The sequence below is a fragment of the Variovorax sp. 679 genome (assembly GCF_003952185.1).
Taxonomy (GTDB): Bacteria; Pseudomonadota; Gammaproteobacteria; order Burkholderiales; family Burkholderiaceae_C; genus Variovorax.
Map to the genome: position 1 here is coordinate 55710 of NZ_RXFS01000008.1, position 110332 is coordinate 166041.

Sequence of the window (110332 nt, forward strand, 5' to 3'; positions counted from 1 at the left end):
CATGTTCGGCAAGTCGCTCGGGCGGCTGCATGCCAAGACGGCCGCCATCGACAAGCGGCGCATCTTCATTGGCTCGATGAACCTGGATCCGCGCTCGGCCAGCCAGAACACCGAGATGGGGGTCGTGGTCGACAGCCCGCAGCTGGCGCGCGAGATGCTTCGCATCATCAGCATCAGCAAGCTGCAGAACTCCTACCGGCTGCGGCTGGCGAAGGACACCGGCACGCTGGAATGGCTCACCAACGACGGCGAGAAGGAGGTGATCCTGACCACGGAGCCGGAGTCGGGTTTCTTCAAGCGCTTCTACAACATGCTCATCGCGCCGATCGTTCCCGAGATGCTGTTGTAGCCTCGGGGGATGGCGCAGACCTTCACCTCGTTGTCCGCCCTGCAGGTCATGCTGTGGGGCTTGCTTTTTTTCGGCGGAATCTATCTTGGCTTCGGCGCGATCACCTGGCTGCTGACGAAGCGCGTGCTGCCCGCGCTGGGCGTCGGGCGCGCTCTCGATCCGCGGCCGCTGCAGCCGGAGCAGCTGCGGCGCGAGCTCACGCAGTCGGGCGTGTCGGTGCTGATCTTCGGGCTGGGGATGGTGTTTCCCTGGGGGCTGCTGCAGCTGGGCTGGGCGCGGCTCGATCCCGATGCGGGATGGCGGCAGATCGTGGTGGAAATCCTCGTGCTCGCGGTCTGGAACGACGTGCATTTCTGGATCAACCACCGGCTGCTGCACACGCGCTGGCTGAGGCGCTTTCACGGTCCGCACCACCGCTCGTTCGTGACCACGCCGTGGTCGACCTACAGCTTCCATCCCATCGAGGCGCTGATGCTCGGCAACGTGATCCTGCTGCCGATGATCGTGCACGACTTCAGCTTCTGGTCGCTGGCGGCGGTGCCGGTGTTCAGCCTGTTCTTCAACTGCGTCGGGCACTCGAACTACGACTTCTTCACGGGCGTGTCGTACAGCCACTGGTTCGCGGCGAGCCGCCGGCACCACCTGCACCATGCCGTGCACAACGGCAACTACGGCTTCCAGTTCACCTTCATGGATCGGCTGTTCGGCACGCGCATCGCGGCCGATGCGGCCGAGCCGGTGCTTCGGGCCTTCCGCGAAAAGCATGGCGCGAGCACGGCCTGACGCGATCCGCCGCCGGCCGCAGCTGCGTCACCGGCGCGACTGGCAGAGCCTTGCCTACCTTGCCGCGCTGCCTGCGCTGGCGGCGTGGCAGTGGTTCCACGGCTTCGACGTGCTGCTGTACGGGCTGGTGCTGTTCCTGACGCTCGGCGTCGGCGTGATCCACCACAACCACGTGCACCTGCGCATGTGGCGCAGCCGGCGCTTGAACAGGTTCACCGATTTCTGGATCACGCTGCTGCAGGGCCATCCCACTTTCGTGTTCTGGCCGGCGCACGTCGCCAACCACCACCGCCACAGGCACGGACCGAAGGACGTGGCGCGCACCTACCGCTTCGGCGGTGACACCAACCACCTGACGGGCTACCTGCTGCATCCGTTCCAGGCCGTGTGGGTGCTGATGCCGGTTTTCTTCGCGTGGCTCGGGCGACTGCGGCGGCATCGACGCGGCGCGTGGCGCTATTGCATGGCGCAGTACGCGGTGTGGCTGGCGAGCTGGGCGGTGCTGCTGGTGATCGACTGGCGCAAGGCCCTGCTGTTCGTGATCGTGCCGCAGCTGCACGGCCTGCACTGGCTGCTTGCCACCAACTACCTGCAGCACGCCCACGCGGACGGCCGGAAGCCCGTACCGAAGGAGGCGCCGGGCGATACCACGGGTAGCCGGTTGAACTACGCACGCAATTTCGAGGGGCTGGTGAACCCCTTGCTGTTCAACATCGGCCTGCACACCGCACACCACGAGAACCCGCATGCCCACTGGTCCGAGCTCACCCGCCTGCATCGCACGCGCTACCGCGCGCAGGTGGACCCCGTGCTCAACGAGGGCGGGCTGGTGCCGTACATGGTGCGCGTCTTCGTGCTGGGGGCCGTGTGGCCGCGTTTTCGCAGCCGCCCGCTGATGCCCCGCGATTCATCAACTCACTGAACCATGCCTGTCTCATTCCAACGCGTGTACCTAGAAAGCGCCGGCTACTTCATGCCGGGCGAACCCATTCCCAACGACCGCATGGACGCGTACATCGCGCCGCTCAACCGCATGTCGGAGCGCATCAAGCGGCGCATCCTGGCGGAGAACGGCATCCTCACGCGGCACTACGCCATCGACGCGGAAGGCATGACGCAGCACACCAATGCGCAGCTGGCGGCCGGTGCGATCCGCGACTGCCTGCAGCGGGGCGGGGCGGAGCTGTCGCGGGTGTCGCTGCTGGCCAGCGGCTCGTCGGGCGGCGACACGCTGATGCCGGGCTTCGCCAACATGATCCAGGGCGAGCTGGCGGCGCAGCCGATGGAAACGCATTCGGTGCACGGCATCTGCGCGGCGGGCGTGTCGGCGATCCAGACGGCCGCGCAGGGCATCGAGCTGGGGGCGCATCGCTCGGCGATGGCGGTTGCCAGCGAAATGCCGTCGCGGCTCTTCAAGCGTTCGCGCTTCGCGGCACGCGGCTATGAAACCGACTTCGACTCGCACTTCCTGCGCTGGATGCTGTCGGATGGCGCGGGAGCCTTGCTGTTGTCCGATGGCACGCCCGCATTGGCCGGCGCGCCGGGCTTGCGTCTGAAGTTGAAGTGGGTGCACCAGCGCGCGTTTTCGGGTGACTACCCGGTCTGCATGCAGCTCGGCCTGACCGAAGACCGCGCGCGCGGCCATCTCGATTTCGGCTCCTGGGCCGAGGCCGAGGCGGCGGGCGCCTTGTCGCTGCGGCAGGACATCCGCCTGCTGCCGCACCTGTTCGACATTGGCATCCATGAATACGCGGGGCTGGTGCGCGACGGCTGGGTCGATCCGAAGCGGGTCGACCACTTCCTGTGCCATTACTCGTCGGAGAAATTCATCCCGGTGGTCGAGGACCTGATGGCCAAGGCCGACCTGTCGATTCCGCGCGAGCGCTGGTGGAGCAACCTCGCATGGCGCGGCAACACCGGGGCAGCGTCGATCCTCGTGATGCTGGCCGAGTTCCTGCACACCAAGGCGCTGAAGCCGGGCGAGCAGATCTTCTGCTACGTGCCGGAGTCGGGGCGCTTCATGGCGGCGTACATGCTGCTCGAGGTGGAGGCGGTCGATGCTGCGCCCGCGGTGGTGGCTCCTCGTGCGGCGGCGGTGCTCGACGACGACCTGGTGATCGCGCCGCCGCACGATCCCAACGCCGCGCCCGAAGGCCTGGGCGCCTTGCTCACCGAGCTGGCAGCCATCTGGCACGACTACCGCTCGCGCGTCTGGCGCACGCCGCTCATCCGCCAGATCCGCGAACGCCGATTCGCCGTGCCCGACTACCTGAACTGGATGGAGCAATGGGTGCCGCAGGTGCGCGAGGGCAGCCTGTGGATGCGCGAAGGCGCAGCCTCGCTGAGCGAGCCGTACCAGATGCTGGCTTCGCTGATCGGCGTGCACGCGGGCGAGGAGCAGAACGACTTCAACATTCTTTTCAGCGACTACCGAAAGGCCGGCGGCACGGTCGAGAACATCGAGGAGCTGCGCCGCAACCCCGGCGGCGAGGCGCTCAACGCCTACCTGCACGGCCTGGCCGCCACGCGCGACCCGATCGGCCTGCTGGGCGCGATCTACATCATCGAAGGCACGGGCCAGCGCATCGTGCCGGCGCTGCTGCCGCTGCTCAAGGCCAGCCTGAAGCTGCCGCCGGATGCCTTCCGCTTCCTCGAATACCACGGCCACAACGACGAAAACCATCTGAGCCGCTGGCTTACCGCCGTGGAGATGGTGATGGCCGTGGAAGGGCAGGCGCGCGCCGCCGGCCAGATCGTCGAGACGGCGCGCCACACGGCCGCGCTATACCTGATGCAGTTCCAACACATCACGCAGCGAATGCCCCATGGATCGAACGCCTGAATTCCTGAAGCAAGCCCACGACGAGCGCGACCCCAGCCCCTGGCTGGCGCTCTACCTCGACCAGAGCACGCCGCTGCCCGACGACGTCAAGGCTGCGTGGCTGGCCGACTCGAGCTCGGGCTCGCGGCAGTACCTGCTGCCGTTCCTGAGGCCGATCGCACGGCTGACGATCATCCTGATCCAGATCGTGAAGGTGTTCGTGCCGCGCAACTGGTCGCACTCGATGCTGCTGCACCGGCTGCTGGCCTGGGGGCTGAAGCGATTCGTGTCACCGGAGGCCAACTGGCTGATCCTGCGGCACTTTCACCTGGGTTCGCAGGTGCTGGCCTTCATCGGGCGGAATTCGCCGGTGCCCGTGGCCACCAACCCCCTGGAGCCGGCCGACATCGACGCGCTGAAGGACGAGATGTTCCTGAAGCACGACCTGAACCTCTTCAACTTCGTGATCAGGCTGAACACCGCGCTGCGCGATAAGGGGCTGGCGCTGTGCAAGGCCGGGAAGGTCGATTTCTCGATGATCCGGGACCCGGGGCTGCGTCTGGAAGACATGCCCCGGGGCAAGCTCAATTTTCTCGACCTGCAGAGCGCCATCGAGCTTTTCACGCCGCTGTACCAGCTGATGCTCACGGACAACGATTTCTGGCGCGCGGCCAATTCCCTGCAGCTGGACGAAACCATCGGCATCTACGCGGCGACGATCCTGAATGCGCCCGAACACCTGATCCTGGTCAACAACAAGCACCCGCTGGTACCGCTGTCGACCCTGCGGGCGGGGCACCGGCTGGTGATCCACGGGCTGTCGACCGAAATGCTTCACAGCCTGCTCCAGCGGATGCAGGTGGCGCAGCAAAAGGCGGGGCAACCGGAGGCATCCCTCTACGAGCAGCCACTTGCATAGGCGTATGCTGCCCCCAGATGCTGGCCATGAACACGACCGATAATCCGTCTCCCAGGACCGATCTGGCAGTGACCCACGTGTTGGCGCAACTGCTGGAAAAGCTTGAGCACAGCGCCGTACCCGTTGGGGCGGAGCAGTACCGTTCCGTGGTCGAACACCTCGTACATGAGTTCGAGGACGTCGGGCAGGGCGCCGAACTCGGCCGCCTGCTCGATGCGTATCCGGCCGCGGCCGAGGTGTACGAGAACCTCAATTACAAGCACGCCGGGCTTTGCCGCTCGGCATTGGACGCTTCCCTGGCGGCCGAAGTCAGCGCCCGGGAAGCCATTGCACGCGCGATGCGCCGTGCCGAACCGAACAGCAAGGACAAAACGCATGGCGAAGGGTGAAGTGAAGACGGCGGTGGTGGCGGACGGCCTGCGTTACAAGTCGAAGACGCCGGGTTCGCCGTTCCGCGCTTCGGCGTCGTTCAGCGGCGCGACCATGTCGTGCTTCATGTGCGGCAAGCACCGCGTGCGCTCGCAGCTGCGCACCCGCCAGGTGCTGGGCAAGTCGCAGACCGTGTGCGCGCCTTCGTGCAAGGCGCTGGACGAAGCCCTCGAATAAGGGTTTTCGCGGCCCTCGATGGGGTACCCTGCTACCACATCGAGGAGGCATTTTGGCGACATTTCCTCGTGCATAAATCACGGAATGGGCTTCCACGTCGGAGGCAATCGCTATACAGTTGGACACAAATGATGCATGTAATTGCATGTAATCAAAAGTCCTACTAGTAGCTGATTTCCAATGAATTGCTGCCACGCCGTTCACACTCCATGCAGGGCATGGAATCCAACCTTCCCGAGGGTCGTAAAGGGGTTCCGTCATGGCTAAATCGCGTCACGTGGTCATGCAGGTGGTCAAGCGATCCTCCGGCAGCGCCACGCACCATGTCGAATTCCTGATGGACGACAACTTCGCCGAACGCCTGCGCCAGCTGCGTTCGCTGGTGCCGCCGCTGGGCAGCCTCAACAAGCAGCGCGACCTGGTCATCGACAAGGTGCGTGTCCGCCTGCCCAACGCCATCTGGCGCTCGGGCAACGAGATCGAGATGGATGGCGGCGTTGACGGCTCCTGCATCGTCATCGCCGCGGAAGGCTCGTTCAATTGCGGCGGCAAGGACCGCAAGACGCGCGAGAAGCTCGTGACGTACAACTTCTCGATCGCCCGCCTGATCGAGCTGCATGCCGAGCGCCCGGAAGGCGAAACCCTCTACATCCGCGACGGCGTGTTCGCCAACGACGAGCCTGCCGAATCGCCGGCCGGCCGCTGGGTTGCGTCGATGCACGAGCTGGAAGTGGTGATGCGGGTGCCGGATGCTCCGTCCGACTTCGACACCCTGCACGACCTGACGATGCGCCCCGAGCATCAGCAGGCCGGCGGCGGTGCGCCGAACCGCGCCAATTTCTACTGAGCTGAGCCGGGGCTTTTCCTTTTTCAGCTGGCGGTGGCTGCCTCGGGCGCCACGCCCACCGGCGTGTATTGCGCGCGGTTGTCCGCCAGCCAGCGCTCCGACAGGCTGCTGTCCTGCTGCATCGGATGGAAGTCCGCACGCAGATAGCTGCGCCAGCCGGCCAGGTTGCCGCGCAGCAGGCCGTTGCGGCTCAGCAGGATGCGCGCGGCGCTCTTCCAGGTCGACCATTTCCACAACTGCTTCTCGTGGCGCAGGTTGTCGATGGTCTGGCGCATCAGGTCGCCCAGGAACATCACCGTGACGCGGCGGAACCAGCGCGTGCGCCATTCGTCTGAGCCGCCTGCGGCCCGGTAGATGTCGAAGGCCACGCTCTTGTGCTCCAGTTCCTCGGCGCTGTGCCACAGCCACATGGTGCGCAGCCGCGGCTCGGCGCCATCAAGGATCTCGGGGTGGGCCAGCAGCCATTCGGCAAACATCGCCGTGAAGTGCTCGGTGGCCGCCGTCACCGCCAGCGCGTGGCGCGGATCGGCATCGACCATCAGTCCCATGCGCTTGCCGGCGCGGGCCGTCCATCCGTCGACCAGGCCCTGGCTCTCGAGGTGGTTGTTGAAGAGCGAATGAATGCGCCGGTGCGTGGCTTCCTGCCCGATGAAGCCGCGCACGTCGGCCTTGTGCTGCTCCTGCACTTCCGGCGGCAGCGTGGCCACGGCGTCGCGCACCGCATCGATGAAGAACTGCTCACCGAAGGGAAAGCTCATCGACAGGGCGTTGAAGAAAGCAGTCGAGAATGCGTCGCCGCCACACCAGTTGCGGGCGAAGGGCGGTTGCAGGTCGATCAGCAGGCGGCGGACAACGAGATCGGTCATGAAAACAAGCCTTGGAAAAGCACGGTTCGTGGGGGGCGAAATGACTGGTACATATCAGTACCGCGAGCCGCCATGTTGCAATTGTGAGTTGGTACTGTCAAGTACCTGGGCGTAGGAAAATGTGTCGGCCATGAGCGAAACCATCGAAAAAGCAGCTCCCTCCAAGTCTGCCGAGGGCCCCGGGAGCGAGCACTATGCACGCCTGCTGCAGGGCATGGCGCATGCCGTGGCGGCCAAAGGCTACGCGGAAACGACCATTGCCGACATCGTGCGCGAAGCGGCCGTGTCGCGCCGCACTTTCTACGAGCACTTCAGCACCAAGACCGAATGCCTGATCGCGCTCTATGAAACCGCCAGCCGCCTCGGCCTGCAGGCGGTGAGCGAGGCCTTCGATCCGGCACAGCCGTGGCATGCGCAGGTGGAGCAGGCGATGACTGCGTATTTCGATTACCTCGCGCAAGACCCGGTGCTGTTGCGCACGCTGTTCGTCGAGATCCTCGGGCTCGGCATGCCGGGCCTCGTGGTGCGGCGCCGGGTGAACGACGAGATCGCCAATTTCATCCAGGTCGCCATCAACACCAGCAGCAACGGCAGCACGGATGGGCCGGCGGTGCATCTCACGAGCGAGATGGCGATGACGGTGGTGGGCGGCATCAACGAACTGGTGCTGCAGGCCATCGAGCAGGACCGCGCTGGCGATCTGCGCGAGCTGGTAGCGCCCGCCACGCGGCTGGTGCGCGCCGTGGCGGCGGAGAGCCGGCGCTAGGCGCGCTTCGGCGTCGTGGCCACGAGCCGCAACGTCAGCAGCCCTGCGAGAGTCAGCGACAGCAACACGCCGAGATGGGGCAGCACGTCATGCAGCGGCGCTCCCATCTGATTGAGGCGCAGCGAGGCCTGGATGCCTGCTGTGCTCGGGAAGAGCCAGCGCAGCGCCTGCAACGGCTCCGGCAAGGCCTCCACAGGCCACGAGAAGCCCGAGAGAAAGGCCATGGGCAGGGCAGTGAACAGCAGCACCTGCAGGGCCCGCTCGCGGTCGCGGAACCAGCAGCCCAGCAAGAGGCCCAGCGTGCAGATCGCCGGCACGCAGAACGCCAGCAGCACCAGCGCCCCCCACGGATTGCCGCCGCGCGGATAGTCCTGCAGGAAGAACACCCAGCCGAAGTAGAAGACGCCGCTCAGGAAGCCGAAGCCCGAGAGCGCCCCAAGCCGGCCCAGCCACGCCCCCATCGAAGCCCGCAGCCGCCCCGCTTCGGCCCAAGTGCCGGCCAGCATCGCCACGCCCATCAGCAGCGTCTGCTGCAGGATCAGCAGGGCCACGGCTGGCACCACGTAGCTGCCATAGCCCTCGGTCGGATTGAACAGTGCGACGAGCTGCGTGTTCAGCGGGCTACGGCTGCGCGCGGCCTGTATCGCGCTTTGACCGCCGGCCTGCAGCTTGCGGATCTCGACGCCCGCCGACACCGTGCCCACGGCCTCCGAGAAGCCGTACAGCACCGCCTTGTTCAGCAGCGCATAGGCGCCGTTGCCTTCGATGGTGACAACGGCCGAAGTGCCACGCAGCACGTTGCGCTTCAGGTCGGCCGGCAGCAGCGCATAGCCTTCGATCTCGCCGCGCCACAGCGCCCGCTGCGCTTCGCCCACGTCGCCCGTGACCATGCGCACGTCGATCCGTGGATTGGCCAATGCGAAGCGCGTGATCTGCCGGGACAGCGCCGTGTGGTCCTGGTCGACCACCGCCACCGGCACGCGCGTCACGGCCTGCGTGCCATAGGGCCACGGATAGAAGAAGCCATAGATGATCGGCGCGAGCAGCATGATCAACAGCACGCCCTTGTCGCGCAGCACGGCGAGCGCGGTTTCGCGCCATGCGCTGCCGAAGCGGAGCGGTTCGCTGCCGGTCATCGCCCACCCCAGCTGTCGGGTGCCCCGGCGGCGCGCACCAGCGCTGCGGCGGTGGCTGCGAGCAGCGTGCCCGTGCCCAGCACCATCCAGAGCGGCGTGGCCGCCGAATAAGCCACCGGCGCGCCCATCTGCAGCTGCTCCATCTGCACGCGGATGTAGTGCGTGTAGGGCAGCAGGTTGGCCCAGACCTGCGCCAGCACGGGCATTGCGACCAGCGGAAAACCCACGCCGCCGAACGCGAAGGCTGGCGCCGTGATGAAGCCCGTGGCCGACAGGGCAGTGCGCAGCGAACGCGTCAGCGCCGCCACGAAGCCCCCCAGCGCGATCGATAGCGCCAGGAAAACCCACAGCGCGAACAGCGTCCACCCGAGTGAGCCGACCGGATGCCACCCACGGCCCGCGGTGATCCACAGCATCGCCGCAAGAGCCACCGTCGAGAGGCTCGCGAACGGCAGCACCAGCTTGCCCGCCAGCGCGGCCAGCGCTTCATGCCATTGCGGCGTGGCGCCGAGCCATCCGCCGATGCTGCGGTCGCGCAGCTCGCGGCCCACGGCCCATGCGCCGGCCGTCATCGCAAGGATGTGCAGCAGCGCCGGAATCAGCGCCGCACCCAGGAACTGCTCGTAGTCGGTCGAGGTGTTGAACAGTGCCACCATGCTGGCCTTGATCGGCTCCATGCTCACGCGCGCCGCCTTCATCGACTCGCCGCGCTTGTTGCGCACCGCGAGCTCGACCCCGCCGGAAACGGTGGCCACGGCGGTGCGCACATCGCGCTGGATCAGGCTCGAATGCGTGCCGAGCTGCGCGTTGTGCAGCAGCACGACCTGGCCGACGCGGCCCTGCTTCACGTCGCGGCTCAGCTCGCGCGGCAGCTGTACCGCCGCATCGACCGCGCCGCTGGTCAGCGCGCGCGCCATCTCGCCTTCGTCGCTGTAGCGCTGCGCCACGCGCAGGCCGGGCGTGGCGTCCAGGAAGCGCACCAGCTGCCGCGAGAGGGAGGAATGGTCCTGGTCGAGCACGCCGATCGGCAGCCGCTCTGGCAGGCCCGCCGAGAAGATCCACCAGATCAGGAACACCGCGAGCAGCGGCACCCACGAGATCATGGCCAGGTCCCACGGGCGCGTGCGCAGCAGCGCGAACTCGCGCCGTGCGCTGGCGGTGGAGAAGCCGCGCAGGCTCATTGCGAACGGGCTCAGTCCACCAGCACGCTCATGCCGGGCCGCGCGCCCTCGATGGGCTTGAGCGGGCGGGCGCGGACCTCGAAGGTGCGCACGTCGAAGCCGGTGCCGCCGCGCGTGGCGCGCCATGTTGCGAAGTCGGGCAGCACGGCGCTGTAGTAGACCTTGAAGCGGGCCGTGCGCTTGCCCTCGGGCAGCGCGGGCAGGTGCGCATCGAATTCGTTGCCGAGCGCGAAGCGGGCGAGCCGGTCCTCGCGCACGTTCAGCACCACCCACTGGTCGCTCAGGTCGACCACCGTGACCACCGCCACGCCCTGCGGCGACAGCTCGCCGACCTTGGCCAGCACCTTGGCCACTTCGCCGCCCACCGGGCTGCGCAGCTCGGTCTCGGCCTTGGCGGCTTCGGCCTCGGCCACCACGCCCGCGACCTGGCGCGCCTGCGCGCTGGCGGCGGCCTTGTCCTCGGGGCGGGCACCGGTGCGGGCCATGTCGTACTGCGCCTTCGCCGCGATGGCCGCGTCGCGCGAGGCTTTCCAATTGGCTTCGGCCTCGTCGCGCTTCTGGTCGGCCACAAGGCCTTCGCGCGCCAGTCCGTCGACGCGACGGAACGAGGTCTGCGCGAGCTGCGCCGCGGTCTCGGCACGTTGCCATTGCATGCGCGCCATCTCGACTTCCTGCGGACGCGCGCCGTTCTGCGCCTTCTCGGAAACTGCCTGAGCGGCCTGCTCGGCGGCGGTGGCCTGCGCCAGCTTGGCGCGCACCTCGGGGCTGTCCATGCGCACCAGCACCGCGCCGGCCTGGATGCGGTCGCCTTCCTTCACCGGCACCTCGGCAATGCGCGCCGTCACCTTGCCGGCAACGTCGGTCTCGCGTGCCTCCATCTGGCCCTGGAACACCTCGGGCGCCGGCTGCGACGCGCGCCAGAAGCCCCAGACAAGCACCGCCAGCACGAGCAGGGCGGCAAATATCGCGATCAGTTTTCGGGTCTTGGCACTCATCATCAATTCACCTTCACGTCGGCACGCGCGATGTAGTCGGAAAACCTGTCGGAAAGCCCCGCACTCTCGAGCAGCTGCGCGAGCGCCTGCACGTAGTCGTTGGCGGCTTGCGCGCGTTCGGTCAGCACCTTGGCCTGGTTGGTCTCGGCATCGATCAGGTCGAGCGTGGTGCTCGTGCCTTCGCGCAGGCCGGAGGTCCTCAGCTTTACCACCTCCTGGGCCAGTTCGACAGAGGCTTTCATCTCGAGGTACTGGCGGCGCGCGTTCTCCAGCGCGCGCCAGTTGCGCTCGACCAGCAGCGAGATGTCGCTGCGCGCCTGAGCATCGGTGCGTTCGGCCTGCTCGACCTGCTTGAGCGAGGCGGCCGACAGCGCATTGCGGTCGACCGAGTCGTACAGCGTCCAGCGCACGCCCACGCCGGCCACCCAGTCGGCATTGCCGCTCTTGAGCTCGCGCGTGCCGAAGGCGATCACCTGCGGGCGGCGCAGCGCCTCTTCGCCTTCGTGCAGCTGCTCGGCCTGCGACTTCTTGGCCGCGACCTTGCCCAGGCCCGGGTGCCGCGTGAGCGCCGAGTCGATGAAGTAGCCCAGCGGTTCGATCGGCGTGCTGATGAGGAAGAGCGGCGTCTGCGGCGCCACGCTGCCGTCGGCGCGCACCGTGCGGGCCAATGCCACGGAGGCGAGCGCCGCGTCGTTCTCGGCCTTGCGCGCGTTGCGGCGCGCCTCTTCATACGCTGCGCTGGCTTGCAGCCGTTCCACGCGCGAGATCACGCCGGCAGCGAGCATCTTTTGCGCCGCCGAATCGTGCTGCGCGATCGTGCGCTCTGCCTGCAGGCGCAGTGTTGCCGCGCGCCGGGCGAGCTGGGCGCCGAAGTAACGCTGCACGAGCAGGGTGTCGACCTCGTGGCCGGCCTGTTCGGCGTCGGCCTGCGCTTCGCGCGTCTGGGCCGACACGAAGCCGCGCACCGCGTCGGTCGCGCCGCCGACGTAGAGCGGCCACACGGCCGAGATCGAGGCGTTGGCGCCGGTGTCGTGGCGGTTCAGCGTGTAGCTGTTGGGCAACTGCGGAATCGGCACGCGCGAGATCACGCTCTGGATGGACGACGGCAGCGCCGAGCCGAGCTGCCCGAGCTTCTGGTTGAGCGGGTCGAGGTCGAGATTCAGGTTCGCGTTGTAGGCATAGGCCAGACCCGAGACGCTGACCGACGGACCGCCCAGGCCCTTGAGGCCCTGGCTCTGCAGTTCCTTCGATTCGACGGCTGCGCGGGCTGCGGCCAGCTTGTCGGAACGGTCGATCATGCGGGCACGGGCCGCGTCGAAACTCAGCGAAAGTGCGTTGTCGCCGGCGGTCTGGGCCTGCACGGCGGCCGCGCTGCCCAGGGCGAGCAGGGCTGGGAGGAGGCGCAACAGGAAAGGGCTGGTGGCGCGGTCTCGTGTCATCGTTTCAGGCGGTCTTGCGCAGCAGGGCATCGAGCTCCTGCTGCAGGATCACGGGGAACGCGGCCTGCACCGCGCCGGTGGCGAGTCCTCGCGCCTGCTCGAGCAGCTGGGCCGTGCGCTGGGCGTCGATGGTGTCGCCGCTCAGCAGGCTGTCGGCCAGCGTGCGCAGCCAGTGGCGCGCCACCGTGCGCAGCGTGCGGGCCATGGTCTCCTGCATGCCGATCACTTCTTCCAGCGGCAGGCCGAGCGCCGCGAGCTGCTCGGCGATCTGCCCGAGCGCGGGGCTGAGCATCTGCACCTGGCCGTCCGGCAGCTCGCGCATGAGGCCGGCCTTGGTGGCCCGCGCGAGCAGGGCGGGCGTCATCTGGCCTTTCCACTTGGCGGCGAGGGCGCTGGCGGGCACCACCACCGGCTCTTCTTCGGCGAAGAGGCTGCCTGAGACGGAGCGCGCCACGGCCACCAGGTCGCGCCACGCCGAGGCCGGCGCGCGCCCGAAGATGCGGCGGATGGCGTCGATGCCGAAGCCCTGGTCGCGCAGTTCGCGGATCAGCGCCAGGCGCTGCGCGTGCTCGTCGCCGTACAGGCCGAGGCGCCCGCGCAGCCTGGGCGGCGGCAGCAGCCCGGCGGTGGTGTAGGCGCGGATGTTGCGCACCGTCACGCCGGTGTGCGCGGCGAGTCCCTCGATGGAGAGTTCCTGGACGGCTTCGGTGACGGTAGCGGTGTTCATGTGACGGGCCGAATGTTACATCACCAATGTCACATGGAAGAAGCCGCTGGTTCAGACCTGGATCGTCGGCTTGTAGTCCGCCGGCAGCACTTCGTTCCACTTGCCGAAGAGCGCCATCAGCCCGACGGCCACCGTGCCCGACAGCAAAACCACACCGCAGGCATGCGCCCAGCCGTTGTCGAAGGCGCCGAACATCACGGCGCGGAAGGCCTGCACCACCCAGCTGAAAGGCAGCCAGCCGTGCACGTCGCGGAAGAAGCCGGCCGAGAGCTCCACCGGCAGCACGCCGCCGCCGGCCGACAGCTGCAGCGTCAGCAGCAGCACGGTGAGGATGCGGCCGAAGTCGCCGAACACGTGCAGGATCGCGAACAGCACCACCAGGAACACCAGCGAGGCCAGCGCCATCGTGAGCGCCAGCGCCGGCACGTCCGGCGCCTGCACCCGCAGCACGCCCACCAGCGTGGCCAGCACCAGCGCCACCTGCAGCAGCACGATCAGCGCCGGCATGGTGATCTTGCCCAGCGTCTTCGCGAGCTTCGGATAGTGGCTGTGGTCCGACAGCACGATGCGGATGTTGAACAGGTAGCCCGCCATCACGGCGCCGATCCACAGCGCCACCGACACCATGTTGGGCACGAAGGCGCTGCCGTTGTTGGCCACCGGCGCCACCACCTCGACCTTGGGCTCCACCGAGTCGGCCAGCCCCGAGGCGCTGCCCTGGATGCGGGTGATCGAGGCGGGCAGGGCGGCCTCGATGGTGCGCACGCCGGTCGACAGGCGCTCCGCACCCTGGGCTAGCTGCGCGCCGCCTTGCACGAATTCGTCGAGTTTCCTGTCGGGCGGCAGCTTGCCGGACATGGTGTGGATGCCCGCCGACAGCGCGCCCATGCCGTCGGTGAGCTTGCCGACGCCGCCGTCTAGCGCGGTGGCGCCGGCCGCGAGCTTGTGGTTGCCGTCCTGCGCCTTGGTCATGGCGGCCTGTGCCTGGTCGATGCCGCCGCGCAGCTTGTCCGCACCGGCGGCGAGTTCGGCCGCTCCCTTGGAGATCCGGTCGCCCACGAAGGGGATGTCGGCGGTGTCCTTCTGCATCCTGCGAGCGCCATCACCGAGCTGGCCGGCGCCGCCTTCGAGCTGGGCGAGCCCGTCGCCGATCTGCGCGAGCCCGCTGCCGAGTTCGCGCTGGCCCGAGGCGAGCTGCTGCGAGCCGGCCTTCAGCGCTCGCAGGTCCGCGTCGGCCGGCAGCTTCGATTCGATGGTGCGGATCCCGCCGTTGACCTGCTTGAACCCGCTGCCCACCTGCTGTGCCGCTGCGCTGTACTGGGCGGCGCCGCTGGCCAGCGTCTGGCTGCCGTCGCGCAGCTCCAGCAGGGCCTGCTTGAGCTTGTCGAGCCGTGCCTGCGAGCCGGAGGCCGCGCTCAGCACCAGCCCCCAGCGCTGCTCGTTGAGCATCTCGTTGACCTGGTGTCCCAGCTCGCCCGCGAAACGCCGCGCCAGGCCGGCCGAACTGTAGTTGTTGCCCTCGGAGGTGTAGACCACCAGCTGCCCCGCGCCGCGCTGCGTGCCGGGCACCGCGTTGGCGCTGAAGTCGGCGGGAATCAGCAGCGCGAAAGCCAGCGTGCCGCGCCGCACCTCGGCGCGCGCGGCCTCGGTGTCGGTCATCGCGCGGAAACCGAAGGCGCGCTTCTCGAGAAGGGAGCGCGTGAGCTCTTCGCCGACGTTGACCGTGCGCGACATGTACGTCACGCCCTGGTCCAGGTTCACGATGGCGGCGGGCAGGTCGGCCGTGTGGCCGGCCGGGTCCCACACGCTCGTGAGGTAGATCAGCGCATAGATCGCCGGCACCACGCCGACCGCCACCACGGCCAGCAGGATGCGCGGAAAGCGCCGCACGATGGCCAGCTCGGCCCGGGCGATGGCCCAGGTGCCGGCGAACAGGGCGTGGAGGTATCGCATGGGGCTAGGAGGTCTGCAGAAGCGCCATGGCGTTGAAACGGCAGAGGACGCGTCGATCAGCCCGGCTTTCGCTGCGCGGGGTCGTAGAAGAACTGCTCTTCGGCGATGCGGTCGCCTTCCCAGCGTTGCCAGGCGATCTCCTCCATGCGCATCTTGCCGCCGCCCTTGAACGTGAACTCGAAGATCCAGTGGATGGCCACGTGGTCGCCGTTCACCAGCACCGGCCGCACGCAGGTGGAGACCACCGATTCGGTGCGCTCCAGCACTGCGCTCTCCTGTGCCACCAGCGTGCTGCGGCCGCGCCGCGGCTCGGCCTGGTTCTCGCGCATGGTGGCATCTTCGGTGTAGTAGTCCTCGATGGCCTTGGCATGCGCGCCGCCTTCGACGGCGGCGATGAATGATTCGAGTCGTTCGGGTGTGGGCATCTTTCAGTGATCCATGGCGCAACGCGCCTCCTGCGGCAAATGAGGTTCGAGCAGATCGTGCGCGAGACACCGCGGAGCCGGCTCTGCCGGTCCGCAGGTGTCGCCCCCGGCGAGGGGGGTGGCGAAGCGACACGAAGTGCGCGAAGCCTGGGGGAGTGTCATGTCATGACTTTACTTTGACTTCGACGCGGCGCGCCTCGGCGGGCGGTCCGTCGGCCTGCGACTGCTCCGGCTTGGCCAGCTCGATCTTGTCGGCGGGCGCGCCGGCAGCCTTGAGCGCATCGCTCACGGCCATCGCACGCTGCTTGGCGAGTTCGGCGTTCTTCGCCGGGTCGCCGCTGGCGTCGTGGTAGCCGCTCACGAGCACGGTGCTGCCGCTCTGCACGGCCTTGATGACGTCGGCCAGCGCCTCCTTGGCGTTGGGCGCCACGTCGGAGCTGGCACTCGCGAAGTAGAACTTCACGACGCCGTTCTCGACCTTCACCGCGGTGGCCTCGGCGGCCGATACCGCGCCCGAGGCGACCACCGCCGCAGGCGTCGACGGCGCCATGGCCGCAGGTGCCGTGGCGGCCGGCGGCGTCTCGACCTTCGCCGGTGCCGCAGCCGCCGCATCGCCAGCGTGGAACTTCACCACCAGCGGCACGATGAGCAGCGCCACGATGTTGATGATCTTGATCAGCGGGTTCACGGCGGGGCCGGCCGTGTCCTTGTACGGGTCGCCCACGGTGTCGCCGGTGACGGCGGCCTTGTGCGTCTCGCTGCCCTTGCCGCCGAAGTGGCCGTCCTCGATGTACTTCTTGGCGTTGTCCCAGGCGCCGCCGCCGGTACACATGCTGATGGCGACGAACAGGCCCGTGACGATGGTGCCCATCAGCAGCCCGCCCAGCGCCTTCGGCCCGAGCACCAGGCCGACGATGATCGGCACCAGCACCGGCAGCAGCGAGGGAATCATCATTTCCTTGATGGCCGCGCCGGTCAGCATGCCCACGGCCTTGCCGTACTCGGGCTTGCCGGTGCCTTCCATGATGCCGGGGATGTCCCGGAACTGGCGGCGCACTTCCTCCACCACCGCGCCGGCCGCACGGCCCACGGCTTCCATGGCCATTGCGCCGAACAGGTAGGGGATCAAGCCGCCGATGAAGAGGCCGACGATCACCATCGGGTCGCTCAGGTTGAAGCTGATCGCCTGGCCGAAGCTCTCCAGCTTGTGCGTGTAGTCGGCGAAGAGCACCAGCGAGGCCAGGCCGGCCGAGCCGATGGCGTAGCCCTTGGTGACGGCCTTGGTGGTGTTGCCGACCGCGTCGAGCGGGTCGGTCACGGCGCGCACGCTGTCGGGCAACTCGCTCATCTCGGCGATGCCGCCGGCGTTGTCGGTGATGGGGCCGTAGGCGTCGAGCGCAACCACGATGCCGGCCATGCTCAGCATCGACGTGGCGGCCACCGCGATTCCGTAGAGGCCCGCCAGCGAATACGAAGCCAGGATCGCGATGCAGACGAAGATCACCGGCCAGGCGGTGGAGCGCATCGACACGCCGAGGCCCGCGATGATGTTGGTGCCGTGGCCGGTGGTCGAGGCCTGCGCGATGTGCTGCACGGGCTTGTACTGTGTGCCGGTGTAGTACTCGGTGATCCACACCAGTGCGGCCGTCAGCGCGAGGCCGACGAAGCAGGCGCCGAACAGCTTGAGCTGGCTGCCGCTCGCCGCGACCGCGTTGTCCGGAATCAGCCAGCTGGTGACGAACCAGAAGGCGATCAGCGACAGGATGCCCGCCACCGCCAGGCCCTTGTAGAGCGCCGGCATCACGTTGACCATGCCCGGCGAGGCCTTGACGAAGAAGCAGCCGATGATCGACGCGATGATCGACACACCGCCCAGCGCCAGCGGATACAGCACGGCGTTGGTCGGCGCCGCGGTGACCATCAGCGCGCCCAGCACCATGGTGGCGATGAGCGTCACGGCGTAGGTCTCGAACAGGTCGGCCGCCATGCCGGCGCAGTCGCCAACGTTGTCGCCCACGTTGTCGGCGATCACGGCGGGGTTGCGCGGGTCGTCCTCGGGGATGCCGGCTTCCACCTTGCCCACCAGGTCGGCGCCGACGTCGGCGCCCTTGGTGAAGATGCCGCCGCCCAGCCGCGCAAAGATGGAGATCAGCGACGAGCCGAAGGCAAAGCCGATCAGCGGGTTGAGGATGGCCGCCAGGCCGTGGCCCGCCGTCGGCGTGCCGCTGCTTGCCAGTACCCAGTAGAAGACCGACACGCCCAACAGGCCCAAGCCCACCACCAACATGCCGGTGATGGCGCCGCCGCGGAACGCGACGTCGAGCGCCGGGCCGATGCCTTGTGTTGCCGCCTGCGCGGTGCGCACATTGGCGCGCACCGACACATTCATGCCGATGAAGCCGCAGGCGCCCGAGAGCACCGCGCCCACGATGAAGCCGACAGCGGTGGTCAGATCGAGAAAGATGGCGATGAGGATGGCGAGCACCACGCCGACGATGGCAATGGTGCTGTACTGCTTGGCGAGGTAGGCGGAGGCGCCGGCCTGGATGGCCGCCGCGATCTCCTGCATGCGGGCGTTGCCGGCATCCTTCGCGAGAATCCAACTTCGGGCCCAGAAACCGTAGGCCACGGCCACGAGACCGCAGACGATGGCCAGTATCAGGGGGGTGTTGCCGATCATGCTTTGCTTCTCCATTCGTTCGTTGTGACTTGTGGAGACGGACAGCATGGGCCCTGCGTGCAACGCGTACGGGACCATGTTTTCCGCCGCGTTGCTTCCTCGAAGCTCACTGCACCGGGGGTGCGGAGCCGATTGGCCAACGGTTGCAATTTACAGGCAAAAACAGATGCGTGTGCGACCGGCCGGTGACACGGAAAGTAAACTCCGGGTTTGTCCCCATCCGTCTCATACTTTTCAACTACTCGAAAAACGTCATGTCCTTCGACAAAGTTTCCCCCGGCAAGAACGTGCCCGAATCCTTCAACGTCGTGATCGAAATCCCGATGAATGCCGACCCGATCAAGTACGAAGTGGACAAGGAATCCGGCGCGATCTTCGTCGACCGCTTCATGACGACGGCCATGTACTACCCGGCCAACTACGGCTACGTGCCGCAGACCCTGTCGGGCGACGGCGACCCGGTCGACGTGCTGGTGATCGCGCCCTATCCGCTGCTGCCGGGCGTGGTGGTGCCGTGCCGTCCCCTGGGCATCCTGATGATGGAAGACGAAGCAGGCGTCGACGGCAAGGTGCTGGCCGTGCCCACCGACAAGGTGCTGCCCATCTACAGCCACTGGAAGTCGGTCGACGACGTGAACCCGATGCGTCTGAAGGCCATCAGCCACTTCTTCGAGCACTACAAGGACCTGGAAGAGGGCAAGTGGGTCAAGGTGCTGGGCTGGGAAGGCATCGACGCCGCCAGGAAGGAAATCCTGGACGGCATCGCCAACTACAAGAAGTAACTTATTCGTTCTCGAAGGGCGAGCGGCGCGGGTCGCGCGCGAAGCTGCCGGCCAGCGATGGTGCGCAGCCCGGCGTGTCCGAGACCGTGATGCGGTCGGTGTCGAACTGGAGGGTGCGGGTGCAACGCCCGCCCTCCTGCACCACGAGGCGCCGCTGCCCGTCGAGCACGTTCTTGCCCTGCAGCAGCATGTTGCCGCGCGGATCGGGGCAGACGTAGAGCTGGATGTCCAGCGTGCCGCCCACCTCGGGCGTCACATCGAGGAAGCGGTCGTCCTTCGGGCACCGGCCCTCCACATAGCGGCCCATCCATTGCAGCAGCGGGTGGCTCAGGTAGGTGATGCGCCGCTCGTAGTCCCGTTTCAGGCATTCGGTGTCGCCCCGGCATTCGCGGTTGCGCACGACGAGCCAGTCGCGCTGGTCGCGCTTCAGGAAGGTGGCCCACTGGCCAGTGCCGGGCATCTCGACCTGCCGCTTGTAGAGCGCGGCCATGGCTTCGTCCTGCCGCGAGAGGCCGGGGTCGGCGCAGATCGCCTTCTCGGTGGCATTGCCGGCCTTTGAGCAATCGAAGCTGGCGGCAATGGCCAGCGGGCCGGCGGCAATGAAGCAGAGTGCCGTGACGGATCGGCGTATGAATGTCTGCATGCGGGGTTCTCCTCGAAGCCGATGCTAGGAGAGTGCCGGTACGCCGTCGATGTGCCAAACGGTCAAGGGCGCTATGCCCTTGGGCAGAGGTGACTCAGCTGCGGACGGCGTCGCTGGCCAGCCGCATCCACTCGCGATTGACCGAACGTGCATGCGAGTTCCAGTGGCGCGCGGCCTGCTGGAGTTCGTCCCACTGGCGCTGGGCGCCGGCGGCGTCGCCTTGCTGCGCGAGCCACGCGATGTAGTGGGCGCGGGCCTCGACGGTGTTGTAGCGGCTCAGTGCGTCCTCGAAGGCTGCGCGTGCTTCCGGCTGCCGGCCGTCGGAGGCGAGTGCGCGTGCGGTGAGCACGGCGACTTCGTCCTTGCGGTAGTCGTCGCGCGTGCTGCGCAGGGCTTGCAGCGCCTGCAATGCCTCGCGGCCGGCAGTCGCTCCGCCCGCTGCCAGCAAGGCGCTGGCGAGGCCGAACTGCAGTTCCGGATCGGAGGCCAGCGGGCCCTTCAGCGCATCGCGGTAGTGGCCGACGGCATCGGCGGCCTGGCCCTTGTCGAGCGCGGCCTTGGCGAGGCGCAGCTTGTTCTGCGCGGTGGGCGCGAGATCGTAGGCCTCGGTAGCCGCACGGTACTCGCGCTCGGGGTCGATGAAGCCGATGGCTGCGTTCGCCACCTTGCCGGCGGTGCGCTGCATGCGCGAGGCGGGCAGGTACTCGACCACGAAGTACACGATGCTGCCGAGCAGCGGAAAGCTGAAGAGGATGAGCAGCCAGTACATCTGCTTGCCGTGGCGCATCGCATGCACGGCGAAGAACAGCGCAATGAGGACGTGCAGCCCCAGTCCGACGAATGGCATCGAGTTCTCTCTCTCTCTGAGTTGTTGTGGATGTCGGGCGCTTTTATAGCAGCGCCGAATTGCAGCTCAACCTGACTTGAAGGGGCTGCGCTCGCCGAGATGATCCATGTAGTTCTCGATGCCTGCGCCCTCGCGTTCGAGAAAGCGCTCGACCGCGTCGGCGAACGACGGATGTGCCAGCCAGTGGGCGCTGGTGGTCTTCACCGGCATCAGCGCGCGCGCCATCTTGTGCTCGCCCTGCGCACCGCCCTCGAAGCGCTGGGCGCCGTGCTCGATGCACCAGGCCAGCGGCTGGTAGTAGCAGGCCTCGAAGTGCAGGCAGTCGACACGCTCCAGTGCTCCCCAGTAGCGGCCATAGGCGACGAGTGGCCTGTCAGGCTGCGTCGAGAGCGCGATCAGGCTGCTTGCCATGGGCTTGCCGTTGCGCTCGGCGACGAACAGCAGCCAGGCCTCGGGCATCGTGTCGGCCATGCGCCGGAAGAAGTCGCGCGTGAGGTAGGGCGGGTTGCCGTGCTCGCGGTAGGTGCGCTCGTAGCAGCGGTAGAAGAAGTCCCAATCGGCCTTCGATATGTCGGCACCGCGCGACCAGCGGAAGCTCACGCCGGCATCGGCCACCTTGCGGCGCTCCTGGCGGATCTTCTTGCGCTTGTCGTGGGAGAGGCTGGCGAGGAAGGCGTCGAAGTCTGCGTACTGTGCGTTGGTCCAGTGGAACTGGACTGTGTTGCGCAGCATCAGGCCCGCTTCGGTGCAGGCGGCAATGTCCGCATCGGCACCGAACAGCAGGTGCAGCGACGACAGCTCCAGCTGCTTGCACAGGGCAATGAGCCCTTGCACCAGCAATGTGCGGCTTTCGGCATCGCGCGCAAGTAGCCGTGCCCCGGGCACGGGCGTGAAAGGCACCGCCACCGTGGCCTTCGGGTAATAGGCCAGCCCGTGCTGCTCGTAGGCGTTGGCCCAGGCCCAGTCGAAGACGTACTCGCCGTAGGAATGGTCCTTGACGTAGAGCGGGCATGCGGCCTGCAACTCGTCGCCTTGCCAGAGCGTGACGAACTGCGGCATCCATCCGCTCTCCGGCGTGGCGCTGCGGCTGGCGTTCAGCGCGGCGAGGTACTCGTGGCGCATGAACGGCGAGGGCTCGGCCTCGGCGGCGAGCAGCGCGTTCCACGCTTCCGGGCTCACGTCCGACGGAGACGGCAGAACCCGAATGACATAATCGTTCAAGCCTTTTTCTTCCTTCTGTATGACGCTCAAGCTCGCCATCGCGCAACTCAATTTTGTGGTGGGCGACCTCGCCGGCAACGCGAAAAAGATCGTCGATGCCGCGCGCAATGCCCATGCACAGGGCGCGCGCCTCTTGCTGACGCCTGAACTCTCGATTGCCGGCTATGCGGCGGAGGACCTGTTTCTCCGACCTGCCTTCACCGAAGCCTGTGATGATGCCGTGAAAGGCATCGCTGCCGCTCTGGCCGACCTCAAAGACATGGTCGTGGTGGTGGGGCATCCGACCGGCGGCAGCCTGCGCAGCCGATCGGTGGCCGTGCAGATGCGGCACAACGCGGCCAGCGTCATCAAGGAAGGCCGCATCCTCGAAACGTATGCCAAGCGCGAACTGCCCAACTACCAGGTGTTCGACGAGCGCCGTTACTTCACGCCGGGGCAGGGCACCTGCGTGTTCGAGGTGGGCGGCATCTCGGTCGGCCTGCTGATCTGCGAGGACGCCTGGTTCGACCAGCCGGCCGAACTGGCGCGCGAAAGCGGCGCCGAGGTGCTGGCAGTGATCAATGCGTCGCCCTACCACGTGGGCAAGGAAGGCGAGCGCGTTGCGCGCATGGCCGACCGGGCGCGTGCGGTGGGGCTGCCGCTGGTCTATGCGCATCTGGTGGGCGGGCAGGACGAAGTGGTGTTCGACGGCGCGTCGTTCGCGCTGCAGGCCGATGGCTCCGCTGCCGTGCAGGCAGAGAGCTTCAGGGAGAAGCTGGTTTTCGCGCAGCTGGAGCGCACGCCGCAGGGCGGCGTGGGCTTCGTGACCGAGCCGGGTGCCATCGTGCCGCCGCGCGACGCGGAGGCGCAGCTCTGGGACGCCCTTGTGCTGGGCGTGCGCGACTACATCGGCAAGAACGGTTTTCCGGGCGCCATCCTGGGGCTTTCGGGCGGTATCGATTCCGCATTGGTGCTTGCCATCGCGGTCGATGCACTGGGCAAGGACAAGGTTCGCGCAGTGATGATGCCTTCGCCTTACACAGCCGACATCAGCTGGATCGATGCACGCGACATGGCCGGCCGTTTGGGCGTGCGCTACGACGAGATTTCCATCAAGCACACCTTCGAGTCCTTCAAGAGCGCGCTGGCCGAGGAGTTCAAGGGCCGGCCCGAGGACACGGCGGAGGAAAACATCCAGGCCCGCATCCGTGGCACGCTGCTGATGGGGCTGTCGAACAAGTTCGGCTCCATCGTGCTCACCACCGGCAACAAGAGCGAAATGGCCACGGGTTACTGCACGCTCTACGGCGACATGGCGGGCGGCTTCGCGGTCATCAAGGACCTGCTCAAGACCACTGTTTTCGCGTTGGCGCGCTGGCGCAATGCCCACGATCCGTACGGCACGGGCTCCGAGCCGATCCCCGAGCGGATCATCACGCGGCCACCTAGCGCCGAACTGCGGCCGGACCAGACCGACCAGGACAGCCTCCCGCCCTACGACATCCTCGACGGCATCCTGGCACGCTACATGCAGGACGACGAGGGCATCGACGAGATCATTTCAGCCGGCTACGAACGCGCTGTGGTCGAGCGGGTCGCGCGGCTGATCAAGATCAATGAATACAAGCGGCGCCAGGCGCCGGTAGGAATCCGGGTCACCCATCGAAGCTTCGGCAAGGATTGGCGTTACCCTATCACCAGCAAATTCAACGAAACCGCCGGAGCACGAAAACCATGAAGCAGATCACCGCCATCGTCAAACCCTTCAAGCTCGAGGACGTGCGCGAGGCCTTGGCCGAAGTGGGTGTCACCGGCCTGACCGTGACCGAAGTCAAGGGCTTCGGCCGCCAGAAGGGGCATACCGAGCTCTATCGCGGGGCCGAGTACGTGGTCGACTTCCTGCCCAAGATGAAGGTCGAAGTGGTCGTCAACGAGGCCGATGTGGAGCGTTGCATCGAGGCCATCGTCAGTTCCGCGCGCACCGGAAAGATCGGTGACGGGAAGATCTTCGTTACCGGGGTGGAGCGCATCGTGCGCATCCGCACTGGGGAAGAGAACGAGAACGCCGTCTGAGTACAAGAAAGAAAGCCCCGCTGCCGGGGCTTTCGGTGCGGTCGATCAGAGGTTTTCCGACAGCCTGTCTTCGCGCGGATGCAGCGGTACTTCGGCGCGCAGCGCCGTGAGCAGCTCGGGCACATCGGTGCCGGTGCGGATCAGGCTCATCTGCCAGTCACCCATGAAACCTTCGCGCACGCTGTGCGCAAGGAAGCCGAGCAGGCCGTCGTAGTAGCCGGCGGTGTTCAGGATGCCGGTGGGCTTGTCGTGATAGCCGAGCTGGCGCCAGGTCCAGATCTCGAACAATTCCTCGAAGGTGCCGATGCCCCCCGCCAATGCGACAAAGGCGTCGGCGCGCTCGCCCATCATGGCCTTGCGCTCGTGCATCGTGTCGACCACGTGCAGCTCATCGCACAGGGGGTTGGCCAGTTCCTTGTCGACCAGCGCCTTGGGGATGATGCCGACGACGCGTCCGCCGGCCTGACGGGTGGCCTCGGCCACCGTGCCCATCAGGCCGGTGCGGCCGCCGCCGTAGACCAACTGGCCGCGATGCTGGCCGATCCATTGGCCGACCGCTTGCGCGGCTTGAGAAAACTCGGGGCGCTCGCCGGGGCGCGAGCCGCAATACACACAGATCGAAAATTCAGGAGTCATCCCGCCATCATGCCGCAGCCGATGGGCCTGCTCATGACATGAAGCGTTGCCACAGCGCCGCCGCCCATATACCGCCGCACAGCGTGAGCGATAGCAGCACCGCGGCGCTGCCCATGTCCTTGGCGCGCTTGGAGAGGTCGTGCCACTCGGGGCCGATGCGGTCGATGGCGGCTTCCACCGCAGTGTTGAGCAGCTCGACGATCATCACGAGGATGGCGCTGCCCGCGAGCAGCGCGACTTCGACCCAGCTGCGCCCGAGCCAGAAGGAGGCGGGGATCATCACGATCGACAGGATTGCTTCCTGCCTGAAAGCGGGCTCGCTCCAGCCGGCACGCAGGCCGTGCAGCGAAATCAGCGTGGCATGCCAGACGCGCTCGAAGCCCTTGCGGGCCTTCTGCGGGTTGACGGCGGGATCGGGAAGATTCGGCAAGGCACTCATCGGCGACTCATCGGTTTGGAGGTGATGAGCCGCGTACCGGCCCAGGCGTCGTGCCAGAACTGGCGGTCGGGGTGAAAGCGCGCCAGCAGGGCCCAGATGGCGACCCAGCCGAAGATCAGCACGGTCGATTCGCCGCCCGACAGCTTGAATGGCGCAATGGCGGCCAATGGCGGCAGGAACCAGATCCAGCTCAGCAGGTAGCGCGCCAATGCGCGGCGCTGGCTGATGGGTTGGTTGTGCACGTCGACGATACGGATGTTCCAGGTTTTCATGGCGAGGGTCTGGCCCTTGGTCCAGAACCAGACGAAGTACACGCCGAATACCACGAAAAGGAAAGCCTGGAGCAGATGGCGTCGCGAATCCATGGCGTCGCGCATCTGGCCCAGCGTGCTGAAGAGCCAGCCCGAGACGAACACCACCGCGAACAGCAGCATGCCCTCATAGAGCCAGCATGCCATCCGGCGCCACAGGCCCGGAACTATCGAAACAGGAGCACTGGTTGCAGAGGGAGCCGGCGAGGCAGGCTGATCGGAGCCCGAAGCCTCGGGGGAGCTGGATGCCATCGAAGCCTAGCGGTCAGGGAGTGGTTGAGGGCGATTCGGCTGCCGACGACGGCGCGGGCACCTGGGCTTCAGCGGGAACCGGGGGAGCCGCGACGCTGGACGGGGCAGGGGCGGCCGGGACGACGGAAACAGCTGGTGTTGCAGTGGCGGCGGCAGGGGCGCGTTCCGGCGGCGATGCCACCATGATCGTCGCTGGAGGCGTGGCGGTGGGGGCGGGTGGCGGGGTCAGCAGAATCCTTGGCGTGTGTTGTCCGCCGGGGGTGACGGCGGGTACCGGCACGAGCTTCTGCGACGAAACCGGTCGCACGGGAATGGCGGCGCCGCGCGGCTTGGGCGGAGCGCGCTCGGCAAGCTTGCGCTTTTCTTCCTCGCTCAGGGCTTGGTACTGCTCCCACTTGACCTTGCGCTCGTCGGGCGGAATGCGCTTCACCTCGGCGAAGTTCAGGCGGGCCTGTGCGCGCTGCTGGTTGCTCAGGGCTGCCCATTCGATCATGCGGCTGTGCAAAGTGGACTGGTCTTCCGCCGACATGCTTTCGAAGTTGCGCGACAGCGCCAGCCATTTCCGCTTTTGCCCGACATTCAGTGTGTTCCAGTGAGCATTCAGCGGCTTCAGCGCCTGCTGTTGCTCGGCCGTGAGCTCGCTCCAGAGCGGCTTGGTCGTCGAGACGGCCTTGGGGCTGGAAGCAGGCGCGGAGCTGGTCGAGGCAGGGCTCCCCGCGGCTTTCGACGCGGCCTCGGTGTGAGGCTGGGCGCAAGCAAGCGTCAGACTGAAGGCCGCGACAGCAAATGCACCCGCCCAAATGACTGCGCCCGCCGGAAGCGGGCGCAACGGGCGGGGGCTGTTCGCGCTGATAGTGGAACGGCGTCGCATTCGATCGATGAAGGTTCAGTCGGAGGCGTTGTCGGCCTTGAGGAATTGGGCAAAACCAGGATCGGTATAAGCGGCGGGCGGCAGATCGCCCGTGAGCAGCGCGGAGTCCACTTCTGCCAGCTCGCTGGCACGGTCGTCGTCCTGCATCACGCTGATGGTGATCAGCCCGGCGACCAGCGCGATCAGGGGTACGACGGAACCGATGCGAGTCCACCAACTGCCACCCATCACGAGCGCATGACCCGACTGCACCACCACGGGCGCGGCCCGCAATTGCGGTGGCTGCTTGCGTGCGGCCACTGCCTGCGCGCGTGCCACGCGCAGTCGCTCGCCGATGTCGTGCGGCAGTTCCCGGTTGCCGGCCGAAAGGCGGGCGGCCAGACGCTGACCGAACTGATCCTCGGCGACGGTGGTGATTGAGGTTGGAACCTTAGTGTTCATAGCGATATTCCCTTGGCCTTGAGCGCCTTGCTCAGAGCGTGAACGGCTCGCGAGCAATGGGTTTTAACGCTGCCCTCGGAGCAGCCCATCGCGGCGGCCGTCTCTGCGACGTCCATTTCCTCCCAGTAACGCATCAGGAAAGCCTCGCGTTGACGACCCGGCAATGCTGCGATCTGCTCCTCGATTTCCTGGAAGATCTGGGCGCGGCGGGTCGTGTCTTCGGCGCTCTCCGACTCTCTGGAGTCGGTTGGCGAGACGAAGTTCTCCAGCAGGTCGAAATCTCCGTCGTCGTCGACAGATTCGAAGTCGCTGAGGTTCGAGAACAGTGCACGACGGGTTTTCTGGCGGCGGAACCAGTCGAGCGTGCAGTTCGACAGGATGCGCTGGAACAGCATCGGCAACTCGGCCGCCGGCTTGTCGCCGTAGTGCTGGGCCAGCTTCATCATGCTGTCCTGCACGATATCGAGGGCCGCTTCTTCATCCCGCACGTGGTAGACCGAGCGCTTGAAAGCGCGCCGTTCGACGCTTTTCAGGAAGTCGGAGAGTTCTTGTTCAGTAGCCAAGCGAGAGGGGGCGCGCAGGGCGCGCCGCGTGGGGAATGGGTCTAGCGATCGCGTATGTTCAACGCCGCGGATTATGCCTTTGTGGCTTTACAAAGCAGCTGAAGCGAATCTGAACGCCCGGAAATGTCATAATCCGCCCTGCAAGTCAAAAGGCAAACGGGTCACGGTCCGGCGGAACATCAGTCCGCCCATGGCTTTGGCCTCAAGTCCTGGCGCGACCTCACAAGGGTTGGCAAGGGGCACCCAAGGTATTTCGTTCCCGAAATAAACAAAGGTTGATCATGGAAATCTCCAAGGCGGAAATCATCTCCGCAGCCGCCGCGTCCGCAGGCGCTGGCAATTCAACGCAAGAACTCATGGGCGCCGAAGTGCTGGTCAAGGCACTGCAGGCCGAAGGCGTCCAGTACGTCTGGGGCTACCCGGGCGGAGCGGTTCTCTATATCTACGACGCGTTCTACAAGCAGGACACCATCCAGCATGTGCTGGTGCGCCATGAGCAGGCGGCCGTCCACGCGGCCGACGGTTATGCGCGCGCTACCGGCGAAGTCGGCGTGGCGCTGGTCACTTCCGGTCCCGGCCTGACCAATGCGGTCACCGGCATCGCGACGGCGTACATGGACTCGATCCCGATGGTGATCATCTCGGGTCAGGTGCCGACGGCGGCCATCGGCCTCGATGCCTTCCAGGAATGCGACACGGTCGGCATCACCCGACCCATCGTCAAGCACAACTTCCTCGTCAAGGATCCGAAGGATCTGGCCATGACGATGAAGAAGGCCTTCCACATCGCACGCAGCGGCCGTCCGGGCCCCGTGGTGGTGGACGTGCCCAAGGACGTCTCCTTCAAGAAGATTCCGTACGCAGGCTATCCCGACAAGGTCGAGATGCGATCGTACAACCCGGTGCGTAAGGGTCATGGTGGCCAGATCCGCAAGGCGCTGCAGTTGCTGCTGGCCGCCAAGCGCCCCTATATCTACACCGGTGGTGGCGTGCTGCTGGGCAACGCCTGCAACGAACTGCGCACGCTGGTCGACATGCTCGGCTACCCGGTCACCAACACGCTGATGGGCCTGGGCGCCTATCCGGCGAGCGACCGCAAGTTTCTGGGCATGCTGGGCATGCACGGCACGATCGAAGCCAACAACGCGATGCAGAACTGCGACGTGCTGCTGGCCGTGGGCGCCCGCTTCGACGACCGCGTGATCGGCAATCCCAAGCACTTCGCGCAGAACGAACGCAAGATCATCCACGTCGACATCGACCCGTCGAGCATTTCCAAGCGCGTGAAGGTCGACATCCCGATCGTCGGCGACGTGAAGGACGTGCTCACCGAACTGATCTCGATGATCCGCGAGAGCACCGCCAAGCCCGACGCCGGTGCGTTGGCCGACTGGTGGAAGACCATCGAGGCCTGGCGCTCGCGCGACTGCCTGAAGTACGACCGTGGCAACAAGGATGTGATCAAGCCGCAGTACGTGGTCGAGACCCTCTGGAACATGACCAAGGACACCGACACGTACATCACGTCGGACGTGGGTCAGCACCAGATGTGGGCTGCACAGTACTACCGCTTCGACGAGCCGCGCCGCTGGATCAACTCGGGCGGCCTGGGCACCATGGGCGTGGGCATTCCCTACGCCATGGGCATCAAGCTCGCGAAGCCCGATTCGGAAGTGTTCACCATCACCGGCGAAGGCTCGGTGCAGATGTGCATCCAGGAACTCTCCACCTGCCTGCAGTACAACACGCCGATCAAGATCTGCTCGCTCAACAACCGCTACCTGGGCATGGTGCGCCAGTGGCAGGAGATCGAATACTCCGGCCGCTACAGCCACAGCTACATGGATGCGCTGCCCAACTTCGTGAAGCTCGCCGAGGCCTATGGCCACGTCGGCATGCTGATCGAGCGTCCACAAGACGTGGAGCCGGCGCTGCGCGAGGCACGCAAGCTCAAGGACCGCACGGTGTTCATGGACTTCCGCACCGACCCGACGGAAAACGTGTTCCCGATGGTGAAGGCCGGCATGGGCATCACCGAAATGCTGCTGGGTTCCGAAGACCTCTGACCGGTCGACGGAACGTACATTCGCTCAACTCTTTACTGACGAATCTATTGCCCGCCAAGCCCGCGCATTACCGTGCACGGGGGAGGGCGGCGAAAAGAGGAGTCACGCAAACATGAAACACATCATTGCAGTGCTGCTGGAAAACGAGCCGGGTGCTCTTTCCCGCGTGGTGGGCCTGTTCTCGGCCCGCGGCTACAACATCGAATCGCTCACGGTGGCACCCACGGAGGACGCGAGTCTTTCGCGCATGACCATCGTCACCGCAGGTTCGGACGACGTGATCGAGCAGATCACGAAGCACCTGAACCGCCTGATCGAAGTGGTGAAGGTCGTCGACCTCACCGAAGGCGCCTACACCGAGCGCGAGCTCATGATGGTGAAGGTGCGCGCGGTCGGCAAGGAGCGCGAGGAGATGATGCGCATGGCGGAAATCTTCCGCGGCCGGATCATCGACGTGACCGACAAGAGCTACACCATCGAACTTACCGGCGACCACGGCAAGAACGACGCTTTCCTGGAAGCGATCGAGCGTAGCGCTATCCTCGAGACTGTCCGCACCGGTGCCAGCGGCATCGGGCGCGGCGAGCGCATCCTGCGCGTGTAGGAGGGTGAAGGCGCCCTCAGTTCATACGTTCATCCATACATGAGGCAAAAGTGATGCGAGGTCTGCTCGGTTTCGACAGGATGGTGACTCCGGCGATCGTCCGGGGGCTCTACCTTCTGGGGCTGCTGGGCGTGATTGCTCTGGCCGGGGCTGCGCTCTACCAGGGGCAGTACCTGCCGGCCTTCGTGGCCCTGATCTTCGGCACCATCGCCGTTCGCATCTTCAGCGAACTGTTCATCGTGCTGTTCCGTATCCACGACAGCCTCGTGTCCATCAACCAGCAAATGAAGGACCGGAATTCCTCCGGCCTTTGAGTGAAGTGCATCCCTGTGCGGGTGCTCGAGATTTTTTAGGAGAGATTCAAATGAAGGTTTACTACGACAAGGACGCTGACCTGAGCCTCATCAAGGGCAAGACGGTTGCAATCATCGGCTACGGCTCGCAAGGCCATGCGCACGCGCAGAACCTGAACGACAGCGGCGTCAAGGTCGTGGTCGGCCTGCGCAAGGGTGGTGCCTCGTGGCCCAAGGTCGAGAAGGCCGGCCTTAAGGTCGCCGAAGTCGCCGACGCCGTGAAGGCCGCCGACGTCGTGATGATTCTGTTGCCCGACGAGCAGATCGCCAACGTCTACAAGAACGACGTCGCTCCGAACATCAAGGAAGGCGCTTCGCTGGTGTTCGCGCACGGCTTCAACGTGCACTACGGTTTCGTTCAGCCGCGCGCCGACCTCGACGTGTGGATGGTCGCTCCCAAGGCCCCGGGCCACACCGTGCGCAGCACGTACACCCAAGGTGGCGGCGTGCCCCATCTCGTGGCCGTGCATCAGGACAAGACCGGCAAGGCGCGTGACCTCGCGCTGAGCTACGCCACCGCCAACGGCGGCGGCAAGGCCGGCATCATCGAGACCAACTTCCGCGAAGAAACCGAAACCGACCTGTTCGGTGAACAAGCGGTTCTGTGCGGCGGTACGGTCGAGCTGATCAAGGCCGGCTTCGAAACGCTGGTGGAAGCCGGCTACGCGCCCGAAATGGCGTACTTCGAGTGCCTGCACGAGCTGAAGCTGATCGTCGACCTGATCTATGAAGGCGGCATCGCCAACATGAACTACTCGATCTCGAACAACGCCGAATACGGCGAGTACGTCACCGGCCCGCGCGTCGTGACGGAAGAGACCAAGAAGGTCATGAAGCAGGTGCTGAAGGACATCCAGACCGGCGAATACGCCAAGAGCTTCGTGCTGGAAAACGCTGCCGGCGCTCCCACGCTGATCAGCCGCCGCCGCCTGAACGCCGAGCACCAGATCGAAGTCGTCGGCGAAAAGCTGCGCGCGATGATGCCCTGGATCAAGAAGAACAAGCTGGTCGACCAGACCCGTAACTGATCTGCAAGCCAGAAGGGCGCTTTTAGCGCCCGTTTCCCAAGGGCCACCCGTTGCGGTGGCCCTTTTGCTTGACGAGGGGCGGCACGGCCCCTGAACTACACTGCGAACCATGCGATTCAAAGATCAAGATGCTATCAAATGGATAGCTACCAGCGCAGTGCCCATGAGGGACGGAGGCAAATCCAATGCATGACGACACGCTCCCTGACGATGTGCAGCCGCGCAAACGCCGCAAGGGCATCTACATCCTGCCGAACCTGTTCACGCTGGCGGCGCTGTTCGGCGGCTTCTATTCGGTCGTAATGGCCATGAACGCGCGCTTCGACCTCGCGGCGCTCGGCGTGTTTGCCGCGATGATCCTCGACAGCCTCGATGGCCGTGTCGCTCGCATGACCAACACGCAGAGCGCGTTCGGCGAGCAGATGGATTCGCTGTCCGACATGGTGTCGTTCGGCGCGGCGCCTGCGCTCATCGCCTACGAATGGTCGCTCAAGGGACTTGGCCGCTGGGGCTGGATCGCGGCCTTCGTGTACTGCGCTTGCGCGGCACTGCGGCTTGCGCGCTTCAACGTCAACACCGGCGTGGTCGACAAGCGCTGGTTCCAGGGGCTGCCGTCGCCCGCGGCCGCGGCGCTCGTGGCGGGCTTCATCTGGCTCGTGAACGAATGGGGCAAGCGCGGCGGCGAGGTGCTGTATCTCTCGTGGACGCAGATCACCTGGGTCACCTTCGCTTTCACGCTGTACGCGGGCCTCACGATGGTCACCAATGCGCCGTTCTACAGCTTCAAGGACATCCAGATGAAGAAGAGCGTGCCCTTCGCGGTGATCGTGCTGATCGCGCTGGGCATTGCCGTCATCAACATCCATCCGCCGACCGTGCTGTTCAGCCTGTTCGTTATCTATGGCCTGAGTGGCTACGTGGTCTACGCATGGCGCAAGGCAAAGGGCCAGCCGGCCAGCGTGATCAGCACCTCGACGGAAGAGCCCGACGAACGGGGTTTGCATAACTGACTGCGGCTTGTGCTACATTCGAAAGCCTCATGACCAAGATTTCGCTGCTGGCCCTACTAGCCCTCCCTCACGGGCGGAGACGGTAGCGCACGCGCAAATCCCTCACCACGGCCCGTTCGCACCAGCAACGGGCCGTTTGTCTTTTAGGGTTGCTGGTCGATTACCAACCATCACAGAGAAATCGACATGCTCAAGCAACCTCAAAGCAAATACCGCGCATTCGCCCCGATCGGCCTCAAGGACCGTACCTGGCCCGATGCCGTGCTGACCAAGGCGCCGATCTGGCTGTCGACCGACCTGCGCGATGGCAACCAGGCGCTGGTCGAGCCCATGGACATCGCGCGCAAGATGCGCATGTTCGAAACCCTCGTGGCCATCGGCTTCAAGGAAATCGAAGTTGGCTTTCCCTCGGCATCGCAGATCGAATTCGACTTCGTGCGCAAGCTCATCGAGGAAGACCGCATTCCCGACGACGTGACGATCCAGGTGCTGACGCAGGCGCGCGACCACCTCATTGCGCGTACTTTTGAATCGCTGCAGGGCGCTCCGCGCGCCATCGTGCACCTCTACAACGCCGTCGCACCCGTGATGCGCCGCGTGGTGCTCAACATGAACGAAGACCAGATCGTCGAACTCGCCAGCAGCCATGCGCGCATGTTCAACGAGTTCGCCGCCAAGCAGCCGAACACGCAGTGGACCTTCCAGTACTCGCCCGAAATGTTCTCGGGCACCGACGTGAACTTCTCGAAGCGCGTGGTCGACGCGGTGACCGAAGTCTGGGCGCCGACGCCCCAGCGCAAGTGCATCGTCAACCTGCCCACGACGGTCGAGCACTCCACGCCGAACATCTTTGCCGACATGATCGAGTGGATGCACCGCAACCTCGCGCGCCGCGACTCCATCGTGCTTTGCGTGCACCCGCACAACGACCGCGGCACCGGCACCGCCGCTGGTGAACTGGCCCTGATGGCCGGCGCCGAGCGCATCGAAGGTTGCCTGTTCGGCAACGGCGAGCGCACCGGCAACCTCGACCTCGTGAACGTCGCGCTCAATCTCTACACCCAGGGCGTTTCGCCGGGACTCGACTTCTCGAACATCGACGAGATCCGTGCCACGGTCGAGCACTGCAACCAGATTCCGGTACATCCGCGCCATCCGTACGTGGGCGACCTCGTCTATACCTCGTTCTCGGGCTCGCACCAGGACGCGATCAAGAAAGCCTTCGCTGCACGCAAGGAAGGCGACATCTGGGAGATGCCGTATCTCCCCATCGATCCGAAGGACGTGGGCCGCAGCTACGAGGCCGTGATCCGCGTGAACAGCCAGTCCGGCAAGGGCGGCATGGCTTACCTGCTCGAGAGCGAATACGGCATCGAGATGCCGCGCCGCCTGCAGATGGAATTCATGCAGTCCGTGCAGCGGGTGATGGACGTGGCCGGCAAGGAACTCACGGCCGCCGACCTCTGGCAGCTGTTCGTGCGCGAATACGGCATCGAGACGGCGCAGTCCCTGCAGAACCGCGTGATCGAGGAGGGCGGCGAGGGCGCCAACGCCTCCGTGGTGCTGCGCGGCGACCTGGCCTGGGACGGTGAAGTCCACGCCATCGAAGGCCGCGGCAACGGTCCTATCGACGCCTTCACGCAGGCACTGAGCAAGGCCACCGGCCACACGGTGCGCGTGATGGACTACCACCAGCACGCCATCGGCGCGGGCGCCGACGCGAAGGCGGTGGCCTACCTGGAGCTGCGCGTGGACGAGAGCCAGACGCTGTTCGGCGTGGGCATCGACGCCAACGTGATCACGGCATCGCTGAAAGCGATTGTTTCGGGCGTGCAGCGTGCGCGGGCCCGGGGCGCACACGGGGCACAATCGGCGGTTGAAGTCGCCTGACTCTGCTGCACCGACCCTTGGTCGGGTGCGCGTGGGTGACGCACAACGGAGACCCACGATGACCGACCAACTCATTATTTTCGACACCACCTTGCGCGACGGCGAGCAATCGCCGGGCGCCTCGATGACGCGCGACGAGAAACTGCGCATCGCCAAGCTGCTGGAGCGGCTGAAGGTCGACGTCATCGAGGCGGGCTTTCCTGCCAGCTCGAACGGCGACTTCGAGGCCGTGAAGGCGATCGCCAACGCGATCAAGGATTCGACGGTGTGCGGCCTCTCGCGCGCCAACGACCGTGACATCGGACGTGCGGCCGAAGCCCTCAAGGGCGCGGCCCGCGGGCGGATCCACACCTTCATTGCCACCTCGCCGCTTCACATGGAAAAGAAGCTGCGGATGTCGCCCGACGAGGTGCATGAGCAAGCCAGACTGGCCGTGCGCTTCGCGCGCAACCAGATCGGCGACGTGGAGTTCAGCCCGGAAGACGGCTACCGCAGCGACCCGGACTTCCTGTGCCGGGTGCTCGAAACCGTGATCAACGAGGGCGCCACCACCATCAACGTGCCCGACACCGTCGGCTACGCCATTCCCGAGCTCTACGGCAACTTCATCAAGACGCTGCGCGAGCGCATCCCCAACAGCGACAAGGCGATCTGGTCGGTGCATTGCCACAACGACCTCGGCATGGCCGTGGCCAACTCGCTGGCCGGCGTGAAGATCGGCGGCGCGCGGCAAGTGGAATGCACCATCAACGGCCTGGGCGAGCGCGCGGGCAACTGCTCTCTCGAGGAAGTCGTCATGGCGGTGAAGACCCGCAAGGACTACTTCGGGCTCGACCTGCGCATCGATACACAGCACATCGTGGCCGCCAGCCGCATGGTCAGCCAGACCACCGGCTTCGTGGTGCAGCCCAACAAGGCGGTGGTGGGAGCCAACGCCTTCGCGCACGCCTCGGGCATCCACCAGGATGGCGTGCTCAAGGCGCGCGACACCTACGAGATCATGCGTGCGGAAGACGTGGGCTGGACGGCCAACAAGATCGTGCTGGGCAAGCTCAGCGGCCGCAATGCCTTCAAGCAGCGCCTGCAGGAGTTGGGCGTATCCATGGACAGCGAAGGCGACATCAACGCCGCGTTCCTGCGCTTCAAGGAGCTGGCCGACCGGAAGTCCGAGATTTTCGACGAGGACATCCTCGCGCTGGTCAGCGCGGAAGAGGTGTCGAACGTTGGTGAGCAGTTTGCTTTCGTCTCTCTCTCCCAGCACAGTGAAACCGGCGAACGCCCCCAGGCGAAGGTCGTTTTCACCGTCCAGGGCAAGGAAGTCACCGGCGAATCCGACGGTAATGGCCCGGTTGATGCTTCCCTGAAGGCCATCGAGTCGCACGTCAAGAGCGGCGCCGAGATGGTTCTTTACTCTGTAAATGCCATCAGCGGCTCGACGGAAAGCCAGGGAGAAGTTACAGTCCGGTTACAAAACGCAGGGCGGGTGGTCAACGGTGTGGGTGCAGACCCGGACATCGTGGTCGCTTCGGCAAAGGCTTATTTGAGTGCGCTCAACAAGTTACAGAGCCAAGCTGAGAGAGTTGCGGCACAAGGTTAGGTTTTCGGGCGATCCTTGGTATTCGAATGAAGAAGGGGATGCAAGTAACTGATATTGCGTGTCTTTTTTGATTTCGATACACTGCGGTCCTCGTTTGTCGCCGCTGGAGATTTTTTAATGCCTGAAGCCCGCCCTAGCCGAGTTTCCAGCCAGCGGTTCCTACCCGCGTTCAAAGCCCTCGCCGTCGCGCTGTGCGCCACGGCGTTTTTGCTGCCTGGTGCCCAGGCCGCCAAGAAAGAAAAGCCCGCAGCCGCCAAGACCGCCGTCGCCAAGAAGGCGAAGGGGCCGGTGCCTGTGGAAGTCAAGCGCAACGCAGCGTCTTCCAAGACTGCTCGCGGTGCAGCCCCTGTAGTCGTCGCCAAGCGCGGCGAACGTGCCGAGAAGGTGGTTCGCGGCGGCCGCAATGTCGTGGCCACCATTCACAAGAAGAACGGAAAGACCGTGGTGGCCGTGCAGCGCCGCTCGGTGGTCCGTGTCGCCGAGGCGCCTCCGCGCCAATCCTTCGGCCAGATGGCCGGTCTGCATGGAACCGAAGACGCGCTCGACCTGAAGTCGAGCGTCGCGCTGGTCATCGACCAGGACACGCACGAGGTCCTGTTCAGCAAGAACGACCATGCCGTGCTGCCGATCGCGTCGCTCACAAAGCTCATGACGGGCCTGCTCATCAGCGAGGCCCATCTGCCGAACGACGAGCTCATCACCATCACGCAGGACGACGTCGACACCGAGAAGCGCAGCAGTTCGCGCCTGACGGTCGGCACCACGCTCTCGCGCGGCGAACTGCTGCACCTGGCACTGATGTCGAGCGAAAACCGCGCCGCGCACGCGCTGGGCCGTACCTACCCGGGTGGCCTGACGACCTTCGTGAGCATCATGAACGCCAAGGCCAAGATGCTGGGCATGAAGGACACGCGCTACGTGGAACCCACGGGCCTGTCGAGCCGCAACCAGTCGAGCGCGCAAGACCTGGCGCTGCTGGTCAACGCCGCATATGCCGATGCCACCGTTCGCTCGCTGTCCACCTCGCCTGAATACCAGGTCGAAGTCGGCAACCGCGTGCTGCAGTTCAACACCACCAACCGCCTCGTGAAGAGTCCCGATTGGGAAATCGGCGTGCAGAAGACCGGCTACATCTCCGAAGCCGGGCAGTGCCTCGTGATGCAGGCCCGGGTGGCCGGCCGCAAGCTGATCATGGTGTTCCTGGATTCGGCCGGCAAGTTCAGCCGTATTGCCGACGCCGAGCGGGTTCGCCGCTGGGTGGAGGCGACGCATGCAGCCGGCTCTCCGGCAGCTTCGTCGCGCAATACCGCGTATCAGATCGCGGGCTGATCGGCAGTCACTACTCGCCAGCTCCAACGAAAACAGGCCCTTCAAAGGGCCTGTTTGCTTTTGTGGGGTGCTTCCGGCCGGTGTCAGGCGCCGGGCGATGGAAGGTTGCTGCTTCCAGAGGGTGACTGCGTAGCGGTCGTGCCCTCCTTGAACCCCAGCGCGCCCGAGATTTCATTGGCCGTGGCTTGCAGCTTGGGCAGCCAGCCCTCGTCCAGCCGGTCGGCCGGCGCGGAGATCGACAGCCCTGCCACCAGCTTGCCCTGGTCGTCGTAGATGCCGGCAGCCATGCAGCGCACGCCCAGTTCCAGCTCTTCGTTGTCGCGGGCAATGCCGTACTGGCGTGCCTTCGAGAGCTCGCGCTCCAGCGCCGGCAGTTGGGTGATGCTGTTGCGCGTGTGGCCGGCGAGGCCGGTGCGCGTGGCGTAGCTGCGCACCCGCTGCGGATCGTCCGCGGCCAGGAACAGCTTGCCGGTCGAGGTCAGGTGCAGGGCGGCACGGCCACCGATGGCGCGCACCACCTGCATGCCCGAGCGTTCGCTGTAGGAGCGCTCGATGTACACGATCTCGTCGCCCTGGCGCATGCTGAGGTTGACGGGCTGCTGCGTCAGCTTGTGCAGTTCACGCATCGGGCCCAGGGCCGCGTCGCGCACGTTGAGCCGGCCCTTGACCAGGTTGCCCAGCTCCAGCAGGCGCATGCCCAGCCGGTAGCTGCCGGCTTCAGGGCGGTCGACGAAACGGCCGACCGCCAGGTCGTTGAGGATGCGGTGCGTGGTGGACGGATGAAGCCCCGTCTTTTCGCTGATCTCCTTCAGCGAAATGGCGTCCTCGCGCGATGCCAGGACGTCGATCAGCGCGAACATGCGCTCGATCACCTGGATCACGGGAACGGCGGGAATGTCGGATTGGTTTTTTCTCATGGCGCTCTGCGGTGATGACCGGGCGCCATTTTACCTTGTGAAATCACCCGGCGCTTGCCAACGGCCATCCAGCAACACTTCATGAGGGGAAAACCGCGCCTTGTAGTTCATCTTCGGGCTGTGCTCGATCCAGTACCCGAGGTAGACATGCGGCAACCCCAGCTTGCGGGCCTGTTCGATCTGCCAGAGCACGCTGTAGGTGCCGTAGCCGGTGGATGAGGCCCCCACGCTCGGCACTGCGTGCTCTCGCTGCCCCTCCGAGGGGGCGTCCGCTTGCTTGGGGCGGCCCGGCGCTACGCGGGTATCGGGCTCGTAGAAGGTATAGACGGCCGAGATGCCGTCGTTCAGCACGTCGAGGATCGACACCATCCTGAGCGCGCCCGCGCTGCCGTCGGGCAGCGTCTCGCGAAACTCCACCAGGCGCGAATTGACCCGGCTCTGCAGCAGGAACTGGGTGTACTGGTCGATGCTGTCGTGATCCATGCCGCCGCCCGCGTGGCGGCCGTTCTGGTAGCGCAGGTAGAGCTGGTAGTGCTCCGGCATGAAGCACAGCTTGAGCACGCGCGCCTGAAGGTCTGCATGCTGCTTCAGCGCCCGGCGCTGGCTGCGGTTGGGGCGGAAGGTGTTGGCCAGCACGCGCAGTGGAATGCAGGCACGGCAACCGTCGCAGTAGGGCCGGTAGGTGAACATGCCGCTGCGCCGGAAGCCGCTGAGCACCAGGTCGGAATAGGCGTCGTTGTGGATCAGGTGGCTGGGCGTGGCCACTTGCGAGCGGGCCTGCCGGTCCGGCAGATAGCTGCAGGGATAAGGCGCAGTTGCGTAGAACTGCAGCGTGTGAAGCGGGAGATCCTTGAGGTGCGTCACGTCAGTGAAGGAGGTCGCGCGGAAAGGAGTTCGGACCAGTATACGGGGTCGAATCGCCACCGTGGGCCCTCTTGTTGCCGCGCCCCGGCGACGTGCGCGACGAAGCGTTTGCGCGCCATTTCGCGGGCACCGAGGCTCGCGAGGTGGGCGGTGTTCTGCTGGCAGTCGATCATCCGCACGCCGAAGTGGCGGCACAGCGACACCAGCGCGGCCAGTGCGATCTTCGAGGCGTCCGGCCGTCGGGTGAACATCGACTCGCCGAACACCGCGCGGCCCAGCGCAACGCAATAGAGGCCGCCCGCCAGTTCGCCGTCGATCCATGTCTCGACGCTGTGGGCGTACCCGGCGCGGTGCAAATCCGTATAGGCCTTCACCATGTCCGGCACGATCCAGGTGCCCGACTGTCCCACCCGCGGCGAGCCCGAGCAGGCCTTGATGACCGCCGCGAAATCGTGGTCGACGCGTACCTCGCAGCCGGGCGTCTCGACGAAGCGAGCCAGGGTCTTGCGCAACGATCGGTGCAGCTTGAAATCGGCCACCTGAAGCACCATGCGCGGGTCAGGGCTCCACCAGAGGATCGGCTGGTCTTCGCTGAACCACGGGAAGACGCAGCTGCCATAGGCCTGCATCAAAGTATCGACGTCGAGCGCGCCGCCTGCTGCCAGGAGACCGGGTACCGGGTCGGCCACGCCCCAGGCGGAGGCGGGGTCGGGAAGGGCATCTCCGGGTTCGAGCCAAGGCAGTTGTCGCATGGGCATAGGTATACACGGCTTCGCAAATTCCGATCCGGTGGGCGAAAATCGCGTACTGCCGACACCGCCACAAGGGTTCGGCCGACATGCCGCGGCGCCACAAAACCAGCCGGAAACCCTATAGTGCACAGCTTGTTTTCGCGCACCCACGACAGATCAGGCAGGCCCGAGCACAAGCCGGGGATCAGCACAAGAGGACCACGTTGACAACTGAACCCAATCCCACACGCTTCGGCAGCGGCCAGGCGGTGCGCCGTCTCGAGGACGAAAGCCTCCTATCAGGCGCCGGACGCTACACCGATGACGTCACGCTTCCCGAACAGGCTCATCTCGTCTTCCTTCGGTCCTCTTATCCCCATGCGCGCATTGTCTCGATAGACACCAGTGCCGCGGCCGCCATGCCCGGCGTGCTGCGCGTGATCACAGGTGCCGAGATGGTCGAAGCCGGCGTCAAGCCCATGCCGGGCGCGGCCGGGTTCAAGCGCGCGGATGGCAGCGACAGCGCCAGTCCGCCACGCCACGCCATCGCACCCGAGCGCACGCGTTTCGTCGGCGAAGTGGTCGCCGCCGTGGTGGCCGACTCCGTGCAGCAGGCACGCGATGCCGCCGAGGCCATCATGGTCGACTACGAAGACCTGCCCTTGGTGGTCGACCTCGCAAGCGCGACCGCCGTCGGCGCGCCGCTGCTGTGCGAGGAAGCTTCGGGCAACGTCGCCGCCGAAATGCGCCACGGCAGCAGCGAGGCCGCCACCGCCGCCTTCGCCAAGGCCAGCCACGTGGTTGCGCTCGACGTGAACAACCAGCGCGTGGTGGCGCTGACGATCGAGCCGCGCTCGGTGCTCGCCGCGCGCGACGCCGAAACCGGCCGCCTCACGATCCGCATGAGCACGCAGATGCCCTCCGGCGTGCGCGACTCCATCTGTGCCGCCATCGGCCTGCCGAAGGACAAGGTGCGCGTGGTGGTGGGCGATGTCGGCGGCGGCTTCGGCATGAAGACCGGCGCCTATCCCGAGGACATTGCCGTCGCCTTCGCGGCGCTGCAGGTGAACCGGCCCGTGAAGTGGGTGGCTGACCGCAGCGAGGAATTCCTCTCGAGCGCGCACGGCCGCGACATCGAGGCGCGCGCCGAAATGGCGCTCGACGCCCAAGGCAAGATCCTGGCCCTGCGCATCAAGACCCTGGCCAACGTCGGCGCCTACGCCACCGGCACCGGCGTCGCGATCCAGCTGCTGATCGGCCCCTGGGTGCAGACCAGCGTCTACGACATCCAGACCATCGACTTCCACTTCAAGGCGGTGCTCACCAACACGGCGCCCACCGGGGCCTACCGCGGCGCGGGCCGTCCCGAGGCCATCTTCACCATCGAACGGCTCATGGACGAGGCCGCGCGCCAGACCGGCATCGACCGCATCGTGCTGCGCCGCCGCAACTTCATCCGCCCCGAGCAGATGCCGTACAAGAACCCGATGGCGCAGACCTACGACACCGGCAACTTCGAGTCGGTGATGGACCAGGCGCTCACACTGGCCGACTGGCAGGGCTTCGAGACGCGCGCGGCCGAATCGGCCGGCAGAGGCAAGCAGCGCGGCCTCGGCATCGCCACCTTCCTCGAATGGACCGGCGGCAACGTGTTCGAGGAGCGCGTCACGGTTTCGGTGCAGGCCGACGGCGTGATCGAGGTTTTCTCCGCCGTCAACGCCATGGGGCAGGGCATCGCCACCTCGCTGGCTCAGCTCGCGGTCGATGCCTTCGGCGTGCCCATCGAGAAGGTGCGCGTGGTGCTCGGTGACACCGACCGCGGCGATGGCTTCGGCAGCGCCGGCTCGCGCTCGCTCTTCACCGGCGGCTCGGCCGTGCGCATCGGCGCCGAGCGCACCATCGACAAGGCGCGCGAACTGGCCGCGCAGGAGTTCGAGGCCTCCATCGACGACATCGTCTACAGCCGGGGCGTCTTCAACGTGGCCGGCACCGACCTCGAGCTCGACCTCTTCACGCTCGCGGCCAAGCAGCCGGGGCGCGAGATCTTCGTCGACTCCACCAGCACCGTGGCCGGCCCCACCTGGCCCAACGGCTGCCACATCTGCGAGATCGAGATCGATCCGCCCACCGGCGAGATCAGCGTGGTGGCCTACAGCTCGGTCAACGATGTGGGCCGCGTCATCAACCCGATGATCGTGCGCGGCCAGCTCGAAGGCGGCGCGGTGCAGGGCATCGGGCAGGCGCTGTACGAGCAGGTGGTGTACGACCACGAAACCGGCCAGCCCGTCACCGGCAGCCTGATGGACTACGCGGCCCCGCGCGCCGACATCGTCGACACCATGTTCCACATGGAAATGGACGAATCGACGCCGTGCAAGAACAACCCGCTGGGTGTGAAGGGCGTGGGCGAGCTCGGCACCATCGGCGCCACGCCGGCCATCGTGAATGCGGTGGCCGACGCCTTCGCACGCAATGGCCTCGCCACGCGCGCGCCGCGCCTGCATATGCCGCTGAGCCCTGCGCGTGTCTGGCAGGCCATGCAAACCGTCGATTGAGCAATCGTTTTCGTGGGGCAGAAAGGCGCTCGCCATGCTCGTCACCACCGAAGCACAGACCCATGCGATCCGCGTTGCCAGCTACCGCTGCGACGCGGGGCCCGACGCCCGGCCCTTCACCGAACTTCACGAGGGCTACTCGGTCTCGTACGTGCGCAAGGGCAGCTTCGGCTACCGCACGCGGGGGCATGCCTACGAGCTGGTCGCAGGCTCTGTGCTGGTCGGCTGCCCGGGCGATGAATACGTCTGCACGCACGACTACCATGTCTGCGGCGACGAATGCCTGGCCTTCCACCTGTCGCCGGGCTTCGTCGACCTGATCGGCGGTGACCGAAAGACCTGGCGCACCGGCGGTGTGCCGCCCCTGGCCGAGCTCGTGGTCATCGGCGAACTGGCGCAGGCCGCCGCCGACGGGCAGAACGACGTGGGCCTGGACGAACTGGGCATGTGGTTCGCGAGTCGCTTTGTCGAGGTCGTGTCCGGCCGCACGAAGCCCATGGCGCTGTCCGCCGCCGCGTCGCGTGACCGTCGCCGCGCAGTCGATGCGGCGATGTGGATCGACGCCAATGCACAGCACGACATCGGCCTCGATGGCGCAGCCGCCGAAGCCGGCCTGAGCTCCTTCCATTTCCTGAGGCTGTTCTCGCAGGTGCTGGGCGTCACGCCACACCAGTACCTTGTGCGCTCACGCTTGAGGCATGCCGCGCGCCTGCTGGCCGACGACGACAGCAGGCCGGTGACCGAAGTGGCGCTCGACGTCGGCTTTGCCGACCTCAGCAACTTCGTGCGCACCTTCCATCGTGCCGCCGGCGTGTCGCCGGGCGGTTTCCGCAAGGCGGCGCAGGGCGACCGCAAGATTTTCCAAGAACGCATCGCCGCGCTCTTCGATGATGAGCTCCTGACCAATCCATCGAGCAGGAAACCATCATGTACGACCACATCGGACTGAAAGTCAAAGACCTCGCGGCGAGCCGCCGCTTCTACGAAGCCGCGCTCGCGCCGCTCGGCCATGTGCCGGGCCCTCACGACGACAGCTACGCCGGCATCGGCCCGGCCAACGAGCCGGCGCTGTGGCTCTACGCGGCCAAGGGCGCGAAAGGGCCGGGTACGCACATCGCATTTCGCGCGTCGAACCACGAAGCCGTCGCTGCGTTCCACAAGGCCGGCCTGAAGGCGGGCGGTACCGACAACGGCGGTGCTGGCCCGAGGCCGGACTACAGCCCGACCTACTACGCGGCATTCCTCATCGACCCCGACGGCAACAACGTCGAGGCGGTCTGCCCCTGAAGCGAGGCTCGCCATGGCCACCGTCTACAAGGAATTCATCGTCGAGGCGGATGCGGCGCAGGTCTGGGACGCGCTGCGCGACTTCAACGCTGTGCACACGCGGCTCGCACCGGGCTTTCTCACCGCGTGCACCATCGATGCCGAGGGCGCCCGCATCCTCACGTTCGCCAACGGCCTCGTTGCGCGCGAGATGCTGGTCGGCATCGACGACACCCATCGGCGGCTGGCCTACACCGTCACCGGCGGACAGGCCGCGCATCATCACGCGACGGCGCAGGTGTTCGAGGAGGGCGAAGGTCGTTCGCGCTTCGTCTGGATCACCGACGTGCTGCCCGACGCCATGGCTGCCTACATCGGGCCGATGATGGAGCAGGGCGGTATCGCCATGAAGAAGGCACTGGAGCAGCACGGATGAGCAGCAAGGCCCCGGACGACATCCACGCCGTGATCCGGGGCTACGCCGACGCCTGGGCTGCCAACGACGTTCGGCGCATCGTCGACAGCTACCACGACGATGTCGTCTTCCACTACTTCGGCCGCAGCCCGCTTGCCGGCACGCATCGCGGCAAGGCGGCGTGCCTCGCCGTGCTCAAGAAGGTGAAGGAAAGAACGAATCGCCGGCTTGTCTCGATCCGTGACGTGCTGGCGGGTGAACACTACGGCCTGATCGTCGCCGTCGAGCAATTCGAGCACCAGGGCCGTGCAGTCGAACTGGAGCGCCAACTGCGCTACGCCGTGAGGGACGGCAAGCTCGCGGAATGCTGGATCTACGACGAAGACCAGCGCTTCGTCGACGAGGTGCTGGGCGGCTGAAGCGCCGCCGGCTCAGAAGTCTTCGAGCGGCAGACCGACGTAGTTCTCCGCCAGCGCGGTGGAGGCTGCGGCCGAGTGCACGAGGTAGTCGAGCTCGGCTTCCTGGATCTTCTGGCCGAAGGCGCCCGTTTCCGGAAAGCGGTGCATCAGCGAAGTGAACCACCACGAGAAGCGCTCGGCTTTCCAGACGCGGCGCAGGCACAGGTCGGAGTAGCGGTCGAGTGCCGAGGCCGACTTCTCGCCGTAGAAGATCTCGAAGGCGCGCGAAAGATACCCCACGTCGGCGGTGGCGAGGTTCAGGCCCTTGGCACCGGTCGGCGGCACGATGTGGGCCGCGTCGCCCGCCAGGAACAGCGAGCCGAAGCGCATCGGCTCGGCGACGAAGCTGCGCAGCGGCGCGATGCTCTTCTCGAGCGAGGGGCCGGTCACCAGCCGCTCGCGAGCCTCGGGGTCGAGGCGGGCGCGAAGCTCGTTCCAGAAAGCCTCGTCGCTCCAGTTCTCCACGCGCTCTTCGGTCGGCACCTGCACGTAGTAGCGGCTGCGCGTGGCGCTGCGCATGCTGCACAGCGCGAAGCCGCGCTCGGTGTTGGCGTAGATCAGCTCGTGCGACACCGGCGGCACGTCGGCCAGCACGCCGAGCCAGCCGAAGGGGTAGATCTTCTCGTAGGTCTGGATCGCATCGGCCGGCACGCTGGCCCGGCTCACGCCGTGGTAGCCGTCGCAGCCGGCGATGAAGTCGCACTCGATCTCGTGCGTCTGGCCATCCCTCTCGTAGCGCACGCGCGGCTTGCCCGACTGGAAGTCGTGCAGGCTCACGTTCGCCGCGCTGTAGATGGTGGTGAGACCTTCGGCCGCGCGTGCTTCCATCAGGTCGCGCGTCACTTCGGTCTGGCCGTACACCGTCACCTGCTTGCCGCCCGTGAGGCCGTGCATGTCGATGCGGTGGCGCGCGCCCTTGAACAGCAACTCGATGCCCTCGTGCGGCAGGCCCTCGGCCCTGGCACGGGTGTCGACGCCGGCACGCGCCAGCAGGTCCATCGTGACTTGTTCCAGCACGCCGGCGCGGATGCGGCCGAGCACGTAGTCACCGCTTTGGCGCTCGACGATGACGTTGTCGATGCCGGCCTTGTACAGAAGCTGCCCGAGCAGCAGGCCGGCGGGACCGGCTCCGATGATGGCGACCTGGGTGCGCATGTTCATGTCTCCGAGAGGGTTTCATGGAGCGTAGGGCGCATGCGGCCTTCCGTGGAGGCCGCTTGCGCGGCTGTGTGCGATCATGCGAATGCGTGCGCGATCATCGCGCAACACTTCCACAGACGACGAACCACCCCGCCTCATGAGCATCGCCAAGGCCGACTTCATCGAGGGCATCGCCAAGGGAATGGCTGTGCTCGAAAGCTTCGACACCGAGCGCCAGCGCCTGAACGCCACGCTGGCTGCCGAGCGCGCCGGCCTCACGCGTGCCGCCGCCCGCCGGCATCTGCTGACGCTGGCCCACCTTGGCTACCTGGAGACTGATGGCAGCTATTTCTGGATGGCGCCCAAGGTGCTGCGCTTCTCGGGCAGCTATCTCGCGTCCTCGCGCCTGCCGCGCGCGCTGCAGCCCACGCTGAACCGGCTCGCGGCGCAGACCGGCGAGTCGTTCTCGGCGGTGGTGCTCGACGGGGAAGAGGTGGTCATCGTCGCACGCAGCGGCAGCTACGGCACGCCGACGCGCGTACTGGCCTACGGCCTGCACCTCGGTGCACGGCTGCCGGCGCATGCCACTTCCACCGGCCGCGTGCTGCTGGCGGCGATGGCGCCGACCCAGTTCACGCAATGGCTCAAGGGCCGCCATCTGGCGCGGCTTACGCCCCGCACGGTGACACAGGCGCGAGGCCTGCGGCAGCTGATTGCCCGCGCGCGCAAGGATGACTACTGCTTCGCCAGCGAAGAGCACGAGCTGGGCGTGCAGGCGCTCGCGGTGCCGCTGCGCGACATGCAAGGCCACACGGTGGCCGCGCTCAACGTGGTGCTCTCGGGCACGCGCTACCAGGAAGAGACCCTGCAGCGCGAGATGCTGCCGCTGCTCTTCGAAGCTGCACGAGAAGTCCGATCGCTTCTCTGATCTGAACTTTGGCCGCAGCCCGCGCCTCGAATCCCCGAAACGGACACAACCATGCGACTCCTCCTCCTCGAAGACGACGTGATGATCGGCGAAGCGGTGCTCGACCTGCTGCGCGCCGAACAGTACGCGGTGGACTGGGTGAAAGACGGCGATGCCGCCGAATCGGCCCTGCGCACCCAGCAGTACGACCTCGTGATGCTCGACCTCGGCGTGCCCCGGCGCGACGGGCTTGAGGTGCTGCGCAACCTGCGCGCGCGAAAGCAGCGCATGCCGGTGCTGATCGCCACCGCGCGCGATTCGGTGCAGCAGCGCATCGAAGGCCTCGATGCCGGCGCCGACGACTACGTGCTCAAGCCCTACGACCTCGACGAACTGCTGGCCCGCATTCGCGCCTTGCTGCGCCGTGCGGCGGGGCGCGCCGAACCGGTGTACGAGCACATGGGCGTGAGCATCAACCCGGCCACGCGCGAGGTGACGGTGGCTGGCCAGCCGGTGGTGCTGTCGGCGCGCGAATGGGCCGTGCTGGAGCCTCTGCTGGCCCGGCCCGGCATGGTGCTGTCGCGCGCCCAGCTCGAGGAAAAGCTCTACAGCTGGAAGGATGAGATCAGCAGCAACGCGGTCGAGGTGTACGTGCACGGCCTGCGCAAGAAGCTCGGTGCCGAACTCATTCGCAATGTGCGGGGCGTCGGCTACATGGTGCCGAAGATATGAGGCGGCTGACCGGATCGCTGCGCGCGCGCCTGCTGTGGTTCCTGCTCGCGGCCATCGTGCTCGCCGCGGGTGCGCAGGCGCTGGTGGCCTATCGCACGGTGCTCGCCGAGGCCGACGACATCTTCGACTACCACATGCAGCAGATGGCGCTGTCGCTGCGCGCGGGCCTGCCGCCCAGCGCAGCGGTGGGCGGGCTCGGGGTGGCCGAGCAGAACTTCGATTTCGTCGTGCAGGTGTGGACGGCCGACGGCGTGCGCATCTTCGAGTCCGCCGAGCAGGCCGCGCTGCCGCAGCTCGCGGTGCTGGGCTTCGCCGACGTGAACGCGCGCGGCACCACGTATCGCGTGTTCTCGATGCAGACGCGCGGGCTGGTGATCCAGGTGGCGCAGGACATGGCGGCGCGGCGCCACATGGCCGGCACGCTCGCACTGCGCACCATCGCGCCGGTCGCGTTGATGGCGCCATTGCTGATGCTGGTCGTGTGGTGGGTCGTGAGCCAGTCGCTCGCGCCGGTCGCGCGGGTGCGCAAGCAGGTCGCGTCGCGCCAGGCCGACGACCTGTCGCCGGTGAGCGAGGAGAACCTGCCCGAGGAAGTGCGCCCGCTGGTTCAGGAGCTGAACCTGCTGTTCGATCGCGTGCGCCACGCCTTCGACGCGCAGAAGCACTTCGTCGCCGATGCCGCGCACGAGCTGCGTTCGCCGCTGGCGGCGCTGAAGCTGCAGGTGCAGGGCCTGCAGCGCGCACCCGACGATGCCTCGCGCGAGCTGGCTGTGAGCCGGTTGGTGGCGGGCATCGATCGCGCGACGCGGCTGGTCGAGCAGATGCTCGCGCTGGCCCGGCACGAGGCCAGCATGGCCGCCGGCGCGAAGCCGGAACCGGTCGACCTGGCCGAGGTCGCGCGGCTCGCGGTGTCCGACGCCGTGGCGGCCGCGCAGGCGAGGGGCATCGACATCGGCATCGCACACGCCGACGAGGCGGTGGTCGACGGCCAGTCCGAAGCCCTTCGCATGCTGCTGCGCAACCTGCTCGAAAACGCCATCAAGTACACGCCGGTCGAAGGCCGTGTCGACGTCGGCATCACCCGACAGAGCGACTCCGCCGAGCTCACCGTGGAGGACAGCGGACCGGGCCTGCCGCCCGAGGAGCGCGAACGGGTGCTCGACCGCTTCTATCGCTCGGGCGAGACCCAGGCGCCCGGCAGCGGGCTGGGCCTCGCCATCGTCAAGTCGATCGCCGACCTGCACGGGGCCACGGTGGCGCTCGACCAGTCGCCAGCCCTCGGCGGCCTGCGCGTGCAGGTGCGCTTTCCAGCGCGCGCCTGAGCCCCTTGCGGTGGCGCCGAGCCGTTTAAGCGGCGCTTAAGTCAGGGCGACGACATTCCTTTCATCGTTTTGCGTCCATACGCCTTGAAAGGAACCGACCAATGAACTCCCGTCTGACTTCGCCCCGCGCCCTGGTGATCGCCCTGGCAAGCGCGGGCGTGATCGGTGCCGTCGGTGCCGGCGCCTACACCAGCGCCCGCGCCGTGGGCGCGCCAACCACCAACGCCGTCGCCACCGCGCCGGCGGCGATGGTCACGCTGCCCGACTTCTCCACCATCACCTCGCGCGACGGCCCCGCCGTGGTCAACATCAGCGTGACGGGCACCATGAAGGCATCCGACGACGAGGCTGCCGCCGAGATCCAGGGCATCGATCCCGAAGACCCGATGTTCCAGTTCTTCCGCCGCTTCCAGGGCCAGATGAACCCGCGCGGCCAGCAACAGCAGCGCGACGTGCCGGTGCGCGCACAGGGCTCGGGCTTCATCGTCGACCCGAGCGGCATCATCATCACCAACGCCCACGTCGTGAAGGACGCGAAGGAAGTCACCGTCAAGCTGACCGACCGCCGCGAATACCGCGCGAAGGTGCTGGGCGCCGACGCCAAGACCGACATCGCGGTGCTCAAGATCGACGCGAAGAACCTGCCCGTGCTCGCGCTGGGCAACACCAAGGACCTGAAGGTCGGCGAATGGGTGCTGGCCATCGGCTCGCCCTTCGGTTTCGAGAACACCGTGACGGCCGGCGTGGTGAGCGCCAAGGGTCGCTCGCTGCCCGACGACAGCTACGTGCCCTTCATCCAGACCGACGTGGCGGTGAACCCCGGCAACTCGGGCGGCCCGCTGCTCAACACGCGCGGCGAGGTGGTCGGCATCAACTCGCAGATCTACAGTCGCAGCGGCGGCTACCAGGGCGTGTCGTTCGCGATTCCGATCGACGTGGCGATCCAGGTGAAGGACCAGATCGTCGCTACCGGCAAGGCCACGCACGGCCGCCTCGGCGTGGCGGTGCAGGAAGTGAACCAGGCCTTTGCCGACTCGTTCAAGCTCGACAAACCCGAAGGCGCGCTGGTCTCGAACATCGAGAAGGGCGGCCCCGGCGACAAGGCAGGCCTGAAGGCGGGCGACGTGATCCGCAAGGTCGACGGCCAGCCCATCGTTTCCTCGGGCGACCTGCCCGCGGTGATCGGCCAGCAGGCGCCGGGCAAGAAGGTCACGCTCGAAGTCTGGCGCCAGGGCGAACGCCAGGAGCTGCAGGCCAGGCTCGGCGACGCGAGCGACAAGCCGGCCAAGGTCGCGAAGGCCGATGCCGACGTGGGGCAGGGCAAGCTGGGCCTGGCGCTGCGTCCGCTGCAGCCCCAGGAGAAGCGCGAAGCCTCCGTCGACAACGGGCTGCTGATCGAGGACGCGGCCGGCCCCTCGGCGCAGGCTGGCGTTCAGGCGGGCGACGTGCTGCTGGCCATCAACGGCACGCCCGCGCAGAGCGTGGAGCAGGTGCGCGAAGTCGTGGCCAAGGCCAGCAACAAGTCGGTGGCGCTCCTGATCCAGCGCGGCGAAGACAAGATCTTCGTGCCCGTCCGAATCGGCTGATCCCGCCTCAAGGCATGACGTCGCCCGCTCAGAGCCTCTCGGCGCACATCCTGCCCACGTCGGCCACCATGATCGGCGTGTGCATGACGGTGATGTCCATCGGGCACCTCGGGCCGCGCGACGACATGCGGCTGCTGATCGACCGGCTTCTCGCGGTGGACGCGCTGGTCTTCTTGGCCAGCGCGTTGCTGTCTTTCATCTCGATGCGCACACGCAGGTCGGGTGCGCGGCTGGAGGCCTGGGGCGAGATGGTCTTCATCGCCGGCCTTGGCCTGCTGGCGCTGGGCGCGGTGACGCTGGCGTTCGCGCTGCGCTGAAGGCGCTGTTCGGAAGGCGCTCAGGCGGGTGCGCAGGGCCAGTCGAGCAGCATGCGCGTGCCGCCGGCCGCGTGGTCCACGGTTTCGATCTGCAGCCGCGCGCCGATGGATTGCGCGCGGGCGCGCATGTTGGCGATGCCGTGCCCCGTGCGTCCGCCGCTGGCGGGCGCCGAAGGCAGTCCACGCCCGTTGTCCGTGAGCATGATGCGCACCAGCGACGGCGACTCCTCGCCGTGCCAGCTCGCATGCATCACGATGCGCGTGGCTCCTGCATGCTTGAGCACGTTGGTGAAGGCCTCCAGCAAGATGCGCTGCAGCTGCAGGGCCGCCTGCGCGGCGAAGGGCTCCAGCTGCGGGATCACTTCCACGTCCCATACCAGCTCGATGCCCGCCGCGTCGAGCCGGGGCTGCAGGCGATAGCGCAGGGTGGCCAGCACGGTCGCGAGGTCGTCGTGCGTGGGCTGCAGCGAATCGACGGCCATGCGCATCTCGTCGAGCGCGAGCTTCACGTGTTCCTCGATCACCGCGCGGTCGGGCCTGGCCTGCGTCACGACGTTGAGCAGGCCCACCAGCTGCGAGCCCACGCCGTCGTGGATCTCCCGCATGATGCGCTGGCGCTCCAGCAGCACCGCCTGTTCCTGCTGCTGCTGGCGCACTGTCTCGAAGGCGCCGCGCAACTGGTCTTCGCGCTCCGCCACGCGGGCCGCGAGATTGGCATTCAGCGAGCGGTAGTCGGCCACGGTGCGGCTGTAGCGTTCGACCACGAGGCCGGCCAGGATCATCACGAAGAAGAACATCGCGTGCGCCGTCAGCGTGTAGTAGGCGCCGCCGAAGAGACCCATGCGCACCAGCAGCAGGTCGTGCGCGCCGGCCAGGATGGCCAGCGTGCCCGCCGCCATCAGCACGCCGGCGATGCGCCGGCGGTCCACCAGCGCCCCGTACACCACGTAGGGCAGGCAGATGATGCTGGTGAGCTGCAGGACGACCAGGCCGCTGGTCCACAACAGCGGCCGCGCGAACGCGAAGGAGGCACAGGCCAGGGTGACCGACAGTGCGAGCGCGGCGTAGATCGAGCGCACCAGCCACGGCGGATTGCGCTCCAGCACCAGCAGCACGAAGCGCGCGATCAGCCCGATGTGGCAGGCATAGCAGACCGCCACCACCGCGCCCCACAGCGGCCACGGAATGGCCACGTCGGGCCACACGCGGTCGAGGTTGCGCGCCACGCCCGAAAGCGCGGCCAGCGCGAAGCAGCCGTAGAGCGCGTCGCGCTGGCGCAGCCACAGGCCGCCGGCGATGCCGCCCATCAGCAGCAGGCTGACGGCGTAGACGATGGCGGAGGTGTTGCGCCAGCCCTGCCGCTCGCGGTAGACCGCCGCCAGTGACGCCTCGGAGCCGTACTGGATGCTGGCCAGACCCGCGCCGCGCTGGCGCTGGATGGTGGTGCGCACCAGCAGCGACTGCGGCCGATCGTCGCGGTGGAGCACCGCCGGCACCGGGACAAGAAGGTTGCCCTTGGCCGCGTCGTAGGTCGGCACGCCGAGCGTGCCGTAGCTGGCCACCAGTGCGTCGTTGAAGGAGATCGCCACCTGGTTGCCCGCGCCCGACAGCAGCAGCGCCACCGGCTGGCCGGCTGGCACCGCGGAGGAGGGCAGTTCGATGCGGTAGGTCGCCTTGCCGCCGAGGCCGGGGAACTCGTGGTCCCAGCGGAAGGGAAGCTGCACCCGGCGCTGCTGCACCGGCTGGCCGTCGGGTTCGAGCGTGGCCTCGGCCATGACCACGTCGATGGTGTCCGGCGGTTCCGCCGCGTCGACGCGGGGGCCCACCAGCGCCAGGACGAGCCAGAGGCAAAGCGCCGCGAGCACCAGGCGCCGAAGGTCGCCGCCGGTCACGCTAGGGAAGCCAGCCGAGGTTGCGTGCCTCGAAAACCGCTTCCGATTTGTTGTGCACATCCAGCTTGCCGTAGATATTGCGGATATGGGTTTGGACAGTCGAGGCCGAGACTCCCATTTGCACTCCGACTTCGACATAGGTGAAACCACGAGAGACGAGGTCGAGCACCTCGAACTCGCGCGGGGACAGGCGCTCCGGCGCCACCGTCGCGCCGCCGGCCTTGGCCGCGGCCTGCTCCTTGGGGGCACCGCCCGAATGGGCCTGCCAGCGGCGCAGCAGCTTGCGCGCGATGACTGGCGACATCGGCGAGCCGCCGGCGCGCAGGTGGCGGATGTGGGTGGCGAGGTCGGCCTCGGTGCCATCCTTCAGCAGGTAGCCGCTGGCGCCGGCCTCGAAGGCCTGGACCATGTTGGCCTCGTCGCCGAAGATCGACAGCACCATCACCGCGCAGGCCGGCTGCATGTTGCGGCACTGGCTGATCACCTGGAGGCCGGGGCGGTCGGGCAGGCCGAGGTCGACCAGTAAAACGTCGACGGGGTTGTCGACCAGCCACCGCAGGATGTCGCTCGCGTTGGAGGCGCTGTAGGCCAGGCTCAGCGACGGGTCCGCGTCGACCACGCGCGAGATGCGCTCGCGCATGCCGGTGTCGTCTTCGACGAGGGCAACCTGTGTTTCCGCGGTCATGCTTGGTCTGCCGGGCTGGAAAAGCTGCATGCGCTCATGCATGACGTGATGACGAGGCGCATGGGGAAGAAGGCCTTGGATTGCTGCGGGATGGCACAAAGGGTAGGGGGCGGCTTGCGGGCTGCCCATCCTATATACAAGGGAGGCGGCCTACCGCTTTCGGTGGCTGCCCGGTGGCTTGCGCGCCGCCTTGCCGAGCCGCGAGGCCACCAGGGCGAGGTGCTCGACCAGTTCCGGGGGCGATTCGACCTCGAAATCGTAAGGCAGGCAACCGAGCCAGACCGAGAGCGCGTCGAGCGAATTGGCGCCGGTGGCGATGCGCGTGGCGCCGTCGCCAGTGTCTTGCGGCGTGCCGCTGACCCAGCCGAGATAGGGCTCCAGCGCGCTGGCGGGCGCGTGCACCACGACTTGCGCGTGATGCAGGAAGGGCGACACCTTCAGCGCGTGCTCCATGTAGCTCGCGACGTCGCCGTGAGGCAGCCGCCGCGGCGTGAAGCGCGCGCCGGTGGGCACGGGCTCGACGATGCGGTCGAGGCGGAAGGTGCGCCAGTCTTCGCGCGCAGTGTCCCAGGCCAGCAGGTACCAGCGCCGCCCTGTCTGCACCACGCGGTGCGGCTGCGCCGTGCGTTCGGTGACGGCGTCGTGGTGGTCGCGGTAGCCGAAGCGCAGCTCGAGCCGCTCGGTGCAGGCTTCGGCAAGAAATGACACGGCCTTCAGGCGCACGGGCGACTTCTCGCCCATCACCGGCACCACCGACGAGCGCACGCTGTCGAGCCGGCGGCGCAGGCGCGGCGGCATCAGCTGCTCGAGCTTGGCCAGCGCGCGCAGCGAGGCGTTTTCGATGTCGTCCGAGGTCCCTGCGGGGTTGCCCAGGCCGAGCGCGACGGCGATGGCTTCCTCGTCCTCCAGCAGCAACGGCGGCAACGCGGTGCCCGCGCCCAGCCGGTAGCCGCCGGCCACGCCCGAGGTGGAGTCGACCGTGTAGCCGAGGCTGCGCAGTCGGTCGACGTCGCGGCGCAGAGTGCGCTCGGTGATCTCGAGCCGGGCGGACAGATCGGCACCGGTCCAGGAGCGCTGGGCCTGGAAGAGCGAGAGAAGCCGGATCAGGCGTGCGGAGGCTGAAAGCATGTGCGCATGATGCCTGCAATCGAGGACAGAATCTGTCCGCAATAGGTCGTAGCCTTGGCTCTTCTCTCACCACCAGGACACAGACCCATGAAGAAAACGTACAACGGCAGCTGCCATTGCGGCAAGGTTCGCTTCCAGGCCCTGATCGATCTTGCCGAGGGCACGGGCAAATGCAATTGCTCGATCTGCACCAAGACCCGTGCGTGGGGCGCGATCGTGAAGCCGGAGGCCTTCACGCTGCTGTCGGGGGAGGGAGACTTGTCGCTGTACCAGTTCAACTCGCACAGCACCGAATGGCTTTTCTGCAGGAGTTGCGGTGTGCGTTCGTTCGGGCGTGGCAACGTGCCCGAGATCGGTGGCGCCTATGTGAGCGTCGCCGTGAACTGTCTGGACGACGTGACGCTGGAGGAACTGTCGACGGCGCCCGTCCGGTACATGGACGGGCGCGACAACAACTGGTTCGAGTCGCCGGCCGAGACGCGCTACCTCTGAGCCGGCGAGGCGCGCGGAGTCGCGCGCCTGTTGCTGCCTTACTTGCGGCGGCGGGTTGCCGGCGCGGCGCCGGGCGCCGAGGTCTGCGAGGGCGCTGCGCCGCCGTCCACGCCCAGTCGGCCGCCGCCGCCGAGACCCTGGCCGCGCACCGTCTGCGCCTTGTAGTTGCGCAGCGAACGGACCATCTGGTTGAACGCGTCCATGAAGGCCGCCGCGATCACCTTGCCCTGGGGCGTGCGCGTGTAGGCACCGACGCCACCGGCCGCCGAAAGGCCGCCCAGGCCGGCGAAGCCCGCGAAGTCGGTCTTGGAGGCGCTGCCTTCGGCGGCAGCGACCTGCACGCCCGAGCGGTTGTCGATCAGGGTCAGCAGTGCGCTGGCCTCGCGCGTCTGCAGGCTCGCGCCGAGGTTGGCGATGGCACGGCCGCGGCCGCCGCCCACCAGGCCGCCGAGCGCGCCGCCCAGGCCGCCGGCATCGCTGTTGCTGAAGACGATTTCGGGCGACAGGCCGTAGTCGGACGCCACCATCTGGCCACGGCCGAAGTTGCTGCCGCCGCGCATCTCGCCCGACTGCATCAGGGCGCGTTCGCGCGTCATCGCGTTCATGCCGGCCGCGCCGCGCTCGACCACCACGAAGCAGTTCGACTGCTGTACCAGCAGGCGCAGCAGGTTGGCGGTGGGAGGCAGTTTGTATTCGCCGGTGAGAACGGTGTACCAGCCCGCTTCGACGTTCTCGATCAGCGAGACCGTGCCGAGCGGCGAGTCGCAGCGTTCGAGCTGGCTGCTTTCGCCGGAGGTTGTGCCGCCTGCGGCGCTGCCGGTGGCCACGGTCTTGGCCGACTGGCTGCCCATTTGCATGTCCATGGTCTGGCAACCCGAAAGGGCCAGAACGCCTGCGAGTGCGCTTGCGAGAGTGAGTTTGGAAAAAGCCATGTCCGGATCTGTCAGGTGAAAAGAATGCGCGCCCTTGGCGGACGTCACTTGTCAAGATCGAAGATGGAGTTGCCCCGGCCTGTACGACCTCCCGATTCGACGCGCCGCCGGCGACCGCGCGACGATACGGCCCGGGAGTCCGGCGGAACAGTGCCGAAAGTCATGTGCGTGTGCGCGCGGCCTGGCCGCTTGCCTGCGGCTTCCGAGGGCAAAGACGGCGCAGATGCCGTCCCGAAAGTTAGAGTGGGCTTCTCAGCAACAGGAGATTTCAGATGGCAACCAAGAAGAACATCGTTGGAGAAGCAGCCGCGGAACTGACCCGCCAGCAGGTGCAGCAGGCCCTGGCCATTGCCGGCGCCTCGAACTTCAATAGCCCTGCCGACCCAGCCTTCGTCGGCGCCATTCTGGTTGCCCTGGCGGTCAACACGAACTCCGTGAGCGCGACCATCGACAGCGCCAAGGACCGCACCGGCGCCATCGTGAAGCACTGATGCGTCGGCGCTGATCCTGCGGTGCATCAGCGCGTGTAGTCGCCGCTGGCCTCCGGCTGGAAAAGCACCGCGACCACGTGCGCCGAACCCTCGGTGCCGTTGGGCATCCGCCAGCAGGCGGTCGTGCCGGTCTTCACGCCCAGCAGGCCGATGCCGATGGGCGACATCACCGAGACGAAGCCCGCACCCGGCTGGGCGTCGCCGGGGTAGCAGAGGGTGATCTTCTGCCGCCGGCGCGTTGCCGGGTCTTCGATCTCGACCTGGGAATTCATCGTCACGAGGTCCGACGGGATCTCGCGCGAGGGCAGCACGTCCGCTGCGTCGAGCAGTTCGGAGAGCGCGGGCGGGAGCTGGCGATCGGCCAGTTTGCCGAGACGGACGAAGTCGAGTTCGGTGAGCGTGCGCTCCCCGTGAATGGTTGCGGGCATGAATGAAGCACTCCAGTTGAATGCGGCGCCGTTCCCTGCGGATGGATGAATGGAGGAACGAACGGCGTCGCTGCTGCGCGGCGGGTGCCCGGCGGTCAATGGTTCGCGCAACAAGAAGAAGGGTAGCGGACCGCCGGGCTCAGGAAAGTGCGGAGGTGCGTCGGTAGGCCATCGTGGTCGCCGCAACGCCGGCACGCGCTGCTTCTCGTGCAGCGTGTTTGCGGGAAGGGGACGAAAGGGCCATGCGCGCGAGTGTAGGGACGCACCGCGGGGCCATCAAGCAATGGCCTCACGTGTCCTGCCGGTAAGCGCGATGCGGGCTGCTCGCACAATCCGTCGATGCGGACCTTTCTTCTCTACGTCGCGACGGCCCTCGCGGAAATCGTCGGCTGCTATCTGCCGTACCTCTGGCTCAAGCAGGATCGCTCCGCCTGGCTGCTGCTGCCCGCCGCCGTCAGCCTTGCCCTGTTCGCATGGCTGCTCACGCTGCACGAAACGGCGGCGGGGCGTGTCTATGCAGCGTATGGCGGCGTGTACATCGGCGTGGCGATCGCCTGGCTATGGGCGGTGGACGGCATCTGGCCGACGGCATGGGACGTGGCCGGCGTGGCGGTGTGCCTTGCGGGCATGGGGCTCATCGCGTTCCAGCCGCGGTAGCTTCGCTCAGAGCGTGCTCGTGCGGCGGACGGGAATCAGCAGGTCGGTGCGCAGCTCGGCCTGCGAGACTTGCCGCGGCGAATTCAGGTAGTGCTCCAGCGTGGGCCGGTCGTCGGGCTCGTAGCCGCTGGCGGGCAGCCAGCGGATGTAGAGGGCGCGCACGGCGGCATTGATCTGCGAGTACGGACCGGCGAGGCGATGTGCCGCGTAACAGCCGCCCGGAATGTCGAGCATCTCGACCTCGGCGACGTCCGGCCAGGGATCGGGGGAGTCGACGGCGGCGTAGTACCTGAAGCCGGTGCTGCCCTCGGGCTCGCCGAAGGAAGCTCCCCACCGGTCTGAAATGCGTGCAACGCCTGCGTGCTGCCGCAGCCGCCGATGGGTATGCGGAATGGTCGAGAACGGCCCCTGATGCCGCAGCGCTCGCAAGCGCCGCGTTGGGTACTCGACGATCCGCACGGCTGGCGCGGCGATGCCGTCATCGGGTTGCGGCAACTCGTCGACATCGAGGATCGCCCGCACCATCTTCTGTTGGAAGGCGCGCGGCGACTGCCCGGTGAACTGGCCGAAGGCGCGCGTGAAGGCTTGCGGGCTTTCGTAGCCCACGGCCAGCGCGACCTGCGTGATGCTCTGGTCGCCGGCTTCCAGCAACCGGGTGGCGAGCGCCAGCCGCACGCGGCGGACCGTGGCGGCCACCGTTTCCCCGGCCACGCTCGCGTAGACGCGGTGGAAGTGAAAGGGCGAGAAATGCGCGAGCCGCGCGAGGTCTTCGAGCCGGTGCTCGGCCATCGGATCGGCGACGATGGCCGCGACGGCGCGCGCCACGCGGGCGCGGTAGTCCTGCTCGATGCGACGGCTGCTTTCCATGCGCGCGAGTGTGCGCCTTTCATGCGGCCGGCACTTAGCCGACTTTGCGCAGTTCGCTTTTCGCGGCGGACCGGTCGGACAAAAGAAAAAGCCCGCTGTCCGGATAAGACAGCGGGCTCTTCAGAGGCCTTGCGGCTTGATGGTGGCTCCTCGACCTGGGCTCGAACCAGGGACCTACGGATTAACAGTCCGGCGCTCTACCGACTGAGCTATCGAGGAACAAGCCTTAAATTATATGCAATGGATTTGCCGATTCTGGCCGGCCGGCAGCATTTTTTGCACCGATGCCATGACTTGCGTGATTGTCTGCAACAGACGCCGAATACCGCCGCAAATGAAAAGCCCCGCTACCTTGTGAGTAGTGGGGCTTCCAGAGGCCTTGCGGCTTTGTAGTGGCTCCTCGACCTGGGCTCGAACCAGGGACCTACGGATTAACAGTCCGGCGCTCTACCGACTGAGCTATCGAGGAACAAGCCTTAGATTATAGCGTGCTTTTTGGCGGCTTCTCAATAGTGCGTTCAAAGTGCAACGCTCAGCCCAAGGCGCAGCGTTCGCGGTGCTCCCGGGAACAGGTACACGTGGCTGAACTGGTAGGGCGATTCCTTCCAGTACCGGCGATCGAACAGGTTGTCGACCGACAGCGTCCAGCTCGCATTCGCGCCGCGCAGCTTCGTGTCGTAGCGCAGCACCGCGTCCACGCGCGTCCACGAGGGCAGGGTGATCGAGCCATCGGGCAGTACGTTGCGGCGGCCTTCGTACGAAAGCTGTCCCGCCACTTCGAGGCCCGGCACCGAGGCGAAGCGGTAGGCGGTCTGCGCGCGCAGCACCTGCTTGGGCACATTGGTGGGCGACTCGCCGTTGAGGGCCGGGTTGGCCGTGCTGCCGCGCCGCTTGGCATCGATCAGCGTCAGGCTGCCGCCGATGCGCCACGGCCCCTGGTTCCATTGCGCGCCGGCTTCGAGACCCCGGTGCACGGCCTTGCCGTCGTTGCGCACTTCGCAGAAGCCGCCGCACTGGTCGATGTTGGTCATCGGCCGCGAGATGTCGAACCATGCGAGCTGCCAGTTGAAGGCATCGCTGCCGCCCTTGATGCCCAGCTCCCACTGGCGGGAGCGCAGCGCGGGCAATGCCTGGCCGGCGTTGCTGTATTGCGAGATCCTGTTCGGCACCACCTGCGATTCGACACCGCGTCCCCAGCTCGCGTAGGCCATGAGCCCCGGCTGGATGGCGTAGCTGGCCGCGATCCACGGCGTGGTCACGTCCTGCTTGTAGCCGGTCGGGTTCGATCCGTCGTTGCCGATGCTGCTGCGGTCCAGCCGCGTGTGGCGCGCGCCGAGCCATGTGGTGAAGCGGTCGTTCCAGCGGATCGCATCCTGCACCGAGAACTCGGTCGACTTTTCGTCGCGGTTGGTCTGCGGCGTGGTGGCGTCGGGGGCCGGCGGCACGACAGCCGTGCCCCAGATATTGCCGGTGCCCGCGTAGTTGTAGGCCTGGTTGTCGAAGCGGTTGCGCACGCGGCTTTGCATCAGCCCGAAGCCGAGCTCGTGCCGCACGCTGCCCGTCATCACGTTGCCCTTGAGGTTGAGGCTGCCCGCGGTCTGCGTGCGGCGCTCGTTCTCGCTGCGGAAGTCGTAGATGTCGAAGGTGCCGTCGGAGCAGTAGCGGTCGTAGTTGCCCTCGGCGCCGCAGCCGAAGGCGTAGGCCAGCCGGTCGTCGCTCTTCAGGCGTTGCTGGCCGATCTGCGCGCTCCAGCGCCAATCGGCGTTCAGTGCCTGGCTGAAGCGCAGCGTGCCCGTCAGCGCCTTGAACACCGAGGGTTGCGACCACGGCTGGTTGTTCAGGTTGATACGCGGATCGACCGGGGCCGGCAGCACGCTGCCCAGCAGGCTGTAGCCGTTCTGGCTGGGTTGCGTCTTGCGGCTTTGCTCGATCTCGAACTCCAGCACCGAGTCGCGCGTGATGCGCCAGTCGGCCGCGAGCGAGAAGAGATTGCGGTTGCCGTCGAGGTTGTGCGTCAGCGGCTTGAGGTTTTCGCTCGCCACGTTGATGCGGTAGCCGAACTGGCGGTTCTCGCCGAAGCGCCCGCCGAGGTCGACGGCGCCGAGCACGCTGCCGCGGCTGGTGGTCTCGATGCGCACCGTGCGCAGGTCCTGCTCGGTGGGCCGCTTCACGACGTAGTTGACCAGCCCGCCCGGCGCGCTGGTACCGGCCTGGATGCCACTGGTGCCGCGCAGGATCTCGACACGCTCCTTGTTGTCGAGCGGAATCGAGGTCTCGGCGCTGATCGGCAGGCCCTCGCGCCGGTAGTTGAAGCGGTTGTCGAGCACGAAGCCGCGTACCGTGAGGTAGTCCCAGTAGCCCGCGGAGTTGTAGGCGTCGGTCACCGACGAGTCGAACTGCGTGAGGTCGGCGAGCCGGCGCGCGCCGCTGGCCTGCAGCTGCTTGCTGTCGATCACCGTGGCCGAGATCGGCAGCTCGCGCAGCGGCACGTCGCCGAAGCCGCTCACGTCGGCCTGTGGCGCGGCGTTGCCTTCGCTGACGGTGATCTCGGGCAACGCCGCTTGCTGTGCATGCGCGCCGCATGCGGCGGCGAAGAGAACGACGGCCAGTGCGCGCGAGACGGGCGAAAGCGGCCAGTGGGAAGAGGGAAAGGAGAACTCGGGCTTTTTCATTCTGTTCAGTTGCCGGCGGCATCGATGGCCGCCATCCATTGAGCGGCCGTGGCCTCGGGGTCTTCGGCCGCGACCAGTGCGCGCACCACGGCGACGGATCCGACGCCGGTGGCCAGCACCTCGGGCAGCCGCACGGCATCGATGCCGCCGATGCCGACCTGCGGATAGCCACGCAGCAGGCGTGCGTAGGCGCCGAGCCGGGCCACGCCCTGCGGCGCGGTCGCCATCTTCTTGAGTGTGGTCGGATACACCGCGCCCATGGCGATGTAGCTCGGACTCACCTTGTCGGCGCGGACCATCTCCGCATAGCCGTGCGTGCTGACGCCCAGGCGCAGGCCCGAGGCGCGCAGTTGCGCCAGTTCGTCGGGCGAGAGCGCGTCTAGGTCTTCCTGGCCGAGGTGGATGCCGTAGGCACCTGCCGCGATGGCAACCCGCCAGTGGTCATTGATGAAGAGCAGCGCGCCGGTGCCTTGCACCGCTTCGACTGCCGCCTGCACTTCGCGCTCGATGGCCGCCGCATCGGCCGACTTGAAGCGCAGTTGCACCGTCGGCACGCCGGCACGCGCCATGCGGCCGACCCATTGCGCATCAGGCAGCACGGCGTACAGGCCAAGCCGCCCGGGGCAGGGCGGAAAAGCGTCGTCGCGCGCGGCCGGAGGAAAGGGCCGCATGCCGAAGTCTTCGGGCGCGTCGGGCCACAGCGCCGCGTCGAAGCCGCTCAGACGCAATGTCTGTGCGTGCCATGCATGGGCGAGGCATTCGGCGTCGATCTCGATGAAGCCGAGCGCGGAGCACGCACGCTTGGCACCTCGGTACACCGGCTCGTCCGAAGAGAAGTTCGGCGCGCTCGGAGGCGCGGACGTGATGGCGCCGAAGCGCAGCCCGTGCACCGCGACGATGGCCTGCGCAATGGCGCCTGCGTCGAGTGCCGTGCTCATGATTCGTGGTGCCAGAAGGGCGTGCCAAGCACGGGAGTGCTGGGCTGCGCGGCGTCCTGCGCGGCCATGGCTCCGGCGCGGTGCGCGGTGCGGCCTGCCTGCACCGCGTCGGCGAATGCGCCGGCCATCGCGACAGGGTCTTGCGCCAGCGCGACGGCCGTGTTGAGCAGCACGCCGTCGTAGCCCCATTCCATCACCTGGCAGGCGTGCGACGGCAGTCCCAGGCCCGCATCCACCAGCATCGGTACCTTCAGCCGGTCGCGCAGCACCTGCAGCGCGTAAGGGTTGACCGGGCCACGGCCTGTGCCGATGGGCGCGGCCCAGGGCATCACCGCCTGGCAGCCGACGTCGACCAGCCGCTGGCACAACACGAGGTCCTCGGTGCAGTAGGGCAGCACCTTGAAGCCCTCGCGGATCAGCTGCGATGCTGCATCGACCAGGTTCAGCGTATCGGGCTGCAGCGTGTAGTCGTCGCCGATCAGCTCGAGCTTGATCCACGGCGTGTCGAACAGCTCGCGCGCCATCTGCGCGGTAGCGACCACCTCCTGCACGCTGTGGCAGCCGGCGGTGTTGGGCAGCACTGGCACGCCGAGTTTGCGAAGCAGCTCCCAGAAGCCGTTGCCGAGATCGCTGTTGCCCGAGCCCTGGCTGGCCGTCTGGCGGCGCAGCGAGGCGGTCAGCATCGCGGGCTTTGCGCGCTTGACGGCGGCTTCGAGCAGGTCGGGCGAAGGGTAGCGTGCGGTGCCCAGCAGCAGGCGGCTCTGGAAGGTTTCGCCGTAGAGCACCAGCGGGTCGTTCGTGGTCGTCATTTGTCTTGTCTCCTTCATTCAGCCGCCCGTCACGGGGCGGATCACTTCGATGCGGTCGTCGGGCTGCAGCGCGTGCGAGGCGTATGCCGAACGCGGCACGAACTCGCGGTTCACGGCCACTGCAAACGGCGGCGTCGCTTCCAGCGCGGCCAGCGCGTCGGTGAGCGTGGCGTGGTCGGGCAGCGCGAAGGGCTTGTCGTTGATCAGGATGTTCATCGTCATGTGTGGGCCGCCTCCAGGCCGAAGCTCTCGGCGAGCGCCGAATGGCCATGCGCGAGCAGCTCCATCGCGGCGTCGAGCATGGCGGGCGCGATCATGAAGCCGTGGCGGTACAGGCCGTTGACCTGCATCACGCGCGGCTGCGGTTGGCGAATGGAGGGAAGGTTGTCGGGCAGCGTGGGCCGGCATTGCGTCGCGATCTCGACGATGCGCGCCTCGGCGAAGCCGCTGTGCACCGCGTAGGCGGCGCTCAGCAGCTCCAGAGTGGAGCGCACGCTGGCCGGCGACATGTCGTCCGACTCGATCTCGGTCGCGCCGATCACGAACAGGTTGCCGGGCTTGGGGGCGATGTAGAGCGGATAGCGCGGATGCACGAGGCGGGTGGGGCGCTGCAGCGTGACCTCGGGCGCGTGCACGCGGATCACCTCGCCGCGCACGCCGCGCAGCGAGTTCCACTGGGGCCTGGCGCCGAGGCCGCGGCAGTCGATCACCCGGTCGGGCTGGCCGGCCGTGCCGGGCGCGAAGTCCGGAATGGCCCGTGGCGACTGCCAGTGCAGCGTGACGCGAGCATCCGCCTGCAGAGTTGCAAGAAGCGATGCAAGCAGTGCACGGTTGTCGAGCTGGCCTTCGCCCGGCAGGAACAAGCCCTGAGCGAAGCGCGTGCCGAGCGACGGCTCCAGCGCAGCGATGGCGGCACCGTCGATGGCCCGCATCGGCGGCAGCTCCGGCACCTGTTCGCCCGTGCGGGCGAGCACGCGCGCCAGGCGCGCGGCTTCGGTGCTGTCCTGCCGATGCCAGAGCACCAGCGTGCCTTCGCGCTGGAAGAACACCGGCTGCGCCAGCGAGGCCAGCAGCTCGGGCCAGCGCGACAACGCATGCTGGCCCATGCGCACGACCGACACCGGCGCCACGGCCGATTCGGCCAGCGGCGCAAGCATGGCCGCGGCCACGCGCGCCGCTGCGCCCTCGGCCTCGGGGCCCCCGGCCTCGAACACGTCGACCTTGCAGCCGGCCTGCGCGAGCGTCACCGCCATCAGCCGGCCCATGAGGCCCGCGCCAAGGATGGCGACCGAGTCGAAAGGAAGCCTCATGCCACGGCTCCTTCGCGTCGCCGATAATTTTCGGCATGACCCAAGAGCCCACCCAGCGCTACGCACGCGTGCTTTCCATCGCAGGTTCCGACAGCGGCGGCGGCGCCGGCATCCAGGCCGATCTCAAGACCTTCGCGGCCCTCGGCTGCTTCGGCATGACGGCCATCACCGCGCTCACCGCGCAGAACACGCTCGGCGTCTCGGGCATCCACGGCGTGCCTCCGGACTTCCTCAAGGCCCAGATCCAGGCCGTGGTGGAAGACATCGGCGTCGACGCCGTCAAGCTCGGCATGCTGCATGCACCCGAGGTGGTCGAGGTGGTGGCCTGGGCCATCGACCGCTACCAGCTGAAGAACGTGGTGCTCGACCCGGTGATGGTCGCCACCAGCGGCGACCGCCTGATCGCGGCCGAGACGGTGCAGGTGCTGGTGCGCGAACTGTTTCCGCGCGCCGTGGTCGTCACGCCGAATCTCGACGAGGCTGCGTTGCTGGTCGGCCATGGCATCGAAGGCATCGAAGCGCTCGATGGCGCTGCCGACGAGCTGCTTGCGCTCGGCGCGAAGGCCGTGCTGCTCAAGGGCGGTCATCTGCCTGGGAACGATGTGGTCGATGTGCTGCTGCAATCCGGTGGCGAGCGCAGGCGCCTGGCTTCCGCGCGTATCGAAAGCCGCAACTTGCACGGCACCGGCTGCACGCTGTCGTCCGCCATTGCCGCGCACCTTGCGCTGGGTACGACGCTGCCCGAAGCAGTCGAACGGGCGCGTGCCTACATCCTTGGCGCGATGGCCGCCGGTGCGGACGTGAAGATCGGCGCGGGTCATGGCCCCCTCAACCACGGCTTTGCGCCAGTGCCGACGCACCGTGTTCCGCTGAAGGCCGGCTGAGCCACGCGAGCACGAAGGTCGCGGCCAGCGTCGGCAGCGCGGAGCCGAACTGCGGTGCCCACTTCGCCAGCGCGTGGTAGGCCGCGATGCCCGCGATCCAGATCAGCGCCGCGCCGAAGTCGATCTTTCGGCGCGAGCCTGCCGGCGACACCGCTTCGCCGCTGCCTAACCGGCCGATGATCACGCCGTAAAGCGGCACGAACACCGAACTCAGCAACAGCAGGAAGGGCTCAAGCGTGTGCATCGGCAGCACCAGCGCCAGAGCGATGCACAGCGCGGCCAGCAGCAGACCCCAGCGCTTCACGCTCCAGCGCGGCAGCAGGCTGTGCGTGGAGACCGAGCCCGAGTAGACGTCGCCGTATGCGTTGTCGAGTTCGTCGATCAGGATCAGGCCAAGTGCCACCAACCCGCCCTGGGCCAGCAGCAACGCGGTGACGAGGCCCGTGCCCGGCTCGGCCACGCTCACCACCATCACGCCCAGCGCATAGCACCAGATGTTCGCCAGCGCATAGCCGATCCAGGTGCCGCCGAACGCACCGCCGAGGCCACCCGCGCTGCGCTTGCCGTGCCGCGCGTAGTCGGCCACCAGCGGCAGCCATGACACAGGCATCGCGATCACCAGGTCGAGCGCGCCGAACATGCCCATCGAACCATCGCCAGGACGGGCCCAGAAGGCATCCAGCCCCTTGACCTGCAGCTGTGTCGCGAACTGCCACGTGAGCCAGAGCAGCGACAGCACCACCAGCGGCAGGCCGAAGCGGCTGACGAAGCGCCGCACCAGCTTGACCATGGAGCCTGCGAGCAGCGCCAGCAGCACGGCGCCCCACAGCAGCGTGGTCAGCACACCGCCCCAGAAGGAGCCCAGTGCCGAGCCCACGACCGACTGGCCGATGGCTTGCGTGCCTTCGCGCATCACGACGAGTTCGAATGTGGTCCAGCCCACCAGCTGCACGATGTTGAGCAGCACTGGCAGCCGCGCGAAAGCGCTGCCGTAGGTTGCGTGCATGAGCCCGGCGCTCGCCAGGCCGCTCTGGCAGCCCAGCCGCGCGGTCCAGGCCAGCAGGCCGGCGCCGATGCACGAGCCGAGCACGATGGCAATCGCCGCATCGCGCGTGCCCACCGCCGGCGCCAGGTAGGCGCCGATCTGCATCACCAGCAGGCCCACGCCAAGGCTGAACCAGAGCGAGGCATGGTCGTGCCAGCCGAAAACGCGTTGGGAGGCGGGCAGCGGCGTCAGCGCCTCGTTCGAGACGGTCGCGGCGTTGCTGCCGTCGTTGTAGTTGTCGTGTGCCATCCGTTTGCTCCAGTGCAAAAGGTTTGGCAGGTGGGCGGGGCCCGAGCGACACAGCCGTCACGCGAGAGAACGTGAGCGGCCACCGGACCAGCTTCCCTGCGCGAGGATTACCTCAATCAGGTTCAAAGGGACTTTCTCAGCCGGACGGCAAGCCGCCCAGCACCCCTAGCAAGTGCGCCCGGGGAACCCGTGGCGCGGGCGCAAGTTTATCCGCTGCCGGGAAGCCGCGACGGCAGGCGTGCCTTTGTGAGGCAGGGAAAACCCGGGGTCGAACTCAAGCCGGGAGAGAATCGGCGAAGCAAGAAGAACGACCAACAGAAGAACAGGGAGCGCGCGGAGGATGCGCGAAGAGGACAGGAAAGTGGAGAGGAACTTGCATGGGAGATGAAGATTTCAAGGGCCCCCGGCTGCGCCGTTTCAGGGTCGACGTAGGCACCATCATCTGCGCCGTCGCGCTGGTGCAGTCGCTGTTGCTGGTGGCCTTCGGCTACTGGGCGGCCGAGAAGCTGGTGTCCAGGGTGGGGACGACAGCGCACAAGATCAATCACGACAGGGTCGAGGACAACGTGCTCGCATTCCTGGCGAAGACCGAGGGCGTCATTCGCGCGATAGCCGATTCGCCCAGCGTGCATGCGACCGGCGAGGACGGCGAGCAGACCGCCGAGATGCTCTGGACCATGCTCGAGCAAACGCCCGAGCTCGACAGCATCAACGTGGCCACCGACGACGGCCATGTGCTGATGGCCGTGCGCTACCCGGTCCCGGCCATCCGGCAGGTGCTGCGCGGACCGGATTTCAGCACCGAGACCTGGCAATACAAGAGCTCGCCCGACCTCGACGGCGGCGACGCGAGGCAGCGCTTCGCGACGACGGCCATCTCGGCCTACCGCAGCGACTTCGATCCCGAGAAGCGCACCTGGTACCGCGAGGCCGTGGAAGCGAAGGGACCGGTGTGGACCGAACCCTTCCTGATGAGCGACGCGAAGGAACTCGCCATCGGCCATGCACGGCCTTCCGGGCGCGTCGACGACGAAGGCCACAGGCGCGGGCTCGTGGTCGACGGCAACGTGTCGCTGGGACACCTGTCGAAGCTCGTGCACATCTTCGGAGAGCTGGGCAGCGGCGAGAGCGCCTTGCTGAGTTCCGACCACCACGTGATCGCACGCAGCGACCACCCCGAGCCGGTGCGCGAACTGGAATCGCCCGACACCGGCGTGCTCGGTGCCATTCACGCGCACATGCTTGCGGCCAGCACGGCGGGTGGGGTCGACGACCTGGCTTTCTCCATCGAGCACGAAGGGCTCCGCTACCTGGTGCAGACCTCGCACATTCCACACACCCGGTGGCAACTCGTGAGCTGGGAGCCCGAAGAAATGCTGCTCGGCGGCCTGCAGCGCTCGGTGCTGTGGTCATTGCTGCTGACGGTCAGCTTTCTCGGGCTGGCGCTGTTCATCTCGCTGCGGCTGTCGAAGCTGGTGACCGGGCCGATCGAGAACCTCTCGCTCGTTGCGCGCCGCATCGGGCGGCTGGAGCTCGACAACCTGCCGCTGGTGCCGAGCCGGGTACTGGAGGTCCAGCACCTCAACCAGGCGCTGGACGAGTCCGCGCGCAGCCTCAAGGCCTTCAGCAAGTTCGTGCCGGTGGACATCATCCGGCAGCTCATCGCCGAAGGGCATGCGCTGGGGCCAAGCGGCTCGCCGCGCCGCATCACCGCGATGTTCACCGACGTGGAGGGCTTCACCAGCATTTCCGAATCGATGCCGGCCGACTTGCTGGTGAGGCAGCTGACCGAATACTTCAACCTCGCTGCGAGCATCTTCGCGCGGCATGGCGGCGTGATCGACAAGTTCATGGGCGACGGCATCATGGTGCTGTGGGGTGCTCCCACCGACCTGGAAGACCCGGAATACCGGGCCTGCACGGCTGCACTCGAACTGCACGCCGGGATGAATGCGCTCAACGACAAGTGGCGCAGCGAGGGCCTGCCCGAGTTCCGCACGCGCGTCGGCATCCACACCGGTCATGTGATCGCCGGTGTGCTCGGGTCGAGCGACCGGCTCTCCTACACCGCCATCGGCGACGCGATCAACGCGGCGAGCCGCATCGAGGGTGCCAACAAGGAGCTGGGCACGCGCACGCTGATCTCGGAGGCCACCTTCGAAGGGTTGGGCGGGCGGCTTGCCACGCGCCGCATCGAGGAGCTCGCGGAACTGCGCGGCCGGCAGACGCGCATGGCGCTGTACGAGCTGCTGGGGCCTACGCCGCCCTGACCCTGCGCGCGAAGGCTTCCAGCCCGTCGATGGTGATCTGGATGTGCCGCTCGAAGCTGCTGTCGAGCGGCACCGTCGTGCCGTTGTCCCAGCGCAGGATGAAGGCCTTGTTGGCCAGCTGTGCCAGGTTGCGCGTGAGCACCGGGTGGTCGAGCGGGCGAATGGTGTGCACGCGCTCGCGAAGCTCCTCGGCCCAGGCCCGGGTGTTGTCGGCGGGCAGAGGGGAGAACTCCATCGTCAGGAAGCCCAGCATCGCGGCGACCACGCAGTTGTAGGCCTCCAGCAGCGGTTCGCCCTCGAAGCCGGCTTCGGTCAGCGCCGCCAGTACGCCCTCGACCAGTTCGATCGGCAGGCTGCCGTTCGACACGAGCTGCGCGCCCAGCAGCTGTGCCACGTTCGGGTGGCGCCGCACCGCGGCTCGGCAACGGCGGAACAGCTCGGCGATCCAGGCTTGCCAGGTGAGCTTGCCGGGCGGTGGAGCGACTTCGGCCATGACGGTGGCGGCCACCTCCGCCAGCAGCGCCTCGCGCGTGCTCATGTGCCAGTGCACCGTGGCCGGATACACGTCGAGCCGGGCCGCCACCTCGCGCATGCTGAAGGCGCCGAGGCCGAATTCGTCGATCTGCGCCAGCGCCTCCTCGGCGATGCGCTGCTTCGTCAGGGCGCCGCCGCCGGCGGGGCGGCCGGCCGTACGTGGCTTGGGAGGCGATTTCTTCGTCATGGTTGCAGCCATTGTGCTGCAGTCGGGTTGACGGTATAAACAATATTAATTGAGCATTGATCAATTAAATGCGCTGCAAGCGACGGGCGCGCAACCACCCGAAGGACATCCGCCATGACCCATGCCGCCATCGACCAGGCCCTTGCCGGAGCGCATCAGCGCTTCACCGAGAACAATCCGGCCAGCCTTCGACAGTTCGAGGAACAGGCGCGCTACATGCCCGGCGCGAACAGCCGCTCGGTGCTGTTCTATGCGCCGTTTCCGCTGACCATCGCCAAGGGAGAGGGGGCCGCGCTGTGGGACGCCGACGGCCACCGCTATGCCGACTTCATCGCCGAGTACACGGCCGGCGTCTACGGTCATTCGGCGCCGGAGATCCGCGAGGCCGTCATCGGCGCGATGCAGGGCGGCATCAACCTCACCGGGCACAACCTGCTCGAAGGCCGGCTTGCCAGGCTCATCTGCGAGCGCTTTCCGCAGATCGAGCAGCTGCGCTTCACCAATTCGGGCACCGAGGCGAACCTGATGGCGCTGACGGCGGCGCTGCACTTCACGGGACGTCGCAAGCTCGTCGTGTTCTCGGGCGGCTACCACGGCGGCGTGCTGGGCTTCGGCGCGAAACCGCTTCCGACGACCGTGCCCTTCGATTTCCTCGTGCTGCCCTACAACGACGCGCAAACGGCGCGCGAGCAGATCGAAAAGCACGGCCCCGAGATCGCCGCCGTGCTGGCCGAGCCGATGCAGGGCGCGAGCGGTTGCATTCCGGGGCGCCTCGACTTTCTGCAGGCATTGCGCGAATCGGCCACGCGCGTCGGCGCGTTGCTGGTCTTCGACGAGGTGATGACCTCGCGCCTGGCGCCGCAAGGGCTGGCGAACAAGCTGGGCATTCGCTCGGACCTGACCACGCTCGGCAAGTACATCGGCGGCGGCATGTCCTTCGGCGCCTTCGGCGGGCGCGCCGACGTGATGGCGTTGTTCGACCCGCGCACCGGGCCGCTGGCCCACTCGGGCACCTTCAACAACAACGTACTGACGATGGCGGCCGGCCATGCCGGGCTCACGAAGCTCTTCACGCCAGAGGCGGCCGGTGCGCTGGCCGCACGGGGCGATGCGATGCGGCAGCGGCTGAACGCGCTGTGCGCCGGGGAGGGCGTTGCGATGCAGTTCACCGGCGTGGGCTCCTTGATGAACGCGCACTTCGTGGCCGGAGAGGTGCGCAGCACCGATGACCTGGCGCCGGTCGACGCCCGCCTGCGCCAGCTGCTGTTCTTCCATCTGCTGAGCGAGGGCATCTACACCTCGCCGCGTGGCTTCGTCGTGCTGTCGCTGCCGCTGACGGATGCGGACATCGACCGCTACGTTGCCGCCGTCGGCAGCTTCATCGGCGAATACCGGGCATTGCTGCCCTGCGCGAACTAGCGGGAGCCGGCAACGCCCAGCAGCTCGTGCAGGCGCGTGCTGGTGGTCGTGTACTGCAGCGGCACGGCCTTGCCCGGGAACACGATGGCCGTGGCGCCCCATGCGGCCAGCGTGGCCTCGTGGAAGCCGCAGACGATGAGCTTCTTCTTGCCCGGATAGGTGTTGATGTCGCCCACCGCGAACACACCGCGTTCGCGGGTTTCGTACTTCTCGGTGTCGACCGGCACCTGCTTGCGCTCCAGCTCCAGGCCCCAGTCGGCGATGGGGCCCAGGCGCGGGGAGATGCCGAGGCAGGCGACCAGCGCGTCGAGCGGCAGGTCGACGGTGGTCGCGTCGGGCGTGGTTATCTGCAATTGCTTGCCATCGAAGGCGGTGGGCTGGCCGACCCTGAATGCCAGCTTGCCCTCTGTCACGAGCGCCCGCATGGCGGCGACCGTGGCTTCATCGGCCTGGAAGCCGTCGCGCCGGTGCACCAGCGTGACCTGCTTCGCGGCGGCCGTGAGCGCGATGGAGGTTTCCAGCGCGATGTCATCGCCGCCGTTGACCACCACCGTCTGGCCCGCAAAGCGGTCCAGCGAATCGGGGTGATAGAAGAGCGAGCTGCCCTCGAATTGCGCGATGCCCTCGACGGCGATGCGCTTGGGCACGAAGGCCCCGACGCCGGCCGCGATGAACACCGTCTTCGCGAGGAACGCCTTGCCTGCCGACGTGGTCAGCAGCAGCCGCCCATCGGCCTCGCGCGCCAGCGTCGCAACCTGCTCGCCGAAATGGAACTGCGGCTTGAACGGCGCCACCTGCTGCAGCAGCGATTGCGCCAGGTCGCGCCCGCTGGTCACCGGCGTGCCGGGAATGTCGTAGATCGGCTTGTCGCCATACAGCGCCACGCACTGGCCGCCGGCGGCGGGCAGCGCATCGACGATCTGGCAGGAGATTTCGAGCAGGCCCAGCTGGAAGGCCTGGAACAGCCCCACGGGGCCGGCACCGACGATCAGCGCATCGGTCTCGATGGGAGCGGCGATGGCGGCCGGCTGGTTCAGCGCACCAGCTCCCCGATCTTGTCCGTCTTGTCCTTCCACTCCTCGGCGTCGGGCAGGGCGGGCTTGCGCTTGGTGATGCTCTTCCAGCCGTCGGCCAGGGCCAGCTCGGCGTTGATCTTGATGAAGGCGATCTGGTTCGCGGGAAGGTCTTCCTCGGCGTAGATCGCGTTGACCGGGCACTCGGGAATGCAGACCGCGCAGTCGATGCATTCGTCCGGGTCGATCACCAGCATGTTGGGACCTTCGCGGAAGCAGTCGACGGGGCAAACGTCCACGCAGTCGGTGTATTTGCAGCGGATGCAGGCTTCGGAGACGACGTGGGTCATTTGTCTTTTAACGTCAGTGATGTCGGGGGAAACCCCAGATTTTAGGCCTTTGCGGCGGAGGGTTGCACGAGCACGGCTGCGGCGGTCTTGTGGGAGGCCGTATCGACCAGCACAAGGGAGCCCAGCGCACGCGATTGCGTGAAGGGCAGCACGGCCAGCGGCTGCTGCAGCGCCAGCACCACGTCGCCGATGGCATTGGCTTCCAACTGCGTCGCCGGCTCCGATTCGAGCGTCGTGATGTTCACGCGATCGACGATGCGCGCCACCTTGGCCTTCACCCAGCGGTGGCCTTGCAGCGCCCAGTACACGCGGTCCGCGACCAGAGGCTCGTCGTCGAGCCAGGCCACGGTGGCGGTGATCTCGCGCACCGGCTCGAAGGCGCCGGGCGCCAGCAGCCAGTCGCCGCGCGACACGTCGACCTCGCGGTCGAGCACGATGCCGGCGCTGTGGCCTGCGTGCACCGCCTTCGGCTGGCGCGTGTGGCTCAGCACCTGGGCGACCGTGGCGGTCTGGTTGCTCGGCAGCACGGTCACGCGCTGGCCGGGTTCCACGTGGCCCGAGGCGACACGGCCCCAGAACACGCGGCGGCCCTGCGAGGTGTCGGCGGAAGACGAGAACTTCTCGACCCATTGCACCGGGAAGGCGAAGGGCACGGCCTCGTCCTGCGCAGTCACGGGCAGGTCTTCGAGCAATTCGAGCAGGCTCGGGCCCTCGTAGCCGACCCAATCGGCATGGCGCGTGGCCACGTTCCAGCCCTTGAGAGCGGAAATCGGCACGATGCCCGCGACCTTCACGCCGGCCGCTTCGGCAAAGGCGTTCAGCGCGGCCGAGATGCGTTCGAAGGCCAGTCCGGCATCGCTGATGGCATCGAGCTTGTTCACCGCGAACACGATCGACTGCACGCGCAGCAGATGGCACAGCAGCGAATGGCGGCGCGTCTGCGGCAGCAGCTCGCGCTTGACCACGGTGCCGTCTTCCACTTCGGCGGCCCAGGCCAGCTTGGTCGCGTCGACCAGCACCACGGCGGCGTCGGCGGCCGAGGCGGCGGTGACCATGTTGCGCGTGTACTGCTCATGGCCCGGCGCGTCGCCGATGATGAACTTGCGCTTGGCGGTCGAGAAGTAGCGGTAGGCCACGTCGATGGTGATGCCTTGCTCGCGCTCGGCCGAAAGGCCATCGGTCAGCAGCGCGAGGTCGGTCTCGCCGCCGCGCTGCACGCCGGCCAGCTGGTCCTGCAGCACGGTCTTGCTGTCGACCAGCAAACGGCCGATGAGCGTGCTCTTGCCGTCGTCGACCGAGCCGCAGGTGATGAAGCGCAGGGCGGTGCCGGTGTCGCCGTGGACGTCGGCGGGCGAGGCGTTGGAAATTACGGCAGCGTTCATTGAGTGGTTCTCCAATTCGTGGAACACCGCGGAACCGGCCTTGCCGGGCCGCTGGTGTTGCCCCCTTCGAGGGGGTGGGCGTAGCGACACGAAGTGCGCGAAGCCTGGGGGTGGGTCAGAAATACCCGTCTTTCTTTCGCTTTTCCATCGAAGCTTCGGACGTCATGTCGTCCATGCGGGTCGCTCCGCGCTCGCTCACGTCGACCGACAGCGTCTCGAGCACCACGTCGCTCGCGTCGGCTGCCAGGCTTTCCACCGGGCATGTGGTCGTGATGTCGCCCACGGTGCGGAAGCGCACGTCGCGCACCTGCACGGTCTCGCCGTCGCGCGGCGGGGTGAGTTCGGTCACCGGCACGAGCAGGCCGCGGCGCTCCACCACTTCGCGCTTGTGCGTGTAGTAGATCGAGGGCAGGCCGACTTCCTCGCGGGCGATGTATTGCCACACGTCGAGCTCGGTCCAGTTCGAAATGGGGAACACGCGGAAGTGTTCGCCCGGGGCGAGGCGGGTGTTGAACAGCGTCCACAGCTCGGGGCGCTGGTCCTTGGGCTGCCACTGGCCGAAGCTGTCGCGGTGCGAAAAGATGCGCTCCTTGGCGCGCGCCTTTTCCTCGTCGCGGCGGGCGCCGCCGATCAGCGCGTCGAAGCGGAATTCCTCGATTGCTTCGAGCAGCGTCACCGACTGGTGCGCGTTGCGCGATTCGCCCGGGTGGGCCAGGCGCACGGTGCCGCGCTTCATCGAGTCTTCGACGCTGCGAACGATCAGCTCCGCGCCCAGTTCCTTCGCGCGCTGGTCACGGTAGGCGGTCACTTCGGGGAAGTTGTGGCCCGTGTCGATCATCAGCAGCGGATAGGGAATGCGGCCGACGCCGAAAGCCTTCTCCGCGCACTTCAGCAGCACCAGCGAGTCTTTGCCGCCCGAGAACAGCAGGGTGGGGCGCTCGAAGGCGGCCGCGACTTCGCGCAGGATGAAGATGGTTTCTTCTTCCAGCGCATCGAGGTGCGTGTTGGACAGGTGCGCCGGCGGCAGCAGCAGTTCGGTTTCGGTACGGGCGTTCATCGGGTGTGTGCTGGATGCGGAGGATCGGTGGGGCGTCGGGTCTCAGTGCGACAGGTGCAGTCCGCACTCGCGGTTGTCTTCGCCCTTGGTCGGGTCCACGTAGTCGAAGTTGTTGGGCAGGCCGTGCTTCTCGCAGTACTCGTAGAGGTCCTTGGACGACCAGTGCAGCAGCGGTGCGACCTTGATGAGGCCGTCGGGGTTCACGCTGACCGGGTCCATCTGCGCGCGCACGGCCGTGTCGGTGGCCCGCAGTGCGGTGAACCAGACCTTGGGCGCCGTCTCGCGCAGTGCGCGGGCGAAGGGCTCCAGCTTTACTTCTTCCGTGAAGGCTGCGTGGCGCGGATCGTCGAGCGCCGGCGTCGGGCCATCGACGGCTTCACGATGCGCGCGCGAGCGGCGCGGCAGGTAGATGTGCAGGTCCAGGCCCAGCTGCTTCGTTACCTCATCGGCGAAGCGGTAGGTGGCTTCGGTGTTGTAGCCGTTGTCCATCCACACCACCGGCACGTCGCGCTTCACGCGGGTGACCATGTGCAGGATGACGGCCTCGAAGGGCCGGAAGTTGGTGGTGACGATCGCAGGCTGGCCCAGGCCGAGCGCCCAGTCCACCAGGCCTTCCGAGTTGCGGCCGAGTTCGGCGTTGATGCGTTCGAGGTCGATGCTCATGTCCGGTGCTTCCACGCGTCTCAGTTGCCGGCCGCGAAGTGCGGAGCGGTCTTCACCGCATCGCCCTGGTAGAAGGCGGCGAAGCGGTCGAACTGGCGCTGCGCGTCGGAGGCGTCCACGCCCTCCTTGAGCACGGCGCTGGAGAAGCCGGTGCGTTCCATCTGCACCAGCTGGTCGATCAGCACGTCGCCCGTGGCGCGGATGTCACCGGTGAAGCCGAGGCGGCGGCGCAGCAGGAAGGCCTGGCTGTAGGCGCGGCCATCGGTGAACTTCGGAAAGTTCAGGTCGATGCGCTCGATGTCTTCCAGGCACACCTCGATGGCGAGCGGGTCGGCATCGTTGGCCAGCTGCAGCACCTTCGGGTCGCCGTCGTCGATGTGATCTTCGGCGGCAAGAATGTTCAAAGTCTTTTTCATGCTGCTTCCTCCACCTTGAAACGCGCACCGTTGGCGGCGGCCTTGAACGGATCGGGGCCCACGCGGCGCAGCGTGTCGATGAAGTTCTCGCCGCTTTCGCGGGTGTCGCGGTAGGCGGTCAGCACGGCCTCGATCACGCCGGGCACTTCTGCCGCCGAGAACGAGGGGCCGACCACCTTGCCGGCTTGCGGCGCGCCGCTGAGCGCGGAGCCGTCGGAGCCGCCGAGCGTGACCTGGTACCACTCCTTGCCGTCCTTGTCGACGCCCAGGATGCCGATGTGGCCGCTGTGATGGTGGCCGCACGAATTGATGCAGCCGCTGATGTGCAGGTCGATCTCGCCCAGGTCGTCGAGTTCGTCGAGGTCTTGATAACGCTCGGTGATGGCTTCGGCGATGGGAATGGAGCGCGCATTGGCCAGCGCGCAGAAGTCGCCGCCGGGGCAGGCGATCATGTCCGTCAGCAGGTGCACGTTGGCGCTGGCGAAGCCGGCGGCGCGGGCGGCGAGCCACAGCGCGTGCAGGTCTTCGGCATGCACCCAGGGCAGCACCACGTTCTGGTCGTGCGTCACGCGGGCTTCGCCGGCCGAGAAGCGGTCGGCCAGTTCGGCGAGCGTGTCGAGCTGGTCGGCCGATGCGTCGCCGGGCGCCTGCTTCAGGCGCTTGAACGACAGCGTCACGGCACGCAGCGCGGGGTTCTTGTGCGGGGCCACGTTGCGCGCGAGCCAGCGGGCGAACTGCACGTCGTCGGCGGCGTGGGCGCGCAGCTCTGCGTCGGTCTTCTCGGCGCTCTGCAGCACGCGGGTGGCGAGCGTCGGCGGCACGAAGGAGGCGGCCACGCGGTCGTACTCTTCCTGCGTGATGGTGTGCGGCCCGCCGTCGTGCTCGAGGATCTGCTTGTACTCGGCCTCGACGTCGTCGATGTAGCGCTGGCCTTCGGCCTTCACCAGGATCTTGATGCGCGCCTTGTAGATGTTGTCGCGGCGGCCATAGCGGTTGTAGACCCGGATCACCGCCTCGAGGTAATTCATGATCTGCTGCCACGGCAGGAACTCGCGCAGCACCGTGCCCACGATGGGCGTACGGCCCATGCCGCCGCCCACCTGCACGCGGAAGCCGATCTCGCCGGCTTCGTTCTTCACCACGTGCAGGCCCACGTCGTGCCAGCCGGTGGCTGCGCGGTCTTCGGTGGCGCCGGTGATGGCGATCTTGAACTTGCGCGGCAGGAACGCGAACTCGGGGTGCAGCGTGCTCCACTGGCGCATGATTTCCGCGAAGGGGCGCGGATCGGCGACTTCGTCGATGGCGATGCCCGCGCGCTCGTCGCTCGTGATGTTGCGGATGCAGTTGCCGCTGGTCTGGATGCCGTGCATGTCGACCGAGGCCAGCAGGTCCATCACGTCGGCCGACTTGGCCAGCGGAATCCAGTTGTACTGGACGTTCTGGCGCGTCGAAAAATGGGCGTAGTGGGTGGGCAGCTTGTGGCTGCCGAGCAGGCCCTGCGTCTCGATGGCCTTCTTGTAGACCTCGGCTTCGGGCTCGTCGTATTCACGCGCGATGCGCGCCAGCACGCGCAGCTGGCGGCTCGACAGTTCTCCGTAAGGCACGGCCACGCGCAGCATCGGTGCGTAGCGTTGTACATACCAGCCGTTTTGCAGGCGCAGGGGGCGGAACTCGTCTTCTGCGAGCTTGCCCTTCTGCCAGCGTTCGAGCTGGTCGCGGAACTGGGCAGCCCGCTGGTGGACGAACTGTTTGTCGAATTCTGTGTATTGATACATCGTGCGTGTGTCTTGAGGAAGTGCGGTGCCGCGCGTGGAACGGGGCACCCCAGCAAGAAGCGGCGATTCTGGTCGCGCGCCTTATGGAACCAAACTATTTTTTGGTTCGCGCTTTATGCGGATAAGCTTATTCGCCAGCATCCATGCGGGTTGCGGGACGGTTGGATGCTTATTCCGGATAAAGCGGAAAGCCGCCTCCGAGGCGGCAAATCCCGTGGAGATCCGGTAGCCGGCGGGCGGTCCGGCGGATGCTGTGCGGTCGGGGGCGTGCGCCCCGGCCGATCAATCCAGCGTGAGGTTGGCCTTTGCGGCCAGCGCCTGCCAGCGCTGCAGTTCCTGCGTCACGAAAGCCGTTGTCTGCTCCGCCGTGGCGGGGGCGGGCGTGACTCCCGCGGCCGCGTAGCCCGCCTGCACCTCGGGCTTCTGCAATGCCTGGGCGATGGCCGCGTTGAAGGCGCGCACGCGCTCGACGGGCACGCCCGCAGGCGCGGCCACCACGAACCATTGGTCCGCGTCGAAGCCGGGCAAACCGGCCTCGTGCAGCGTGGGCACGTCGGGCAGCACGGCCGAGCGCGCGGCGGTCGTCACGCCGTAGGCATGCAGCTTGCCCGCCTTGATGTGCGGCAGGACCGGCGTGATGCCCAGCATGCCCAGCGGCACCTGCCCGCCCACCACGTCCGTGACGGCCTGGCTGCCTCCCTTGTAGGGAACATGCACGATCTGCGTGCGTGCGATCTGGTTCATCAGCTCGCCGGCCAGGTGCTGGCTGGTCCCGTTGCCGGACGAGGCGAAGCTGAACGCCTTCGGGTCCTTGCCGGCGGCGGCGAGCAGCCCTGCCAGCGTGGGCGGCAGGGGCGTCGCCGTGGTGCCCACGAGCACCATAGGTCCCTTGGCCAGCGTCGCCACGCCGGTCAGCTCCTTGCCGATTCGGGGCACGGGCACGTTGGTCAGGATCGGCCCGGGAATGGTGATCACCGTCAATCCGTCCTGAGGCGCCCTCGCGGCCGCCTGCAGCGCGATGGCGCCGGCCGCGCCCGGCCGGTTGTCCACGACCACGCTCTGGCCGAGCGTCTGCTCGACATGCCGCGCGACAAGGCGCGTGAGGATGTCCACGCTGCCGCCGGGCGGCTGGCCGACCAGCCATGTGACGGGCCGGCCGGTACCTTGGGCAAGGAGCCGGGGCGAAACCGCGAGTGCCATGGCGCCGCCCAGGGCGGCCAATGCGTGGCGACGGGAAGCAGAGGGAGTGTTCATCGAGGGCTCCTTAACCGTCGAGCTGGCCGGGCGGCGTGTTGGGGTGCTGCACGAAGCTGTCCTGGAACGCCTTGACCAGCTTGAGCACAGGCCCCAGCACCCAGGTGTTGTAGACCAGCACGTCCGTCGTTTCCTTGGGGTCGCGGGTGGTGTTGAAGAGATAGGGCGACTCCAGCTTGCCCTTTCCTTCGTTGACCTCGGGCTCCCAGTAGAAGTGCAATTTCCAGTCGCGCCACTTCACTGCCCGCAGATCGCTCTTGATGTAGAACGGAAAGCCCTCGCGGGCCGACTTCTCGCGTTCTCCCAGGAAGAAGGGCAACTGGTCGATGCCATCGATGGGCCGGTCCTGCGGCACGATGGCGCCGGCCACGCCGGCCAGGGTCGTGAACAGGTCGGTCACGTGGACGATCTCGTTGCTCGCACGGCCCGCCTCGATGCGGCCCGGCCAGCGGGCGATGAACGGCACGCGCAGGCTGCCTTCCATCGCCGTGTGATAGGTGCCGCTCCAGGGGCCGGCGGTGCCGCGGTAGGGGGCACGGAACTCGGGCCCGTTGTCGCTGCAGAAGATCAGCAGCGTGTCGTCGGCCGCGCCCAGCTCGTCCAGTGCGCGCACCACCTGGCCGACGCGGTGGTCCATCTCCACCATCGAATCCGCGAAGTCGCCCGCGCCCGTGCGTCCGGCGAATTCGGGGTGCGGCAGCGTGGGGAAGTGCAGGTGCACCAGCGGCAGGTAGAGGAAGAAGGGCTTGCCGGCCGTGGTGTGGCGCCGCATGAAGTCGATGGACATGTCCACCAGGTCGGCATCGATGTGCCGCCGTGCCTCGAGGTCGTACACCTTCACGCCTTCCGAGGGCTCGCCGCTGCGGCCACGCATGATCCAGGGCAGGTCCACCACGGAGGGATCGAAGCCGACCGTCGAGGTGAACTGGCTCTCGTCCGTGGTGCGCGGAATGCCGTACCACTCGTCGAAGCCCCGGTCGGAAGGAAAGCGCCCGGGCACGTCGCCCAGGTGCCACTTGCCGTAGTGCGCGGTGGCATAGCCCTGCGCCGACAGCAGCTGGGCCAGGGTGATCTCGTTTCGCGTCAGCCCCTGCGGAAGGCCCGGCGGCACCGATTGCAGGCAGCCGGTGCGAATCGGATGGCGTCCGCTCATCAGTGCCGAGCGGGTCGGCACGCAGTCGCTCTCCACATTGAAGTTCTGCAGCAGCAGGCCCTGCTTCGCGAGCTTGTCGATGTTCGGCGTGGGCGCGCCTCGCAGCGCGCCTCCGCCGTAGCAGCCCAGCTCACCCCAGCCGAGGTTGTCGGCAACGATGAGGACGATGTTGGGTGTGGAGGAGGGCGTCGGCATGGCGTTCGATCGAGGGGTTGGCGTGTGGGGAATCTAAGTGCCGGTGCCGCCGGATCCCATTCCTGAACATTGCCGAAGTCATAAACTGCAGGAATGTCCCTGTCGATGCGCGATATCCAGTACTTCCTTGCGGTCGCCAAGTCGGGCCTGCTCTCGGCCGCTGCCGACGAGCAGGGCGTGACCCAGCCCGCGCTGACCAAGGCCGTGCGCCGGGTGGAGGCCGAGTTCGGCTTGCAGCTGTTCGAGCGCAGCGCGCGCGGCATGGTGCTGACGTCGGCCGGGCTGAGGGTTGCCGAGCAGGCGCGCCGGCTGCAGGCCGACTACGCGGACACGGTGCAGCTGGCCAACGAGATGCGGGCGCAGCAGTCGGGGCTGCTGCGCGTGGGCGTGACCGACACCACGTCCGGCAACCGCGTCGCGGCAGCGCTGGGCTCCCTGCTTTCCAGGCGACCGGGGCTGCGGGTGCGCCTGAGCGTGGACCGTTCGGACACCCTTGCCACCCTGGTGCGCCAGGGCGAACTGGATCTTGCGCTGGTGCCCGCCTACGAAGGCCAGCCGCTCGATGCCGAGCGAACCAAGGTCGACAACGACCCGATGCTGCCCCTGGTTCGCTTCGGCCATCCGCTGACGCAGCGCGCCCGCGTGGCTCTGGCCGATGTCACCGCGTACGGATGGATCTCGGGCCCGGCAAGCTCGGCCGCCTTCAAGGCGCTCACCGACATCTTCGCCCGCCACAACCTGCCCGCGCCGCGGGTGGTGATGGAGGTGCCGTTCGCGTCCGAGCTCAATCTCTCGGTGCTGGCGGCGACCGATCTGGTCACGCTGGTGCCGCGCTCCTTCATGCGGCATGCCGATGACAGCCGCTTCGCCGTGCTGCCGGTGCCGGCATTGCGCGTGCCCCGCGCCGTGGTGCTGCTGTCGCGCCCGGGCTCCGGCTGGTCGCCGCTGATGGAGGCGCTGCGCGACAAGCTTCTGGCCCTGAAGGCCGCGCCGGCCTGAGTTCCCCGGGGCCGGCCGCGCCTCAGCGCAGCATGGTGGACATCGCCGAGCAGCAGTTGAGCATGCGCACGGCCGCTTCCACCGTGCGGGCGGTGAAGCGCAGGGTGACGCCGTCCACGCGCTCGAAGTCGGGCCACTGGCAGAACAGGTCGGCCAGGGCGGAGGTCTGGGCGCGCAGCGTCACGGTCTGCGGGCCTTCGAAGACGAGCGGCCTGGCCTTCGCGCGCGCCGCCAGCGCTTCTTCCACGCCGGCGCGGATGGCCCGGCGCGACTGCTCGGGCGACAGCGAAATGCCGCTGGTGCAGCCCGTGGCCTTCTTGGTCTCGACGAAGGTCGCGTGCGGGAAGAGCGCCCGGTTCTCGGCGATGAACACGTCGTCGCCGCTGGCCATTACCACGGGCACGCCGTACTCGCCGGCCAGTGCGCCGTAGAGCCCGGCCTCGCCCAGCTCCTGCCCGCCGAGCGAGATGCCTGCGAAGGCGAAGCTGTTGATCGTGTGCGCCAGGATGCCGCGCCCCTGCGCGCGCGAGTGGTAGCCGACCATGCAGACGGCGTCCACGCCTTCCTCCACGCCCGCCACCATGCTCAGGTAGCGCGGCTTGCCCTGTATCACGCGGGCGCGGGCGTCGAGCACGTCGGCGAGCATGTTGCGGAAGCCGCCGTGCGAGTCGTTCACCAGCACCTCGGTGGCGCCCGCGTCGAAGGCGCCCGCGATGGCTGCGTTGGCTTCGTGCGTCATCAGCAGCCGCGCGCGCTCGTATTCGGGGTTGCCCGCGCGCACCTGCTCGGATTGATAGACGCCGGCGACGCCTTCGATGTCGGTGGAGATCAGGACTTTCATGCGAGGCCTCAGGCGTGGCGGTTGGAAGAAGAGAAAAGGGTGGAGGCGGGCAGCAGCTCGCCCAGCGCGGCACGGTGGTTGCCGTCGCGCCCGGTGACGGGCGTCGCGCGCCAAAGCGCATGGATGATCGCCTGCTCGGTGCTGTCGGCCGCGGCCTGGAACAGGCCATCGAGCAGCCCGTCGTGCAGCATCGCCACCGCGGGCATCGGCCGGGCCACGTCGCCGGGCACGGTGTAGGCGGTGGAGAAGGCCAGAACGATGTCGCCGCTGCCGTGTCCGAAGACCGAGCCCGTGCGGGCCAGTCCGGCTCCGGCGCGCAGCGCGAGGCGGCGCAGCTGGCGCGCGTCGAGCGGGGCGTCGGTGGCCACCACGATGATGATCGAGCCCTTCTCGGCCTCGTTCACCGCCGGGAGGCTGCGCTCGGCCTGCAGAGCGCCGAGCCGTTCGCCCACCGCATGCCCGGCCAGCAGCAGCTGCGGCTGGCGCCCGTAGTTCGCCAGCACCAGCGCGCCCACCGTGTGCAGGCCGCCCGTGCCGGTGTTCTTGCTGCCGCCCAGGCCGCCGCTGGTGCCGTCGTTGCGCGCTGACACCCGCCGCGAGGCACTGCCGATGCCGCCCTTGAGCTGGAAGCTCGACATGCCGCGTCCCGCGCCGACCGAGCCCTGCGCGAAGTCGACTCCGGCATCGGCCAGCGCCTGCAGGTAGTCGGCCTCGCTCACGGCCATGCGCTGGATGTCGTTGAGGAAACCGTCGTTGCACTCGAACACCAGCGGGTTCACCGTAGGCAGCGTGCGTCCGGTCTCGGGGTTGTCGGCCACGCAGCGGCGGATCTGCGCCGCCGCCACCGTACCGACCGAGAAGGTGTTGGTCAGCGCGATGGGCGTCTCGAGCACGCCGAGCTCTTCGACCTGCAGCAGGCCGACGCTCTTGCCGAAGCCGTTGAGCACCACGGCGGCGGCGGGCACCTTGTCGCGAAAGAGGTCGCCCGCATGGGGTCGGACGACGGTCACGCCGGTCTGCACGGGCCCGTCGGCCAGCGTGCAGTGGCCCACTGTGACGCCCTCGACGTCGGTGATGGCGTTGCGTTCGCCCTGGAGCAGGCTGCCGATGAAGGGGAACTGGGCTTGCTGCTTGCTGGAAGACATGAAGAAGGAGAACCGGAATTACTGGCGGTCGATTTTCGGGTCGAGCGCGTCGCGGAGTGCATCGCCCAGCAGGTTGAAGGCGAGCACGGTGAAGAAGATGGCCAGGCTGGGGAACAGCGCCACGTGCGGCGAGGTCACCATGTCGGCGCGGGCTTCGCTGAGCATCGCGCCCCATTCGGGCGTCGGCGGCTGCGCACCCATGCCCAGGAACGAAAGACTGGCCGCCGTGATGATCGAGGTGCCCACGCGCATCGAGAAATACACCACGATCGAGGAGATGGTGCCCGGCAGGATGTGCCGCACGATGATGGTCCAGTCCGAGGCGCCGATGCTGCGCTCGGCCTCGATGTAGGTCTGCTGCTTCAGCACTAGCGTGTTGCCCCGCACGAGCCGCGCGAAGGCGGGCACGCTGAACACCGACACGGCCACCACCACGTTGGTCATGCTGCTGCCCAGGATGGCCACCACGCCCAGCGCCAGCAGGATGCCGGGGAAGGCGAAGAGCACGTCCGAGATGCGCATCACGATGCGGTCCCACCAGCCCTCGTAGTAGCCCGCCAGAAGGCCGAATGCCGTGCCGACGATGCCGCCCAGCACCACCGACAGGAAGCCGGCCATCAGCGAGATGCGCGCGCCCATCAGGATGCGGCTGAAGATGTCGCGGCCCAGCGGGTCGACGCCGAACCAGTGCGTGGCCGAGGGGCCGGTGTTCAGCATGTCGTAGTCGAAGAAGTTCTCCGGATCGAAGGGCACGATCCACGGCGCGAACACCGCGATGAACACCAGCAGCAGCACGAAGAGCGCCGCGACGATGCCCACGGGCTGCTTCTTGAAGCGGCGCCAGCATTCGCCCCAGGGCGTGCGGACCTTGCCGGCGGTTTGAACGGCGACGACCGGTGCGGTCGGAATGAGGGTTTCGGCAGGCACGCCGGAAGCTTGCGTCATGGCTGCTTGCTCACTTGTAGCGGATGGTGGGGTTGATGTAGCCGTACAGCACATCCACCACCAGGTTGATCAGAATGAATTCGAGCGAGAACAGCAGCACCAGCGTCTGGATGACTGGGTAGTCGCGCATCTGCACGGCGTCGACCAGCAGGCGGCCGAGGCCCGGCCAGTTGAACACCGCTTCCACAAGAATCGAGCCGCCCAGCAGGAAGCCGAACTGCAGGCCCATCATGGTGACCACCGGGATCAGCGCGTTGCGCAGCGTGTGCTTGAACACCACGCCGGATTCGCGCACGCCCTTGGCGCGCGCGGTGCGCACGAAGTCTTCCTGGATCACCTCGACGAAAGAGGCCCGCGTGAAGCGCGCCATCACGGCCGCCACGGCCGCGCCCAGCGTGATCGAGGGCAGGATGTAGTGCTTCCAGCTGCTGGCGCCCACCGTGGGAAGCCATCCGAGCTGGACCGAGAAGATCTGCATCAGCAGCATGCCGAGTGCAAATGCGGGGAAAGAGATGCCGGACACCGCGAGCGTCATGCCCAGCCGGTCGGGCCATTTGTTGCGGTACACGGCAGAGACGATGCCGATGCCCATGCCGAAGATCACCGCCCACACCATGCTGGTGATGGTCAGCATCACCGTCGGGAAGAAGCGCTCGCCGATCTCGGTCGCCACCGGCCGCCGCGTGCGGATGGAGGTGCCGAAGTCGCCCTGCAGCATGTGGGTGAAGAAGTTCACGAACTGCTGCGGCAGCGGCTTGTCGAGCCCGAGCTCCGCGCGGACCATGGCCACGGTCTGCTCGTCGGCATCCTGGCCGGCGGCAAGTCGCGCCGGATCGCCGGGCAGCATGTGGACGAACAGGAACACCAGCACCGCCACGATGAGCAGCGTGGGGATCAGGCCCAACAGTCGTTTGAGGAAGTAATTCAGCATGGGGTGCGGTTGCCGCGAACGGGCGATGGCGGCATGCCATCGCCCGTCGGGCAGTCAGTCAGGAAACGAGAAACCGGGGATCAGTTCGACGTCGAGATGGCGTCGATGTTGATGTTGCCGTCGGGCATCACGAACACGCCCGAGAGACGCTTGGCGTGCGCCGACAGGTTCTGCTCGGTGATCATCGGCACGCGCGGCAGGTCCTTGCGGATCTCTTCCTGCGCGGTCTTGTAGAGCGCTGCGCGCTCCTTCTCGTCCGTGGTCACCAGCGCCTTGGCCAGCGAGCTGTCGACCACCTCGCTCTTGTAGAACGACATGTTGTTCAGCTTGGGAGCCCAGGCTTCCGAGGCGAACAGCGGGCGCAGGCCCCAGTCGGCTTCACCGGTCGACGACGACCAGCCGGTGTAGTACATGCGGACCTTGGCCGTCTTCGGATCGGGCCATGCATCCACCTGCTCGGTGCGCTGGCCCACTTCGAGCGCCTGCACCTGCAGCTTGATGCCGATCTGCGCGAGCTGCTGCTGCACGAACTGGATCGTCTTCTGGCTGGTCGTGTTGTTGTAGGCGCTCCACAGCACCGACTCGAAACCGTCGGGGTAGCCGGCTTCCTTCATCAGCTCCTTGGCCTTCTTCAGGTCATAGGGGATGGGAGCCATCTTCTCGGCGTACTTCACGCCCTGGGGCAGCACGCCCTGCGCGGGGAAGGCATAGCCGCCGAAGGCGACCTTGGCCAGCGCTTCCTTGTTGATGGCGTAGCCGATGGCCTCGCGCACCTTCGGGTTGTCGTAGGGCTTCTGCAGCATGTTGAATGCCAGGAAGCGCGTGATGATCGAGGGAGTGGCCACCACTTCGAGCTTGTCGCTCTTCTTCAGCAGCTCGGCCTGCTCGTAGGGAATGGGGAACGCGAAGTCGGCTTCGCCGGTCTGCAGCATCGCGGCGCGCGTGTTGTTCTCGAGCACCGGCTTCCACGACACGGTGTCGACCTTCGGGTAGCCCTTCTTCCAGTAGCCGTCGAACTTCTTGGCCTTGACGGCTTCGGTCTGCTTCCACTCGACGAATTCGAAGGGGCCCGTGCCCACGGGGTGGAAGGCGATGTCCTTGTTGCCCCACTTCTTCAGCGCGGTGGGCGAGATCATCGCGGCCGAGGCGTGGGCCAGCGAGTTGATGAAGGGGCCGAAGGGCTCCTTCAGCGTGATGCGCACGGTCGTCGGGTTCACCACGTCGACCTTGCTCACGCGGTTGAACTGGTTGTAGCGCAGCAGCTTGTTGTCCTGGTTCAGCACGCGGTCGAGCGTGAACTTCACGGCGTCGGCATTGAAGTCGGTGCCGTCGTGGAACTTCACGCCGGTGCGCAGCTTGATGGTGTAGACCAGGCCGTCCTTCGACACGTCGAAGCTCTCGGCGAGCACGTTCTGCACCTTCAGGTCCTTGTCGAACTGGAAGAGGCCTTCATAGAAGGTCTTCGTCACCGCGGTGGTGATGGTGGTGTTGGTGTTGTACGGGTCCAGCGTTTCCGGCTGGTAGCCGATCGACAGCACCACGTCTTTCGCGGCCAGTGCCGTGCCCGAAGCGGCCAGCGCGGCCAGGCCCAGCAGCGCGGATGCCCAGCGCAGGGAGGAAGAAGATTGCTTCATGGAAGAACTCCAGTCGGTTCGAGGAAAAAGCAGGAGGGCCTGCGGGTTGAGAAAAATGAGTTGAAGAGAGTCAGAAGGCGCCGCCGATGGCGTGCCGCGCCACGAAGTGCCCCGGCGCGACCTGCACCAGCGGCGGCACCTCGGGCTCGTCGCCCACCGCGCGGATGGGGCTGGGAATCTCGCCTTCGAGCAGCGCGCGCGGCTTGTGGCGGCGTGACGGGTCTGCCACCGGCACCGCGGCCATCAGCTTGCGGGTGTAGGCGTGCTGCGGGGCTTCGAACACCGCGCGGCGCGGGCCGATCTCGACGATCTGGCCCAGGTACATCACGGCCACGCGGTGGCTGATGCGCTCCACCACCGCCATGTCGTGCGAGATGAAGAGGAAGGCCACGCCCAGCTCGCGCTGCAGGTCGAGCATCAGGTTGACGATCTGCGCCTGAATGGACACGTCCAGCGCCGACACCGATTCGTCGGCCACCACCACCTTCGGGTTCAACGCCAGCGCGCGCGCAATGGCGATGCGCTGCCGCTGGCCGCCCGAGAACTCGTGCGGATAGCGCTGCGCCACCTCCGGCGGCAGGCCGACCTTCTGCAGCAGCCAGTCGACGCGCTGCTGGGCCTCTGCACCCTTGGCGATGCCGTGGATGAGCAGCGGCTCCATGATCGAGAAGCCCACCGTCACGCGCGGATCGAGCGAGGCGAACGGGTCCTGGAAGATGAACTGGATGTTGCGGCGCAACGCCTGCAGCTCGCGCGTGGGCAGCTCGCGGATGTTCTGGCCGCCGAATTCGATGGAGCCGCTCTGGCTCTCGACCAGGCGCAGCAGCGAGCGGCCGGTGGTCGACTTGCCGCAGCCCGATTCGCCGACCAGCGCCAGCGTTTCGCCGGGGTACAGGTCGAAACTGATCTTTTCCACCGCATGCACGCGGCGCTTCACGCGGCCGAAGAGGCCGCTGCGCACGTCGAAGCGCGTGACGAGGTCGCGCACGCGAAGAATGGGGCCGGAGTCTTCGCGCACGGTGTCCTGCGGCGTCGTGTGATCGCACGGCGCCATTTCGGCGCTGGCTTCCGTGCGCAGCAGTTCGAACTTGGCCGGCAGGTCGGTGCCCTGCATCGCGCCGAGCTTCGGCACGGCCGACAGCAGTGCCCGGGTGTAGGGGTGCTGCGGCGCCGCGAACACGGTGTCGGAGCTGCCGGCTTCCACCTTGTCGCCGCGGTACATCACGAGCACGCGGTCGGCGATCTCGGCCACCACGCCCATGTCGTGCGTGATGAAGAGCACGCCCATGCGCATCTCTTTCTGCAGCTCGCGGATGAGCTGGAGGATCTGCGCCTGGATGGTCACGTCCAGCGCGGTGGTCGGCTCGTCGGCAATCAGCAGCTGCGGCTTGCACGACAGCGCCATCGCGATCATCACGCGCTGGCGCATGCCGCCCGAGAGCTGGTGCGGGTAGCGGTCGAGCACGTTGCGCGCCTCGGGAATGCGCACCAGCTCCAGCATGCGCAGGGCTTCGGCACGCGCTGCCGCGTCGCTCTTGCCCTGGTGGATGCGGATGGCCTCGGCGATCTGGTCGCCGGCCGTGAACACCGGGTTCAGCGACGTCATCGGCTCCTGGAAGATCATCGCGATGTCCGCGCCGCGGATGCTGCGCATCGCACTGTCGCGCGCCTGCGCCAGGTCGAGCACTTCACCGTTGCGGCGGCGGAACATCATGCTGCCGTTGAGGATGCGGCCGCCGCCATGCTCCACCAGCCGCATCAGCGCGAGCGAGGTGACCGACTTGCCCGAACCCGATTCGCCCACCACTGCGAGCGTTTCGCCATGGTCGACGTGGAAGGACAGCTTCTTCACGGCATCGACCGTGCGCTCGGAAGTCGAGAAGCGAACGGTGAGGTCGTCGACGGCGAGAACGCGGCCGTCCGGCAGGGCGAGGGCAGGGGTGGACATGGGAGTGCGAGAAAAAGGAGTGCGTGCGGTCTCAGGCGAAGATGGCCGTGATGGGCGCGTCGTTGCCGCGTGCGTGGCCGCGATACATGCCTTCGGAGTTGAAGGCCAGGCTCAGGTTGCCGTGGCGGTCGACGGCGATCAGCCCGCCGGAGCCGCCGATGGCCGGCAGCGACTTCTGCACCACGGCATGCGTGGCGGCTTCGAGCGTCGCGCCGCCATAGGCCATGCGCGCGCACACGTCGTAGGCTGCGGCGACGCGGATGAACATCTCGCCGCTGCCGGTGCACGACACGGCGGCCGTGCGGTCGTCGGCGTAGGTGCCGGCGCCGATGAGCGGCGAATCGCCGATGCGGCCGACACGCTTGTTGGTCATGCCACCGGTGGAGGTGGCTGCGGCCAGGTGGCCGTGCATGTCGAACGCGACCGCGCCGACGGTGCCGAACTTCTTGTCCTCGTCGAGCGGGGAGGCAGCGGCCATCGAGGCGCCTTCATGATCGACCACCACGCGGCCGGTGTCGCGCACGCGGTAGAGCTGCTGGCGCCGCGCTTCGGTGGAGAAGAACGAAGGCTCGACCATCTCCAGCCCGCGTTCGCGCGCGAACACCTCGGCGCCGGCACCGGCCAGCAGCACATGCGCGCCGTCTTCCAGCACGGCGCGCGCGGCGCGCACCGGGCGGCGTATGTGGCACACGCCGGCAACCGCGCCGGCGGCGAGCGTGGTGCCGTCCATCACGGCGGCATCGAGCTCATGGGTTTCGTCGTGCGTGAACACCGCGCCGTGGCCTGCGTTGAAGAGCGGGCAGTCTTCGAGCATCTCGACCGCGAGGCAAGCGGCGTCGAGCGCGGATGCGCCCTTGAGCAGCATCGCCTGCGCGGCGGCCACGATGGCTTTCAGCGCGTCGTGATAGGCCTGTGCCTGCTCGGCGCTGGTCGTGGCGGCGCTGATGGTGCCGGCGCCGCCGTGGATGGCGATCACGGGCACATGGGTCTGGGTCATCGGGAAGCTTTCTTCTTTCTCTTGCCGGCGCCGTTCAGGGCGGAGGCATCTGTAGTCGTGTCTTGCTGACGGGCGCTGGTGTCGAGCCCGTTGATGCGCGGCAGTCCGTTGGCACCGTGCAGCCACGGCCGCACCGCCTGCAGGATGCGGCCAGCGGAATGCACCGGGTCGGGCGCGCGCAGCGCCACCGCGCTGGTCAGCGCCTCGATCAGTGCGAGCACGCTGGTCTCGCAGTTGGGTCGGTAGCTGGTTTCGGTCTGGCAGAAGAGCGCCACGTCGGCCAGCGGCGCCAGCGGCGAGCTGGGGCGGTCGGTGAGTGCGATCACCGCGCAACCCTGGCTGCGCGCGATCTGCGCGAGCGCGATGGTGTCCGTCAGGTAGCGCGGAAAGGTCAGGCCGATGAAGACGTCCTGAGGGCCCGCGTGCATCAGCGTGCGTGCGGCATGCGTGACGCCGCTGACGCCCGCGAGCAGCCGCACGTCGTTGCAGCTGCCGTCCAGCCCGTGCTGCAGCAGGCCCGCGAGCCACGCACTTGCGCCGAAGCCGCCGATGTAGACCGAGCGCGCCTTGCCGATGCGCTCCACCGCGGCTTCGCAGGCGGCGTAGTCCAGCGTCTGGCGCGTGGCGTCGATGTTGCGGCGGCTCTCGTCGAGCGCGGTGGCGAACACCTCGGCCACCGTGGTCGGACGCTCCAGGTTGCCGCGCAGCCGCTCCACCGGCGCCACCAGCGGCTCGAAGCCGCGCACGAGCTCGGCGCGGAATGTGGCGTAGCCATCGAAATCCAGCGCCCGCGCGAAGCGATTGGCCGTGGCGACCGACACGCCCACCACCGCAGCCAGCTCGTCGATCGGCAGCGTGGCGACCTGCAGTGGGTGCTCCAGCACGTAATCGGCCACCTGCCGATGCGATCGCGACAGCCGTGGCAATGCCTGCGCGATGCGCTGGGCCACGGTGGTGCCTGGGGTGTCGAGAGTGGTGCTCATGGAGGGTGCGATGCGCCCGAAAGTGTGCGTTTTTTGAAAACCAGTTTACAAATATAAGTCAGATAAGAAAATTTTCTGTCATTTTTGATCATGATCGCAAGTAGCGGGCCAGGGGTGAAGGGGCATTGATGGGGCGAGGGAAGTACCTGTTTCCCTCGTGGAGGGGACGCCCGAGCTCGCTTCGAAGCGGGCGTCTAGGGATTTCCCCTGATGTCGTTGATTTGCGCCTGCCGGACGGCCGGGTCGGCAAAATCTCCGGCACATGAGGGAGCCACGATGAACGAGGGGAAGCAACCGGATCGAGGTTCGGCACTGGGCGGACGAGTTGTTCGTCTCGACGCGCGACAGCGAGGAAGTGCAGGGCGAACTGACCGGACGCCATCACCTTGCATTTCAGGCGAAGGACCGGACGATGGTGGATGCGTTCCACAAGGCCGCGCTGGCGCATGGCGGGCGGGACAACGGCGCTCCGGGCGAGCGCTCGTACCACCCTGGCTACTACGCGGCGTTTGTGCTGGACCCCGATGGCAACAACATCGAAGCCGTGTTCCACGGCGAGGCCGAACGCAGCGCGGATTCGGTACCTATCAGGCGTTGACCGGGCTTGTTGCGCACCCCGCCCGTGCGACGCCGGTCAGTGCCTGGCGGGCGACAACTGCGCCAGAACCTGCTCGACGCTCGACACCGCCGGAGCGAGAGGCCCCCAGAGCGCCCGCCCTACGGTGATGAAATGGCCGAGCATTCGTTCGGATTGCGAGAACAACTCGCGCGCCGGGGCCGTTTCCAATATGTCGAGCACCCGCCGCTGAATGGCGGCCTCGTTGATGCTCTGGACAGCCAGCCGCACTCGCGTCTGGCCGGGTAGGAGCGCGACATGCGCGTTGCCTTGGAAAGCCTGGCCCACCGCCGCCGCACGTGCGCCAATGGCCGTGCGCTGGCGGATGAATTCAAGATGGTCGCCCGCAATGACCGCCGGCGCGCGCCCCTGGGCGAAATAGGTCGCCTGGTTGAAACGCTGGCTGAGTCCCAGCGGATTCATCGCGTTCGCCGCGAGGGCGGTGTTGCCGGTCATGTTGGGGTCGAACTGTCCGAAGACGCAGCGTTGTCCTCCTGCATGGACGAAGATGCCGGCGCACTGATGGCAGGGTTCCAGCGTCGAGTACAGCGTGGCTCCCGCGGGCACCGCACGGCGCAGGCCCTGCACCAGGTTGGTTTCGGCGTGATAGGTCGTGTTGTAGGCCCGCGCATTGACCTGCCAGCCCCAGATGCGGCCGTTGGGCTCGGCCAGCAGCCCGACGATGCGCGCGCTGGGACGGATGCCGCCCCAGTTGATTCGCCCGGCAATGGCATAGACCAACAGCATGTAGAGGATGTCGGCGTAGGCCTGCGTGGCGTTCGCTCCTGCGCCGGGGAACTGCTGCAGGGGCGCCATGTGGCGCCGGCCCGCCGCGACCGGCAGTGCATTCCAGTTGGCGCGCCATGCATGCGCATGGGCCGGGAGGTTGCCCGCCTGCGACAGGTTGGTCAGATAGGCCTGCGCACTGTTCGGGAGATTGGCCCAGTCGCCTGCGACAGGTTCCAGGCCGTTCGGCACGTAGAAGCGATCGTTGTTCGTGGCTGGTGCTGCGGCTGCCGCCGCCAGCATGTTGTTGACGTTCGGGGTCGCTCCAATGGCGATGTAGCGCAGTTGGTGCCCATTCCAGTAGGTCACCGAATGAATGCCGTGGGTCTTCATGATGCCCAGGCACGCGACTGTCGGAATGTAGGTGGTGAAGACGACGAGATTGCCGAGATTGCCGCCACCCCTTGCGCGGTCCTGGATCGCATTGACCACGGCCGTGTGCGAGTCTTGCGGGGGCATGACGGCCGGCTGGCGCCCGAGGCCGACGATCGTCGGCGCAGTGTTCTGCTGGGCTCCCCGAAGCATCAGCAGGGCGTAGTCGAACCCTGGCTGTGCCGCCTGGATCGCGAACACGTTGAGCAGACCAAACTGGAACTTGTTGATGTAGGCCACGCGATTGCTCCCTTCGGCATCGAGTCTGCGCAGCCTGGAGTCGATCGAAGGCTTGCAGAGAATCGGACCTCGGGGATGCTATCTCGCACATTCCTTGCGCGACTCCCCTGTTCGGGTGAGTGGGCGGCCTGAACGAAGGTGATTTACCGGGCCCTGCGAGCCTATAAAGCCTGATCTGAATGCTTTTGCATGAACACGCTCAGCGGATCGTCCGGATACTTCCCGAACGGACCACGCCGCGCGTAGCCTGAGCGCGTGTAGAACGACAGCGCCTCGAGCTGGCTCACGCCGGTCTCCAGCCTGAACATCGCACAACCGCGCCCCATCGCTTCGTTCTCGAGGAAACCCAGCACTTTCGCCGCGACGCCTTGTCCCCGGTTCTCGGGCCGCACATACATGCGCTTCAGTTCGCCGAATTCCGGTTCCATCACGATGGCTCCGCAGCCGATCGCCGTGCCTTCGTTGTCGCGAGCAACCGCGAACAGCACGTTTGCGGCGGAGAGCGCCGCGATGTCGATGCCGTAGTGGCACTCGGGCGGATACAGCGGCTTCTGGTAGGCGTCGAGGTCGTCGATGAGCCGGGTGACGTCGGGCTGGGCGGGGCTTTCGAGGGAGATCTGCATGGCGCGATATTACTGACGGAGCCTCGTTGCCAAGCCGCGGCAAACCGTCCCGAGTCGTTGCGATGGATCCTTGTCTCGAAGATGTTGTCTGTATCAGAATGTTGTTGCATCTCTCGACGCAGCAACGCGTGTCGCACTAAGGCGGCACACCAACCAGGACTCATGCATGGCGCTGATCAACTGTTATCGCTACAGGGAAGCCACGGACACGCCCAACGCCTGGACTCGCTCGGGCGACGGCATCTACAAGATCCGCCCCGGCGGTGTTCTGGCGAAACAGATGCTTTCGTTCTCCAGTTTCCGACTCCAGCGTTTGCTGTTGGCGATGGCCACCGAGTTCGCCAAGCTCATGGCTCAGTTCAGGGGCCACGCGGACAGGGGCATCCTGGAGGAGTCGATGCGAAAGCTCATTACAGCAGCAGACCTCGTGCCGAAGAACGCGCCCGGTGGGATCGTTCTACCGACCGACGACGTCGTTGGCAGCTATGCAATCAAGCTGCTGATCGTCGACCCCAAGGGAGATTCGCGCGAGGCGCTCGTGGTGGGCATCTCCGCGGATTCGGTGAAGAACGCTGTCTGCATCAACTGCGGACAACCCAAGAAGCGTTTGAAGATGGACGAGAACGTGAAGTCCCACAGCGTGATTCCCGCTTCGTTCTGGATCGCGATCGTGCCTTCGGCGCTCGCTGCCGTGGGAGTCAAGACGAGCGCTCTCTCCGGCGACAACGATGTGCTGGTGAAGTCCATGGTCAACGCAGGCAACGAGGCAACCGGCACGTATCAAAAGCCGGGCGCGGATGCGCAGGCGATCAGCATGTGCAGCGATTGCGAAAGCCGCCAGGCCGATTTCAGCCTGCTGCAGCGTCATGAGCGGGCAAGGCGCTGGCTGATCTGGTCAGCGAACAAGCCGCTCGAGCCCGCGATTCGCACATTCGTCGGCGAGCAGTTCATCGCCGAACCTTCAGGCGTCGGCGAGCGCGATGAAATGATTCGTGTCACCTACAACGTCGCCAGGCGCGTGGCGGGCGCGATGGAGCGGCAGATCATCGCGAGCCTTCAGTTGTGGTTGAACAAACAACCCAAGGAGACGCCTATCGTCGGCGCCGCGGCCAAGCCGTCGAAGTGGAGCGAAAGGCAGAAGGCACTAGGCGCGGCATTGCGTCCGGTCAATGCAGGCGATGCGCTTCTCGAGCGGGAGCGTATTACCAACGCGCGCCTTGCGGTGCAGGGGGTCTTCAGGAACCAGGTGCTTCCTCAGATGCTTCAACAGGTTCAGGCCCGCTCGACCTCGACCTGGGTCGGCATCACTTCGCTCGAGGCCCACAAATGGGTCGAACGCGTGTCCAGGCAATCCAGGCAATGGGTCGAGCACCACTCGCTCAAGGCAAGCCTCGAAGTGCGCTGGTCGGGTCATGCGATTTCCGACGGCCCTACGATCAAGGGCGAACTGGAGGCCATCGGCGTCCTTGCCGGGACTCGTCGTGCGCAAGGGAGTTGGGAGGGGCGTCCTGGCGAGCCGCCACTGGTGGTCTATCTTGCCCAGAACATCGATGCCTTCCTCCAAGCCATCGTGGAGTTCGCCGTGCTGTTTTCCGGGCTGACCCGCCGCGACGCGACAAAGGACGAGAAGAACAAGACCCTGCCCGTGAGCGCCGTCAGATAAAAAGCCCGCCAAACCGCAGGGTCCGGGGCTTTTTTCAACAATGGATTTCTTCACTTGAAGGAGTACCACTTTGGAATACCGTCATCTGGGCAAATCGGGCCTCAAGGTTCCCGTATTGAGTTTCGGCACCGGCACCTTCGGCGGCAAGGGCGAGTTCTTCAGCGCGTGGGGCAGCACTGACGTCGCCGAGGCGCGCAAGCTCATCGACATCTGCCTCGAGGCCGGCGTGAACATGTTCGACAGCGCCGACATCTACTCGTCCGGCGCAGCCGAATCAGTGCTCGGCGAGGCGATCAAGGGGCGGTCGCGTGACGGACTGCTGATCTCCACCAAGGCCACCTTCCGCAGCGGCGAAGGGCCGAACGACGTGGGCTCGTCGCGCCATCACCTCGTGCAGGCCGTCGACGGCGCGCTCAAGCGCCTGGGCACCGACTACATCGACCTGTTCCAGCTGCACGGCTTCGATGCGAGCACGCCGGTGGAGGAAACGCTGGGCACGCTCGACGATCTCGTGCGCGCGGGCAAGCTGCGCTACATCGGCGTGTCGAACTTCTCGGGCTGGCACCTGATGAAGTCGCTGGCCGTGTCCGAGCGCCATGGTCTTGCACGCTATGTGGCGCACCAGGCTTATTACTCGCTGGTCGGCCGCGACTACGAATGGGAGCTGATGCCGCTGGCGCAGGACCAGGGCGTGGGCGCGGTGGTGTGGAGCCCGCTGGGCTGGGGCCGGCTCACGGGCAAGATCCGCCGCGGCCAGCCGCTGCCGGCGAACAGCCGCCTGCACGTGACCGCGGACATGGGCCCGCCGGTGCCCGACGAGCTGCTGTTCCGCGTGGTCGATGCGCTGGAGAAGGTCGGTGCCGAAGTCGGCAAGACGGTGCCGCAGGTCGCGCTCAACTGGCTTCTGCAGCGCCCGACGGTGTCGAGCGTGGTGATCGGCGCACGGGACGAGGCGCAGCTGCGCCAGAACCTCGGCGCGGTGGGTTGGAACCTCACGTCCGCGCAGGTCGCGGAGCTCGATGCGGCCAGCGCGACGACGCGGGCCTATCCCTACTGGCATCAGCAGGGATTTCTCGAGCGCAATCCCAATCCGGTCTAGCGTCGGAAGGACAGGGCGGCCCGGCTGCTCCGCACCCGCACCGATCCATCATCCATTCACGACAGGCTGGAGCCTGCGCGCGAGCCCGCCGGCTCAGGCTTGCCTGCTTCGAGCGAGCACCATGCCGTTGCAGGCTTGGCCGCTTCCGCCGAGCACCATGCGGCCGAAGGCTTGCCCGCTTCGAGCGAGCACCATGCCGCCGCAGGCTTGGCCACTTCCGCCGAGCACCACGCAGCCGAAGGCTTTCCCGCTTCGAGCGAGCACCATGCCGCCGCGGGCTTGGCCACTTCCGCCGAGCACCATGCGGCCGAAGGCTTGCCTGCTTCGAGCGAACACCATGCCGCTGCAGGCTTGGCTGCTTCCGCCGAGCACCATGCGGCGGAAGGCTTGCCCGCTTCAAGCGAACACCATGCCGCTCCATCCTTGGCCGGCTCGCCGAACTCCTCGGCGGACAGGCGCTGCATCTCCTGGAATGCCGCCTCCAGCGCCTTCGCGTCATCTTCACCGCGCAGGCCGAGGTACGGAAAGTGGTGCAGGAAATAGCCGAAGGTGGCTTCGCAATCCGCCGCGTACTTCCGCGTGTCGAGGATGTGCATGTGCCAGAAGCGGTCGACGTCCTGCTCGGGGGCGAGCGTCAGGTCGGGGTGCCTGGCGTGCAGCACCAGGAAGCGCTTGTAGGCCGCCTCCATCCTGTCCGCGTAGCCGGCCGGCCAGCCGTAGCCGTCTTCATTGCGGCAGGCCTTGAACTTGATCAGCGTGAGGTCTAGCGCCTCGATGGCGGCGATCGTCTGCTCCAGTGTCTTGCGCTGGGTGGGGTGGGTCATGAATGCTCCTGTGAGGTGGTGGGAAGGCCCGGGCGAGCGTGCCCGGTGACGATTGCGCCGACGGTCGGGCCGTCAGGCCACCACCGATGGAGCAAATTGGTTGCGCAGGTGACGCGCCATGAAATCTCGTGCCTCGTCCGCGGGCACGGGCTTGCAAAGCCAGTAGCCCTGGGCCTCGTCGCACCCGTGGCTGCGCAGGTATTCGAGCTGGGCGGCGGTCTCGATGCCTTCGGCCACCACCTTCATCCGCAGCCCGTGGGACAGGGTGATGATGCCGTCGATGAGTGCTCGCGCATCGGCGTCCTGCGAAAGGTCGTTGATGAAGGAGCGGTCGATCTTGACCGTCGAGAGCGGAAAGTGCTTCAGGTAGGAAAGCGAGGAATAGCCCGTGCCGAAATCGTCGATGGCGAGGCCGACGCCCATGTTCCGGATCGTGCGAAGCAGTTCCGCCGCGTGCTCGGGGTTCGCCATCACCGCGCCCTCGGTGACTTCCAGCTCCAGCAGCGACGGATCGAGGCCCGAGGACTCGAGGACCGCCTTTATGTCGGTGATGAGCGTGCGGCTTTCGAACTGGCGCGGCGAGAGGTTGACGCTGGTCAGAACTGCAGGCAGGCCGAACTTCTGCCATGCAAGCGCGTCGGCGCAGGCCTGTTCGAGTGCCCACTTGCCCATGGAGAGGATCAGGCCGAGCTCCTCCGCGATCGGGATGAACTGCACCGGCGGAATCATGCCCAGGGTCGGATGGTGCCAGCGCATCAGCGCCTCGACGCCGACGATGCGCTGCGTCTGCAGGTTCATCTTCGGCTGGTAGTGCATCTCCAGCTCGCCGCGCTCGAGGGCATGGCGCAGCGCGCTTTCCAGCATCAGCTGCTCGGTGCTCTGCGCATTCATCTTGGCCGCGTAGAAGCGATAGGTGTTGCGGCCCTTCTTCTTGGCCCGGTACATCGCGGTGTCGGCGTTCTTCAGGAGCGTCTCGGCATCGCCCCCGTTCTCCGGATAGATGCTCACGCCGACGCTGGCGCTGACATGCAGTTCGCGCGCATTGATGAGGAAGGGCTCGGCGCAGGTGGACAGCACCTTTTCGGCAAGCTCCGCGGCATCGTTGGCGCTGCACAGGTTTTCCAGCAGCAGCACGAACTCGTCGCCGCCGAAACGCGCCACGACCTCGGTGTCGCCCAGCAGCGCCGCTAGGCGCTCGCCGCAGATCCTGATCATCTCGTCGCCCGCGCCGTGGCCCAGGGTGTCGTTGATGTGCTTGAAGCGATCCAGGTCGACGAACAGCACCGCGAACTGCTTCTGGCTGCGGTTGCTGCGCTTGATGGCGCGGTCGAGCTCGCTCTGCAGCGCGGAGCGGTTGAGCAGCCCGGTCAGCTCGTCGTGGCTGGCCATGAAGCGCAGGCTGCGCTCGGCCTGCTTGCGCTGCCTGTACTGGGCGATCTGCAGTGCGATCACGCGCAGCGACTCGAGCGTTTCGGCATCGGCGGCGTAAGGGGCTGCTCCGAAAAGCTCCAGCGCCGCGGTCGTATCGCTGGCGACCATCGGCACGATCAGGCCGGAGGTCAGCCCGGCCTCGCGGGCCATCGCGTCTCGAGCGAAATGGCTCGGGGCCGTCTGCGTGTCGATCCGCACGACGCTGCCGATGCCCCAGGCGCGGCCGAGCGAACCTTCGCCGGGCCGGTAGGCGAGCGACTGGCTGGCCTCGACGAATTGCCGCACCGTCGGGTCGTTGTCGGCATTCCAGGCAGCCGTGCAGCGGGCCATGCCATCGTCGCCGACGCTCCACAGCGCGCCGCAGTCCCAGTGCAGGTCGGTGCATATCGCTTCCAGCGCCAGCCCGATCACCGTCTCGGCCCTGCCGTCGCCGGCCAGCAGCCGGGCGATCTTGTATTCGAGCTTCTGGCGCAGCGCATCCTTGCGCGGCCGCGTGGCGTCGCGCACGGTGCCGCGCACCACCATCCTTCCGTCTTCCTCGGCCGACTGGGCGATGACGTGAAGCCAGCGCTCGGTTCCGTCGTGCAGGCACAGGCGGTGCTCGAATTCGCGGCGCTCCGAGGACTGCGAGGCCAGCGTGATCTGCCGATGCACCGTGGAGCGTTCAAGCGTCGGAACACGCGAGAGCAGGGCGGTCAGGTCCGGCTGGACGGGGTCCGAATCGAAGCCGAGGATGCGCCGGGCTTCCTCGGAGCATTGCAGCGTTCCGGTCTCGAGGTCGAGGGTCCAGCTGCCCAGGCTGGCCATCTGCTGGGCGTCCTTCCACTGGCGCTCGCTGGCGCGCAAGTGGCTGGTCATCTCCAGAGCCAGCACCTGGGCCCGGCTGCGCGAGGTGGTCAACGAGAAGACGATGCCGGCCAGCAGCATGCTGGTGGCAAGGCCGCCGAACACGATGAACCACGGGATGGCCTTGTCGAGCGGGCCGAAGACCTGGCTTTCGGCCTGGCCGACCTCCACGAGCCAGGAGTGGCCGCCCAGCTCGAAGCCCAGCATGCGCTGGAGACTGTGCGCGAGCGCGGGGGAGGGCTTTGCCGGGGCCGAGCTGTCGAACAGCAGCTGCTGCTCGCTGAACGCGGCCGGCAGGACGAACCGGGTCTCGATGCGTGTGCCGATCGCGCCCTTGCCGGGCCCGGCATCGATCACGCGCAGGCGCAGCGTCCTCGTGGCGTCGGGGGCGACCATGTCGCGAAGCATTCCCGCGATGCTGAAGCCCGCGCCGACCGAGCCGATGTAGGCGCTGCGCCGCTGTTCGAGCGTGTCGAGCGGCTGGCCCGGCCTGTAGACCGGCAGCCGCATCGCCAGTCCGATGTCGGACTCGCGGCCCGGGATGCGGACCTTGCGGCCCGATGTGACCAGCCCGCCGGTGTCGCGGCCCTGTTCGAGCGCGTCGCCCCGGTCGGGCATCGCGCCCAGGTCATTGCCGAGCAGCCTTTCGTTGCCGGCTTGGGGTTCGATGTAGACCAGCGGGTAGTAGATGTCCCGCTTGCCGGGCGGCTTGATGGCGAAGCCGGAGGCCACGCCGGCGTCGAGGCTGGCATCGCCGCGTACCTTTTCCTCGAAGGCCTGCCTGTCCTTGGCCGCAACGCCGGGTGCGTAGTTGACGGCTTGGAAGCCGGGGTAGTTGCTCTCCAGGTTCAGGCCCGCGACGTAATCCCTGAAGTCGCTTCGCGTCACGGCGCCGGCGGTGTTGAACCGAGCGCGCAGGCCGGTCAGCACGGCGATGTAGTCGTCGAAGCGGGCTTCCACCTTGCGCGCCAGGTCGAGGGCGGTCGAGTCGAAACGGGCCTGGGCGCTGCGCCCGATTTCCTGGTGGGCCGACACGCCGAGGGCGACCGACAGCACCATGCCGGCCAGGAAAATGGCCAGCGGCAAGCGAATCCTGACCCAGACAGACAATGACATTGGACTTGATCCTGCCGCTGGCACAGACCGGGTGGCTCCGTGTGCTGCAGTGCGGCACGGCAGAGAACGCAGCAGTTGCTTCGTTGGCGCAATATATATGGCCGATGCGTGGTCGTCACGCAACTTGTTACAGAGATTTCAGAGTACGCCGGTGGCGATTTGCCTCGAGTCCGAATATTTAAGCATCAATTCGGGCGAGCCACGTCCTTGCATCGGGGAAGAGGAGCCGGTGGCGCCCCCGGAAAGGGCCAGGCCCGACGCCGGGCCACGGGCAGCCGGTATAGACAGGACGGAGCAGGGCATCAGGCTGGCGTCAACCCGAGCACCCATCGCTTGAAGTCCTCCAGCGCCCCGGAGGCCGGCCGGCCTTCGGGATAGGCGAAGTAGTAGCCCTGGCGCACGTCCAGGTGCCGGTCGACCGGAATCACGAGCTCGCCGGTGCGCAGTTCGTGCTCGATCAGGATGCGCGGCGCCAGGCCCACGCCCATGCCGGCCGCCGTGGCGGCCACCACCATCGTGAAAAGCTCGTAGCGCGGTCCGCGCGATGCGTGCACCGTGTATTCCCAGCCCTGCTGCGCGTACCAGTCGCGCCAGGCATGGGCGCGCGTGCTCAGGTGCACGTGGCGGCAGCGCTCGAAGCCGGCTTCGTCCCAGGGGCCGTGCGCATCGCGGAAGGCCGGGCTGCAGATGGGCACCATCTCGCCTTCGGAAAAGATCAGCCCGCCGCGCGTGTTGGGCCAGAACTGGTCGCCGAAGTAGATGGCCGCGTCGTAGGCGTTCTCCTGGAAGGAGAAGGGCTGCGAGCGCGCCGACAGGTTCACGGTGATGTTCGGGTGCTGCCGGCTGAACTCGGGCAGGCGCGGTATCAGCCACTGCGTGGCGAAAGTCGGCACCACCGCCAGTTCCAGCACGAAGCCCATCTCGTGGCCGGCGCTGATCTCCAGCGTGTCGCGGCGGATCTGGTCGAGGTGGCGGCGGATGCGCGCCGCGTATTCGCGGCCCACGTCGGTGAGCGTGAGCCGGCGCCGCACGCGCGAGAACAGCGGCACGCCGAGCCGCTGCTCGAGCATGGCCACCTGCCGGCCGACGGCGCTTTGCGTGAGCGCCAGTTCGCTCGCCGCGCGGGTGAAGCTGCCCAGCCGCGCCGAGGCCTCGAAGGCCTGCAGCGCGCCCAGGTTGGGAATGTCTTTTCTCATCGATTGCCAGAGGTTGTGCCGGTCGTGCCCGGGGCGGTGTCCTTCCCGGTGTGCACAACGTTGTGAGTTTTTAGCGTTTGTTTCGCCTCCGCCCACGACTCTATTCTGCGTGCCGACCCCTGCCAACGATTCGAGGAGACTTCCGATGATTGTTTCGCGCACCGCCCGTTCCGCATCCATGGGCATCGCACTGGCTTCCGTCCTGGGCTTGCCCGCCGCCGCGTTCGCGCAGGCCGAGCAGACCGTCACCATCGGCCACGCCGGCCCGCTCACCGGGGGCGCCGCCCACTGGGGGAAGGACAACGACAACGGCGCGCGGCTCGCGGTCGAAGACCTGAACAGGCAGGGCCTCGTCATCGGCGGAAAGAAGATCAGGTTCGTTCTGCAGTCCGAGGACGACCAGGCCGACCCGAAGCAGGCCATGGTGGTCGCCAACAAGCTGGCCGACATGGGCGTGAAGGGCATCCTGGGCCACTTCAACTCGGGCGCGGCCATTCCGGCCTCGGCGGTCTACAGCCGTGCGGGCGTGCCGGACGTGTCGACCGCCACCAACCCGGCCTTCACCAAGCAGGGCTACGGCAACGTCTTCCGCATCCTGGCCAGCGACGAGGACGTGGGCATGGCCATCGCCAACTACACGGTGAAGGATCTGAAGGCGAAGAGCATCGCGGTGATCGACGACCGCACCGCCTACGGCCAGGGCGCCGCCGAGGTGTTCGCGCGCGGCGTGAAGGCGCTGGGCGGCAACATCGTGGCGCAGGAGTACGGCAGCGACAAGGCGACCGACTTCATGGCCATCCTCACCACGATCAAGAGCAAGCAGCCAGACGTCGTGTTCTACGGCGGCATGGACGCGCAGGGCGGTCTCATCGCGCGGCAGATGAAGCAGCTGGGCATCACGGCCAAGCTGCTCGGCACCGATGGCCTGTGCACCGACGAGGTCGCGAAGATCAGCGGCGGAGCGGTCGACGGCCTGCTGTACTGCACGCGCGGCGGCAAGGAAATCGAGAAGACATCGAAGGGCGCCGAGTTCGAGCAGCGCTACAAGGCCCGCTACGGCACCGAGGTGCTGACCTACGCGCCGTACCTGTACGACGCCATGATGGCGCTGGCCGCCGGCATGCGCGCGGCCAACTCGGTCGAGCCCGAGGCCTACCTGCCGGCGATGCGCAAGGTGAAGTTCGACGGCGTCACCGGCACCATCAGCTTCGACGCCAAGGGCAACCTGCAGAAGCCCGACTTCACCGTCTTCACCTACAAGGACGGCAAGCGCGTGCGCGTGGCCGGCTCCTGAGGCGGCCGCCCGCATGCGGATGCTGGACGCGGAGGAAACCGCAGCCGCCTTGCCCTGGGGCGCGCTGGTCGAGGCGCTGCTGCAGATGTTCGAGCGCGAACGCCGGGGCGAAGCGCATGCCTCGCCGCGCACCTCCGTCGCGCTCGCGGCGGGCGGAGTCATGCTGCTGATGCCGGCGGCCGACCTGCAATTTGCCGCGCTGAAGACGGTGACGGTGCATGCCGCCAATGCCGCGCGGGGCCTGCCGGTCGTGCAGTGCAACGTGACGCTGATGGACGCGACCACCGGCACGCGCCTGCTCGCGATGGACGGCAATGTGCTGACCGCGCGGCGCACGGCGGCGCTTTCGCTGGCCGGAGCGATCAGGGCAGGACGCACGGGCGCGGCGCGCATGCTGCTGATCGGCGCGGGCGTGCAGGCTCGCGCGCATGCCGAAGCCTTTGCCCAGGTGTGGGGCATCCGGCGTCTGGAGATTCATGCACGGACGCAGGCCCATGCCGAGGAACTGGCGCGGCACATGCGTTCGTTGGACGTCGATGCCAGCGCCGCGGTCGCGGACCCGGCTGTTGCGGCGAAGGAGGCCGACCTGATCGTCGCCGCAACCAGCTCGCAGGATCCCGTGGTCCCGCCGCAGGTGCGGCCGGACGCCACCGTGATCGCCGTCGGCGCCTACCGTGCCGACACGGCCGAGGTGCCGCCCGAACTGGTGCGCCGCAGCGCCGTGTTTGTGGATACGCTGGAGGGAGCGCGCGGCGAGGCGGGAGACCTGATCCGGGCGGGCGTCGACTGGTCCGCCGTGCAGGCTTTCTGCAACGCGTCGCCGGCACGGGAAGGCCGGCCGGTATTGGTCAAGACCGTGGGCCACGCACTGTGGGACCTTGCGGCGGCGCAGCTGGCCTACGCGAATCGACAGCATTAGTGGCAATGACGAACAGCGAGAAGAAGGGCATTTCATGCGTCGTGTGGTGATCATCGGCGGCGGGGCCATCGGTTCCGCCATCGCCTACTTCCTGACCCGCAGCCCCGAGGAGGGGCCCTTCGAGGTCACGGTGGTGGAGCGCGACTTCTCGTACAGGCAGGCTTCGTCGGCGCTGTCGGCAAGCTCGATCCGCCAGCAGTTCTCCACCGCCATCAACATCCGGATGTCGCTCTACGGCATCGACTTCTTTCGCACGCTCGGCGAAACGCTGCGCGTGGGCGACGACGTGCCCGACATCGGCCTTGTCGAGCCCGGCTACCTGTATCTCGCTTCGCCGGCCGGCGTGGACGTGCTGCGCGAGAACCACGCGATGCAGAAGGCGCACGAGGTGGACGTGGCGTTGCTGACGCCCGGTGAACTGAAATCGCGCTTTCCTTGGATTTCGACGGAGGGCGTCGAGCTTGCCTCGCTGGGTCTTTCGGGAGAGGGCTGGTACGACGGCTACAGCCTGCTGCAGGCCTTCCGCAAGAAAGCCGCGTCACAAGGCACGCGCTATGTGCAGGCGCATGCCACGGGTCTGAGGTGCAAGGGGCGCACGGTGACGGGCGTGCAGCTCGACAGCGGCGAGACGCTCGAGGCTGACGTGATCGTCAACGCTGCGGGCGCATGGGCCGCGAAGGTGGCGGAGTGGGCCGGCATCGACCTGCCCGTGCACGGCCGGCGCCGCAGCGTGTTCAGCTTCTCGTGCCCCGAGACGCTGCCCGGCTGCCCGCTGGTGATCGACACCTCCGGCATCTGGCTGCGCCCGGAAGGCCGCCAATTCATCTGCGGCTTCGCGCCGCTCGAAGACCAGGATCAGGACGACGCGCCGCTCGAAGTCGAGTACGAGGCCTTCGACAGCTTCATCTGGCCGTCATTGGCCGAGCGCGTGCCGGCCTTCGAAGCCATCCGCATGACCGGCGCCTGGGCCGGCTACTACGAGATGAACGTGTTCGACCACAACGCCATCCTCGGCCTGCACCCGGACTGCGACAACCTCTATTTCGCCAACGGCTTCTCGGGCCACGGCCTGCAGCAATGCCCGGCGGCGGGGCGCGGCGTGGCGGAGCTGATCCGCTTCGGCGAGTACCGCAGCCTCGATCTCTCTCCGGTGTCGTTCGCGCGCATTCTCGAGAACCGGCCGTTGCTCGAGAAGAACGTAATCTAGGGCTTGTTCAAGGGGGTGCGAGCGCGGTGAATGGCCCTTGCTGGCCCAGCGCGGACTGCCCCTCGTTGAGCACGGCCACCAGCCTGCCGTAGAAGAACGGAAGGCCGAAGTCGATGGCGCCGCTGCCGGAGCTCGTGGCGGCGATGTTGCTGACCGCCACCACGCCCGGGTTGCTCGTGAAGAGCGACTGCGCGCTTGCAACCGCGAAGCTCTGGCTCAAAGGTGCTCCCGCCGCGGCGGTGAAACTGGCGCTCAGGTCCAGCGTGCTCGCGGGGCAGTAGAAGCCGGCGAAGTTGCCGCTCTTCGCGCACTGGGCGATCGTGGAATCGTTCAGGAAGAAGAAGTTCGATCCGCTGTCGAGAAAGCTGTCGGGAAAACTCGCGTTCTTGTAGGTGGCCGAGACGTTGAGCGTGCGCGGATTGGTCTGCAGCACCGTCGCGCCGCTCATGGCGTTGTTCGATTGCGTGGCCACGCCGAAGTAGAGCGTGCCCACGGTGACGCCCTGGCCCGCCGAGGAAATCGCCGGCAGGCTCAGCACGACCCCGTTGTTGTCCTGCGCGAAGTTGGCGACGACGTTCTGAGACTGCATCGCGACCGGCACCGCCGTGTTCTGGCACTGGCCTCCGGACGGGCAGGTGTAGTAGGTGGCGGCAATGGCCTTCTGCGCGCATGCGGAGCCGCAGTCCTGCAGAAAGGCGGCCACGCCGATGATGCCGTTCGTTCCCAGTTCGGCGGGGGTGTTCTCGGCCTGGAGCGTGCCGTTGTCCGAGCATGCGTTGGGCACGGTGCCCGACGCAGGGTCTCCCACGATCTGCAGCGGCTGCGAGCTTGCGGACTTCGGCCCCAGCGTGATGTCGGCGAGCCGCATCGTTCCCCATGTGTAGCCGTCGAGGAACTGTTCGCATGCATTCAGCGGCGAGCTGTTCACCGCTTCCTGCGGCAGGGCTGCCAGCATCGACGAGTTGAGCGCCGCGGCGGCGATGCGCACGCCGGTCGAACCGGTGTCGACCAGCACGTTGTCGATGGTCTGGCATGTGCCGGTCCCCGGCGCGCAGAGCTTCACGCTGACCTGCGGAAGGTTGACGCCGCTCGAATCGGTTCCGTGCGACACGGTGAGCGACATCGAGTTCTGCGAGCTTGTCGCGGGGGCCTGCGTGGCGGCCGGTGCCGAAGTCGATGCGGAGCTGCTGGCGGGAAGCAGCCCGACCGGCAGGGCACCGCCGCCTCCGCCACCTCCACCGCCGCCGCAGGCGACGAGTCCCAGCAGGCTTGCGGTGCAGGCAGCCGCGGTAGCCGCTCGGCGGATCAAGGCCCTGGCGCCTGCGATGCGCCGGCTGCCTGCGTGTCGTTGTTCCATGGGCACGGTGGGTGGTTGCAAGCGGGTTGAAAGGATCAGGAGCCTTGGTCCGGGATGGACAGCGTGTTCGGATCGAGGCCCGCAGGCAGCATCCGGGGCAGCCAGGCAACGCCCGTCGAGGAACGCTGGTGCGCGGACGCGTGCACGGCGAAGGTCTCGTCCGCCTGCGAGGTCGTGCCGTGGGAGCCCATGCCCTGCCGGCGCAGCTCGCGTGCATTGCGCGACATCTGCGTGGCGTAGCGCGTGCCCAGCAGCACCGAGAGTTCCGGCCGGTGCGAGCCGCGCCATGCCACCGCGAACACGGTGCCATTGGCCGTCAGGTATTCGCGCTGGACCAATCCGTCGGGCAGCGTGACTTCACGCGTGCTCCAGCTGGCGGCTGCTTCAGCCATCGAGCTGCCGGCCGCCTGATTGGCGGCCTTGCGCGATTCGATGCTTACGCGCTGGCCGGCACCCATGGTGGGAGCACCACCCAGTTCCGCGAAGGCGGACGGCGCGGCGAACACGGCGGTGGCGACCGCGAGGCCGGCCAGCAAGGCGGGCCGCTCGAAGCGATGCGCATGACGCTTTCGTGAACCGTGTTCCATTCAGACTTCCTTTCCGTCCCGACGCGCGAAGGTTACTGTCCGTTGGCTTCGGCGAGATAAAGACCCACGGCGCCGCATTGGCTGAAACACCAAGTCGGCCAGCGATCAGGTTCGCGGTGTTAACGAGCCGGCGGGGAGGGCGTAGGATGGCCGCCAGAGAGGTGCCCCATGACCGCACAGACACTGATCGACACAGCCCGCGCACTCGTCGCCGGCGACAAGGGCCTGCTCGCGATGGACGAGAGCAACGCCACCTGCAACAAGCGCTTCGCCGCGCTGGGCATTCCGCAGACCGAGGCGTCGCGGCGCGACTGGCGCGAGCTGATCGTCACTGCGCCCGGGTTGGCCGACAGCATCAGCGGCGCGATCCTGTTCGACGAGACGATCCGGCAGAAGACGAATGCGGGCCAGCCCTTTGCGAAGGCGCTGGTCGACGTCGGGATCATCCCCGGCATCAAGGTCGACACGGGCGCCAAGCCGCTGGCCGGGCATCCCGGCGAAACCGTCACCGAAGGGCTGGATGGTTTGCGCGAACGTCTTGCCGAGTACGCCGCGATGGGAGCGCGCTTTGCCAAATGGCGCGGCGTGATCGCCATCGGCGACGGCCTGCCGACGCGCGCATGCATCCGCGTCAACGCCCATGCACTCGCGCGCTACGCCGCGCTGTGCCAGGAAGCCGGGCTGGTGCCCATCGTCGAGCCGGAGGTTCTGATGGACGGCGGCCATTCGCTCGCGCGCTGCGCAGAGGTCACCGAAGAGGTGCTGCACCGGACCTTCTCCGAACTGCGAGCGCAGGGCGTGCTGCTCGAAGGCATGCTGCTGAAGCCGAACATGGTGCTGCCGGGACTGAAGGCGCCCACGCAGGACTCCGTCGACGCAGTGGCCGAAGCCACGGTCGGATGCCTGCTGCGCACCGTACCCGCCGCCGTGCCGGGCGTTGCCTTTCTCTCGGGCGGCCAGCCGGCGCCGCTGGCCTCGGCCCGCCTCAACGAAATGAACATCCGCTTCGGGTCGCGCCTGCCATGGGCGCTGACCTTCTCGTTCTCCCGCGCGGTGCAGCAGCCCGCGCTCGATGCATGGAAGGGCGACGCCGCCAATGTGGCGGTCGCACAGAAAGCGCTGGTGCTGCGCACCGGTGCCAACCGGGCCGCGCGCCGCGGCGAATACAAGGAAGAGGCATAGAACCGAGCATGACGACTCCCCAGGACCTGTACCGCCAGAAACTGGCATCTCCCGCCGATGCCGTGCGCCAGGTGCGCGACGGCGACATGATCATCGTGCCGACCGGCGTGGGCGAGCCGCCTGCGCTGCTCACCGCGCTGTCGGAGCAGCGGCGCGATTTCCGGGACGTGAAGGTCGCGCAGATCCTCGCGATGCGCAAGTACGCCTACATCGACCCGGAGACGGTCGAGAACGTGCGCCATGTCGCGCTGTTCTTCGGCGGCGCCACCCGCGCGGGCGGGCAGGAGGGCTGGATCGACTTCCTGCCGAACTACTTCTCGGAGATCCCGGCGCAGATCGAGCGCGGGCAGGTCCCGGCCGAGGTGGTCTTCAGCATGGCGTCGCCGATGGATGCGCACGGCTACTTTTCGTTGAGCCTGGGGGCTGACTACACGATGGCCGCCGTCGCGAAGGCCCGCGCCGTGGTGCTGGAGGTGAACCCGAACGTGCCCTTCGCGTACGGCGCCTGCCACGTGCACGTCTCGCAGGTGGCCGCGCTGGTGGAGAACGAGGCGCCGGTGATGGAGGTCGGCCTGCCGAAGATCGGCGTGGTGCAGGAGGCCATCGGCAAGTACGTGGCAGACCTGATCGACGACGGCTCGACCCTGCAGATCGGCTACGGCGGCATTCCCGATGCGGTGGTGATGCAGCTCACGCACAAGCGCGACCTGGGCATCCACACCGAGATGATCGGCGACGGCATCCTCAAGCTGGTGGAGAGCGGCGCGGTCACCAATCGCCGCAAGAACTACCTGCCGGGCAAGTCGATCGCGACCTTCGCGCTGGGGTCGGAGAGGCTCTACCGCTTCATGGACCGCAACCCGGCGCTCGAGATGCATCCGGTGAACTTCACCAACGATCCGGCGCTGGCGGGGCTGAACGACAACCTCATCGCCATCAACGCGACCATGCAGATCGACCTGCTGGGCCAGTGCGGTTCCGAGAGCCTGGGCCATGCGCCGTATTCGGGCACGGGCGGGCAGTCGGACTTCGTGCGCGCCGCCAACCGCTCGCGCGGCGGCAAGGCCTTCATCGTGCTGCCCTCGACCGCCAAGGGCGACACCATCTCGCGCATCGTGCCCTCGCTGTCGCCGGGCACGCACGTGAGCACGAGCAAGAACGACATCAACTACGTCGTCACCGAATACGGCGTCGCGCAGTTGCGCGGCAAGTCGGCGAAGCAGCGGGCGCGCGAACTCATCGGCGTCGCGCACCCGGCCTTCAGGGCGGAGCTGACCGAGCAGGCGAAGCGGCTGAAGCTGCTTTGAGTGCCCCGGCTCAGCCCGACTTGGCCGCCTTCACCAGCGAAGGCGTGGCCTTGTAGCTCTCCGGGAACAGCTTCTTCAGGTCGTCGATCTTCGGCATGTCGTTGATCGCGATGTAGGGCTGGCTCGGATGCAGCGTCAGGTAGTCCTGGTGGTAGTCCTCGGCCGCGTAGAAGGGCTTGGACATCTCGACCGTGGTGGCCAGCGGCTTGCCGAAGGTCTTCGCCTGGTTGAGCTGCGCGATGTAGGCATTGGCGATGCGCGCCTGCTCCGCGTTCTCGGCGAACACGGTGGAGCGGTATTGCGTGCCGGTGTCGGGGCCCTGGCGGTTGAGTTCGGTGGGGTCGTGCGCCACCGAGAAGTAGATCTGCAGCAGCTTGCCGTAGCTGATCTGCTGCGGGTCGTAGGTGATGCGCACCGATTCGGCATGGCCCGTGCGGCCCGAGCCGACTTCGTCGTAGCGCGCCGTCTTCGCCTCGCCACCGGCGTAGCCCGACACGGCGTTGCTCACGCCCTTGACGCGCTGGAACACGCCCTGCACGCCCCAGAAGCAGCCGCCGGCGAACACGGCGGTTTCGGTCTTCGCGGCGGGCGGGGCCACCAGGTCTGCGGTGGGCGCGGGCACGCGGCGAGCGGTTTCGGCAAACGACGGCACCGCGTGCCAGACCAGGGCGGCGGCAGCCAGCGTGCCTGCGGTGAGTGCGAGGGATTTCATGGGGATTCCTTGGGGAACGGGATTTGCGTCGGCCGGCTGATCGGCCAACGCGACATTGACGCCGAATCTTCCGGACGTCAATGGCGCTTGCGAGGTGCCTTGCCGGCTTACTTCTTCATCTCGTCCTTGCCCATGGCGTCCTTCTTCATGGCGTCCTTGGACATGGAGTCTTTCGCCATCGAATCCTTCTTCATGCCGTCCTTCGACATGGAATCCTTGGCCATCGAGTCCTTCTTCATGGCGTCCTTGGACATCGAGTCCTTGGCCATGCCGTCCTTCGCCATTTCGTCCGCGGCGAAAGCCGAGGCGCCGGCGAAAGCCATGCAGGTTGCGAGCAGGGTTGCGGTGAGCTTGTTCATTTGAAGTTTTCCTGAGTGAGTTGAGGTTGAGTTTTCAATGTCGGCTCGGTCCCCGGGGAACTCCGCCTTTCGCTTTCTTCGGCAGTCGAGCGGCTTTGGCGGCCCCTCAGCTCCCTCCGAACCAGTTGTAGCCCTGGTCTTCCCAGTAGCCACCGGAATAGGTGTTGGTGACGAACATCGCCTTGATGTGCTTCGGGTTCTTGTAGCCAAGCTTGGTCGGCATGCGCAGCTTCATCGGAAAGCCGTACTTCGGCGGCAGCGGCTGGCCGTCGTAGGTCAGCGTCAGCAGCGTCTGCGGGTGCAGCGCGGTGGGCATGTCGATGCTGGTGTAGTAGTCGTCCGCGCACTTGAAGCCGACGTACTTCGCCGTGAGGTCGGCGCCGATGTG

At 67.1% G+C, this 110332-nt stretch carries 106 protein-coding genes, 2 tRNA genes, 1 pseudogene and 1 riboswitch (2 of these 110 only partly in view); of the genes and pseudogenes, 45 read left to right on the top strand and 64 right to left on the bottom strand.

What is annotated here, in order from left to right:
• From EJO71_RS21125 to EJO71_RS21160, 8 genes are all read left to right on the top strand, one after another.
• On the top strand, nucleotides 1-349 hold the final stretch of the coding sequence (locus EJO71_RS21125) for a phospholipase D family protein (RefSeq protein ID WP_125950634.1). It extends 1229 nt beyond the left edge of the window; only the last 349 of its 1578 coding nucleotides appear in the window; the start codon falls outside the window, past its left edge; it ends in the stop codon at nucleotides 347-349.
• 9 nt (nucleotides 350-358) lie between these two features.
• A complete protein-coding gene (locus EJO71_RS21130) occupies nucleotides 359-1132 on the top strand; it encodes a sterol desaturase family protein (protein ID WP_125950635.1) in 774 nt (257 codons plus the stop codon).
• On the top strand, nucleotides 1113-2054 hold the full coding sequence (locus tag EJO71_RS21135) for a fatty acid desaturase (protein ID WP_125950636.1): 942 nt from the start codon (nucleotides 1113-1115) through the stop codon (nucleotides 2052-2054). The genes EJO71_RS21130 and EJO71_RS21135 overlap by 20 nt, the downstream gene beginning before the upstream one ends.
• A gap of 3 nt (nucleotides 2055-2057) precedes the next feature.
• Nucleotides 2058-3974, top strand: a complete 1917-nt coding sequence (locus tag EJO71_RS21140; RefSeq protein WP_125950637.1) for an iron-containing redox enzyme family protein — start codon at nucleotides 2058-2060, stop codon at nucleotides 3972-3974.
• Entirely contained in the window at nucleotides 3958-4872 is a 915-nt protein-coding gene (locus tag EJO71_RS21145; RefSeq protein ID WP_125950638.1) for a hypothetical protein, read from the top strand. The genes EJO71_RS21140 and EJO71_RS21145 overlap by 17 nt, the downstream gene beginning before the upstream one ends.
• 17 nt (nucleotides 4873-4889) lie before the next feature.
• Nucleotides 4890-5261 (top strand): hypothetical protein, encoded by a 372-nt coding sequence (locus tag EJO71_RS21150; RefSeq protein ID WP_125950639.1) that lies wholly within the window; start codon nucleotides 4890-4892, stop codon nucleotides 5259-5261.
• Complete coding sequence (locus tag EJO71_RS21155) at nucleotides 5248-5478, top strand: hypothetical protein (protein ID WP_081266289.1); 231 nt, start codon at nucleotides 5248-5250, stop codon at nucleotides 5476-5478. Before EJO71_RS21150 ends, EJO71_RS21155 begins: the two co-directional genes overlap by 14 nt.
• A 259-nt stretch (nucleotides 5479-5737) precedes the next feature.
• Nucleotides 5738-6325, top strand: coding sequence for a hypothetical protein (locus EJO71_RS21160; protein ID WP_125950640.1), 588 nt, complete (start codon nucleotides 5738-5740; stop codon nucleotides 6323-6325).
• A 23-nt stretch (nucleotides 6326-6348) separates the two neighbouring features.
• On the opposite strand, the gene EJO71_RS21165 is transcribed toward EJO71_RS21160, so the two are convergent.
• Nucleotides 6349-7191, bottom strand: coding sequence for a metal-dependent hydrolase (locus tag EJO71_RS21165; protein ID WP_125950641.1), 843 nt, complete (start codon nucleotides 7189-7191; stop codon nucleotides 6349-6351).
• A 130-nt stretch (nucleotides 7192-7321) separates the two neighbouring features.
• Here EJO71_RS21165 and EJO71_RS21170 point away from each other — a divergent pair, with 130 nt between their 5' ends.
• Complete coding sequence (locus tag EJO71_RS21170) at nucleotides 7322-7957, top strand: TetR/AcrR family transcriptional regulator (RefSeq protein WP_125950642.1); 636 nt, start codon at nucleotides 7322-7324, stop codon at nucleotides 7955-7957.
• Here the strand turns inward: EJO71_RS21170 and EJO71_RS21175 are convergent.
• From EJO71_RS21175 to EJO71_RS21210, 8 genes are all read right to left on the bottom strand, one after another.
• Entirely contained in the window at nucleotides 7954-9093 is a 1140-nt protein-coding gene (locus EJO71_RS21175) for an ABC transporter permease (protein ID WP_125950643.1), read from the bottom strand. The two genes, EJO71_RS21170 and EJO71_RS21175, sit on opposite strands and share 4 nt — an antisense overlap.
• Complete coding sequence (locus tag EJO71_RS21180; RefSeq protein WP_125950644.1) at nucleotides 9090-10274, bottom strand: ABC transporter permease; 1185 nt, start codon at nucleotides 10272-10274, stop codon at nucleotides 9090-9092. The genes EJO71_RS21175 and EJO71_RS21180 overlap by 4 nt, the downstream gene beginning before the upstream one ends.
• A gap of 11 nt (nucleotides 10275-10285) precedes the next feature.
• The gene (locus tag EJO71_RS21185) at nucleotides 10286-11272 is read right to left on the bottom strand and encodes an efflux RND transporter periplasmic adaptor subunit (RefSeq protein ID WP_125950645.1); all 987 of its coding nucleotides are present in this window, start codon (nucleotides 11270-11272) and stop codon (nucleotides 10286-10288) included.
• On the bottom strand, nucleotides 11272-12708 hold the full coding sequence (locus tag EJO71_RS21190) for a TolC family protein (protein WP_125950646.1): 1437 nt from the start codon (nucleotides 12706-12708) through the stop codon (nucleotides 11272-11274). The genes EJO71_RS21185 and EJO71_RS21190 overlap by 1 nt, the downstream gene beginning before the upstream one ends.
• 4 nt (nucleotides 12709-12712) lie before the next feature.
• Nucleotides 12713-13435 carry a MerR family transcriptional regulator gene (locus EJO71_RS21195; protein ID WP_125950647.1) on the bottom strand — a complete coding sequence of 241 codons (723 nt, stop codon included), beginning with the start codon at nucleotides 13433-13435 and terminating at the stop codon, nucleotides 12713-12715.
• Nucleotides 13436-13486: 51 nt separating this feature from the next.
• A complete protein-coding gene (locus EJO71_RS21200) occupies nucleotides 13487-15388 on the bottom strand; it encodes a YhgE/Pip domain-containing protein (protein WP_125950648.1) in 1902 nt (633 codons plus the stop codon).
• 56 nt (nucleotides 15389-15444) lie between these two features.
• Nucleotides 15445-15813 (bottom strand): nuclear transport factor 2 family protein, encoded by a 369-nt coding sequence (locus tag EJO71_RS21205; protein ID WP_125950649.1) that lies wholly within the window; start codon nucleotides 15811-15813, stop codon nucleotides 15445-15447.
• 163 nt (nucleotides 15814-15976) lie between these two features.
• Complete coding sequence (locus EJO71_RS21210; protein WP_125950650.1) at nucleotides 15977-18493, bottom strand: sodium-translocating pyrophosphatase; 2517 nt, start codon at nucleotides 18491-18493, stop codon at nucleotides 15977-15979.
• A gap of 254 nt (nucleotides 18494-18747) precedes the next feature.
• On the opposite strand from EJO71_RS21210, the gene ppa reads away from it, so the two are divergent.
• Nucleotides 18748-19275 carry an inorganic diphosphatase gene (gene ppa, locus EJO71_RS21215; protein ID WP_125950651.1) on the top strand — a complete coding sequence of 176 codons (528 nt, stop codon included), beginning with the start codon at nucleotides 18748-18750 and terminating at the stop codon, nucleotides 19273-19275.
• 1 nt (nucleotide 19276) lies between these two features.
• Here the strand turns inward: ppa and EJO71_RS34400 are convergent, their stop codons facing one another.
• The 3 genes from EJO71_RS34400 to EJO71_RS21230 all read right to left on the bottom strand — a co-directional run bounded on the left by EJO71_RS34400 (nucleotide 19277) and on the right by EJO71_RS21230 (nucleotide 21986).
• Nucleotides 19277-19918, bottom strand: a complete 642-nt coding sequence (locus EJO71_RS34400; RefSeq protein ID WP_164546870.1) for a lysozyme inhibitor LprI family protein — start codon at nucleotides 19916-19918, stop codon at nucleotides 19277-19279.
• Nucleotides 19919-20012: 94 nt separating this feature from the next.
• Nucleotides 20013-20765, bottom strand: coding sequence for a hypothetical protein (locus EJO71_RS21225; protein ID WP_125950652.1), 753 nt, complete (start codon nucleotides 20763-20765; stop codon nucleotides 20013-20015).
• A gap of 66 nt (nucleotides 20766-20831) precedes the next feature.
• Nucleotides 20832-21986, bottom strand: a complete 1155-nt coding sequence (locus EJO71_RS21230; protein ID WP_125950653.1) for a GNAT family N-acetyltransferase — start codon at nucleotides 21984-21986, stop codon at nucleotides 20832-20834.
• Nucleotides 21987-22005: 19 nt separating this feature from the next.
• Between EJO71_RS21230 and EJO71_RS21235 the strand changes: the two genes are divergently transcribed.
• Nucleotides 22006-23703 carry an NAD+ synthase gene (locus tag EJO71_RS21235; protein ID WP_125950654.1) on the top strand — a complete coding sequence of 566 codons (1698 nt, stop codon included), beginning with the start codon at nucleotides 22006-22008 and terminating at the stop codon, nucleotides 23701-23703.
• The gene (locus tag EJO71_RS21240) at nucleotides 23700-24038 is read left to right on the top strand and encodes a P-II family nitrogen regulator (protein WP_093054409.1); all 339 of its coding nucleotides are present in this window, start codon (nucleotides 23700-23702) and stop codon (nucleotides 24036-24038) included. The genes EJO71_RS21235 and EJO71_RS21240 overlap by 4 nt, the downstream gene beginning before the upstream one ends.
• Nucleotides 24039-24083: 45 nt before the next feature.
• On the opposite strand, the gene EJO71_RS21245 is transcribed toward EJO71_RS21240, so the two are convergent.
• The 6 genes from EJO71_RS21245 to EJO71_RS21270 are packed head-to-tail and all read right to left on the bottom strand — an operon-like array spanning nucleotide 24084 to nucleotide 27551.
• Nucleotides 24084-24674, bottom strand: coding sequence for a TIGR00730 family Rossman fold protein (locus EJO71_RS21245; RefSeq protein ID WP_125950655.1), 591 nt, complete (start codon nucleotides 24672-24674; stop codon nucleotides 24084-24086).
• Between the two features lie 31 nt (nucleotides 24675-24705).
• Entirely contained in the window at nucleotides 24706-25113 is a 408-nt protein-coding gene (locus EJO71_RS21250) for a diacylglycerol kinase (protein WP_125950656.1), read from the bottom strand.
• On the bottom strand, nucleotides 25110-25676 hold the full coding sequence (locus EJO71_RS21255; protein WP_125950657.1) for an RDD family protein: 567 nt from the start codon (nucleotides 25674-25676) through the stop codon (nucleotides 25110-25112). The genes EJO71_RS21250 and EJO71_RS21255 overlap by 4 nt, the downstream gene beginning before the upstream one ends.
• 13 nt (nucleotides 25677-25689) lie before the next feature.
• Nucleotides 25690-26547, bottom strand: coding sequence for a DUF3106 domain-containing protein (locus EJO71_RS21260; protein ID WP_125950658.1), 858 nt, complete (start codon nucleotides 26545-26547; stop codon nucleotides 25690-25692).
• Between the two features lie 15 nt (nucleotides 26548-26562).
• Nucleotides 26563-26988, bottom strand: a complete 426-nt coding sequence (locus EJO71_RS21265) for a DUF3619 family protein (RefSeq protein WP_125950659.1) — start codon at nucleotides 26986-26988, stop codon at nucleotides 26563-26565.
• The gene (locus EJO71_RS21270) at nucleotides 26985-27551 is read right to left on the bottom strand and encodes an RNA polymerase sigma factor (RefSeq protein WP_125950660.1); all 567 of its coding nucleotides are present in this window, start codon (nucleotides 27549-27551) and stop codon (nucleotides 26985-26987) included. Before EJO71_RS21270 ends, EJO71_RS21265 begins: the two co-directional genes overlap by 4 nt.
• Nucleotides 27552-27832: 281 nt before the next feature.
• Here EJO71_RS21270 and EJO71_RS21275 point away from each other — a divergent pair, with 281 nt between their 5' ends.
• The 8 genes from EJO71_RS21275 (at nucleotide 27833) to EJO71_RS21310 (ending at nucleotide 37428) form a co-directional block, all read left to right on the top strand.
• Nucleotides 27833-29617: an acetolactate synthase 3 catalytic subunit gene (locus EJO71_RS21275; RefSeq protein ID WP_125950661.1), complete on the top strand. Its 1785-nt coding sequence runs from the start codon at nucleotides 27833-27835 to the stop codon at nucleotides 29615-29617.
• A gap of 112 nt (nucleotides 29618-29729) precedes the next feature.
• Nucleotides 29730-30221 (top strand): acetolactate synthase small subunit, encoded by a 492-nt coding sequence (gene ilvN / locus EJO71_RS21280; protein WP_125950662.1) that lies wholly within the window; start codon nucleotides 29730-29732, stop codon nucleotides 30219-30221.
• Between the two features lie 53 nt (nucleotides 30222-30274).
• The gene (locus EJO71_RS21285) at nucleotides 30275-30535 is read left to right on the top strand and encodes a DUF4282 domain-containing protein (protein ID WP_125950663.1); all 261 of its coding nucleotides are present in this window, start codon (nucleotides 30275-30277) and stop codon (nucleotides 30533-30535) included.
• A 50-nt stretch (nucleotides 30536-30585) separates the two neighbouring features.
• Entirely contained in the window at nucleotides 30586-31602 is a 1017-nt protein-coding gene (ilvC, locus tag EJO71_RS21290) for a ketol-acid reductoisomerase (protein WP_081266312.1), read from the top strand.
• A 185-nt stretch (nucleotides 31603-31787) separates the two neighbouring features.
• A complete protein-coding gene (pssA, locus tag EJO71_RS21295; RefSeq protein ID WP_125950664.1) occupies nucleotides 31788-32612 on the top strand; it encodes a CDP-diacylglycerol--serine O-phosphatidyltransferase in 825 nt (274 codons plus the stop codon).
• Between the two features lie 186 nt (nucleotides 32613-32798).
• Nucleotides 32799-34502 (top strand): 2-isopropylmalate synthase, encoded by a 1704-nt coding sequence (gene leuA, locus EJO71_RS21300; RefSeq protein ID WP_125950665.1) that lies wholly within the window; start codon nucleotides 32799-32801, stop codon nucleotides 34500-34502.
• Nucleotides 34503-34560: 58 nt separating this feature from the next.
• Nucleotides 34561-36099 carry a 2-isopropylmalate synthase gene (locus EJO71_RS21305; protein WP_125950974.1) on the top strand — a complete coding sequence of 513 codons (1539 nt, stop codon included), beginning with the start codon at nucleotides 34561-34563 and terminating at the stop codon, nucleotides 36097-36099.
• Between the two features lie 117 nt (nucleotides 36100-36216).
• Nucleotides 36217-37428, top strand: a complete 1212-nt coding sequence (locus EJO71_RS21310; RefSeq protein WP_125950666.1) for a serine hydrolase — start codon at nucleotides 36217-36219, stop codon at nucleotides 37426-37428.
• Between the two features lie 83 nt (nucleotides 37429-37511).
• Here the strand turns inward: EJO71_RS21310 and EJO71_RS21315 are convergent, their stop codons facing one another.
• From EJO71_RS21315 to aat, 3 genes are read right to left on the bottom strand one after another with little or no spacing between them, the layout of a single operon-like run.
• Nucleotides 37512-38345: an IclR family transcriptional regulator gene (locus EJO71_RS21315; RefSeq protein WP_125950667.1), complete on the bottom strand. Its 834-nt coding sequence runs from the start codon at nucleotides 38343-38345 to the stop codon at nucleotides 37512-37514.
• A gap of 30 nt (nucleotides 38346-38375) precedes the next feature.
• Nucleotides 38376-39209, bottom strand: a complete 834-nt coding sequence (locus tag EJO71_RS21320; protein WP_125950668.1) for an arginyltransferase — start codon at nucleotides 39207-39209, stop codon at nucleotides 38376-38378.
• A complete protein-coding gene (gene aat, locus EJO71_RS21325) occupies nucleotides 39206-39961 on the bottom strand; it encodes a leucyl/phenylalanyl-tRNA--protein transferase (RefSeq protein ID WP_125950669.1) in 756 nt (251 codons plus the stop codon). Before aat ends, EJO71_RS21320 begins: the two co-directional genes overlap by 4 nt.
• 203 nt (nucleotides 39962-40164) lie before the next feature.
• Between aat and EJO71_RS21330 the strand changes: the two genes are divergently transcribed.
• Genes EJO71_RS21330 through EJO71_RS21350 form a run of 5 tightly spaced genes read left to right on the top strand, consistent with a single transcriptional unit; the run spans nucleotide 40165 to nucleotide 44595 of the window.
• Complete coding sequence (locus tag EJO71_RS21330) at nucleotides 40165-42495, top strand: xanthine dehydrogenase family protein molybdopterin-binding subunit (RefSeq protein ID WP_125950670.1); 2331 nt, start codon at nucleotides 40165-40167, stop codon at nucleotides 42493-42495.
• A gap of 34 nt (nucleotides 42496-42529) precedes the next feature.
• Nucleotides 42530-43444, top strand: coding sequence for an AraC family transcriptional regulator (locus tag EJO71_RS21335; RefSeq protein ID WP_125950671.1), 915 nt, complete (start codon nucleotides 42530-42532; stop codon nucleotides 43442-43444).
• Nucleotides 43423-43782, top strand: a complete 360-nt coding sequence (locus tag EJO71_RS21340) for a VOC family protein (RefSeq protein WP_125950672.1) — start codon at nucleotides 43423-43425, stop codon at nucleotides 43780-43782. The genes EJO71_RS21335 and EJO71_RS21340 overlap by 22 nt, the downstream gene beginning before the upstream one ends.
• Before the next feature lie 13 nt (nucleotides 43783-43795).
• Nucleotides 43796-44197, top strand: coding sequence for an SRPBCC family protein (locus EJO71_RS21345; protein WP_125950673.1), 402 nt, complete (start codon nucleotides 43796-43798; stop codon nucleotides 44195-44197).
• Nucleotides 44194-44595, top strand: coding sequence for a nuclear transport factor 2 family protein (locus tag EJO71_RS21350; RefSeq protein ID WP_125950674.1), 402 nt, complete (start codon nucleotides 44194-44196; stop codon nucleotides 44593-44595). Before EJO71_RS21345 ends, EJO71_RS21350 begins: the two co-directional genes overlap by 4 nt.
• Before the next feature lie 12 nt (nucleotides 44596-44607).
• Here the strand turns inward: EJO71_RS21350 and pobA are convergent, their stop codons facing one another.
• Nucleotides 44608-45789 carry a 4-hydroxybenzoate 3-monooxygenase gene (gene pobA / locus EJO71_RS21355; protein ID WP_125950975.1) on the bottom strand — a complete coding sequence of 394 codons (1182 nt, stop codon included), beginning with the start codon at nucleotides 45787-45789 and terminating at the stop codon, nucleotides 44608-44610.
• Nucleotides 45790-45931: 142 nt separating this feature from the next.
• Here pobA and EJO71_RS21360 point away from each other — a divergent pair, with 142 nt between their 5' ends.
• The 5 genes from EJO71_RS21360 (at nucleotide 45932) to EJO71_RS21380 (ending at nucleotide 50638) form a co-directional block, all read left to right on the top strand.
• Entirely contained in the window at nucleotides 45932-46702 is a 771-nt protein-coding gene (locus EJO71_RS21360) for an IclR family transcriptional regulator C-terminal domain-containing protein (RefSeq protein WP_093195484.1), read from the top strand.
• 51 nt (nucleotides 46703-46753) lie between these two features.
• Nucleotides 46754-47413, top strand: a complete 660-nt coding sequence (locus tag EJO71_RS21365) for a response regulator (protein WP_125950675.1) — start codon at nucleotides 46754-46756, stop codon at nucleotides 47411-47413.
• Nucleotides 47410-48735, top strand: coding sequence for an ATP-binding protein (locus tag EJO71_RS21370; protein ID WP_125950676.1), 1326 nt, complete (start codon nucleotides 47410-47412; stop codon nucleotides 48733-48735). Before EJO71_RS21365 ends, EJO71_RS21370 begins: the two co-directional genes overlap by 4 nt.
• Nucleotides 48736-48836: 101 nt before the next feature.
• On the top strand, nucleotides 48837-50321 hold the full coding sequence (locus tag EJO71_RS21375) for a DegQ family serine endoprotease (protein ID WP_125950677.1): 1485 nt from the start codon (nucleotides 48837-48839) through the stop codon (nucleotides 50319-50321).
• Nucleotides 50322-50335: 14 nt separating this feature from the next.
• Nucleotides 50336-50638: a hypothetical protein gene (locus EJO71_RS21380; RefSeq protein WP_125950678.1), complete on the top strand. Its 303-nt coding sequence runs from the start codon at nucleotides 50336-50338 to the stop codon at nucleotides 50636-50638.
• A 20-nt stretch (nucleotides 50639-50658) separates the two neighbouring features.
• Here EJO71_RS21380 and EJO71_RS21385 read toward each other — a convergent pair whose 3' ends face one another.
• The 3 genes from EJO71_RS21385 to EJO71_RS21395 form a co-directional block, all read right to left on the bottom strand.
• A complete protein-coding gene (locus EJO71_RS21385) occupies nucleotides 50659-52530 on the bottom strand; it encodes an ATP-binding protein (protein ID WP_125950679.1) in 1872 nt (623 codons plus the stop codon).
• A gap of 1 nt (nucleotide 52531) precedes the next feature.
• Nucleotides 52532-53215 carry a response regulator transcription factor gene (locus EJO71_RS21390; protein WP_125950680.1) on the bottom strand — a complete coding sequence of 228 codons (684 nt, stop codon included), beginning with the start codon at nucleotides 53213-53215 and terminating at the stop codon, nucleotides 52532-52534.
• A 150-nt stretch (nucleotides 53216-53365) separates the two neighbouring features.
• Nucleotides 53366-54343, bottom strand: a complete 978-nt coding sequence (locus EJO71_RS21395; protein ID WP_125950681.1) for a YafY family protein — start codon at nucleotides 54341-54343, stop codon at nucleotides 53366-53368.
• Nucleotides 54344-54430: 87 nt separating this feature from the next.
• On the opposite strand from EJO71_RS21395, the gene EJO71_RS21400 reads away from it, so the two are divergent.
• A complete protein-coding gene (locus EJO71_RS21400) occupies nucleotides 54431-54835 on the top strand; it encodes a GFA family protein (RefSeq protein WP_125950682.1) in 405 nt (134 codons plus the stop codon).
• 38 nt (nucleotides 54836-54873) lie between these two features.
• Here the strand turns inward: EJO71_RS21400 and EJO71_RS21405 are convergent, their stop codons facing one another.
• Nucleotides 54874-55767 (bottom strand): CsgG/HfaB family protein, encoded by an 894-nt coding sequence (locus tag EJO71_RS21405; RefSeq protein ID WP_125950683.1) that lies wholly within the window; start codon nucleotides 55765-55767, stop codon nucleotides 54874-54876.
• A 272-nt stretch (nucleotides 55768-56039) separates the two neighbouring features.
• Between EJO71_RS21405 and EJO71_RS21410 the strand changes: the two genes are divergently transcribed.
• Nucleotides 56040-56258, top strand: a complete 219-nt coding sequence (locus tag EJO71_RS21410; RefSeq protein ID WP_125950684.1) for a hypothetical protein — start codon at nucleotides 56040-56042, stop codon at nucleotides 56256-56258.
• 26 nt (nucleotides 56259-56284) lie between these two features.
• On the opposite strand, the gene EJO71_RS21415 is transcribed toward EJO71_RS21410, so the two are convergent.
• A complete protein-coding gene (locus tag EJO71_RS21415; protein ID WP_125950685.1) occupies nucleotides 56285-56686 on the bottom strand; it encodes a GreA/GreB family elongation factor in 402 nt (133 codons plus the stop codon).
• A gap of 339 nt (nucleotides 56687-57025) precedes the next feature.
• On the opposite strand from EJO71_RS21415, the gene EJO71_RS21420 reads away from it, so the two are divergent.
• Nucleotides 57026-57343: a YnfA family protein gene (locus EJO71_RS21420; RefSeq protein ID WP_125950686.1), complete on the top strand. Its 318-nt coding sequence runs from the start codon at nucleotides 57026-57028 to the stop codon at nucleotides 57341-57343.
• 6 nt (nucleotides 57344-57349) lie between these two features.
• Here the strand turns inward: EJO71_RS21420 and EJO71_RS21425 are convergent, their stop codons facing one another.
• The 8 genes from EJO71_RS21425 to EJO71_RS21460 form a co-directional block, all read right to left on the bottom strand.
• Entirely contained in the window at nucleotides 57350-58210 is an 861-nt protein-coding gene (locus EJO71_RS21425; RefSeq protein WP_125950687.1) for a GyrI-like domain-containing protein, read from the bottom strand.
• Between the two features lie 143 nt (nucleotides 58211-58353).
• A tRNA-Asn gene (locus tag EJO71_RS21430) sits at nucleotides 58354-58429 on the bottom strand.
• Between the two features lie 174 nt (nucleotides 58430-58603).
• Nucleotides 58604-58679: transfer RNA gene (locus EJO71_RS21435), tRNA-Asn, on the bottom strand.
• A gap of 49 nt (nucleotides 58680-58728) precedes the next feature.
• Entirely contained in the window at nucleotides 58729-60882 is a 2154-nt protein-coding gene (locus EJO71_RS21440; protein ID WP_125950688.1) for a TonB-dependent siderophore receptor, read from the bottom strand.
• 5 nt (nucleotides 60883-60887) lie between these two features.
• Complete coding sequence (gene thiE / locus EJO71_RS21445; protein ID WP_125950689.1) at nucleotides 60888-61820, bottom strand: thiamine phosphate synthase; 933 nt, start codon at nucleotides 61818-61820, stop codon at nucleotides 60888-60890.
• Nucleotides 61817-62629 carry a thiazole synthase gene (locus EJO71_RS21450; RefSeq protein WP_125950690.1) on the bottom strand — a complete coding sequence of 271 codons (813 nt, stop codon included), beginning with the start codon at nucleotides 62627-62629 and terminating at the stop codon, nucleotides 61817-61819. The genes thiE and EJO71_RS21450 overlap by 4 nt, the downstream gene beginning before the upstream one ends.
• A gap of 18 nt (nucleotides 62630-62647) precedes the next feature.
• Nucleotides 62648-62851 carry a sulfur carrier protein ThiS gene (thiS, locus tag EJO71_RS21455; protein WP_125950691.1) on the bottom strand — a complete coding sequence of 68 codons (204 nt, stop codon included), beginning with the start codon at nucleotides 62849-62851 and terminating at the stop codon, nucleotides 62648-62650.
• The gene (locus EJO71_RS21460; protein ID WP_125950692.1) at nucleotides 62848-63939 is read right to left on the bottom strand and encodes an FAD-dependent oxidoreductase; all 1092 of its coding nucleotides are present in this window, start codon (nucleotides 63937-63939) and stop codon (nucleotides 62848-62850) included. Before EJO71_RS21460 ends, thiS begins: the two co-directional genes overlap by 4 nt.
• 35 nt (nucleotides 63940-63974) lie before the next feature.
• On the opposite strand from EJO71_RS21460, the gene thiD reads away from it, so the two are divergent.
• Complete coding sequence (gene thiD, locus EJO71_RS21465) at nucleotides 63975-64823, top strand: bifunctional hydroxymethylpyrimidine kinase/phosphomethylpyrimidine kinase (RefSeq protein ID WP_125950693.1); 849 nt, start codon at nucleotides 63975-63977, stop codon at nucleotides 64821-64823.
• On the opposite strand, the gene EJO71_RS21470 is transcribed toward thiD, so the two are convergent.
• A complete protein-coding gene (locus EJO71_RS21470) occupies nucleotides 64768-66117 on the bottom strand; it encodes a cytosine permease (RefSeq protein ID WP_125950694.1) in 1350 nt (449 codons plus the stop codon). The two genes, thiD and EJO71_RS21470, sit on opposite strands and share 56 nt — an antisense overlap.
• Nucleotides 66118-66193: 76 nt before the next feature.
• Nucleotides 66194-66294: riboswitch (TPP riboswitch) on the bottom strand.
• Between the two features lie 200 nt (nucleotides 66295-66494).
• Here EJO71_RS21470 and EJO71_RS21475 point away from each other — a divergent pair.
• Nucleotides 66495-68387 carry an adenylate/guanylate cyclase domain-containing protein gene (locus EJO71_RS21475; RefSeq protein WP_125950695.1) on the top strand — a complete coding sequence of 631 codons (1893 nt, stop codon included), beginning with the start codon at nucleotides 66495-66497 and terminating at the stop codon, nucleotides 68385-68387.
• Here the strand turns inward: EJO71_RS21475 and EJO71_RS21480 are convergent.
• On the bottom strand, nucleotides 68374-69108 hold the full coding sequence (locus EJO71_RS21480; protein ID WP_125950696.1) for a TetR/AcrR family transcriptional regulator: 735 nt from the start codon (nucleotides 69106-69108) through the stop codon (nucleotides 68374-68376). The two genes, EJO71_RS21475 and EJO71_RS21480, sit on opposite strands and share 14 nt — an antisense overlap.
• 114 nt (nucleotides 69109-69222) lie before the next feature.
• Here EJO71_RS21480 and EJO71_RS21485 point away from each other — a divergent pair, with 114 nt between their 5' ends.
• Nucleotides 69223-70527 carry an aminotransferase class III-fold pyridoxal phosphate-dependent enzyme gene (locus EJO71_RS21485; protein WP_125950697.1) on the top strand — a complete coding sequence of 435 codons (1305 nt, stop codon included), beginning with the start codon at nucleotides 69223-69225 and terminating at the stop codon, nucleotides 70525-70527.
• On the opposite strand, the gene EJO71_RS21490 is transcribed toward EJO71_RS21485, so the two are convergent.
• The 9 genes from EJO71_RS21490 to EJO71_RS21535 all read right to left on the bottom strand — a co-directional run bounded on the left by EJO71_RS21490 (nucleotide 70524) and on the right by EJO71_RS21535 (nucleotide 79785).
• Nucleotides 70524-71603, bottom strand: coding sequence for an NAD(P)/FAD-dependent oxidoreductase (locus EJO71_RS21490; RefSeq protein WP_125950698.1), 1080 nt, complete (start codon nucleotides 71601-71603; stop codon nucleotides 70524-70526). The genes EJO71_RS21485 and EJO71_RS21490 overlap by 4 nt on opposite strands.
• On the bottom strand, nucleotides 71561-71890 hold the full coding sequence (fdxA, locus tag EJO71_RS21495) for a ferredoxin FdxA (protein ID WP_056599092.1): 330 nt from the start codon (nucleotides 71888-71890) through the stop codon (nucleotides 71561-71563). The genes EJO71_RS21490 and fdxA overlap by 43 nt, the downstream gene beginning before the upstream one ends.
• A gap of 41 nt (nucleotides 71891-71931) precedes the next feature.
• Nucleotides 71932-73272, bottom strand: a complete 1341-nt coding sequence (locus EJO71_RS21500) for a GTP-binding protein (RefSeq protein ID WP_125950699.1) — start codon at nucleotides 73270-73272, stop codon at nucleotides 71932-71934.
• Nucleotides 73273-73387: 115 nt separating this feature from the next.
• Nucleotides 73388-74329, bottom strand: a complete 942-nt coding sequence (gene cysD, locus EJO71_RS21510; protein WP_125950700.1) for a sulfate adenylyltransferase subunit CysD — start codon at nucleotides 74327-74329, stop codon at nucleotides 73388-73390.
• 42 nt (nucleotides 74330-74371) lie between these two features.
• Nucleotides 74372-74992, bottom strand: coding sequence for a phosphoadenosine phosphosulfate reductase family protein (locus EJO71_RS21515; protein WP_125950701.1), 621 nt, complete (start codon nucleotides 74990-74992; stop codon nucleotides 74372-74374).
• Between the two features lie 20 nt (nucleotides 74993-75012).
• Nucleotides 75013-75408: a DUF934 domain-containing protein gene (locus EJO71_RS21520; RefSeq protein ID WP_125950702.1), complete on the bottom strand. Its 396-nt coding sequence runs from the start codon at nucleotides 75406-75408 to the stop codon at nucleotides 75013-75015.
• Complete coding sequence (locus EJO71_RS21525) at nucleotides 75405-77183, bottom strand: nitrite/sulfite reductase (protein WP_125950703.1); 1779 nt, start codon at nucleotides 77181-77183, stop codon at nucleotides 75405-75407. The genes EJO71_RS21520 and EJO71_RS21525 overlap by 4 nt, the downstream gene beginning before the upstream one ends.
• Before the next feature lie 282 nt (nucleotides 77184-77465).
• Nucleotides 77466-78437 (bottom strand): tripartite tricarboxylate transporter substrate-binding protein, encoded by a 972-nt coding sequence (locus EJO71_RS21530; RefSeq protein WP_125950704.1) that lies wholly within the window; start codon nucleotides 78435-78437, stop codon nucleotides 77466-77468.
• A 10-nt stretch (nucleotides 78438-78447) separates the two neighbouring features.
• On the bottom strand, nucleotides 78448-79785 hold the full coding sequence (locus tag EJO71_RS21535; RefSeq protein WP_125950705.1) for an arylsulfatase: 1338 nt from the start codon (nucleotides 79783-79785) through the stop codon (nucleotides 78448-78450).
• 105 nt (nucleotides 79786-79890) lie between these two features.
• Here EJO71_RS21535 and EJO71_RS21540 point away from each other — a divergent pair, with 105 nt between their 5' ends.
• Nucleotides 79891-80784: a LysR family transcriptional regulator gene (locus EJO71_RS21540; protein ID WP_240651471.1), complete on the top strand. Its 894-nt coding sequence runs from the start codon at nucleotides 79891-79893 to the stop codon at nucleotides 80782-80784.
• A gap of 22 nt (nucleotides 80785-80806) precedes the next feature.
• Here EJO71_RS21540 and EJO71_RS21545 read toward each other — a convergent pair whose 3' ends face one another.
• The 8 genes from EJO71_RS21545 to EJO71_RS21580 form a co-directional block, all read right to left on the bottom strand.
• On the bottom strand, nucleotides 80807-81625 hold the full coding sequence (locus tag EJO71_RS21545; RefSeq protein WP_125950707.1) for a M55 family metallopeptidase: 819 nt from the start codon (nucleotides 81623-81625) through the stop codon (nucleotides 80807-80809).
• An 8-nt stretch (nucleotides 81626-81633) separates the two neighbouring features.
• Complete coding sequence (locus tag EJO71_RS21550) at nucleotides 81634-82770, bottom strand: P1 family peptidase (RefSeq protein ID WP_125950708.1); 1137 nt, start codon at nucleotides 82768-82770, stop codon at nucleotides 81634-81636.
• A gap of 18 nt (nucleotides 82771-82788) precedes the next feature.
• Nucleotides 82789-83715 (bottom strand): glutathione ABC transporter permease GsiD, encoded by a 927-nt coding sequence (gene gsiD / locus EJO71_RS21555; RefSeq protein ID WP_125950709.1) that lies wholly within the window; start codon nucleotides 83713-83715, stop codon nucleotides 82789-82791.
• Between the two features lie 10 nt (nucleotides 83716-83725).
• Nucleotides 83726-84646: a glutathione ABC transporter permease GsiC gene (gene gsiC / locus EJO71_RS21560; RefSeq protein WP_125950710.1), complete on the bottom strand. Its 921-nt coding sequence runs from the start codon at nucleotides 84644-84646 to the stop codon at nucleotides 83726-83728.
• 80 nt (nucleotides 84647-84726) lie between these two features.
• Nucleotides 84727-86280, bottom strand: coding sequence for a glutathione ABC transporter substrate-binding protein GsiB (gene gsiB / locus EJO71_RS21565; RefSeq protein ID WP_125950711.1), 1554 nt, complete (start codon nucleotides 86278-86280; stop codon nucleotides 84727-84729).
• 70 nt (nucleotides 86281-86350) lie between these two features.
• On the bottom strand, nucleotides 86351-88228 hold the full coding sequence (locus tag EJO71_RS21570) for a dipeptide ABC transporter ATP-binding protein (protein WP_125950712.1): 1878 nt from the start codon (nucleotides 88226-88228) through the stop codon (nucleotides 86351-86353).
• Between the two features lie 31 nt (nucleotides 88229-88259).
• On the bottom strand, nucleotides 88260-89225 hold the full coding sequence (locus EJO71_RS21575) for an isoaspartyl peptidase/L-asparaginase (protein ID WP_125950713.1): 966 nt from the start codon (nucleotides 89223-89225) through the stop codon (nucleotides 88260-88262).
• On the bottom strand, nucleotides 89222-90208 hold the full coding sequence (locus EJO71_RS21580; protein ID WP_125950714.1) for a MurR/RpiR family transcriptional regulator: 987 nt from the start codon (nucleotides 90206-90208) through the stop codon (nucleotides 89222-89224). Before EJO71_RS21580 ends, EJO71_RS21575 begins: the two co-directional genes overlap by 4 nt.
• A 313-nt stretch (nucleotides 90209-90521) precedes the next feature.
• Between EJO71_RS21580 and EJO71_RS21585 the strand changes: the two are divergent.
• Nucleotides 90522-90806 (top strand): annotated as a pseudogene (locus EJO71_RS21585) (VOC family protein); the annotation flags it as partial.
• 36 nt (nucleotides 90807-90842) lie between these two features.
• Here the strand turns inward: EJO71_RS21585 and EJO71_RS21590 are convergent.
• Nucleotides 90843-92222 (bottom strand): Bd3614 family nucleic acid deaminase, encoded by a 1380-nt coding sequence (locus tag EJO71_RS21590; RefSeq protein WP_125950716.1) that lies wholly within the window; start codon nucleotides 92220-92222, stop codon nucleotides 90843-90845.
• A gap of 161 nt (nucleotides 92223-92383) precedes the next feature.
• Entirely contained in the window at nucleotides 92384-92845 is a 462-nt protein-coding gene (locus tag EJO71_RS21595; RefSeq protein WP_125950717.1) for a GNAT family N-acetyltransferase, read from the bottom strand.
• 166 nt (nucleotides 92846-93011) lie between these two features.
• Between EJO71_RS21595 and EJO71_RS21600 the strand changes: the two genes are divergently transcribed.
• Nucleotides 93012-94508: a hypothetical protein gene (locus tag EJO71_RS21600; RefSeq protein ID WP_125950718.1), complete on the top strand. Its 1497-nt coding sequence runs from the start codon at nucleotides 93012-93014 to the stop codon at nucleotides 94506-94508.
• 70 nt (nucleotides 94509-94578) lie between these two features.
• A complete protein-coding gene (locus EJO71_RS21605; protein ID WP_125950719.1) occupies nucleotides 94579-95607 on the top strand; it encodes an aldo/keto reductase in 1029 nt (342 codons plus the stop codon).
• 56 nt (nucleotides 95608-95663) lie between these two features.
• Here the strand turns inward: EJO71_RS21605 and EJO71_RS21610 are convergent, their stop codons facing one another.
• From EJO71_RS21610 to EJO71_RS21620, 3 genes are all read right to left on the bottom strand, one after another.
• Entirely contained in the window at nucleotides 95664-96431 is a 768-nt protein-coding gene (locus EJO71_RS21610) for a hypothetical protein (RefSeq protein ID WP_240651472.1), read from the bottom strand.
• Nucleotides 96432-96503: 72 nt separating this feature from the next.
• Nucleotides 96504-99824 carry an EAL domain-containing protein gene (locus tag EJO71_RS21615; RefSeq protein ID WP_125950720.1) on the bottom strand — a complete coding sequence of 1107 codons (3321 nt, stop codon included), beginning with the start codon at nucleotides 99822-99824 and terminating at the stop codon, nucleotides 96504-96506.
• Nucleotides 99825-100126: 302 nt separating this feature from the next.
• Nucleotides 100127-101020, bottom strand: coding sequence for a LysR substrate-binding domain-containing protein (locus tag EJO71_RS21620; protein ID WP_125950721.1), 894 nt, complete (start codon nucleotides 101018-101020; stop codon nucleotides 100127-100129).
• A gap of 178 nt (nucleotides 101021-101198) precedes the next feature.
• On the opposite strand from EJO71_RS21620, the gene EJO71_RS21625 reads away from it, so the two are divergent.
• Genes EJO71_RS21625 through EJO71_RS21635 form a run of 3 tightly spaced genes read left to right on the top strand, consistent with a single transcriptional unit; the run spans nucleotide 101199 to nucleotide 104440 of the window.
• Nucleotides 101199-102314 (top strand): branched-chain amino acid ABC transporter substrate-binding protein, encoded by a 1116-nt coding sequence (locus tag EJO71_RS21625; protein ID WP_125950976.1) that lies wholly within the window; start codon nucleotides 101199-101201, stop codon nucleotides 102312-102314.
• Between the two features lie 13 nt (nucleotides 102315-102327).
• On the top strand, nucleotides 102328-103233 hold the full coding sequence (locus tag EJO71_RS21630; RefSeq protein ID WP_206169041.1) for a delta(1)-pyrroline-2-carboxylate reductase family protein: 906 nt from the start codon (nucleotides 102328-102330) through the stop codon (nucleotides 103231-103233).
• Nucleotides 103234-103267: 34 nt separating this feature from the next.
• Nucleotides 103268-104440 carry an FAD-binding oxidoreductase gene (locus EJO71_RS21635; RefSeq protein ID WP_125950722.1) on the top strand — a complete coding sequence of 391 codons (1173 nt, stop codon included), beginning with the start codon at nucleotides 103268-103270 and terminating at the stop codon, nucleotides 104438-104440.
• 7 nt (nucleotides 104441-104447) lie between these two features.
• On the opposite strand, the gene EJO71_RS21640 is transcribed toward EJO71_RS21635, so the two are convergent.
• Nucleotides 104448-105797, bottom strand: a complete 1350-nt coding sequence (locus EJO71_RS21640) for a DUF3443 family protein (RefSeq protein WP_125950723.1) — start codon at nucleotides 105795-105797, stop codon at nucleotides 104448-104450.
• 35 nt (nucleotides 105798-105832) lie between these two features.
• Complete coding sequence (locus EJO71_RS21645; RefSeq protein ID WP_125950724.1) at nucleotides 105833-106384, bottom strand: DUF2844 domain-containing protein; 552 nt, start codon at nucleotides 106382-106384, stop codon at nucleotides 105833-105835.
• Nucleotides 106385-106552: 168 nt separating this feature from the next.
• Between EJO71_RS21645 and EJO71_RS21650 the strand changes: the two genes are divergently transcribed.
• Together EJO71_RS21650 and EJO71_RS21655 are read left to right on the top strand one after the other, a co-directional pair.
• Nucleotides 106553-107566: a class I fructose-bisphosphate aldolase gene (locus tag EJO71_RS21650; RefSeq protein ID WP_125950725.1), complete on the top strand. Its 1014-nt coding sequence runs from the start codon at nucleotides 106553-106555 to the stop codon at nucleotides 107564-107566.
• Nucleotides 107567-107574: 8 nt separating this feature from the next.
• Nucleotides 107575-108873, top strand: coding sequence for an acetyl-CoA hydrolase/transferase C-terminal domain-containing protein (locus EJO71_RS21655; RefSeq protein ID WP_125950726.1), 1299 nt, complete (start codon nucleotides 107575-107577; stop codon nucleotides 108871-108873).
• Nucleotides 108874-108883: 10 nt separating this feature from the next.
• On the opposite strand, the gene msrA is transcribed toward EJO71_RS21655, so the two are convergent.
• From msrA to EJO71_RS21670, 3 genes are all read right to left on the bottom strand, one after another.
• Nucleotides 108884-109585, bottom strand: a complete 702-nt coding sequence (gene msrA, locus EJO71_RS21660) for a peptide-methionine (S)-S-oxide reductase MsrA (RefSeq protein WP_125950727.1) — start codon at nucleotides 109583-109585, stop codon at nucleotides 108884-108886.
• A gap of 107 nt (nucleotides 109586-109692) precedes the next feature.
• Complete coding sequence (locus EJO71_RS21665; RefSeq protein ID WP_019652918.1) at nucleotides 109693-109944, bottom strand: pentapeptide MXKDX repeat protein; 252 nt, start codon at nucleotides 109942-109944, stop codon at nucleotides 109693-109695.
• Between the two features lie 106 nt (nucleotides 109945-110050).
• Nucleotides 110051-110332, bottom strand: partial view of a molybdopterin-binding protein gene (locus EJO71_RS21670; RefSeq protein WP_125950728.1) — the end only. 510 nt of this gene lie beyond the right edge of the window; the window shows 282 of its 792 coding nt (coding positions 511-792); the start codon falls outside the window, past its right edge — the gene reads right to left on this strand; its stop codon occupies nucleotides 110051-110053.

Excerpts from the sequence above, each read along its gene's own strand:
- EJO71_RS21130 (WP_125950635.1), top strand. The coding sequence starts at position 359 with ATGGCGCAGACCTTCACCTCGTTGTCCGCCCTGCAGGTCATGCTGTGG.
- EJO71_RS21135 (WP_125950636.1), top strand. The coding sequence starts at position 1,113 with ATGGCGCGAGCACGGCCTGACGCGATCCGCCGCCGGCCGCAGCTGCGT.
- EJO71_RS21140 (WP_125950637.1), top strand. The coding sequence starts at position 2,058 with ATGCCTGTCTCATTCCAACGCGTGTACCTAGAAAGCGCCGGCTACTTC.
- EJO71_RS21145 (WP_125950638.1), top strand. The coding sequence starts at position 3,958 with ATGGATCGAACGCCTGAATTCCTGAAGCAAGCCCACGACGAGCGCGAC.
- EJO71_RS21150 (WP_125950639.1), top strand. The coding sequence starts at position 4,890 with ATGCTGGCCATGAACACGACCGATAATCCGTCTCCCAGGACCGATCTG.
- EJO71_RS21155 (WP_081266289.1), top strand. The coding sequence starts at position 5,248 with ATGGCGAAGGGTGAAGTGAAGACGGCGGTGGTGGCGGACGGCCTGCGT.
- EJO71_RS21160 (WP_125950640.1), top strand. The coding sequence starts at position 5,738 with ATGGCTAAATCGCGTCACGTGGTCATGCAGGTGGTCAAGCGATCCTCC.
- EJO71_RS21165 (WP_125950641.1), bottom strand. The coding sequence starts at position 7,191 with ATGACCGATCTCGTTGTCCGCCGCCTGCTGATCGACCTGCAACCGCCC.
- EJO71_RS21170 (WP_125950642.1), top strand. The coding sequence starts at position 7,322 with ATGAGCGAAACCATCGAAAAAGCAGCTCCCTCCAAGTCTGCCGAGGGC.
- EJO71_RS21175 (WP_125950643.1), bottom strand. The coding sequence starts at position 9,093 with ATGACCGGCAGCGAACCGCTCCGCTTCGGCAGCGCATGGCGCGAAACC.
- EJO71_RS21180 (WP_125950644.1), bottom strand. The coding sequence starts at position 10,274 with ATGAGCCTGCGCGGCTTCTCCACCGCCAGCGCACGGCGCGAGTTCGCG.
- EJO71_RS21185 (WP_125950645.1), bottom strand. The coding sequence starts at position 11,272 with ATGATGAGTGCCAAGACCCGAAAACTGATCGCGATATTTGCCGCCCTG.
- EJO71_RS21190 (WP_125950646.1), bottom strand. The coding sequence starts at position 12,708 with ATGACACGAGACCGCGCCACCAGCCCTTTCCTGTTGCGCCTCCTCCCA.
- EJO71_RS21195 (WP_125950647.1), bottom strand. The coding sequence starts at position 13,435 with ATGAACACCGCTACCGTCACCGAAGCCGTCCAGGAACTCTCCATCGAG.
- EJO71_RS21200 (WP_125950648.1), bottom strand. The coding sequence starts at position 15,388 with ATGCGATACCTCCACGCCCTGTTCGCCGGCACCTGGGCCATCGCCCGG.
- EJO71_RS21205 (WP_125950649.1), bottom strand. The coding sequence starts at position 15,813 with ATGCCCACACCCGAACGACTCGAATCATTCATCGCCGCCGTCGAAGGC.
- EJO71_RS21210 (WP_125950650.1), bottom strand. The coding sequence starts at position 18,493 with ATGATCGGCAACACCCCCCTGATACTGGCCATCGTCTGCGGTCTCGTG.
- ppa (WP_125950651.1), top strand. The coding sequence starts at position 18,748 with ATGTCCTTCGACAAAGTTTCCCCCGGCAAGAACGTGCCCGAATCCTTC.
- EJO71_RS34400 (WP_164546870.1), bottom strand. The coding sequence starts at position 19,918 with ATGCAGACATTCATACGCCGATCCGTCACGGCACTCTGCTTCATTGCC.
- EJO71_RS21225 (WP_125950652.1), bottom strand. The coding sequence starts at position 20,765 with ATGCCATTCGTCGGACTGGGGCTGCACGTCCTCATTGCGCTGTTCTTC.
- EJO71_RS21235 (WP_125950654.1), top strand. The coding sequence starts at position 22,006 with ATGACGCTCAAGCTCGCCATCGCGCAACTCAATTTTGTGGTGGGCGAC.
- EJO71_RS21240 (WP_093054409.1), top strand. The coding sequence starts at position 23,700 with ATGAAGCAGATCACCGCCATCGTCAAACCCTTCAAGCTCGAGGACGTG.
- EJO71_RS21245 (WP_125950655.1), bottom strand. The coding sequence starts at position 24,674 with ATGACTCCTGAATTTTCGATCTGTGTGTATTGCGGCTCGCGCCCCGGC.
- EJO71_RS21250 (WP_125950656.1), bottom strand. The coding sequence starts at position 25,113 with ATGAGTGCCTTGCCGAATCTTCCCGATCCCGCCGTCAACCCGCAGAAG.
- EJO71_RS21255 (WP_125950657.1), bottom strand. The coding sequence starts at position 25,676 with ATGGCATCCAGCTCCCCCGAGGCTTCGGGCTCCGATCAGCCTGCCTCG.
- EJO71_RS21260 (WP_125950658.1), bottom strand. The coding sequence starts at position 26,547 with ATGCGACGCCGTTCCACTATCAGCGCGAACAGCCCCCGCCCGTTGCGC.
- EJO71_RS21265 (WP_125950659.1), bottom strand. The coding sequence starts at position 26,988 with ATGAACACTAAGGTTCCAACCTCAATCACCACCGTCGCCGAGGATCAG.
- EJO71_RS21275 (WP_125950661.1), top strand. The coding sequence starts at position 27,833 with ATGGAAATCTCCAAGGCGGAAATCATCTCCGCAGCCGCCGCGTCCGCA.
- ilvN (WP_125950662.1), top strand. The coding sequence starts at position 29,730 with ATGAAACACATCATTGCAGTGCTGCTGGAAAACGAGCCGGGTGCTCTT.
- EJO71_RS21285 (WP_125950663.1), top strand. The coding sequence starts at position 30,275 with ATGCGAGGTCTGCTCGGTTTCGACAGGATGGTGACTCCGGCGATCGTC.
- ilvC (WP_081266312.1), top strand. The coding sequence starts at position 30,586 with ATGAAGGTTTACTACGACAAGGACGCTGACCTGAGCCTCATCAAGGGC.
- pssA (WP_125950664.1), top strand. The coding sequence starts at position 31,788 with ATGCATGACGACACGCTCCCTGACGATGTGCAGCCGCGCAAACGCCGC.
- leuA (WP_125950665.1), top strand. The coding sequence starts at position 32,799 with ATGCTCAAGCAACCTCAAAGCAAATACCGCGCATTCGCCCCGATCGGC.
- EJO71_RS21305 (WP_125950974.1), top strand. The coding sequence starts at position 34,561 with ATGACCGACCAACTCATTATTTTCGACACCACCTTGCGCGACGGCGAG.
- EJO71_RS21310 (WP_125950666.1), top strand. The coding sequence starts at position 36,217 with ATGCCTGAAGCCCGCCCTAGCCGAGTTTCCAGCCAGCGGTTCCTACCC.
- EJO71_RS21315 (WP_125950667.1), bottom strand. The coding sequence starts at position 38,345 with ATGAGAAAAAACCAATCCGACATTCCCGCCGTTCCCGTGATCCAGGTG.
- aat (WP_125950669.1), bottom strand. The coding sequence starts at position 39,961 with ATGCGACAACTGCCTTGGCTCGAACCCGGAGATGCCCTTCCCGACCCC.
- EJO71_RS21335 (WP_125950671.1), top strand. The coding sequence starts at position 42,530 with ATGCTCGTCACCACCGAAGCACAGACCCATGCGATCCGCGTTGCCAGC.
- EJO71_RS21340 (WP_125950672.1), top strand. The coding sequence starts at position 43,423 with ATGTACGACCACATCGGACTGAAAGTCAAAGACCTCGCGGCGAGCCGC.
- EJO71_RS21345 (WP_125950673.1), top strand. The coding sequence starts at position 43,796 with ATGGCCACCGTCTACAAGGAATTCATCGTCGAGGCGGATGCGGCGCAG.
- EJO71_RS21350 (WP_125950674.1), top strand. The coding sequence starts at position 44,194 with ATGAGCAGCAAGGCCCCGGACGACATCCACGCCGTGATCCGGGGCTAC.
- pobA (WP_125950975.1), bottom strand. The coding sequence starts at position 45,789 with ATGCGCACCCAGGTCGCCATCATCGGAGCCGGTCCCGCCGGCCTGCTG.
- EJO71_RS21360 (WP_093195484.1), top strand. The coding sequence starts at position 45,932 with ATGAGCATCGCCAAGGCCGACTTCATCGAGGGCATCGCCAAGGGAATG.
- EJO71_RS21365 (WP_125950675.1), top strand. The coding sequence starts at position 46,754 with ATGCGACTCCTCCTCCTCGAAGACGACGTGATGATCGGCGAAGCGGTG.
- EJO71_RS21370 (WP_125950676.1), top strand. The coding sequence starts at position 47,410 with ATGAGGCGGCTGACCGGATCGCTGCGCGCGCGCCTGCTGTGGTTCCTG.
- EJO71_RS21375 (WP_125950677.1), top strand. The coding sequence starts at position 48,837 with ATGAACTCCCGTCTGACTTCGCCCCGCGCCCTGGTGATCGCCCTGGCA.
- EJO71_RS21380 (WP_125950678.1), top strand. The coding sequence starts at position 50,336 with ATGACGTCGCCCGCTCAGAGCCTCTCGGCGCACATCCTGCCCACGTCG.
- EJO71_RS21390 (WP_125950680.1), bottom strand. The coding sequence starts at position 53,215 with ATGACCGCGGAAACACAGGTTGCCCTCGTCGAAGACGACACCGGCATG.
- EJO71_RS21395 (WP_125950681.1), bottom strand. The coding sequence starts at position 54,343 with ATGCTTTCAGCCTCCGCACGCCTGATCCGGCTTCTCTCGCTCTTCCAG.
- EJO71_RS21400 (WP_125950682.1), top strand. The coding sequence starts at position 54,431 with ATGAAGAAAACGTACAACGGCAGCTGCCATTGCGGCAAGGTTCGCTTC.
- EJO71_RS21405 (WP_125950683.1), bottom strand. The coding sequence starts at position 55,767 with ATGGCTTTTTCCAAACTCACTCTCGCAAGCGCACTCGCAGGCGTTCTG.
- EJO71_RS21410 (WP_125950684.1), top strand. The coding sequence starts at position 56,040 with ATGGCAACCAAGAAGAACATCGTTGGAGAAGCAGCCGCGGAACTGACC.
- EJO71_RS21415 (WP_125950685.1), bottom strand. The coding sequence starts at position 56,686 with ATGCCCGCAACCATTCACGGGGAGCGCACGCTCACCGAACTCGACTTC.
- EJO71_RS21420 (WP_125950686.1), top strand. The coding sequence starts at position 57,026 with ATGCGGACCTTTCTTCTCTACGTCGCGACGGCCCTCGCGGAAATCGTC.
- EJO71_RS21425 (WP_125950687.1), bottom strand. The coding sequence starts at position 58,210 with ATGGAAAGCAGCCGTCGCATCGAGCAGGACTACCGCGCCCGCGTGGCG.
- EJO71_RS21440 (WP_125950688.1), bottom strand. The coding sequence starts at position 60,882 with ATGAAAAAGCCCGAGTTCTCCTTTCCCTCTTCCCACTGGCCGCTTTCG.
- thiE (WP_125950689.1), bottom strand. The coding sequence starts at position 61,820 with ATGAGCACGGCACTCGACGCAGGCGCCATTGCGCAGGCCATCGTCGCG.
- EJO71_RS21450 (WP_125950690.1), bottom strand. The coding sequence starts at position 62,629 with ATGACGACCACGAACGACCCGCTGGTGCTCTACGGCGAAACCTTCCAG.
- thiS (WP_125950691.1), bottom strand. The coding sequence starts at position 62,851 with ATGACGATGAACATCCTGATCAACGACAAGCCCTTCGCGCTGCCCGAC.
- EJO71_RS21460 (WP_125950692.1), bottom strand. The coding sequence starts at position 63,939 with ATGAGGCTTCCTTTCGACTCGGTCGCCATCCTTGGCGCGGGCCTCATG.
- thiD (WP_125950693.1), top strand. The coding sequence starts at position 63,975 with ATGACCCAAGAGCCCACCCAGCGCTACGCACGCGTGCTTTCCATCGCA.
- EJO71_RS21470 (WP_125950694.1), bottom strand. The coding sequence starts at position 66,117 with ATGGCACACGACAACTACAACGACGGCAGCAACGCCGCGACCGTCTCG.
- EJO71_RS21475 (WP_125950695.1), top strand. The coding sequence starts at position 66,495 with ATGGGAGATGAAGATTTCAAGGGCCCCCGGCTGCGCCGTTTCAGGGTC.
- EJO71_RS21480 (WP_125950696.1), bottom strand. The coding sequence starts at position 69,108 with ATGACGAAGAAATCGCCTCCCAAGCCACGTACGGCCGGCCGCCCCGCC.
- EJO71_RS21485 (WP_125950697.1), top strand. The coding sequence starts at position 69,223 with ATGACCCATGCCGCCATCGACCAGGCCCTTGCCGGAGCGCATCAGCGC.
- fdxA (WP_056599092.1), bottom strand. The coding sequence starts at position 71,890 with ATGACCCACGTCGTCTCCGAAGCCTGCATCCGCTGCAAATACACCGAC.
- EJO71_RS21500 (WP_125950699.1), bottom strand. The coding sequence starts at position 73,272 with ATGAACGCTGCCGTAATTTCCAACGCCTCGCCCGCCGACGTCCACGGC.
- cysD (WP_125950700.1), bottom strand. The coding sequence starts at position 74,329 with ATGAACGCCCGTACCGAAACCGAACTGCTGCTGCCGCCGGCGCACCTG.
- EJO71_RS21515 (WP_125950701.1), bottom strand. The coding sequence starts at position 74,992 with ATGAGCATCGACCTCGAACGCATCAACGCCGAACTCGGCCGCAACTCG.
- EJO71_RS21520 (WP_125950702.1), bottom strand. The coding sequence starts at position 75,408 with ATGAAAAAGACTTTGAACATTCTTGCCGCCGAAGATCACATCGACGAC.
- EJO71_RS21525 (WP_125950703.1), bottom strand. The coding sequence starts at position 77,183 with ATGTATCAATACACAGAATTCGACAAACAGTTCGTCCACCAGCGGGCT.
- EJO71_RS21530 (WP_125950704.1), bottom strand. The coding sequence starts at position 78,437 with ATGAACACTCCCTCTGCTTCCCGTCGCCACGCATTGGCCGCCCTGGGC.
- EJO71_RS21535 (WP_125950705.1), bottom strand. The coding sequence starts at position 79,785 with ATGCCGACGCCCTCCTCCACACCCAACATCGTCCTCATCGTTGCCGAC.
- EJO71_RS21540 (WP_240651471.1), top strand. The coding sequence starts at position 79,891 with ATGCGCGATATCCAGTACTTCCTTGCGGTCGCCAAGTCGGGCCTGCTC.
- EJO71_RS21545 (WP_125950707.1), bottom strand. The coding sequence starts at position 81,625 with ATGAAAGTCCTGATCTCCACCGACATCGAAGGCGTCGCCGGCGTCTAT.
- EJO71_RS21550 (WP_125950708.1), bottom strand. The coding sequence starts at position 82,770 with ATGTCTTCCAGCAAGCAGCAAGCCCAGTTCCCCTTCATCGGCAGCCTG.
- gsiD (WP_125950709.1), bottom strand. The coding sequence starts at position 83,715 with ATGACGCAAGCTTCCGGCGTGCCTGCCGAAACCCTCATTCCGACCGCA.
- gsiC (WP_125950710.1), bottom strand. The coding sequence starts at position 84,646 with ATGCTGAATTACTTCCTCAAACGACTGTTGGGCCTGATCCCCACGCTG.
- gsiB (WP_125950711.1), bottom strand. The coding sequence starts at position 86,280 with ATGAAGCAATCTTCTTCCTCCCTGCGCTGGGCATCCGCGCTGCTGGGC.
- EJO71_RS21570 (WP_125950712.1), bottom strand. The coding sequence starts at position 88,228 with ATGTCCACCCCTGCCCTCGCCCTGCCGGACGGCCGCGTTCTCGCCGTC.
- EJO71_RS21575 (WP_125950713.1), bottom strand. The coding sequence starts at position 89,225 with ATGACCCAGACCCATGTGCCCGTGATCGCCATCCACGGCGGCGCCGGC.
- EJO71_RS21580 (WP_125950714.1), bottom strand. The coding sequence starts at position 90,208 with ATGAGCACCACTCTCGACACCCCAGGCACCACCGTGGCCCAGCGCATC.
- EJO71_RS21595 (WP_125950717.1), bottom strand. The coding sequence starts at position 92,845 with ATGCAGATCTCCCTCGAAAGCCCCGCCCAGCCCGACGTCACCCGGCTC.
- EJO71_RS21600 (WP_125950718.1), top strand. The coding sequence starts at position 93,012 with ATGGCGCTGATCAACTGTTATCGCTACAGGGAAGCCACGGACACGCCC.
- EJO71_RS21610 (WP_240651472.1), bottom strand. The coding sequence starts at position 96,431 with ATGACCCACCCCACCCAGCGCAAGACACTGGAGCAGACGATCGCCGCC.
- EJO71_RS21615 (WP_125950720.1), bottom strand. The coding sequence starts at position 99,824 with ATGTCATTGTCTGTCTGGGTCAGGATTCGCTTGCCGCTGGCCATTTTC.
- EJO71_RS21620 (WP_125950721.1), bottom strand. The coding sequence starts at position 101,020 with ATGAGAAAAGACATTCCCAACCTGGGCGCGCTGCAGGCCTTCGAGGCC.
- EJO71_RS21625 (WP_125950976.1), top strand. The coding sequence starts at position 101,199 with ATGGGCATCGCACTGGCTTCCGTCCTGGGCTTGCCCGCCGCCGCGTTC.
- EJO71_RS21630 (WP_206169041.1), top strand. The coding sequence starts at position 102,328 with ATGCGGATGCTGGACGCGGAGGAAACCGCAGCCGCCTTGCCCTGGGGC.
- EJO71_RS21635 (WP_125950722.1), top strand. The coding sequence starts at position 103,268 with ATGCGTCGTGTGGTGATCATCGGCGGCGGGGCCATCGGTTCCGCCATC.
- EJO71_RS21640 (WP_125950723.1), bottom strand. The coding sequence starts at position 105,797 with ATGGAACAACGACACGCAGGCAGCCGGCGCATCGCAGGCGCCAGGGCC.
- EJO71_RS21645 (WP_125950724.1), bottom strand. The coding sequence starts at position 106,384 with ATGGAACACGGTTCACGAAAGCGTCATGCGCATCGCTTCGAGCGGCCC.
- EJO71_RS21650 (WP_125950725.1), top strand. The coding sequence starts at position 106,553 with ATGACCGCACAGACACTGATCGACACAGCCCGCGCACTCGTCGCCGGC.
- EJO71_RS21655 (WP_125950726.1), top strand. The coding sequence starts at position 107,575 with ATGACGACTCCCCAGGACCTGTACCGCCAGAAACTGGCATCTCCCGCC.
- msrA (WP_125950727.1), bottom strand. The coding sequence starts at position 109,585 with ATGAAATCCCTCGCACTCACCGCAGGCACGCTGGCTGCCGCCGCCCTG.
- EJO71_RS21665 (WP_019652918.1), bottom strand. The coding sequence starts at position 109,944 with ATGAACAAGCTCACCGCAACCCTGCTCGCAACCTGCATGGCTTTCGCC.